This is a genomic window from Acidovorax sp. Root267 (genome assembly GCF_001429215.1).
Taxonomy (GTDB): Bacteria; Pseudomonadota; Gammaproteobacteria; order Burkholderiales; family Burkholderiaceae_C; genus Acidovorax; species Acidovorax radicis.
In genome coordinates this window covers 57,672-172,145 of sequence record NZ_LMJC01000022.1, presented here as the reverse complement: position 1 = coordinate 172,145, position 114,474 = coordinate 57,672, and the positions used below count along the sequence as shown (strand labels likewise).

At 62.3% G+C, this 114,474-nt stretch carries 100 protein-coding genes and 1 pseudogene (2 of these 101 running past the window's edge); 53 read left to right on the top strand and 48 right to left on the bottom strand.

Annotated elements, in window-relative coordinates:
* Positions 1 to 274, top strand: the 3' end of a protein-coding gene (locus ASE39_RS14775) for a 3-deoxy-D-manno-octulosonic acid transferase (RefSeq protein ID WP_057271648.1). Its footprint begins 1,082 nt before the window's first position; 274 of the gene's 1,356 nt are visible here — the last part of the coding sequence; the start codon falls outside the window, past its left edge; its stop codon occupies positions 272 to 274.
* On the opposite strand, the gene ASE39_RS14770 is transcribed toward ASE39_RS14775, so the two are convergent.
* On the bottom strand, positions 262 to 1,704 hold the full coding sequence (locus tag ASE39_RS14770) for a TolC family protein (protein WP_057271647.1): 1,443 nt from the start codon (positions 1,702 to 1,704) through the stop codon (positions 262 to 264). The two genes, ASE39_RS14775 and ASE39_RS14770, sit on opposite strands and share 13 nt — an antisense overlap.
* 84 nt (positions 1,705 to 1,788) lie before the next feature.
* Between ASE39_RS14770 and ASE39_RS14765 the strand changes: the two genes are divergently transcribed.
* The 4 genes and pseudogenes from ASE39_RS14765 to ASE39_RS27135 all read left to right on the top strand — a co-directional run.
* Positions 1,789 to 2,406: a TetR/AcrR family transcriptional regulator gene (locus tag ASE39_RS14765; RefSeq protein WP_010458298.1), complete on the top strand. Its 618-nt coding sequence runs from the start codon at positions 1,789 to 1,791 to the stop codon at positions 2,404 to 2,406.
* A gap of 84 nt (positions 2,407 to 2,490) precedes the next feature.
* Positions 2,491 to 3,603, top strand: coding sequence for an efflux RND transporter periplasmic adaptor subunit (locus ASE39_RS14760; RefSeq protein WP_057271646.1), 1,113 nt, complete (start codon positions 2,491 to 2,493; stop codon positions 3,601 to 3,603).
* A complete protein-coding gene (locus ASE39_RS14755) occupies positions 3,600 to 6,692 on the top strand; it encodes an efflux RND transporter permease subunit (RefSeq protein ID WP_057271645.1) in 3,093 nt (1,030 codons plus the stop codon). Before ASE39_RS14760 ends, ASE39_RS14755 begins: the two co-directional genes overlap by 4 nt.
* A 127-nt stretch (positions 6,693 to 6,819) precedes the next feature.
* Positions 6,820 to 6,915: pseudogene (locus ASE39_RS27135) on the top strand (short-chain dehydrogenase/reductase); the annotation flags it as partial.
* A 181-nt stretch (positions 6,916 to 7,096) separates the two neighbouring features.
* Here ASE39_RS27135 and ASE39_RS14750 read toward each other — a convergent pair.
* From ASE39_RS14750 to ASE39_RS14725, 6 genes are all read right to left on the bottom strand, one after another.
* Positions 7,097 to 8,431, bottom strand: coding sequence for a TolC family outer membrane protein (locus ASE39_RS14750; RefSeq protein ID WP_057271644.1), 1,335 nt, complete (start codon positions 8,429 to 8,431; stop codon positions 7,097 to 7,099).
* Positions 8,432 to 8,513: 82 nt separating this feature from the next.
* Positions 8,514 to 8,855 carry a rhodanese-like domain-containing protein gene (locus ASE39_RS14745; protein ID WP_057224394.1) on the bottom strand — a complete coding sequence of 114 codons (342 nt, stop codon included), beginning with the start codon at positions 8,853 to 8,855 and terminating at the stop codon, positions 8,514 to 8,516.
* Between the two features lie 27 nt (positions 8,856 to 8,882).
* Positions 8,883 to 9,596: a protein-L-isoaspartate O-methyltransferase gene (locus ASE39_RS14740; protein ID WP_010458285.1), complete on the bottom strand. Its 714-nt coding sequence runs from the start codon at positions 9,594 to 9,596 to the stop codon at positions 8,883 to 8,885.
* A gap of 34 nt (positions 9,597 to 9,630) precedes the next feature.
* On the bottom strand, positions 9,631 to 12,822 hold the full coding sequence (locus ASE39_RS14735; protein WP_057271643.1) for an efflux RND transporter permease subunit: 3,192 nt from the start codon (positions 12,820 to 12,822) through the stop codon (positions 9,631 to 9,633).
* Positions 12,823 to 12,837: 15 nt separating this feature from the next.
* The gene (locus ASE39_RS14730) at positions 12,838 to 14,013 is read right to left on the bottom strand and encodes an efflux RND transporter periplasmic adaptor subunit (protein ID WP_057271642.1); all 1,176 of its coding nucleotides are present in this window, start codon (positions 14,011 to 14,013) and stop codon (positions 12,838 to 12,840) included.
* Positions 14,014 to 14,015: 2 nt separating this feature from the next.
* Positions 14,016 to 14,735 carry a TetR/AcrR family transcriptional regulator gene (locus tag ASE39_RS14725; protein WP_010458279.1) on the bottom strand — a complete coding sequence of 240 codons (720 nt, stop codon included), beginning with the start codon at positions 14,733 to 14,735 and terminating at the stop codon, positions 14,016 to 14,018.
* A 97-nt stretch (positions 14,736 to 14,832) separates the two neighbouring features.
* Between ASE39_RS14725 and msrA the strand changes: the two genes are divergently transcribed.
* The gene (gene msrA, locus ASE39_RS14720) at positions 14,833 to 15,372 is read left to right on the top strand and encodes a peptide-methionine (S)-S-oxide reductase MsrA (protein ID WP_057224399.1); all 540 of its coding nucleotides are present in this window, start codon (positions 14,833 to 14,835) and stop codon (positions 15,370 to 15,372) included.
* 166 nt (positions 15,373 to 15,538) lie between these two features.
* Here msrA and ASE39_RS14715 read toward each other — a convergent pair whose 3' ends face one another.
* Complete coding sequence (locus tag ASE39_RS14715; protein ID WP_057271641.1) at positions 15,539 to 16,045, bottom strand: hypothetical protein; 507 nt, start codon at positions 16,043 to 16,045, stop codon at positions 15,539 to 15,541.
* Positions 16,046 to 16,363: 318 nt separating this feature from the next.
* Between ASE39_RS14715 and ASE39_RS14710 the strand changes: the two genes are divergently transcribed.
* The 18 genes from ASE39_RS14710 (at position 16,364) to ASE39_RS14625 (ending at position 37,018) form a co-directional block, all read left to right on the top strand.
* Positions 16,364 to 16,789 carry a hypothetical protein gene (locus ASE39_RS14710; protein ID WP_057224402.1) on the top strand — a complete coding sequence of 142 codons (426 nt, stop codon included), beginning with the start codon at positions 16,364 to 16,366 and terminating at the stop codon, positions 16,787 to 16,789.
* Positions 16,786 to 17,469, top strand: a complete 684-nt coding sequence (locus ASE39_RS14705; RefSeq protein WP_057271640.1) for an ATP-binding cassette domain-containing protein — start codon at positions 16,786 to 16,788, stop codon at positions 17,467 to 17,469. Before ASE39_RS14710 ends, ASE39_RS14705 begins: the two co-directional genes overlap by 4 nt.
* On the top strand, positions 17,466 to 18,704 hold the full coding sequence (locus ASE39_RS14700) for an FtsX-like permease family protein (RefSeq protein ID WP_057271639.1): 1,239 nt from the start codon (positions 17,466 to 17,468) through the stop codon (positions 18,702 to 18,704). The genes ASE39_RS14705 and ASE39_RS14700 overlap by 4 nt, the downstream gene beginning before the upstream one ends.
* Positions 18,705 to 18,763: 59 nt before the next feature.
* The gene (locus ASE39_RS14695) at positions 18,764 to 19,015 is read left to right on the top strand and encodes a hypothetical protein (protein WP_057224408.1); all 252 of its coding nucleotides are present in this window, start codon (positions 18,764 to 18,766) and stop codon (positions 19,013 to 19,015) included.
* Positions 19,016 to 19,195: 180 nt separating this feature from the next.
* Positions 19,196 to 19,783, top strand: coding sequence for a DUF3299 domain-containing protein (locus ASE39_RS14690; RefSeq protein WP_057271838.1), 588 nt, complete (start codon positions 19,196 to 19,198; stop codon positions 19,781 to 19,783).
* A gap of 36 nt (positions 19,784 to 19,819) precedes the next feature.
* Complete coding sequence (locus ASE39_RS14685; protein ID WP_242421455.1) at positions 19,820 to 20,305, top strand: hypothetical protein; 486 nt, start codon at positions 19,820 to 19,822, stop codon at positions 20,303 to 20,305.
* Between the two features lie 409 nt (positions 20,306 to 20,714).
* A complete protein-coding gene (locus ASE39_RS14680) occupies positions 20,715 to 22,763 on the top strand; it encodes a TonB-dependent receptor (protein ID WP_242421470.1) in 2,049 nt (682 codons plus the stop codon).
* A 308-nt stretch (positions 22,764 to 23,071) separates the two neighbouring features.
* Positions 23,072 to 24,694: a sensor domain-containing diguanylate cyclase gene (locus tag ASE39_RS14675; RefSeq protein WP_057271637.1), complete on the top strand. Its 1,623-nt coding sequence runs from the start codon at positions 23,072 to 23,074 to the stop codon at positions 24,692 to 24,694.
* A gap of 568 nt (positions 24,695 to 25,262) precedes the next feature.
* Complete coding sequence (locus ASE39_RS26490) at positions 25,263 to 25,997, top strand: IPTL-CTERM sorting domain-containing protein (RefSeq protein WP_140426792.1); 735 nt, start codon at positions 25,263 to 25,265, stop codon at positions 25,995 to 25,997.
* A 199-nt stretch (positions 25,998 to 26,196) separates the two neighbouring features.
* Positions 26,197 to 26,667: a group II truncated hemoglobin gene (locus ASE39_RS14665; RefSeq protein ID WP_057271635.1), complete on the top strand. Its 471-nt coding sequence runs from the start codon at positions 26,197 to 26,199 to the stop codon at positions 26,665 to 26,667.
* A 321-nt stretch (positions 26,668 to 26,988) separates the two neighbouring features.
* Positions 26,989 to 30,573: a glycosyltransferase family 39 protein gene (locus ASE39_RS14660; RefSeq protein ID WP_140426791.1), complete on the top strand. Its 3,585-nt coding sequence runs from the start codon at positions 26,989 to 26,991 to the stop codon at positions 30,571 to 30,573.
* The gene (locus ASE39_RS14655) at positions 30,570 to 31,460 is read left to right on the top strand and encodes a UbiA family prenyltransferase (RefSeq protein ID WP_082615457.1); all 891 of its coding nucleotides are present in this window, start codon (positions 30,570 to 30,572) and stop codon (positions 31,458 to 31,460) included. Before ASE39_RS14660 ends, ASE39_RS14655 begins: the two co-directional genes overlap by 4 nt.
* A gap of 75 nt (positions 31,461 to 31,535) precedes the next feature.
* Positions 31,536 to 32,246, top strand: a complete 711-nt coding sequence (locus tag ASE39_RS14650) for a glycosyltransferase family 2 protein (RefSeq protein WP_242421454.1) — start codon at positions 31,536 to 31,538, stop codon at positions 32,244 to 32,246.
* 251 nt (positions 32,247 to 32,497) lie between these two features.
* Complete coding sequence (locus ASE39_RS26485; RefSeq protein WP_158004256.1) at positions 32,498 to 32,869, top strand: hypothetical protein; 372 nt, start codon at positions 32,498 to 32,500, stop codon at positions 32,867 to 32,869.
* A gap of 104 nt (positions 32,870 to 32,973) precedes the next feature.
* On the top strand, positions 32,974 to 33,708 hold the full coding sequence (locus tag ASE39_RS14640) for a response regulator transcription factor (protein WP_057271631.1): 735 nt from the start codon (positions 32,974 to 32,976) through the stop codon (positions 33,706 to 33,708).
* Complete coding sequence (locus tag ASE39_RS14635) at positions 33,705 to 35,075, top strand: HAMP domain-containing sensor histidine kinase (RefSeq protein ID WP_057271630.1); 1,371 nt, start codon at positions 33,705 to 33,707, stop codon at positions 35,073 to 35,075. The genes ASE39_RS14640 and ASE39_RS14635 overlap by 4 nt, the downstream gene beginning before the upstream one ends.
* A 118-nt stretch (positions 35,076 to 35,193) precedes the next feature.
* The gene (locus tag ASE39_RS14630) at positions 35,194 to 36,279 is read left to right on the top strand and encodes an ABC transporter ATP-binding protein (RefSeq protein ID WP_057271629.1); all 1,086 of its coding nucleotides are present in this window, start codon (positions 35,194 to 35,196) and stop codon (positions 36,277 to 36,279) included.
* Between the two features lie 49 nt (positions 36,280 to 36,328).
* Positions 36,329 to 37,018: an HAD family hydrolase gene (locus ASE39_RS14625; RefSeq protein WP_057224420.1), complete on the top strand. Its 690-nt coding sequence runs from the start codon at positions 36,329 to 36,331 to the stop codon at positions 37,016 to 37,018.
* Between the two features lie 34 nt (positions 37,019 to 37,052).
* Here ASE39_RS14625 and ASE39_RS14620 read toward each other — a convergent pair whose 3' ends face one another.
* A complete protein-coding gene (locus tag ASE39_RS14620) occupies positions 37,053 to 37,595 on the bottom strand; it encodes a DUF1697 domain-containing protein (protein ID WP_010458237.1) in 543 nt (180 codons plus the stop codon).
* A gap of 248 nt (positions 37,596 to 37,843) precedes the next feature.
* Here ASE39_RS14620 and ASE39_RS14615 point away from each other — a divergent pair, with 248 nt between their 5' ends.
* Positions 37,844 to 38,800, top strand: coding sequence for an AEC family transporter (locus ASE39_RS14615; RefSeq protein ID WP_057271628.1), 957 nt, complete (start codon positions 37,844 to 37,846; stop codon positions 38,798 to 38,800).
* Between the two features lie 85 nt (positions 38,801 to 38,885).
* On the opposite strand, the gene ASE39_RS14610 is transcribed toward ASE39_RS14615, so the two are convergent.
* The 10 genes from ASE39_RS14610 to pdxH all read right to left on the bottom strand — a co-directional run bounded on the left by ASE39_RS14610 (position 38,886) and on the right by pdxH (position 46,904).
* Positions 38,886 to 39,251 carry a hypothetical protein gene (locus ASE39_RS14610; protein WP_057271627.1) on the bottom strand — a complete coding sequence of 122 codons (366 nt, stop codon included), beginning with the start codon at positions 39,249 to 39,251 and terminating at the stop codon, positions 38,886 to 38,888.
* Positions 39,252 to 39,296: 45 nt separating this feature from the next.
* Positions 39,297 to 40,142, bottom strand: a complete 846-nt coding sequence (locus tag ASE39_RS14605) for an alpha/beta hydrolase (RefSeq protein ID WP_057271626.1) — start codon at positions 40,140 to 40,142, stop codon at positions 39,297 to 39,299.
* 226 nt (positions 40,143 to 40,368) lie between these two features.
* The gene (locus ASE39_RS14600; RefSeq protein ID WP_057271625.1) at positions 40,369 to 41,445 is read right to left on the bottom strand and encodes an alkene reductase; all 1,077 of its coding nucleotides are present in this window, start codon (positions 41,443 to 41,445) and stop codon (positions 40,369 to 40,371) included.
* A gap of 72 nt (positions 41,446 to 41,517) precedes the next feature.
* On the bottom strand, positions 41,518 to 42,486 hold the full coding sequence (locus ASE39_RS14595) for an alpha/beta hydrolase (protein ID WP_199864280.1): 969 nt from the start codon (positions 42,484 to 42,486) through the stop codon (positions 41,518 to 41,520).
* 51 nt (positions 42,487 to 42,537) lie between these two features.
* Positions 42,538 to 43,242 (bottom strand): SDR family oxidoreductase, encoded by a 705-nt coding sequence (locus tag ASE39_RS14590; RefSeq protein WP_057225252.1) that lies wholly within the window; start codon positions 43,240 to 43,242, stop codon positions 42,538 to 42,540.
* A 113-nt stretch (positions 43,243 to 43,355) separates the two neighbouring features.
* The gene (locus ASE39_RS14585; protein ID WP_057224430.1) at positions 43,356 to 44,357 is read right to left on the bottom strand and encodes an NADP-dependent oxidoreductase; all 1,002 of its coding nucleotides are present in this window, start codon (positions 44,355 to 44,357) and stop codon (positions 43,356 to 43,358) included.
* A 121-nt stretch (positions 44,358 to 44,478) separates the two neighbouring features.
* A complete protein-coding gene (locus tag ASE39_RS25945) occupies positions 44,479 to 44,772 on the bottom strand; it encodes a hypothetical protein (protein WP_082606765.1) in 294 nt (97 codons plus the stop codon).
* Positions 44,773 to 45,066: 294 nt separating this feature from the next.
* A complete protein-coding gene (locus ASE39_RS14580) occupies positions 45,067 to 45,660 on the bottom strand; it encodes a TetR/AcrR family transcriptional regulator (RefSeq protein WP_057271624.1) in 594 nt (197 codons plus the stop codon).
* Positions 45,661 to 45,830: 170 nt separating this feature from the next.
* The gene (locus ASE39_RS14575; RefSeq protein ID WP_057271623.1) at positions 45,831 to 46,226 is read right to left on the bottom strand and encodes a VOC family protein; all 396 of its coding nucleotides are present in this window, start codon (positions 46,224 to 46,226) and stop codon (positions 45,831 to 45,833) included.
* A gap of 39 nt (positions 46,227 to 46,265) precedes the next feature.
* Positions 46,266 to 46,904 (bottom strand): pyridoxamine 5'-phosphate oxidase, encoded by a 639-nt coding sequence (pdxH, locus tag ASE39_RS14570; protein WP_199864279.1) that lies wholly within the window; start codon positions 46,902 to 46,904, stop codon positions 46,266 to 46,268.
* A 149-nt stretch (positions 46,905 to 47,053) separates the two neighbouring features.
* On the opposite strand from pdxH, the gene ASE39_RS14565 reads away from it, so the two are divergent.
* From ASE39_RS14565 to ASE39_RS14555, 3 genes are all read left to right on the top strand, one after another.
* Entirely contained in the window at positions 47,054 to 47,626 is a 573-nt protein-coding gene (locus ASE39_RS14565) for a TetR/AcrR family transcriptional regulator (RefSeq protein WP_010458216.1), read from the top strand.
* Between the two features lie 177 nt (positions 47,627 to 47,803).
* Positions 47,804 to 48,265, top strand: coding sequence for a (2Fe-2S)-binding protein (locus ASE39_RS14560; RefSeq protein WP_010458214.1), 462 nt, complete (start codon positions 47,804 to 47,806; stop codon positions 48,263 to 48,265).
* Positions 48,266 to 48,280: 15 nt separating this feature from the next.
* Positions 48,281 to 50,572, top strand: coding sequence for a xanthine dehydrogenase family protein molybdopterin-binding subunit (locus ASE39_RS14555; RefSeq protein WP_057271834.1), 2,292 nt, complete (start codon positions 48,281 to 48,283; stop codon positions 50,570 to 50,572).
* Positions 50,573 to 50,601: 29 nt separating this feature from the next.
* Here ASE39_RS14555 and ASE39_RS14550 read toward each other — a convergent pair whose 3' ends face one another.
* Positions 50,602 to 51,510: a LysR family transcriptional regulator gene (locus ASE39_RS14550; RefSeq protein ID WP_057271621.1), complete on the bottom strand. Its 909-nt coding sequence runs from the start codon at positions 51,508 to 51,510 to the stop codon at positions 50,602 to 50,604.
* A 100-nt stretch (positions 51,511 to 51,610) separates the two neighbouring features.
* Between ASE39_RS14550 and ASE39_RS14545 the strand changes: the two genes are divergently transcribed.
* Positions 51,611 to 52,378, top strand: a complete 768-nt coding sequence (locus ASE39_RS14545) for an SDR family oxidoreductase (RefSeq protein WP_057271620.1) — start codon at positions 51,611 to 51,613, stop codon at positions 52,376 to 52,378.
* 83 nt (positions 52,379 to 52,461) lie between these two features.
* Positions 52,462 to 53,025, top strand: a complete 564-nt coding sequence (locus tag ASE39_RS14540) for an NTP transferase domain-containing protein (protein ID WP_057224442.1) — start codon at positions 52,462 to 52,464, stop codon at positions 53,023 to 53,025.
* A gap of 14 nt (positions 53,026 to 53,039) precedes the next feature.
* Here the strand turns inward: ASE39_RS14540 and ASE39_RS14535 are convergent, their stop codons facing one another.
* Positions 53,040 to 53,567, bottom strand: a complete 528-nt coding sequence (locus ASE39_RS14535) for a superoxide dismutase family protein (RefSeq protein ID WP_057224444.1) — start codon at positions 53,565 to 53,567, stop codon at positions 53,040 to 53,042.
* A gap of 97 nt (positions 53,568 to 53,664) precedes the next feature.
* A complete protein-coding gene (locus ASE39_RS14530) occupies positions 53,665 to 54,258 on the bottom strand; it encodes a gamma-glutamylcyclotransferase (RefSeq protein ID WP_057224446.1) in 594 nt (197 codons plus the stop codon).
* Positions 54,259 to 54,364: 106 nt separating this feature from the next.
* On the opposite strand from ASE39_RS14530, the gene ASE39_RS14525 reads away from it, so the two are divergent.
* A complete protein-coding gene (locus tag ASE39_RS14525) occupies positions 54,365 to 54,880 on the top strand; it encodes an OmpA family protein (protein WP_057271619.1) in 516 nt (171 codons plus the stop codon).
* A gap of 130 nt (positions 54,881 to 55,010) precedes the next feature.
* Here ASE39_RS14525 and gloA read toward each other — a convergent pair whose 3' ends face one another.
* Together gloA and ASE39_RS14515 are read right to left on the bottom strand one after the other, a co-directional pair.
* The gene (gloA, locus tag ASE39_RS14520) at positions 55,011 to 55,424 is read right to left on the bottom strand and encodes a lactoylglutathione lyase (protein WP_057271618.1); all 414 of its coding nucleotides are present in this window, start codon (positions 55,422 to 55,424) and stop codon (positions 55,011 to 55,013) included.
* Positions 55,421 to 55,972, bottom strand: a complete 552-nt coding sequence (locus ASE39_RS14515) for a PaaI family thioesterase (protein ID WP_010458833.1) — start codon at positions 55,970 to 55,972, stop codon at positions 55,421 to 55,423. The genes gloA and ASE39_RS14515 overlap by 4 nt, the downstream gene beginning before the upstream one ends.
* A 73-nt stretch (positions 55,973 to 56,045) precedes the next feature.
* On the opposite strand from ASE39_RS14515, the gene ASE39_RS14510 reads away from it, so the two are divergent.
* The 4 genes from ASE39_RS14510 to ASE39_RS14495 are packed head-to-tail and all read left to right on the top strand — an operon-like array spanning position 56,046 to position 59,751.
* Positions 56,046 to 56,546, top strand: coding sequence for a MarR family winged helix-turn-helix transcriptional regulator (locus ASE39_RS14510; protein ID WP_057224451.1), 501 nt, complete (start codon positions 56,046 to 56,048; stop codon positions 56,544 to 56,546).
* Entirely contained in the window at positions 56,536 to 57,789 is a 1,254-nt protein-coding gene (locus tag ASE39_RS14505; protein ID WP_057271617.1) for an MFS transporter, read from the top strand. The genes ASE39_RS14510 and ASE39_RS14505 overlap by 11 nt, the downstream gene beginning before the upstream one ends.
* Before the next feature lie 47 nt (positions 57,790 to 57,836).
* The gene (locus ASE39_RS14500) at positions 57,837 to 58,343 is read left to right on the top strand and encodes a MaoC family dehydratase (protein WP_057271616.1); all 507 of its coding nucleotides are present in this window, start codon (positions 57,837 to 57,839) and stop codon (positions 58,341 to 58,343) included.
* A gap of 31 nt (positions 58,344 to 58,374) precedes the next feature.
* Positions 58,375 to 59,751: an MATE family efflux transporter gene (locus ASE39_RS14495; RefSeq protein ID WP_057271833.1), complete on the top strand. Its 1,377-nt coding sequence runs from the start codon at positions 58,375 to 58,377 to the stop codon at positions 59,749 to 59,751.
* Between the two features lie 75 nt (positions 59,752 to 59,826).
* Here ASE39_RS14495 and ASE39_RS14490 read toward each other — a convergent pair whose 3' ends face one another.
* The 5 genes from ASE39_RS14490 to ASE39_RS14470 form a co-directional block, all read right to left on the bottom strand.
* Positions 59,827 to 60,636 carry an SDR family oxidoreductase gene (locus ASE39_RS14490; RefSeq protein ID WP_057271615.1) on the bottom strand — a complete coding sequence of 270 codons (810 nt, stop codon included), beginning with the start codon at positions 60,634 to 60,636 and terminating at the stop codon, positions 59,827 to 59,829.
* 114 nt (positions 60,637 to 60,750) lie between these two features.
* A complete protein-coding gene (locus ASE39_RS14485; protein WP_057271614.1) occupies positions 60,751 to 61,191 on the bottom strand; it encodes a response regulator in 441 nt (146 codons plus the stop codon).
* On the bottom strand, positions 61,178 to 62,704 hold the full coding sequence (locus tag ASE39_RS14480; protein ID WP_057271613.1) for a HAMP domain-containing histidine kinase: 1,527 nt from the start codon (positions 62,702 to 62,704) through the stop codon (positions 61,178 to 61,180). The genes ASE39_RS14485 and ASE39_RS14480 overlap by 14 nt, the downstream gene beginning before the upstream one ends.
* The gene (locus ASE39_RS14475; protein ID WP_158004255.1) at positions 62,705 to 63,280 is read right to left on the bottom strand and encodes a YfiR family protein; all 576 of its coding nucleotides are present in this window, start codon (positions 63,278 to 63,280) and stop codon (positions 62,705 to 62,707) included. It lies immediately after the preceding gene.
* Positions 63,277 to 65,148, bottom strand: coding sequence for a TonB-dependent receptor (locus ASE39_RS14470; protein ID WP_158004254.1), 1,872 nt, complete (start codon positions 65,146 to 65,148; stop codon positions 63,277 to 63,279). Before ASE39_RS14470 ends, ASE39_RS14475 begins: the two co-directional genes overlap by 4 nt.
* Positions 65,149 to 65,391: 243 nt before the next feature.
* Between ASE39_RS14470 and ASE39_RS14465 the strand changes: the two genes are divergently transcribed.
* A complete protein-coding gene (locus ASE39_RS14465; RefSeq protein ID WP_140426142.1) occupies positions 65,392 to 68,421 on the top strand; it encodes an EAL domain-containing protein in 3,030 nt (1,009 codons plus the stop codon).
* A gap of 20 nt (positions 68,422 to 68,441) precedes the next feature.
* On the opposite strand, the gene ASE39_RS14460 is transcribed toward ASE39_RS14465, so the two are convergent.
* From ASE39_RS14460 to ASE39_RS14435, 6 genes are read right to left on the bottom strand one after another with little or no spacing between them, the layout of a single operon-like run.
* Positions 68,442 to 68,975, bottom strand: coding sequence for a response regulator (locus ASE39_RS14460; protein WP_010458853.1), 534 nt, complete (start codon positions 68,973 to 68,975; stop codon positions 68,442 to 68,444).
* 15 nt (positions 68,976 to 68,990) lie between these two features.
* Positions 68,991 to 70,337, bottom strand: coding sequence for an HD domain-containing phosphohydrolase (locus ASE39_RS14455; protein WP_082615454.1), 1,347 nt, complete (start codon positions 70,335 to 70,337; stop codon positions 68,991 to 68,993).
* 3 nt (positions 70,338 to 70,340) lie between these two features.
* Positions 70,341 to 71,291 carry an ATP-binding protein gene (locus ASE39_RS14450; protein ID WP_081474556.1) on the bottom strand — a complete coding sequence of 317 codons (951 nt, stop codon included), beginning with the start codon at positions 71,289 to 71,291 and terminating at the stop codon, positions 70,341 to 70,343.
* Between the two features lie 12 nt (positions 71,292 to 71,303).
* Positions 71,304 to 72,146 carry an HDOD domain-containing protein gene (locus ASE39_RS14445; protein ID WP_010458856.1) on the bottom strand — a complete coding sequence of 281 codons (843 nt, stop codon included), beginning with the start codon at positions 72,144 to 72,146 and terminating at the stop codon, positions 71,304 to 71,306.
* A complete protein-coding gene (locus tag ASE39_RS14440) occupies positions 72,143 to 72,472 on the bottom strand; it encodes a hypothetical protein (RefSeq protein ID WP_010458857.1) in 330 nt (109 codons plus the stop codon). The genes ASE39_RS14445 and ASE39_RS14440 overlap by 4 nt, the downstream gene beginning before the upstream one ends.
* 15 nt (positions 72,473 to 72,487) lie before the next feature.
* Positions 72,488 to 75,418, bottom strand: a complete 2,931-nt coding sequence (locus ASE39_RS14435) for an EAL domain-containing protein (protein ID WP_057271610.1) — start codon at positions 75,416 to 75,418, stop codon at positions 72,488 to 72,490.
* Between the two features lie 488 nt (positions 75,419 to 75,906).
* On the opposite strand from ASE39_RS14435, the gene ASE39_RS14430 reads away from it, so the two are divergent.
* The 3 genes from ASE39_RS14430 to ASE39_RS14420 are packed head-to-tail and all read left to right on the top strand — an operon-like array spanning position 75,907 to position 80,650.
* On the top strand, positions 75,907 to 76,365 hold the full coding sequence (locus ASE39_RS14430; RefSeq protein ID WP_010458859.1) for a molybdopterin-dependent oxidoreductase: 459 nt from the start codon (positions 75,907 to 75,909) through the stop codon (positions 76,363 to 76,365).
* 30 nt (positions 76,366 to 76,395) lie between these two features.
* Positions 76,396 to 79,458, top strand: a complete 3,063-nt coding sequence (locus ASE39_RS14425; protein WP_057271609.1) for a response regulator — start codon at positions 76,396 to 76,398, stop codon at positions 79,456 to 79,458.
* Positions 79,451 to 80,650: a two-component system response regulator gene (locus tag ASE39_RS14420; RefSeq protein WP_050812433.1), complete on the top strand. Its 1,200-nt coding sequence runs from the start codon at positions 79,451 to 79,453 to the stop codon at positions 80,648 to 80,650. The genes ASE39_RS14425 and ASE39_RS14420 overlap by 8 nt, the downstream gene beginning before the upstream one ends.
* On the opposite strand, the gene bioB is transcribed toward ASE39_RS14420, so the two are convergent.
* The 9 genes from bioB to scpA form a co-directional block, all read right to left on the bottom strand.
* Positions 80,647 to 81,732, bottom strand: coding sequence for a biotin synthase BioB (gene bioB, locus ASE39_RS14415; RefSeq protein ID WP_057271608.1), 1,086 nt, complete (start codon positions 81,730 to 81,732; stop codon positions 80,647 to 80,649). The two genes, ASE39_RS14420 and bioB, sit on opposite strands and share 4 nt — an antisense overlap.
* A gap of 384 nt (positions 81,733 to 82,116) precedes the next feature.
* Positions 82,117 to 82,587 (bottom strand): VOC family protein, encoded by a 471-nt coding sequence (locus tag ASE39_RS14410; protein ID WP_057224476.1) that lies wholly within the window; start codon positions 82,585 to 82,587, stop codon positions 82,117 to 82,119.
* Positions 82,588 to 82,690: 103 nt separating this feature from the next.
* Positions 82,691 to 83,452: a YdcF family protein gene (locus tag ASE39_RS14405; protein WP_082615453.1), complete on the bottom strand. Its 762-nt coding sequence runs from the start codon at positions 83,450 to 83,452 to the stop codon at positions 82,691 to 82,693.
* 76 nt (positions 83,453 to 83,528) lie between these two features.
* A complete protein-coding gene (locus tag ASE39_RS14400; RefSeq protein ID WP_057271606.1) occupies positions 83,529 to 85,577 on the bottom strand; it encodes an acetyl/propionyl/methylcrotonyl-CoA carboxylase subunit alpha in 2,049 nt (682 codons plus the stop codon).
* A 274-nt stretch (positions 85,578 to 85,851) separates the two neighbouring features.
* Positions 85,852 to 87,384, bottom strand: coding sequence for an acyl-CoA carboxylase subunit beta (locus ASE39_RS14395; protein ID WP_056062687.1), 1,533 nt, complete (start codon positions 87,382 to 87,384; stop codon positions 85,852 to 85,854).
* 33 nt (positions 87,385 to 87,417) lie between these two features.
* Entirely contained in the window at positions 87,418 to 88,437 is a 1,020-nt protein-coding gene (gene meaB / locus ASE39_RS14390) for a methylmalonyl Co-A mutase-associated GTPase MeaB (RefSeq protein ID WP_057271605.1), read from the bottom strand.
* On the bottom strand, positions 88,434 to 88,916 hold the full coding sequence (locus ASE39_RS14385) for a GNAT family N-acetyltransferase (RefSeq protein ID WP_057271604.1): 483 nt from the start codon (positions 88,914 to 88,916) through the stop codon (positions 88,434 to 88,436). Before ASE39_RS14385 ends, meaB begins: the two co-directional genes overlap by 4 nt.
* Positions 88,917 to 89,051: 135 nt before the next feature.
* Positions 89,052 to 89,222: a hypothetical protein gene (locus tag ASE39_RS26790; RefSeq protein WP_158004144.1), complete on the bottom strand. Its 171-nt coding sequence runs from the start codon at positions 89,220 to 89,222 to the stop codon at positions 89,052 to 89,054.
* A 68-nt stretch (positions 89,223 to 89,290) separates the two neighbouring features.
* The gene (scpA, locus tag ASE39_RS14380) at positions 89,291 to 91,462 is read right to left on the bottom strand and encodes a methylmalonyl-CoA mutase (protein WP_057271603.1); all 2,172 of its coding nucleotides are present in this window, start codon (positions 91,460 to 91,462) and stop codon (positions 89,291 to 89,293) included.
* A 155-nt stretch (positions 91,463 to 91,617) separates the two neighbouring features.
* Between scpA and ASE39_RS14375 the strand changes: the two genes are divergently transcribed.
* Positions 91,618 to 92,253: a GntR family transcriptional regulator gene (locus tag ASE39_RS14375; RefSeq protein ID WP_010458874.1), complete on the top strand. Its 636-nt coding sequence runs from the start codon at positions 91,618 to 91,620 to the stop codon at positions 92,251 to 92,253.
* Between the two features lie 51 nt (positions 92,254 to 92,304).
* Here the strand turns inward: ASE39_RS14375 and ASE39_RS14370 are convergent, their stop codons facing one another.
* Positions 92,305 to 93,468: a sensor domain-containing diguanylate cyclase gene (locus ASE39_RS14370; RefSeq protein ID WP_057271602.1), complete on the bottom strand. Its 1,164-nt coding sequence runs from the start codon at positions 93,466 to 93,468 to the stop codon at positions 92,305 to 92,307.
* Between the two features lie 409 nt (positions 93,469 to 93,877).
* On the opposite strand from ASE39_RS14370, the gene ASE39_RS14365 reads away from it, so the two are divergent.
* Positions 93,878 to 95,734 carry a long-chain fatty acid--CoA ligase gene (locus ASE39_RS14365; RefSeq protein WP_057271831.1) on the top strand — a complete coding sequence of 619 codons (1,857 nt, stop codon included), beginning with the start codon at positions 93,878 to 93,880 and terminating at the stop codon, positions 95,732 to 95,734.
* 16 nt (positions 95,735 to 95,750) lie between these two features.
* Here the strand turns inward: ASE39_RS14365 and ASE39_RS14360 are convergent, their stop codons facing one another.
* Positions 95,751 to 96,872, bottom strand: a complete 1,122-nt coding sequence (locus ASE39_RS14360; RefSeq protein WP_057271601.1) for a saccharopine dehydrogenase NADP-binding domain-containing protein — start codon at positions 96,870 to 96,872, stop codon at positions 95,751 to 95,753.
* Positions 96,873 to 97,042: 170 nt separating this feature from the next.
* On the opposite strand from ASE39_RS14360, the gene ASE39_RS14355 reads away from it, so the two are divergent.
* Positions 97,043 to 97,495, top strand: a complete 453-nt coding sequence (locus tag ASE39_RS14355; protein ID WP_010458880.1) for an Lrp/AsnC family transcriptional regulator — start codon at positions 97,043 to 97,045, stop codon at positions 97,493 to 97,495.
* Between the two features lie 101 nt (positions 97,496 to 97,596).
* Here the strand turns inward: ASE39_RS14355 and ASE39_RS14350 are convergent, their stop codons facing one another.
* Positions 97,597 to 98,184: a lysophospholipid acyltransferase family protein gene (locus ASE39_RS14350; protein ID WP_057271600.1), complete on the bottom strand. Its 588-nt coding sequence runs from the start codon at positions 98,182 to 98,184 to the stop codon at positions 97,597 to 97,599.
* Positions 98,185 to 98,544: 360 nt separating this feature from the next.
* Between ASE39_RS14350 and dusA the strand changes: the two genes are divergently transcribed.
* A complete protein-coding gene (gene dusA, locus ASE39_RS14345) occupies positions 98,545 to 99,576 on the top strand; it encodes a tRNA dihydrouridine(20/20a) synthase DusA (RefSeq protein ID WP_282434128.1) in 1,032 nt (343 codons plus the stop codon).
* A 71-nt stretch (positions 99,577 to 99,647) separates the two neighbouring features.
* Positions 99,648 to 100,175, top strand: a complete 528-nt coding sequence (locus ASE39_RS14340) for a GNAT family protein (protein ID WP_348981577.1) — start codon at positions 99,648 to 99,650, stop codon at positions 100,173 to 100,175.
* 38 nt (positions 100,176 to 100,213) lie between these two features.
* On the opposite strand, the gene ASE39_RS14335 is transcribed toward ASE39_RS14340, so the two are convergent.
* Positions 100,214 to 103,018 carry an EAL domain-containing protein gene (locus ASE39_RS14335; RefSeq protein ID WP_057271598.1) on the bottom strand — a complete coding sequence of 935 codons (2,805 nt, stop codon included), beginning with the start codon at positions 103,016 to 103,018 and terminating at the stop codon, positions 100,214 to 100,216.
* Positions 103,019 to 103,249: 231 nt separating this feature from the next.
* On the opposite strand from ASE39_RS14335, the gene ASE39_RS14330 reads away from it, so the two are divergent.
* From ASE39_RS14330 to ASE39_RS14295, 9 genes are all read left to right on the top strand, one after another.
* Positions 103,250 to 104,341 (top strand): RelA/SpoT domain-containing protein, encoded by a 1,092-nt coding sequence (locus ASE39_RS14330; RefSeq protein ID WP_057271597.1) that lies wholly within the window; start codon positions 103,250 to 103,252, stop codon positions 104,339 to 104,341.
* Between the two features lie 205 nt (positions 104,342 to 104,546).
* Positions 104,547 to 106,178, top strand: coding sequence for a polyhydroxyalkanoate depolymerase (gene phaZ / locus ASE39_RS14325; protein ID WP_057224498.1), 1,632 nt, complete (start codon positions 104,547 to 104,549; stop codon positions 106,176 to 106,178).
* A 38-nt stretch (positions 106,179 to 106,216) separates the two neighbouring features.
* Positions 106,217 to 106,897: an RnfABCDGE type electron transport complex subunit B gene (locus ASE39_RS14320; RefSeq protein WP_199864278.1), complete on the top strand. Its 681-nt coding sequence runs from the start codon at positions 106,217 to 106,219 to the stop codon at positions 106,895 to 106,897.
* 327 nt (positions 106,898 to 107,224) lie between these two features.
* A complete protein-coding gene (locus ASE39_RS14315) occupies positions 107,225 to 108,022 on the top strand; it encodes an ABC transporter permease (protein WP_057224502.1) in 798 nt (265 codons plus the stop codon).
* 3 nt (positions 108,023 to 108,025) lie between these two features.
* Positions 108,026 to 109,339, top strand: a complete 1,314-nt coding sequence (locus tag ASE39_RS14310) for an ABC transporter ATP-binding protein (RefSeq protein ID WP_082615451.1) — start codon at positions 108,026 to 108,028, stop codon at positions 109,337 to 109,339.
* Positions 109,340 to 109,549: 210 nt separating this feature from the next.
* Positions 109,550 to 110,440 (top strand): glycosyltransferase family 2 protein, encoded by an 891-nt coding sequence (locus ASE39_RS14305; RefSeq protein WP_242421452.1) that lies wholly within the window; start codon positions 109,550 to 109,552, stop codon positions 110,438 to 110,440.
* Positions 110,441 to 110,611: 171 nt separating this feature from the next.
* A complete protein-coding gene (locus ASE39_RS14300; protein ID WP_057271594.1) occupies positions 110,612 to 111,604 on the top strand; it encodes a GDP-L-fucose synthase in 993 nt (330 codons plus the stop codon).
* Positions 111,597 to 112,355 carry a glycosyltransferase family 2 protein gene (locus ASE39_RS25940; RefSeq protein ID WP_225584695.1) on the top strand — a complete coding sequence of 253 codons (759 nt, stop codon included), beginning with the start codon at positions 111,597 to 111,599 and terminating at the stop codon, positions 112,353 to 112,355. Before ASE39_RS14300 ends, ASE39_RS25940 begins: the two co-directional genes overlap by 8 nt.
* A 26-nt stretch (positions 112,356 to 112,381) precedes the next feature.
* Positions 112,382 to 114,474 carry the 5' portion of a phytanoyl-CoA dioxygenase family protein gene (locus ASE39_RS14295; protein ID WP_082615449.1) on the top strand. It continues 457 nt past the right edge of the window, so the window shows 2,093 of its 2,550 coding nt (coding positions 1-2,093); its start codon is at positions 112,382 to 112,384; its stop codon lies off the right edge, out of view.

Below are 114,474 nucleotides of genomic sequence, written 5' to 3'. Positions count from 1 at the left end.
CGCCGCCTGTGGCTGCCCCGTGGTGCTGGGCCCCCATACCTTCAATTTTTCCGAGGCGGCCGAGCTGGCCTGTGCGGCGGGGGCCGCCCAGCGCGTGCCCGACATGGCCGCGGGCATGGCCCTGGCGGCCAGGCTGGCGACGGATGCCACGCAGCAGGCCGCCGCCAGCGGCCGCGCCACCCGTTTTGCCACGGCGCACCGGGGGGCCGCACGGGCCACGGTGCAGGCCATTTTGGGCATCGTGCAACCCGACATGCCACTTCAGGATTGGTGAGGCTGCCAGCCCCCACCGAGGGCCCTGAACACCGCCACCGCAGCACGGGCAGACTCTGTGCGTGCCTGTGCCCGCGCATCCGACACGCGCAGCAGGCTTTCGTCGGCTTGCAGGACTTCGATCCGGCTCACCACACCTTTCTGATACGCAGCAAATGAAGCGGCTCGCGCCTGGCCCAGCGAGTCAACCCCTTGGCTCAGCGCCGCCGCCTGCTCTTCGCGTTTCACGAGAGCCGAAAACGCATCCTCCACTTCTTGTGTTGCGCGCAGGGCGGCCAAGCGGTATGCGGCCAGCAGCTCGGCTTCCCGGCCTTTGGTCAACTCGATTTGTGCGTTGATGCGCCCGAAATCAAACAATCGCCAGCGCAGGCCCAGCACGCCGGCGGACTGCGTGGCACCGCTGCTGAAAAGGTTGCCCCCGGAAAGGGAGGTCGCACTGCCGATCAAGCCACTCAACGAAAGCTTGGGGTAGTACTCGGCCATGGCGATACCGATGCGCGCGTTCGATCCCGCAAGGCGGCGCTCGGCCGCAATCAGGTCAGGCCGGCGCGTGAGCAATTCGCCCGGCGATCCGGTGCTGACAATTCGCGGAGCGGCGGGAAAGGCCCCAGCAGTCGCCAGGTCGGCCCGGTGGGTTCCGGGGTGTGAGCCCAGCATGACATCCAGGGCGTTCATGGCCGTGTCCAGCCCCGCCTCCAGCACTGGCAAGGCCGCCCGGACTTGGGCAAGCGCACCTTCGGCCTGCCTGCGCTGAAGTTCGGCCGCCAGCCCTTTGCTGTGCAAGAGCGAGACCGTCGAAAACAGCTCTTCCTGGGTCTGAATCTGCCGCCGTGCGAGGTCAAGGCGCATTTGAAGTCCTCGGACGGTGATGTAGACATCGGCTGTCTGCGCGGCCACAGCCAACCGTACCGCCACTGCGGCCGCTTCTGACGCCTGGTACTCGGCCAGTGCGGCTTCGCGCCCACGGCGCAGGCCTCCGGACAAGTCCAGCTCCCAGCTGGCGCCACCGTTCATTTCGTAAGCGCTGCCATGGCGGTTGAAATCCGGCGTGGAATCCAAGACTTGTCCAAGAGGTGTCTCCACGGATTGGTATGCCTTGGCGGCCTGGCCGCTGGCGTAGCCGGACGGTAGCAGCGCAGCGTTCGCAGCCCCCAGCCCTGCACGCGCCTGTGTGACGCGGGCGAACGCCTGCGCGACATCAAGGTTCTGATCGAGCGCCAGTGACACAAACCGGCTCAGCTGCGCATCACCGAAGCCATCCCACCAGACGGCAAGATCCACCGTGCCAGCCGCAGCCCGTTGCTCGACGGTCGTCTGGCCAGGGTACCGTTCCGGCGCGTGCCAGTGAGGGCGCGCGTAGTTCGGGCCCACCGCGCAACCGGCCAAAAGGCAGGCAGCAGTGAGTGCGGCGAGGGTGTGTTTGGTTGGCATGGCAGTTTCCAAGTGTGAATTTGTGACCATAATACCAAATGGTCACTGGTTGTTCATTGAGGAAACTACGGCTAAGCTGCATCCATGAAAAAATCAGACACCCCGGCTGTCCTGACCCGCGGCCCGGCCGACCATGAAGTGAGAGACCAAGTCGTCGCAGCAGCCACCCAGCACTTCAGCCGGTACGGCTATGAGAAGACTACCGTCTCGGACCTTGCCAGAGCCATCGGCTTCTCCAAGGCCTACATCTACAAATTCTTCGAATCGAAGCAGGCCATTGGCGAGATGATTTGCGCCAATTGCCTGCGCGAGATCGAAGGGGAGGTGAGGGCGGCGGTGGCACAAACCGATCTGCCCCCCGAAAAACTGAGGCGGATGTTCAAGACCATCATTGAGGCAAGCCTGCGCCTGTTTTTTCAGGACCGCAAACTGTTTGAGATTGCCACGTCGGCCGCCAGCGAGCGGTGGCCTTCGGTCGTGGCCTATGAGGAGCGCACGCAGAAGCTGATTCAGGACATCCTTCAGGAGGGGCGGCAGAGCGGAGACTTTGAGCGCAAGACGCCCGTGGACGAAACGGCGCTAGCGGTCTACCTCGTGATCCGGCCCTATCTCAACCCTCTGCTGTTGCAGCACAGTTTTGACTACAACCAGGAGGCGCCGGCACATTTGTCGAGCTTGGTTCTGCGAAGTTTGTCCCCTTGATCCAAAAATCCGCTTGTGACTATTGACTAAATTAGTCACAAGAAACAAAATGAAAGTCCTGATCACTTCGTCACTGGGACTTTCATGCTTTGGCGCCGCCTTTCTATCTCTGCCGTCCTCTGCGCATTGCCGTTTGCGCTGATCGCTTGCGGCCATGAGTCGCCGCCCGATCCGCGCACTCAATCACCGCAAGTACGCGTCGCCACGGTCCAAGAGGCCGGCGCCTCGTCGCGAACCTTCACCGGAACCGTAGCGGCCCGGGTTCAGAGCGACCTGGGCTTTCGCGTGCCAGGCAAGGTGCTGGAGCGGCTGGTCGACACAGGGCAGGCCGTCAAACGGGGCCAGGTGCTGATGCGCATCGACCCCGCTGATCTGAGGCTCGCCGTCCATGCGCAGCAGGAGGCGGTGGCTGCAGCCCGGGCACGTGCTCTGCAGACGGAAGGCGACGAGGCCCGCTACCGCGATCTGCGGGGCACGGGCGCGATATCGGCCACGGCCTACGATCAGGCCAAGGCGGCGGCGGACGCTGCGAAAGCCCAACTCAGTGCCGCCGAGGCGCAGGCCGACCTGGCTCTCAACGCGCGCCGCTATGCAGAGCTGGTGGCAGACAGCGATGGCGTGGTCGTGGAAACGCTGGCCGAACCCGGCCAGGTCGTGAACGCCGCTCAAGTGGTGGTGCGAATGGCGCGGGGAGGTCCGCGCGAAGCCGTCGTACAACTCCCGGAAACCGTGCGCCCCGCAGTCGGTTCCGCCGGGCAGGCCACATTGTTTGGCAAAGAGGGCATGGTGGTGCCCACCACGCTGCGGCAGCTTTCGGATGCCGCCGACCGTTTGACCCGCACCTTTGAGGCGCGCTATGTGCTCAGAGGCGAGCTCGCCAACGCCCCCTTGGGCGCCACGGTCAGTGTCCGGATTCTGGATGCGGCGTCTGCTGCGCCTGGCGATCTACTGGTGCCCATTGGCGCGCTGATCGACATGGGCAAGGGCCCGGGAGTCTGGGTCATCCGCGGCGCGCCCGCCAAAGTCTACTGGCAGCCCGTTGTGGTCGGCCACCTGACGGACAGTGGCGCGCGCATCACCGGAAAACTCCAGCAAGGGGAGCAAATCGTTGCGCTGGGTGCGCATTTGTTGCACGAAGGTGATCAAGTGACGGTGGCCGACCGGGCCGATGCCGCTGCAGCAGGAGTCCGCCCGTGAGCGCAAGCCGCTTCAACCTGTCGGCGCTCGCGGTACGCGAGCGCTCCATCACCCTGTTCCTGATCGCCCTCATCACGCTGGCGGGACTGGTGGCATTTCTCCAACTGGGCCGAGCGGAAGACCCAGCCTTCACCGTGAAGGTGATGACCATCGTGACCGCGTGGCCCGGCGCCTCCGCGCAGGAAATGCAGGACCAGGTCGCCGAAAAGATCGAAAAGCGGCTGCAAGAGTTGCGTTGGTACGACCGCTCCGAAACTTACACCCGGCCTGGCCTGGCGTTCACGACGCTGACGTTGCTCGACAGCACGCCACCTTCACAGGTGCAGGAGCAGTTCTACCAAGCCCGCAAGAAGGTGGGGGATGAAGTGGGCAACCTACCGTTGGGTGTGATCGGGCCCATGGTCAACGACGAATACGCGGATGTGACGTTTGCGCTGTACGCGCTCAAGGCGAAGGGCGAGGCACAGCGCCTGCTGGTGCGGGACGCCGAGACGCTGCGCCAGCGGCTTTTGCATGTGCCTGGCGTGAAGAAGGTCAACATTACTGGCGAACAATCCGAGCGCATCTATGTCGAGTTTTCGCACGAACGCCTGGGCACTCTGGGCATCAGCCCGCAGGACGTGTTCGCGGCACTCCACAGCCAGAACGCCCTGACACCTGCAGGGTCCGTTGACACCCAGGGCCCGCAAGTGTTCGTCCGCCTGGATGGCCCGTTCGACGAACTCCAGAAGATCCGCGACACGCCGGTGTCAGCGCAAGGCCGTACCCTCAAGCTGTCGGACATAGCCACGGTCCAGCGCGGCTATGAAGACCCGGCGACCTTCATGATCCGCAATGGTGGCGAGCCTGCGTTGCTGCTCGGCGTTGTCATGCGCGAGGGCTGGAATGGGCTGGACCTGGGCAAGGCGCTGGATGGTGAGGTGAGCGCCATCAACGCTGACCTGCCGTTGGGCATGGGCCTGACCAAGGTCACGGACCAGGCCGTCAATATCAGCGCCTCGGTCGATGAGTTCATGGTCAAGTTCTTTGCCGCACTGCTCGTGGTCATGCTGGTGAGCTTTGTCAGCATGGGCTGGCGCGCAGGCCTGGTGGTCGCGGCTGCCGTGCCACTGACCTTGGCGATCGTCTTCGTGGTGATGGCTGCGACGGGCAAGAACTTCGACCGGATCACGCTGGGTTCGTTGATTCTGGCACTCGGACTCTTGGTGGACGACGCCATCATCGCGATCGAAATGATGGTCGTGAAGATGGAAGAGGGCTACAGCCGTGTGGCCGCGTCCGCTTACGCCTGGAGCCACACCGCTGCCCCCATGCTCTCCGGCACACTGGTCACGGCGGTTGGTTTCATGCCCAATGGCTTCGCAGCATCGACTGCGGGCGAATACACCAGCAACATGTTCTGGATCGTCGGCATTGCGCTCATCGCGTCTTGGGTCGTTGCGGTGGTTTTCACGCCCTACCTGGGTGTCAAGCTGCTACCCGACTTCAAAAAGGTCGAGGGAGGCCATGCCGCGATCTATGACACGCAGCGCTACAACCGCTTGCGCCAGGTGTTGGGGCGCGTGATCGCCCGCAAATGGCTCGTCGCCAGCGCCGTGGTGGGTCTTTTCGTGGTGGCCATCCTCGGCATGGGTATCGTCAAAAAACAGTTCTTCCCGATCTCGGACCGGCCAGAAGTTCTGGTCGAGGTACAGATGCCCTACGGCACATCGATCACGCAGACCAGCGACGCAACCGCAAAGGTGGAGGCATGGCTGGCGAAGCAGGCAGAAGCCAGCATCGTCACAGCCTATGTCGGACAGGGCGCGCCGCGTTTTTACTTGGCGATGAGCCCAGAGCTTCCTGACCCTTCGTTTGCCAAGATCGTGGTCAGCACGGGCAGCCAGGAAGAGCGTGATGCGTTGAAGCACCGGCTGCGCCAGGCAGTTGCCGACGGGCTGGCCCCTGAGGCGCGGGTGCGTGTTACTCAGCTCGTGTTCGGCCCGTATTCACCTTTTCCGGTCGCCTACCGGGTCATAGGCCCCGACACCGACAAGCTTCGCGAAATAGCGGCCGAAGTGCAACAGGTCATGACCACCAGTCCGATGATGCGCACAATCAATACCGACTGGGGTACGCGCACGCCCACTCTGCACTTCACTTTGAACCAGGACCGGCTGCAAGCGCTAGGCCTGACCTCCAGCGCGGTGGCGCAGCAACTGCAGTTCTTCCTGAACGGTGTGCCTGTCACCGCCGTGCGCGAGGACATTCGCACGGTGCAGGTGGTAGCCCGCTCGGTGGGTGCCGTCCGGCTCGACCCTGCGAGGATTGCGGATTTCACGCTGTCTGGCGCCAATGGCCAACGCATACCGCTGTCTCAGGTTGGGAAAGTCGATGTGCGCATGGAGGAGCCCGTCCTGCGCCGGCGCGACCGGATGCCGACGATCACCGTGCATGGCGATATCGCCGATGGCGTGCAGCCTCCAGATGTTTCCACCGCCATCACCGCGCAGCTGCGGCCCGTCATGGACAAGTTGCCAGGCGGCTACCGCATCGAAGAAGCCGGCTCCATCGAGGAGTCGGGCAAGGCGACCCAAGCCATGTTGCCACTCTTTCCCATCATGCTGGCGGCCACGTTGCTCATCATCATCTTCCAGGTGCGCTCGATCTCCGCGATGGTCATGGTCTTTTTGACGAGCCCGCTAGGTCTGATTGGCGTAGTACCCACCCTGCTGGTCTTCGGCCAGCCGTTCGGCATCAATGCGCTGGTGGGCCTGATTGCGCTGTCAGGCATCCTGATGCGCAATACGCTCATCCTGATAGGGCAAATCGATCACAACCAGCAAGAGGGACTGGAACCGTTCCAAGCGGTGGTTGAGGCGACCGTGCAGCGTGCCCGCCCGGTGATCCTGACGGCACTCGCGGCGATCCTGGCCTTCATCCCTCTGACCCATTCGGTGTTCTGGGGGGCTCTTGCGTACACGCTGATTGGGGGCACATTGGCGGGGACGGTTCTGACGCTTGTATTCCTGCCCGCCATGTATTCCATCTGGTTCCGGATTCGGCCCGACAACAACAAACCCCTTGTGGCCAGGGAGACACCGGTGTGAACGGGCGAAAGCGCCCGTCCGCAGACCCGGAAACTGTGCCCAACGGCCCTCGTGTGCCGCTGAGCAGTCTGCATAACCACCTCACCCCCCAAGGAGCCAGCGCTGTGTCGAACTCCCAGTTGTCGTTGTGACCGGTGTCTCATCGGGCATTGGCCGCGCCGTGGCCACCAAATTCTCAGAGCAAGGCTGCTGGGGTTTTGGCACCGCCCGCAATCTTGCAAAGACCGCATGCCCGCAGGCCCCGTCGATGCAAACCTGCGAAAACGCTTGGGCTTGGCTGAATCAGCGCCCGGGGTTCGGGGGCAAGCGGACTTTGTGGCGAGGTTCCTCGCTACAGGCAGCGGATAGCCGGGGGCCGGCAACCGGCCTTCTCTCGCCCTGCGCCGTGCTGCCCTATAGCCCCTTTATTTGACCAGCAGCGCGTTGATCGCCTCGACGTCCTGCTGCGTCAGCGTGCCTGCTGCCTGGCGCAGCTTGAGCGTGCCCAGCAGCACGTTGTAGCGGGCCTGGGCCAGGTCGCGCTTGGTCTGGAAGAGCTGGCTTTGTGCGTTGAGCACGTCGATGTTGATGCGCACCCCCACCTGGTAACCGAGCTTGTTGGCGTCCAGCGCGCTCTGGCTGGAGGCCTCGGCCGCTTCCAGGGCCTGTACCTGGCCCTGGCCGGACTGCACGCCAAAGAAGGCGGCGCGCGTGGCCTGGGCCACGTTGCGGCGGGTGGTTTCGAGGTCGGCTGCGGCTTTTTCTTCCAGCGCCAGCGTTTCCTTGACACGGTTTTGCACCGAGAACCCAGCGAACAGCGGCAGGTTGAAGGCCACGCCCACACTGGCGCTGTTGGTGCGGTTGTTCACACCGGGCGACGTGATCGTTCCGTTGGGGTTGCGCGTGATGTTGTAGCCCACTTGCAGGTCCAGGGTGGGCAGGTGGCCGGTTTCGGCCTTTTTGGTTTCCAGCCGGGCAATGTCCAGCGCGATCGCGGCCTGGCGCACACCGGGCTGCTGGTCGCGTGCTGTATCGACCCAGGTCGCCACGTTGTCGGGCTGAGCCGCGGGCAATTGCACGGGCAGTGCCAGTGGCTGGGGCTTGGTGCCGGTGATGCCCACCAACTGGTCCAGCGCCAGGCGCTTCACGCGCAGGTCGTTTTCAGCGGCGATTTCCTGTGCAACCACCAGATCGTAGCGGGCCTGGGCCTCGCGCGAGTCGGTGACGGTGGTGGTGCCCACCTCGAAGTTGCGCTTGGCGGAGGCGAGCTGTTCCGACACGGCAGCTTTTTGTGCCTGCACGAAGGCCAGGGTGTCTTGCGCCGCCAGCACGTCAAAGTAAGCCTGGCTCACACGCACCAGCAGGTCCTGCGTGGCGGCGTCGAGCTGCGCCTGCGCCACGTCGATGCCGCGCTGGCCTTGCTCCAGCGTGATGCGGTTGGCGGGACGGTACAGCGGCTGCGATGCCTGCACGCCCAGTGTCTGTGTGGTGCCGGTGTTTTCGATGGGCGGGCGGCTCAGCTCCACATTGGCGCGGCTGAGTCCGGCCGTGAGCCCGGCGCTGGGCAGCAGGCCTGCGCGGGCCTGGTCGGCGCGGCGGGACGCCGCATCGAGCTGGGCGCGGGCCGACTGCCAGGTCGTGTCATAAGTGCGGGCCGATTCCACGAGGTCCACCAGGCTCTGGGCGTGCACCGGGGCGCTCAGCGCCGCGCCGAGCGCCAGGGACATAAGGGACAGGGAGCGGGGCCGTAGCGGTGTCATGGGGGTCCTTCGGGAGAGTCTGCGGTTCGAAATGGGAGCGAAACAGGTCAGAGGGTGGCGAGGCGGCACGTGCGACCCTCCATCAGTAGCGGGGTACGGCGGGGTCGTTTTCATGCGACCACGCATCGATGCCGCCCGTGATATTGGCCAGCTGCTCAAAACCGTTGTGCTGCAGGAACGCGGCCACGCGCAGGCTGCGTGCGCCGTGGTGGCACAGGCAGGCAATGGGGCGGGCAGGGTCCAGCTCGGCCAGGCGCGCTGCCAGCTCGCCCATGGGGATGGCCACCAGCTCAAAGCCATCCGCGCGCACGCTGGCGGTCTGCAGCTCCCAGGGTTCGCGCACGTCCAGCACCAGGGGCTGGCTGCCTTCGGGTGCGGCGGCAAACCAGGCAGACAGCTGGGCGGGGCGGACGTGATCGATCATGCAGAACTCCGAAGGATGAAATCAGACTCAGAACGTGAAGCCGGACGGCTCGGGGAAGTTCACCAGGCGTGGTGCGATGGTGTCCCAGGGCGACGTGGTCTCGAAACGGTCACCGGTGCGGCGGGTCAGCGTGAAGCGCATCACGGGTTCGCCACCCACAATGCCGCCCAGGCGGCCACCGTCGCGCAGCAGTGAGAGCAGGGCGGTGGGCACCTGGGCCACCGATCCGCTGAGCACGATCACGTCAAAAGGGCCGTCGGGAATGGCGTCACGGGCGCCGTCGTTCAGGCGCACATCGGCGTTCTGGATGCCCGCATCGCGCAGGTTCTCGCGGGCCATTTCGGCCAGTTCGGGGTTGATTTCGAGGGATACCACACGCTCGGCGCGGTGCGCCAGCAGGGCGGCCATGTAACCCGAGCCGGAGCCAATCTCCAGCACTCGGTCGGTCGGTTTGATCTGCAGGTCCTGCAGGATGCGGGCTTCCACGCGCGGCTGCAGCATGCTGTGGCCCAGGCGCACGGCCTCTTCGGCGTCATTGCCCAGCAGGGGCACTTCAATGTCCATGAACGCCAGGCTGCGGTAGGCCGGGGGCACAAAGTCTTCGCGGCGCACCACGGCCAGCAGGTCGAGCACATCGGCGTCGAGCACGTTCCAGGGGCGGATCTGCTGCTCGATCATGTTGTAGCGGGCCTGCGCAATAGGATCGCTGATGTTGGCGGACGTGTTCAGGGGCATGTTCATGGAATTTCTCCGTGGGAGGCAGGTGTCGGGACGATCAGGACAAACCCTTGATTTTAGGCGCTGCCGGGGCCCGGCCGAACTTGCGCAGCGCCCACTGTGCCAAGTCGTCCATGTAGCAATACACCACCGGCACCACCACCAGCGTCAGCAAAGATGAGGTGATCACCCCGCCAATCACGGCCTGGCCCATGGGGGCGCGCTGCTCCGAGCCTTCCGATAGCGCAAAAGCAAGCGGCACCATGCCGAAGATCATGGCCAGCGTGGTCATGAGGATGGGGCGCAACCGCACGCGGGCGGCCAGCAACAGGGCGTCCGCACGGGGCAGGCCCGGCACGGTCTGGCCCTCGTCGTTCACATGCTCCTCGCGGGCTCGGATGGCAAAGTCCACCAGCAGGATGGCGTTCTTGGTGACCAGCCCCATGAGCATGACCACGCCGATGATCGAGAACATCGACAGCGTGGAGCGGAACATCAGCAGCGCGAGCACCACGCCAATCAGCGTGAGCGGCAGCGAGGTCATAAGCGCCAGCGGCTGCAGGAAGCTCTTGAACTGGCTCGCCAGGATCATGTAGATGAAGATGATCGCCATGGCCAGCGCCGAGATGGCGTAGCCAAACGATTCCGCCATGTTCTTGGTGGAGCCGCTGAACTGGTAGCGGTAGCCGGGCGGGAAGCTCACGCTCTCCAGCGCCTTCTTGATGTCATTGGACACCTCGCCCGCCGAGCGTTGCGCCACGTTGGCGTTCACGGCCACTTCGCGGGTCAGGTCGCGCCGGTTGATCTGGTTGGCACCGGTGGATTCGGTCACGCGGGCCACCTGGTTCAGGCGCACGATGCGCGTGGTGCCATCGGCGGCCGTCAGGGCAAAGGGCAGGCGCTCCAGGTCGGCCGGGGCGGTGCGGGCCTCGGGGGCCAGGCGTACATTCACGTCATAGGTCTGGTCGTCAGGAGCACGCCAGTTGCCCACCGTGGTGCCTGCCACCAAGGTGCGCAGCGATGCGGCCATGGGTGCCACGGAAAGGCCCAGGTCGGACGCCACTTCGCGCCGCACGTCGAGGGCGATCACGGGCTTGTCGGGCTTTGCGCTGGTGTCCAGGTCCACCAGGCCGGGGATGTCGCGGATCTTTTCGGTGACCACCTTCGTCAGGCGCTCCAGCTCCTGCAGGTCAGACCCCTGCAGCGAAAACTCCACCTGCTTCTGGCCACCCACCGCATCGAGCAGGCCCACGTGGGTGATGGTGATGCCCGGCACGGTCTTGAGGCGCTCGCGCAGCACGTCAGACATCTGGTCCACGCTGCGGCTGCGGTCCTTGCGGTCCACCAGGCGCACATAGATATTGGCGTAGATCTTGCCCTGGGCATTGCCCGTGTTGATGGTGGCCAGCGTGTAGCGCACCTCGGGCATCTCGCGCAAGATACCTTCCACCTGCCGCGCCTTGGCCTCGGTGGTTTCGAGCGACGAGCCCACGGGGGTATAGAAATTGAGTGATGTTTCAGAGAAATCGGCCTTGGGCACGAACTCGGTGCCCAGCAGCGGCACCATGAAGACGCTCAGCACAAAAATGGCCAACGCAATGCCCATCGTGGCCAGCTTGTGCACCAGCGACCAGCGCAGGATGCGCTGGTAGCCCTCTGCCAGCGCGTCGGTGGCACGGTCGAACCAGCCGGTGACGCGGCCGATGGTCTTGTCGTAGAAGGTGACAGGCTCTGTCTTCTGGCCGTGGGCGTGGATGCTCGGGTCATGCCAGATGCTCGACAGCATGGGGTCGAGCGTGAAACTCACAAACATCGAGATCATCACCGCCGCGACGATGGTGATGCCGAACTCGTGGAAAAACTTGCCGATGATGCCGCCCATGAAGCCGATGGGCATGAACACCGCCACGATGGACAGCGTGGTGGCCAGCACCGCCAGGCCAATCTCCTGCGTTCCGTCCATGGCTGCCGCGTAGGCGCCTTTGCCCATCTGCACATGGCGCACGATGTTCTCGCGCACCACGATGGCATCGTCGATCAACAGGCCCACGCACAGCGAGAGCGCCATCAGCGTGATCATGTTGATGGTGAAACCGAACATGTTCATGAACAAAAACGTGCCGATCAGCGCAATCGGCAGGGTCAGCCCGGTGATCACGGTGGAGCGCCAGGAGTTCAGGAACAGGAAGACGATCAACACCGTGAGGATGGCGCCCTCGATCAGCGTCTGGCGCACGTTGTTCACCGCCACGCGGATGGGGCGGGCGCTGTCGCCGATGGTCTCCAGCCGCACGCCAGGGGGCAGCTGGTTTTTCAGCTCCACCACGGCGGCGCTCAGGCCATCCACCACTTCAATGGTGTTTTCGCCCTGCGACTTCTGCACCGACAGCAGCAGCGTGCGCTGGCCGTTGTACAGGGCCAGGCTCTCGACCTCCTGCGCGCCATCGTTCACACGGGCGACCTGGTCCAGCCGCACAGGGGCCCCGTTTTTGCGGGCCACAATGATCTTGCCGAAATCTTCAGGGCGCTCCATGCGCGCATCGATCTGCACCACGCGCTCCTGCGCGAGAGACCGGATGGAGCCTACGGGCAGGTCCTGGTTCTCGTTGCGCACGGCGGTGGCCACCTGGTCGGGTGTCACGCCAAAGGCTTCGAGCGCCTGCGGGTTCAGGTAGATGTTGATCTCGCGCTTGGTGGCGCCCACCAGGTTCACGGCGCCCACGCCGCGCACGTTCTCCAGGCGCTTCTTCAAGATCTGCTCGGCCCAGGTGGTCAATTCGACGGCGCTGCGCGGCTTGACACCCGCCGTGTCGTCTGGCAACACGGCCAACGACCACACGGCCCTGCTGGCTGGGTCAAAGCGCAGCACGCGCGGCTCCTTGACCTCGGTGCGCAGCAAGGGGCGCACGGTGGCGACCTTCTCGCGCACGTCTTCAGCGGCCTTGCGGCCATCGATGTGGAGCTGGAACTCGATGATGACAACGGCCGTGCCCTCATAGCTGCGCGAGGTGAGAGCGTTGATGCCCGCAATCGAGTTGACGCCTTCCTCGATCTTCTTGGTGACTTCGCTCTCGACGATTTCAGGCGACGCACCGGGGTAGTCCACGGTGACCACCACCACCGGGAAGTCGATGTTCGGAAACTGATCGACCTTGAGGCGCTGGTAGGAGAACAGGCCCAGCACGACGATGGCGAGCATCACCATCGTGGCGAACACGGGGTTTTTCAGGCTGACTTTGGTGAACCACATGGTGCGTCAGTGCTATCAGGGGGCTGCGCGGGATGCTGCTGGCAACGCCGTGGGGACCGCTGCGGCAGCCACCGCCACGGCCGTGCCCTCGCGCAATTGGCCGATCCGGCCCGCAATGACCACCGCGCCTTCGGGCACACCTTCCACCGCCACCAGGGTCTGGCCGCCCACCACGGCACGCGTGCCGGTCTTGACCTCTGCATAGGCCACGCGGCCATCCTTCAGTGTTTGCAGATAGGGCGCGGGCTTGTCGGTGCGCACGGCATCCAGCGGCACGGCCAGCACGTCGGCCCGCCCGGTATCCAGCGTGCCCTGCACGAACAGGCCTTGTCGCAGTGGCGTGGCGCCGGGGGCCTGCTCCACCCGCAGGTAGACGGGCACCGTGCGGCTGCCGGCCTGGGCGCTGGGGTTGATGCGCACCACGGTGGCAGGCACCGGGGCCGCGATGCCCTCGATGGTGAGTTGCGCCTTTTGGCCCACCCGCACCGCGACCGAATCCGCCGGATTGAGCAGTGCCTCGAGCTCCAGCCGCGACAGGTCCACCACCTCGATGATGCGGGCGTCCACCGCCACGCGCTCGCCCGGCTGGGCCAGGCGCTGCGCCACCAGCCCGCTGATGGGGCTCTTGAGCACCGTTTCCTCCAGCGCCTTGCGTGCCACGTCGGCCGCTGCCACGGTGGCCTGGTAGCTGGATTGGGCCGCCTCGAGGCTGGCCTGCGAGGTGACCAGTGCTGTGGCCGAGATAAATCCCTGGTCCACCAGTGCCCGGTTGTTGGTGTACTGGCGCTGGTTGATCTCCACCTGGGATTTGGCGGCGTCGGCCTGCTGCTGCGCCTGGCGCAACCGTGCGCGGGCTTCGGTGGGGTCGATGCGGGCCACTTCCTGCCCGGCCTTCACGCTGTCGCCCTCACGCACCGTGAGACCTTGCAATTCACCGCCCACGCGGGCCTTGACCATGGCCGAATCCACCGCCCGCAAGGCCCCGGACACCGGCACCCCGAGCGAGAGGTTCTGCCGCCGCACTGGCAACACCTCGTCGGCGGCCACTTGCAGCGGCGCCTGGGCGCGCTGCGCCGTGGCTTCGGTCAGCGCCTTTTGCTGCGCCTGCCGCGCCGCCATGGCACGCCACACGCCGCCACCGAGCAAGACAACAACGACGGCTGCCGCCATCCAGAGAATCCAGCGTTTCATGGTCAGGTACCGCGTGAGGGCGGCAAAGAAGGAGAGGAAGGGGAGGGGATGGGAGGCGACGCCGGGGGCCGCACCAGCAGCCCATGCAGCACGTTGTCGATCTGCGCCTCGATATACAACTCAGGCCGCAGGCCCAGCGAGTCTGGAATGCAGGCCCCCACCGAGTGCTTCCACATCATGAGGAAGATCATGGGCGCCAGCACCACGTGCACGATGTAGTCCAGTGGCACGGGGCGGAACTCGCCGCGCTCGATGCCGCGCTCGACGATGCGGCGGATCAGCGCCTGCCCCGGCAAAATCACTTCCTGCTGGTAGAACTCGGTAATCTCCGGGAAATTCTGGGCCTCGCTGAACATCAGCTTGGTGATGCCCGAGGCCTTGGTGGCGCCGATGCGTTCCCACCACACCTGGTAGCAATACTGCAGCAGTTCGCTTGTGTTGCCCTCAAAGGACTCCAGCTCCCCACGCCACTCTTCAAAGCGGCCCGCGATGTTGTGGCGCACCACGGCTTTGAACAGCTCTTCCTTGCTGGGGAAATACAGAAACAGCGTGCCTTTGGACACCCCGGCCCGCGCCGCCACTTCATCCACCCGCGTCGCAGCAAACCCCTTTTCCACAAAAAGATCCAGCGCGGCCTCCAGCAGCTCACCCGGGCGGGCTTCCTTGCGGCGCTCGCGTTTGGTGCCAGCAGGGGCATTGGGTGGGGTGGATGTGGGGGACAAGGGGTGAATTTCGTTAATGACTGACCGGTTAGTAATGTAGCAAGCATGAACTGGAGCGTCAATTCATAATCTTCAGGTTTTGTACCCAAGGACCACCATGACTTTGCAAACCATCACCCTGGGCGGCGGCTGCTTCTGGTGCACCGAAGCCGTGTTCGACCGCGTGCGCGGCGTCACCGACGTGGAAAGCGGCTACACCAATGGCCACACCCTCAATCCCAGCTACGAACAGATCTGCCAGGGCGACACCGGCCACGCCGAGGTGGTGCGGCTGACGTTCGATGCCGATGAGATCAGCCTGGAGGAGATCCTGGAGATCTTCTTCCATACCCACGACCCGACCACCCTCAACCGCCAGGGCAACGACGTGGGCACGCAGTACCGCAGCGGTATCTATTACGAAACCCCCGAGCACGGCGACATCGCCAACGACATGGTCCGCCAGATGTCACAAGACAAGTTGTTTGGCGCGCCCATCACCACTGAGGTGAAGCCGCTGGCCAACTACAGCACGGCCGAGGCCTACCACCAGGATTACTTTGCCAACAACCCCAACGCGGGATATTGCGCGTTTGTGGTAGGGCCGAAGGTGGAGAAGTTCAGGAAGACGTTTGTGCGGTATTTGAAGGACCAATGACTGCACTGGTGGCAGCCGGCTGCCCCGCCACGCCACGCCACGCCAGCAGGGTGGCGACAACCATCCCTGGTTCCCAAGTGCGAACTGCATGTCCAGCAGCCAACTGCCAGCGGCATCGGCCAGCCATCTTGTCATCTGGCGTGCCATGGCTTGCTAACAATCCGACTCAGGCACTGGCTGCCCGGCGCTCCCGCAGCAGGCCCACGGTCAACACCACGAAGACCGCGACTGCCATGGCGAAGTAGAGCGAGACCGCTACCGGGCTGCCCGTGAGTTGGGCTCGGCGGGTGTCGTAGTCAATGACCCGCCGGCCGCCGGTTTCCAGCTGGTAAATGGTGTTGAGGTAGTCCGGCTCAAACCAGACCCTGACGCTTTGGCCGTTCAACTGCTGAAGCGATTCCCCAGCGGCATCCCCTTTGTTCACAAAGTATTGAGCCTGGGTAACCGTCCGGTCTTCGCCGCGAAGGGTGAGCCGCACCGCGTAGCTCGACTTCACGTTGTTCTCGATCCCTAGTTGCTCGACCTTTGCGTCCAGCACGGTGAGCCGGGCCAAGGGAGGAGGGCCGCTGAAAAAATGCAGCACTACGACAAGTACGGCCACCAGTCCGGAAAAGGCGGCGATGCGCCCCTTTTTGGATGCGCTATAGAGCAGAAACCAGGATTTCAAAACCATCTCGATCCGCCTCAAAGGATTGCCGCCTATACACCAAGGGCTGGGCAGTATATTGCTCCGAGAGGCCGGCGGACAAAGCCAGAGGACGCGATTCTTCGTGTCGACAGTCGCTCACCAGACCGCAGAGACCATTCGAGAACGTCAACTTGGCGCGTAGCGCGCGTTTGTTCAATTGATTGGCTCCGCGGAGACCGGCTGGGTCCGGGCATAATGCAACCCAATTGCGTTACAGGCCTTGCCTGCTCGCTGCATCCCGCCATGCCCTTCGCCCCAACCTCTTCATCCCCACACCGCCAGCCCTGGTCGCTCCCGCCCGGTATGCGCGCCACCCGCGCCACGCGGGCGCTGGCGGCGCTGTACGAAGCGCGTCCTGACGCAGCGCTCTCCGAACCCGAGGTAGAGACCGCCCTCGCCATGGCTGGCGCCCCCATCAACAAGGTCACCGTGTACCGCATGCTCGACCGTTTTGCCGCTGCGGGCCTGCTTCACAAGCAGGTCGATGCCGCCCGCGTCACCCGATACGCACGGGCCCCCCAAGGTGAAGAGGGCGCCGCCCCACGTTTTGAATGCGACGACTGCCACCGCCAGTTCCGCCTGTCGCAGGGCTCCGCCAAGGTGCAGACCGCTCTCAAGCAGGTGCTGCAGGCGCTGGCCACGGCCGGGCATGAGAGCCTGGCCGTGGACATTGCGGTCCACGGGCGCTGTGCAGACTGCGCGCACCCTTCCGAGAGCGCCGCCGCATGATCCGCACCCGGGGCCTTGCTTATACCTACGCCACGGGCGGCGCTGCGCCGCTGCGCTTCCCCGACGTGGACTTGCGCCAAGGCGGCACCTTGCTGCTGCGCGGGCGTTCTGGCTCGGGCAAATCGACCTGGCTTTCGCTGATGGCCGGGCTGCGCGGTGCCAGCGGCGGCGACCTGTTTGTGGCGGGCACCCAGCTGGGCACGCAGCGCGGGGCCGAGATCGATGCCTGGCGCGCGCGCAACATTGGTTTTTTGCCGCAAAAGCTGTACCTCAGCAGCGCACTCACCGTGGCCGACAACCTGGCGCTGGCCTACTTTGCGGCCGGGTTGCCGCGCGACGATGCAGCCATCCGCCGCGCGCTGGCGCAGGTGGGCGTGGCCGAGCTGGCCGCACGCAAGCCGCACCAGCTCTCGGGCGGGCAGGCGCAGCGTGTGGCGCTGGCGCGGGCCGTGCTGCTGGCGCCGCAACTGCTGCTGGCCGACGAGCCCACCGCCAGCCTCGATGACGAGGCAGCGGCCGACGCGCTCACGCTGCTGCAGCAAAGCGCCGCGGCCTGCGATGCCAGCCTGGTGATTGCCACGCACGACCAGCGCGTGGTGCAAGCCCTGGCCTGTGTGCAGACGCTGGATTTGAATGAAATCGGCGCCCAGCGCTTGATAGATAAGCGCGAGCAGCTATGAATTCAGGAGTCTTCAAACTGGCGCGCCTGTCATGGCGCTACTTGTGGTCCCGCCCGCTGGCGGCGGTGCTGAACCTGCTGGTGCTCACGCTGGGCCTGGCTGCCATCACCCTGGTGCTGCTGGTGGCCACGCAGCTCGACAAGGCGTTTGAGCGCGATCTCTCGGGCATCGACCTGGTGGTGGGCGCCAAAGGCAGCCCGCTGCAGCTCATCCTGGCGGGCGTGTTCCACATCGACGTGCCCACGGGCAACATCCCGCTGCAGGAGGTGCAGGCGCTGCAGAAGAACCCGCTGGTGGCGCAGGTCATCCCCTTAAGCCTGGGCGACAGTTACCAGGGTTTTCGCATCGTGGGCACCACGCCCGACTATCTGTTGCACTACGAAGTCCAATTTGCCAAGGGCGCGTTGTGGCAGCAGCCCATGGATGCGGTGCTGGGCGCCACGGTGGCCCGCAGCATCGTCAAGGCCGACCATAGCGGTACGCCGCTGGTGGGGGCCCCGTTCGTCGGCAGCCATGGGCTGGGGGGAGGAGGGCATGCACACGGCGACCACCCCTACCGCGTGAGTGGCGTGCTGGCGCCCTGCGGCTGCGTGCTCGACCGGCTGATCCTCACCAGCACCGAATCCGTCTGGATGGTGCACGAGACGGCCACAGCCAACGACGCCGAGGACCTGGAGATCCTGAAAGAAGAGCGCGAAGTGACTGTGGCCCTGGTGCGCTACCGCACGCCCATGGCCGCCATCACACTGCCGCGCCAGATCAATGCCGACACCGCCATGCAGGCAGCGGCGCCCGCCATCGAGGTCACGCGCCTGCTGCGCTTGCTGGGCGTGGGCGCCGATGTGCTGCGCGCCTTCGGCGGCGTGCTGCTGGCCGTGGCCGCGCTCAGCGTGTTCATTGCCTTGTGGAACGCCGTGCGCGAGCGCCGCACCGACCTGGCCATGCTGCGCATGCTGGGCGCGCCCCCGGGCCGCGTGGCGGGGCTGGTGCTGTGGGAGGCCCTGTGGTTGGCCGCAATGGCGTCTGTTTTGGGCCTGCTGCTGGGTCACGGCCTGGCCCATGGCCTGGGTTGGGCGCTGCAGGCGCAAGGGCTGCTGCCCGTCACTGGCTGGGTCTGGCTGCCTGCCGAGGCGGGTGTGCCCCTGCTGGCGGCGGGTGTGGCGGCGCTGGCAGCATTGTTGCCGGCCATGCAGGCGTACCGCACCGATGTTGCCGACCTGCTAGGCCAGCCCTGACACAACCATTGACTTCCGACCTCTAAAAACCATCCACCGACTCAACCTGAAAGCCTTCCATGAAAAAGCTCCTCACCGCACTCGCCCTGGCCCCCATGCTCCTCGTCGGCGCCCTGGCGCATGCTCAGGCCCACAACGACAAAGAGACCAAAGAGGACATCGCCCGCCACCGCGCCATGGCCGCCGCGCACGAGGCTGCTGCCAAGTGCCTGGAATCCGGCAAGGGCGAGGACATCTGCCAGAAGGAACTCCAGACTGCCTGCAAGGGTCTTGGGATTGGCAAATACTGCGGCATGAAGCACGCGCACTGAGCACGACTTACAGGTCACGGCACAGGTCACTGAGGCGATGGGCCTCCCGGCCCGCTACCATTTCTGAGAACGCAACAGGTCAGGTTTACCGCCATGGCAATCCCCCGCATCCACCATCACCCCGCCGCATCGCCCGATTCCGAAGCCAGCCGGCCCCGCGCTGCCCAGCGCGCTTGGGCGATGGTGGTGCTGGCATGGGCCGGTGCGGCACTGGCCCAGCAGCAGCCCACCAAGCCGGAGCCCGGCGCTTTCGAGCGTGCCACGGGCAAAAACCCCGCTGCGGCCCCGGCCGCCACCACCGCACCCGCGCTCTCTTCACCCTTGCCTGCGGGCGCGGGCACCGCCATGCCATCGGGCTCCGGCGCGGGCTACCACAGCCCCAACAGCCCGATTGCCCCGCTGCCCCAGCGCAATGACGTGGTGCCTTGGTCCGTGCTGACCGACCTGACCAAAAAGACCACAAAGGATGGCATCCTGCCCGTGTTCAACGACGCACAAAAGGGCATGGACAAGACCACGCAGCGCATCCAGGGTTTCATGGTGCCGCTGGATGCCAAGGGCACGCAGACGCACTTTTTGCTCACCTCCGTGCCGCTGACCTGCTCGTTCTGCCTGCCCGGCGGGCCCGAGAGCATGGTCGAGGTCAAGGCCAAGACCCCCGTGCGCTACTCGCTGGAACCTGTGGTGGTGGAGGGCAAGTTCTCCGTGCTCACGAACGACCAATACGGCCTGTACTACCGCGTGGTGGAAGCCGTGCCGGTGAAGTAGCTCTCCTAGAGCCTGCTCAAAGTCTTTTTTCCACCCGTGAACCCGTTGCTCCCCCCCCGGCTGACCGCGCTGTGGCGCCGCTTGCGCCAGCAGCTGCCCGCGCAGGCGGCCCTGGCCTGGCTGCTGCTGGCCCTGGTGGTGGTGCCCACGCTGGGGCGCCTGCACCAGGTGGAGCATGCGGGGGCGCTGGAGCAGATGCGCGCAGGCCACGCGCTGCAGGGTGCGCAACAAGCCACCGTGCGCCACGGGCTCTCTGCCGTTTCCCTCGCAGAAGCGGCAACGCCCGCCGCTGCATCCCCAGAAACAGGCCACGCCCACGGGCTGCTCTCACTGCTCTTGGCGCCCCACGCCCCGGTGGATTGCCTTTTGCTCGACCAGCTTGCGCTGGGCGATGCCCTGCACAGCGCACCCCAGGCGCTGCCCGCACCGGTGCCCGCGCAGGCACCACCGGTACAACATGCCGGGCGCTCTACAGCCCCGCACGTTGCGCTGTTCCAGGCGCGTGGCCCGCCCACGGCCTGACAAAGCCGCATCCGTGCCCAGCGTCAGCGGGGCTCCACCTTGTCGCAGCCTTGCAGGGCTGCGTAAGGAGCCCGTGGCGCCTGCGGCGCATTGCGCACCCGCCCCCGAATTGCTCATGAATTAATAGCTATCAGCGCTTTATGGGAAAGCGCTGGAAGCCATTTTTATTCCTATTTTTGCGCCCCGTGCGTGGAAACCATGTGCCTGCCTGCCTGGCCCCGCCAGCACCGGCCCATGCGCCACGCCCCACCCGACCCCATCGACGTACACGCACCCGTTGCGACACCGCACCATGACACACACCGCTCCCGATACCGCGCGCAATGCCACCCGCACCATCCGCACTTCCCGCCGCTTGGCTGCAGTTCTTCGCGGCCGTCCCGCCCTCCACCCCGTGGCCCTGGCTGCCATGCTGGCGCTGTCTGGCACCGGCGTGGCGCACGCGCAGGCCGCGCCGGGTGCCGCGCCTGCCGACAATAGTGCCGCCGCGCCCAGCCTGCCTCCCGTCACCGTCTCTGCCAGCGGCCTGCAACTGGGTGCCAACGACATGACTACCCCCGTGACCGTGCTGGAAGGCGACGAACTCGTACGCCGCCGTGAGGCCACGCTGGGTGAGACGCTCAACAGCGAGCCCGGCATCACCAGCAGCCATTTCGGCGCGGGCGCCAGCCGCCCCATCATCCGCGGCATGGACGGCCCGCGCGTGAAGGTGCTGAGTGACGGTGCCGAGCTGCACGACGCCTCCACCATCAGCCCCGACCACGCCGTGGTGTCCGAGCCGCTGCTGGCCACGCAGATCGAAGTGCTGCGCGGCCCCTCGGCCCTGGTCTATGGCAACGGCGCCGTGGGTGGCGTGGTCAATGTGCTCGACGGCAAGATCCCCACCGCCATCCCCCAGAAGGGCTACGAGGGCAGTGCCGAGCTGCGCGCCAACTCCGGCGCGGGTGAAAAAGCGGGCGCCTTCTCACTGACCGGCGGCACCGGCAACCTGGCCGTGCACGTGGAAGGCGTGGCGCGCGACGCCGGTGACTACCGCGTCGGCAAAGGCTGGGCGCCCGAGGGCGAACCCACCCGCAAGGTGCTGGGCAGCTTCAACCGCACCGACACCGGCAGCGTGGGCCTGTCGTGGGTGGGCGACCAAGGCTACCTGGGCGCCGCCTACACCCGCCAGACCGCCAAATACGGCCTGCCGGGCCACAACCACAGCTTTGAGGGCTGCCACACGCACGGCGACCATCTGCACTGCGGCGCCCATGCGGGTGACGAGGAAGACGGCCACGACCACGGCGCCGAGGCGGGCGACGTGCCCGTGGTCGACCTGCGCAGCGAACGCTTTGACATCCGCGGCGAGCTGCGCAACCCGTTTGCAGGCTTTTCGGCCCTGCGCCTGCGCGCCGGCGTCACCGACTACGTGCACGACGAGGTCGAGGACGGCGCCATCAGCACCACCTTCAAGAACAAGGCCTACGACACCCGCATCGAGCTGCAGCACGAGCCCATTGGTGGCTTCAAGGGCCTGATCGGCCTGCAGACCTCGCAGCGCAAGTTCAGCGCCGAGGGCGAAGAGGCCTATGTGGAGCCCACCATCACCCGCAAGCTGGGCTTCTTTGCGCTGGAGGAATACCGCCTGGGCGACTGGCGCTTTGAAGCCGCCCTGCGCCACGACCGCCAGACGGCAGAAGCCCAAACCAGCAGCATCGAACGCAGCCACAACGGAACGTCCGCGTCGCTGGGCGCGGTGTGGAAGTTCACGCCCGGCTACCAGGTCGGCACCTCGTTCACCCGCGCCAGCCGCGCGCCGTCGGCCGAAGAGCTGTACGCCAACGGCCTGCACATGGCCACCAGCACGTACGAACGCGGCAACGCGGACCTGAAGTCCGAGATCTCGCAAAACATCGACTTGAGCCTGAAGAAAACGAGCGGCGACACCACCTTCGGCGTCAGCGTCTTCCGCAACCGCATCAACAACTACATCTACGGCCGCACGCTCGATGAAGTGGAGGGCCTGCAACTGCTGCAGTACAGCCAGGCGGACGCCACCTTCACCGGCATCGAAGGCCAGGTGCGCCAGCGCCTGAACCGCAACCTGGGAATCACCCTGTTCGGCGACACCGTGCGCGCCCGTCTGGTTGGCGGCGGCCTACTGCCCCGCATCCCCGCCACCCGCGCCGGTCTCCGCCTGGACGGCAACTGGAACGCCTGGGAAGGTCAGGTCGAATGGGTGCAAGTGGCCCGCCAGAACCGCGTGGCAGAGTTTGAAACTGCCACACCCGGCTACGGCATGCTGAACCTGGGCGTCAGCTACAACGGCCAGTTCAGCAGCGGCACGCCGTGGCAGGTGTACCTGAAGGCCAACAACCTGACGGACCGCCTGGCGTATGCGCACACCTCCTTCATTAAGAACGCCGCGCCGTTGATGGGGCGGAATTTGACGGTGGGGGTGAAGGTGGCGTTTTGACGGGGATTCCGTCGTGATGTGAGCGAGCCAGCGGCGGAGGAGGGTGTTACTGGCTCGCACGCCTCCCGGCCCCAAACCACCCAAGCCACCGAGTCCAAAGGTGACTTGGATGCATGCCATACTCGCTTTGACGTGGTTGATTTTTCGATCCGCCAAGGCGACGCTGCCTCAGTCCCGGTGATGACGCGCACCCGATTCGGAAATGGGATTGGCACCGCAGCAGGCCGCCCAACGCCGGGTTGCGCGACGCGCGAAGGACTTGTTCGGCGCGGCCCTGCATGAATCTGACCCATTTGCAATAGCCCTGCATGCCCACCACTCCCACGCCGTCCGCAAAACTGCTGCAATTGTTACCCGAGGCGGTGGTGCAAACCGATGCGCTGTGGGAGATCACTTATCTGAATCCGGCGTGGCACAAGCTCACCGGCCATTCGGTGGCGTCGGCGCTTGGCAGGTCATTGCTTGAATTCGTGCATCCCGACGACATCGGCACCATGCGCTCGGGCATGCCGGTGTTCCGCTTGCGCTTTGCCGACGCGGCCTATCGCTGGGTGCGTCTGCAGCTCCACCCGGAGACGGATGCTGCGGATCGGGTGATCAGCCGCCAGGGTGTCCTGATCGAGATTACCGAGGTCACCGAGCAGGTGCTGGTGGAAATTCGCCAGCGCTTTCTGCGCTTGCTGGAAACCATTGATGGCGTGGTGTGGGAAGCTGAAATCGGCGTGGGCAATACCTTCCTGAGCCCGCAGGTCGAACGCTTGTTCGGTTACTCCGTGGAGGAGTGGCGTTCTGACCCGGGCTTCTGGCGCGCGCATGTGCATCCCGATGATCTGGAGCAGGCCCTGCTGATCGACGATGCCGCATACAACGCCACGCACAGCCATGCCTACGAGATGAGTTATCGGCTGATTGCCAAGTCCGGCAAGGTCGTGTGGGTGCGTGATCTGTGCCGCGCAGTGGTCGAGCCGGGGCGGCCGAACCGCATGATCGGCCTGATGATCGACGTCACCCAGCAGAAGAACACCGAACTCGAGTTGTTGCGCTCCGAAAACCGCTATTCGCTGGCGACGCGCGGATCCAATGACGGTATCTGGGATTGGGACTTGCGAACGGACGCCCTGCACGTGTCCGGGCGTTTTCTCCAGATCGTCGGGCTGGGTAGCCGCGATCATGTGCATGACGGAGGCTGGCGCTTTCTCGAGCAGCTCATCGATCCCGAGGATCGCGTGCGCGTGCAGGAGGCCTACCGGAGGCACCTATCGGGGAGCAGCCCGAACTTTTCGGTGGATTTCCGCGCGTTCCACGGGGCGGGGCGGCTGGTGTGGGTCAATTGGCGCGGGCTCGCCGAGTTCGAAGACGGCGTTGCGGTGCGCATGGCAGGGTCGTTGAGCGATCTGGCCGAACGTGGCAGTTCCTACGATGCGCTGACCAACTTGCCCGGCCGGCCGTTGTTCCGCGATCGCCTCGCGCATCTCATCGCGCTGCACCAGAACGAGGTGGTGAACGGTGATGGCGTGCCGGCACGCGATGGAGCCACGATGTTCGCCGTGCTGCTGCTGGATCTCAACAGTTTCAAGGCCGTCAATGACAGCTACGGGCACCATGTGGGCGACCAGCTGTTGCAACAGGTGGCACGGCGGCTCGAATCCTGCGTGCGGGCGGTGGATCTGGTCGCCCGCATGGGTGGCGACGAGTTCAATGTGCTGTTGGAGTCCATTGATCCCGCTGAAGCCAGCCAACGCGCTGGGCAGATTGCCGCCGCCCTGGAAGTGCCTTACGTGATTGGCAGGCACACCGTGATCAGTGGTGCGAGTATCGGATTGGCCAGCAGCGCATCCAGGCTGGCGACGGTCGACGACTACCTGCGCGCTGCAGACACCGCCATGTACCGGGCCAAAAGTCAGTCATTGGGCGTGTGCGTGTTTCAATAAAGCGTGTCAGGGACAATTGCCTGCGAGGCTGTCGCATGGCTTGCCTTCCTCATCCCCTTCTGGTTTTCGGTGGTTTCGCTGGGGTGCTTCCAGTGCGCTTGTGCCTGGGACCAGGGGGTTATTGCTGGTCGATGGCTGCTGCCTCCATTGGAGGCCGGTAATCGAACATGTTTTTGGACTTCCGCGCTTGTTCATCAAGCGCCATTAGCTATCATAAAAATAGCAGGCAATAGTACCCCGGCTTTGCGTTGACCGTGGCAGGCCTTGACGGATGGGGCACGCTCGGCGCCAGCCAACCCAAGGGGCCTTGCCTTGATCAGAACAAAACGGGCTTTCCAGAGTTTGGCGCGCTGGCACCTGAACACCAGCACGTCTGCGACGAATTCAAAGATGCTGGTTGGAAGACCGGTCACGATGCCCAGAGCAGAGGCGGGTCAAGCGGGATACGCCGAGCCCGAATCCGGGGGCACGCGCGCAGCCCGCACGGGTAACATATTGAGGCGCCGAGGCTGGCAGGGGCGGCGATCGGAGCAGTCAACGGGGACCAAGTGCCTCGGGGCGGCGCAACATGCTCACCAACCGTGGAAACCAAAAAATGTTCAAAAAAAGTGTCTGGAAGTGGCTGGGATCACTTGCTTGTTTGCTGGGCGCAGTGGGGGCGGCCCAAGCGCAGTCCACCACTTACGTGGCCACCGCTGCAGGCAACTACACGGGTTTCACAAACTTCACGGTGTGCGGCACGCCACCGTGCCAGAACTTCACCGCGGCGATGAGCACGTCTGGCTCGTTCACAACCACCGCGCCGCTGGCAGCCAACCTGGCGTCTGCGCAGTTGGGCGCCTTGGTGTCGGCCTTCAGTTTTTCAGATGGCCTGACCACATACACCCATACAGACCCGAATACCCGGGTCTGGAACTTCCGGGTCACGACCGATGCGAGCGGGGCAATTACGGGTGTGAACATTCTTATCCAGCGCTGGATTTCGGGCGCAGCGCCCCACAACATCGGCGACCGGTTTTCCTTCTTCGAGACCAGCACCACAGCTGCAAGGCACAACATGTTCTGCAGTGGGATCGCCGTTTCCACCGCCGGCGTGGCAGATTCATGCGGCTTCGCCGGCAGCGATACCAGCACCTCTTCTGCAATCCCTGTTTCGCTGGTGTGGTCTGCTGCGGTGGCAGCTTCCTCCATACCGACCCTTTCCGAGTGGGCGTTGATGGCCATGGCGGGGTGGATGGCGATGGTTGCATTTCAGCGGCTGCAGCGCCGTGACGGCAAGCGCTTGGCGCATGGGCAGCGCTGACAACAACAACACGGTGCTGGTCGCACACCCATTCAGCGCACCTCTTTTGGCGGAGCTGGTGGCTCGACAGGTGCAAATCATCGAAGCTCGGCGGAGCGATCCCGCCGTACCTCGCCCAAAAACGCCATGTTTCGGAGAGGCTGTCCCGGCCTGTTAAGCGATCTCCCCCGTTCGTCCTCACCACCACCCATTTCCGCACATGACCGATCCACAGATCCCCACCCTCTATGAATGGCTTGGCGGCATGGAGGCACTCACCCGCTTGACCACCCGTTTCTACGAGCGTGTTCACGACGATGCGGTGCTGGCGCGGGTCTTCGCACACATGGGGGCCGAGCATCCGGCCCATGTAGCGGCGTTTCTGGCGGAGGTGCTGGGTGGCCCGGCGGCCTATTCGGCGCACCACGGCGGGCACCCCCACATGATCCAGCAGCACCTGAATCGGCACCTCACGCAGGCGCAGCGGCGGCAATGGGTGGGCCTTCTGCTGGACACGGCAGACGAGTTGGGCATGCCGGAAGACCCGGAGTTCCGGTCCGCGCTGGTGGGCTACCTGGAATGGGGTTCGCGCTTGGCCGTGATCAATTCGCAGCCGGGCGCATCCGTCGACGAGAACGCCCCGATGCCCCGGTGGGGATGGGGCGAAGTCAAAGGGCCCTACACCGGCTGAGCGGCGCGGCCTTGCAGACCGGGTGCGACGCAAGGAAGTGCTTTCCCGGGGACGGTTGGCGCAGATCATCGGCCGCTTCGTTCATGTGCCAGTGCCAAATTGCGGGACCGATGGAGTGGGTTTCCCCCACGGGCATGGCCTTTCGCACCCGCTCACTGCATGTTTTCGGAGTATTTGCGCCGATCTTTCGGATAACCACGAGATGATCTGCAGTGAGGCGGCATGTTATATTCACACTGGTAACTATCTGTTTTATAAAATCAACAATGCTGATTGATAATTTTATATTAATGCGAATTGATATAAATATCGCATGAATATATGATTTTCTTCATTTCCTTGCTGTTGATTATATGGCCTTCGCAGCGTTGGGCCTCACGCTTTGCCAGGTCGCCGGCCGACGGTTTCTGGATTTTTATTGCAAGCGTGATGCTTCAGGTTGGCGCGCTTGCAAGCCTGACTTCCCTGGTTCACAAATTGAATCCAGCGGCGTGGATGCTGCTTCAAGTGCTTGTTTGTATTGCCACCTTGCAATTCACCAAGAGTATGGGCCGGCCCACGCTTCGTGGTTTTCTGGAGGCGTGGGGAGGGCAGCGCGCAAGGCTGGCAGCATTTTGGATGGGATTGTCACAGTGGGGGGTGATAACACTGGTTGCCATTTGCGCGATCCTCTTCGTGTCGCTGGTGATGCAGGCCGCAGCCCCTATTCAAAATTACGACGACAGGATGTACCACGCCTCACGGGTCATCTACTGGATTCAGCACCAGACGGTATTCCCGTTTGACACGCACAACATCCGGCAGACGATGATTCCCTTTGGCAGTGAGTTGTTTTTTCTGTGGCCGGTGCTGCTGACGAAAGCCGAGGCCGTGGGCCGCCTTGTGTTTTGGCTGGCATTCCCGCTGGCCGCAATGGGGCAATATTACCTATTGCGTGCGCTGAAATTAAGCCAGACGGTTGCTCTGGTGGGTGTGCTGATTTTGATATCCACGCCGCTTGTAGCATTCAGTGCAACGGGGCTCAAGCCAGAAATCTGGTCCATCGTCACCTTGCTGGGTGTTGCCTATTGGGTGGTTTCCATTTGCACCCAGCCTGACGGATCGAAGCTCAAGTATTTTTTCCTGGGGATTTTTACGGTATTGAGCATCAATGTCCGGTCTTTTCCTGTATCGATCATCCCCAGCTTGCTGCTGATCTTGTGGTGGGCACCGGGTCCATTTTCATTCACGGCGCGATTCAAGGCCCTCGCCGCAGGATGGGTGTGTGCGGGTGTTTTGAGTTCGCTGCTCATTCCATTGGCATTCAACACGGCGCTCTACCAGCATCCCCTGGGGCCCCAGGAAGTCCGGCGGGTTGTGCAGGCGGATATCACACCGCAGGTGATTTATACACACGCCGTTCGTTTTGTATTCTTGCTCCTGGAGTTGCCGGACGTTCCGGCTTCGTCCGAAACACGGTCCCGCATCAGCAGCGCAGCCAACCAATTCATTTATTCCGTGGGCGCAGGTGCCCCCCTGGCGGGTGAAAACAAGGGCTCGTGGCCAGGTAGTTTCGTGTATTCGTTGCCAGAGCACTCCACACGGTTTTCGTTGTGGGGGCTGCTATGGATTCCTGTGTTGCTGATCGCCGCGCCGCTTCTGATTCGCAACGTGGTGACAACCTGGCCACACGTGAGGCTGACTGCGGTTTCAGCACAAACGCTGCTGGCCGTTCCGTTGCTGGGAGCCGTTCTTTTTGGCGCGCGGTGGATGGCCCAGTCTGAAGTGCCGGGGCGATTTCTCATCGGCCCTTATGCATTGCTGCTACCCATCGGCATTGCCTTGATCGCACCGCACCTTTCGACAAAGAAATTTGCCCAGGCCCTTGTTGCGATGGTGGTCGCCTATTCTGCATACCAACCCATGAGGGCTCTGGCTTACGACGCCGTACAGGCGATTGCAGCACCCGCGTCGGAAAAACTGCTCAGCGAGCCTTTCGAGGAAGTTACCGGGTCGATGATGCCGACGGGCTCCCGCATTCTTTTCGTAGGAAACCAGGATGCCCGCGACTATTCACTCTTTTCACCAGAAACAGGTTTTTCCAATGCGGTGATCCCTTGGGGCACGGGGCCTTTTGATCCGGAACGAATGGGCCGGTTGATTGCAGCGGAAAAAGTGACCCACGTCTTGATACAGAACGACAACCAAGTGTTCTTCGAGTGGTTCCCGACCGTCGATACCCGCGAAATGGTGAAGTGGCTGACCGTACAAGCCGGACTGAAGGCCATCCCCCTCAAGACACCCCGCATGCGGTTGTTTGAAGTCAGCGGCACCGCTTTGGTGAACGAGCGGCCCTTCCAGACGGCGGAAGCGCCCCCCGCTGCGCCATTGATCAGGATCGACGACGCCCTCAAAACCAAGGTGGGGATCGACCCAGCCTCACTGGAGACACCGTGGCCCATTGAGAATCTTGGGCGCAGAGAGCATGGGTTCCTGTGGATGGGGCAGGGGCATGCCGAGGGCATCGAGTTCGCGCTGTGGTCCCGGGAAGACCGCGATGTGGACATCCGGTTCGATGTATCCCCGGGCCACGGCCTGACGGCGCCCGACCGCCGGGTCATGGTGCTGCATGGCGGCATCCCTGTGGGTGGTGAACACACCTTCCGGGGGAAGGCTTCCGTCGTGGCACGCACCCGTCTCCATGCGGGGCGGAACACCCTCAGTTTCTTTGCAACGGATACCGCCACGATCAAGCCGCTGCCCAATGGAGATACCCGGAACCTGGTGATTGGCCTTCACGAGATTCGCATCGGACAGGCGCAAGTTGCGGCCGCGGGCGCGACGCGGTCAACTTCGCCCGACAAAGGGGGGCAAGACCCCAGTCCCACGCGCCATGGCGAGTTGGCACACAGCGCGCTCAAGGCGGTGGGCCTGATCAGCCGCCGCCAGCAGGTTGAAGGCTACTGGCTGACCTCCTACACCAGCGAAGAGCGCTTTGAAAAGCCGAAGCTGGAGATGAACACCTACGTCACATCGATGGTGGTCGATGTTCTCGGCCCAAAGCCTGGCCCCGCCGGGCTGGGAGGAAGCCTGGAACGGGCACGCACCCATCTGCGCAACCAGATCGAGGCCAACGGACTCGTTCGATACCACGGCCGGCCTGACGGCGCTGCCATGACCGCACACGGGCTGTGCCCCATCACGCCCGATTCCGACGATACCGCCCTGGTTTGGAGGCTGGCGCCCGGCGCCGATGCACTGCGATCACCCGCCCTGGCGGCGCTGATGCAGTACCGCACCGCCGAAGGCCTGTACAAAACCTGGCTGGGGCAACGCAATGAATACCGGTGCATCGACCCGGGCGCCGACCCGAATCCCACCGACGTGGCCATCCAGATGCATGTGCTGATGTGGCTGGCGCAGGCCGACCCACCGGCGGCCCAGTCGCTGTGCAGCGCACTTCGCCACGCCATCGACCAGGACCGCCTCTGGGTTTATTACCGAAGGGCTCCGCTGGTACCCGCCATGCGCCAGGCCGACATGAAAGCCGTTGGCTGTGATGTGCAACTGCCCCCATCGCGTTTGCAAACGGCCGTGCCAGGGCAAGAAATCTGGCTGAACGCGGGCCACATGCTGCAGCGGCTGGAGGAGCGCACCGGCAAGGCACCCACGTCAGCGGAGGTTCTTGGGTTGTTGCAGGAGCTGTCGAAAAATGACTTCTCGCTGGTCAAGCTGAATCCGCCTTTGCTGTACCACAACGATCTCACCGCCTCGGTACGCAGGTTCTATTGGTCGGAAGACGTGGGGTATGCGATCTGGCTGAAGCTGTATCTGGAAAGCGTGCGCCTGGGCCTTCTGGCCGCCAATGACAGCAACAACAACAGCAACGCAGCCGATGGCGAGCGCACGGTTCAGAAAACGCCATGATGGACAGTCCCAAAAGAGCCCGGTGGTTTTTGCGCTTGTTGTCGTGCATTCGATTCGACGAGGTGCTGGTGCTCCAGGGTGCGCCGTTGCTGGGCGCCGTGTTTGCCATGGGCCACTTCACGCACCAGAGCGCGGCGCTGCTGTTGCTGCTGGCTGCTGGAAACGCCTTCCTCGTGGCCCACGTCTTCATGCTCAACGATTGGTCTGGCGTTCACCAGGATCTTCGGGACCCGACCCGATCGGCAGGGGTTTTTCTGAATCGTGGTATCCGGCGCAATGAGATCGGAGCGTTGCTGCTCATCCTGCTCTTGCTGAGCCTGATGGCTTTCAGCCAGTTGGGCCGTACAACGCTGGTGATTGGGCTGATGATCGCGGTCGCGAGCGCACTGTATTCCGTCCCCCATGTCTACATGAAGGGCATCCCGCTTGCGAACTCACTGCTCCATGTGGTCAGTGGGTTGCTGCACTTTTTGCTGGGCTACTCGGTATTTAAAAACCCTGACATGAATGGCCTGCAGATCGGATTATTTTTTGCCACCATATTCAGTGCAGGACACCTGACGCAAGAAGTACGCGACTGCGATGCAGATTTCCGCAACGGCATTCAAACCAATGCCGTGAAATTTGGCAAGAAACAGAGTTTCATTGCCAGCTTCGTGCTTTTCACGCTGGCCGATGCCCTGTTGATCGCGCTGGCCATGAAGGGGACGGTCCCGCAGTTGCTGGCCCTTCTTGTTGCAGCGATCTACCCCGTGCATTTGTATTGGATGCTGCAGGCGCTGCGCGAAGGCCTCACGTTCGAGGCTGTGCGTCGCCTACAGGCGCGCTATCGCGTGCTTTACGCGGGCATCGGCATCGCCATGGTCGTTTTTGTGATTTTGGCGTAAAAAAATCGCTGCCATTTTTGGTAATGGTCTATTGTTGCCAATGAAAATAACGTGCAAACAAAAATAATCTCAAAAATGCAACGCATGCCTTCCTCGACGAAGCTGACGATTGTCATTCCGTGCTTTAACGAGAAAAACACAATTCGGGCCATTGTGGATGCGGTGCGCGCGGCACCTTTTCCGTTGAAAGAAATCATTGTTGTCGATGATTTTTCAACGGACGGAACCAGAGAGATACTTGCGAATGAGTTGGCTGGCAAGATTGACAGGCTTGTCTTTCATGAAACCAATCTAGGCAAGGGGGCGGCACTCAGGTCTGGCATCCAACATGCCACCGGGGATATCGTCATCATTCAGGATGCCGATCTTGAATACAACCCAGATGAATATCAGATTTTGATAGAACCTATTTTATCCAACAGGGCTGATGTAGTGTTCAGCTCGCGCTTCATCGGTGGAAATTGCCACCGCGTTTTGTACTTCTGGCATCGCGTGGGCAATGGGTTCCTGACATTGGCCTCCAACGTATTCACCAACTTGAATTTGACGGACATGGAGTCCTGCTACAAGGCTTTCCGGCGCGAAATAATCCAATCCATCCGCATTGAAGAAAACAGATTCGGATTCGAACCGGAGATCGTGGCCAAAGTCTCGAAATTGCGCTGCCGCATCTACGAGGTGGGAATTTCCTATTTCGGAAGAACCTACGATGAAGGCAAGAAAATCGGATGGAAGGATGGTGTAAGAGCCCTCTACTGCATCGTAAAATACAATATCTTTCGGTGATTGTGTTGATCAACATCGATGATTAATATTTCACTCCGAATATCTTTGGCGACCTTTCCCCAAACCAGCGTGGCCAAGAATAATTGGTTCGCCCTGCGGTGCAGGATGTCGCGCTGATGGAGGGGTCTGTGGTGATCGGTGCGCAGAGTGCCAGGATTTCCCCCCACGGGGCTACGCGCCTTGTGCTTTTTGGAGGGCTCCCAGGTTCAGGCAAGTCTCATGCAGCCAGGCGCCTGGAGGCTCTGGGCTGGATGCTCTACGACGACTTTCAGGATCAGGCGGCGGGGGATTCTCCCCATTTCAGGGATTCCAGGCACTACACAGGCCTGGTCTCCAAGCTCCGCGCAGGCCATCGGTGCGTGGTCATCGACCTTCGCATGATCCACAAGGCCTATCGCAAAGGGGCCGCCACCGCGCTGCTTCGAGATGCCGGGCACATCGTCTCTGAACTCCATCTTTTCGAAAACAACCCCGTGCAATGCGCCCAGAACGTCCGCCATGCGGGTGATGCATTGCGTGAAAGCCTGCGCCTGCGAGAGATCAGCCACTGGACAAAGCGCTTCTCCGCACCGTCCCATGCGGTGGTGCACCCGGTTTGGCGGCTACCAGATTCGGTGGCGTGACCCGAGAGTCAGGCCTCGGCGCACTGCGGCTTTCGACTTGCTTTCATCCCCCCTCGGTAAAAGCACAGTGGCCGGAGCCCGCCCGCAGGCGGCATGATCGCAGCATGAAACTGCTGTTGGTCGAAGACGATTTTGATCTGGCCGGTGCCTTGAGCCGCAGCTTGGTGGCGCGCGGTTTTGAAGTGCTGTGCTGTGCCGACGGCAAAGAGGCCCTGGCGGCGGCGCGGCGCACGGCTTTTGATGTGATCACGCTCGACCTGTCCTTGCCGGGCCTGGATGGTCTGGAGGTGCTGCGGCGCCTGCGCGATGGCGGCAGCACCACGCCCGTGCTGGCGCTGACGGCCCGCGCCGCGGTGACCGACCGGGTGGCGGGGCTGGAGGCCGGGGCCGACGACTATCTGGCCAAACCTTTTGATCTGGACGAGCTGGTGGCGCGCCTGCGGGCGCTCACGCGCCGGGTGGGGCGCGACGGGCAGTTGCGCTGCGGCACGCTGTACCGCGACCCGGCCAGTGGCGTGTTCTACAACGATGCGCTGCCGCTGGAGCTGTCGCAGCGCGAGGCTGAACTGCTGCGGCTCCTGATGTCGCGCATCGACCGGGTGGTCAGCAAGGAAGAGCTGCGCACCCAGGTGTTTGCCAACACGGATGAGCAGGTGCAGGCCGATGCGGTCGAGGTGGTGGTGCACCGGCTGCGCAAGAAACTCGTGGGCACCAATGCCGAAATCGTCACGCTGCGCGGCGTGGGCTACCTGCTGTGCGATGCCGACAGCATGGCCGCGCAAAAAGGGGAGAAAAGCGACAAGGGCGACAAAGCCGAAAAAGGAGGGGCCCCCCGGTGAGCGTGCATTGGAGGCACTGGCACCCGCGCGGCGGCTCGCTGCAACGGCTGCTGCTGGTGTGGCTGCTGGGGCCGCTGTGGGCGCTGGTGGCCCTGATCACCGCCGCGCACGTGGTGCAGCAGGTGCGGCACGGCGCCGCAGCGCAGGACGAAGCCCTGCGCACCGCATTGGCGCACTGGCCAGCGGTCTTGCCTGGTGCATCCGATGAATCCCCCCTGGGGCCAGCCCCTGCGGCGTGGTTTCGCGAAAGCCGCGTGGATGGCGAGCGCCTGGCTGGCAGCGCCGCCTTGCCGCGTGTGCCGCCCACCGAGGCGGTGCAAGGGCAGGGCAGTGTGCATTTCTACCTGGCGCAAGTGGGGGACCAACTGGTGCGGGTGGCGGTCACGCTGCACCAGCCGCCTGCGGCAACGGGGGACGGGCAGGGCGCCGGCGAGCCCGTGGTGCGCCAGGTCGCCCGCCCATTGAGCGAACGGGTGCCCAGCGTGTCCCGCCTGCTGGGCGGCGGCGCCGGTTTGCGCACGGTGTACCTGCTGGCGCTGGCCATGACCGCCGTGGTGGTGGTGCTGGCACGCACGGCCTCGGAATGGCTGCGGCACGCGGATGTGTCACTGACCCAGCCGGGTGCAGGCAGCCCGGGCCATGGGTATGAAGGCCCGTCCGAACTTGCGCCGGCCGTGCAGCATTTTGGCGAGCTGCAGCAAAGCCAGAACCGCTGGATCGAGGAGCAGCGGCGCTTTCTGGCCGATGCCACGCACCAGCTGCGTACCCCCATGGCGGTGCTGCGCACGCAGCTGCAGTCGGCCATTTCTGGCGACATGCTGGTGGCCGATGCCCTGCACCAGATGCTGCACACGGTGGACCGGGCCTCGGGCCTGGCCAACCAGCTGCTGAGCCTGAGCAAGGTGGAGCAGCTCAAGCGCATGGGCGAGCTGCCCAGCGTGGACCTGAACGCCATTGCGCGCGAGGCCGTGATGGAGCTGGCGCCGCTGATCGCCGCCAAGCGGCTCGACTTTGCGCTGGAAGGCCCCGAACTGTCGGCCCCCGGCGACGCGGCCTTGCTGGGGGAGCTGATGCGCAACCTGCTGGCCAACGCCATCCACCACACGCCCGCGCACGGGCGGCTGGGGGTGCTGCTGCGCAATTGCACCGGCCGGCGGGAGGTGCTGGTGTGGGACGAAGGCCCTGGCATAGACGATGCCGTGCGGCAGCGGTTGTTCCAGCCGTTTTCTGCGGGCAAGGGCGGCGTGGGCCTGGGGCTGTCGATCTGTCGGCAGATCGCGGAGTCGATGGGTGCCGAGGTCACGCTGTTCAACCGTCTTGATGGAGGCCAGGTCATTGGCGTGGACGCCGTGGTGGCGTGGAACTAAGCCCCATTCGCTCACAGAACCCATCCGCAACCCGCAGCATGCCAGCCCGCATTTCAAGTCCGTTTTTCATCCACCGCTTTTTTACCCTTCCGTGTTTGACGCATTCACCGCGTGCCCCATGACGACCCCCGCTGCTTCCTACGGCATTGAATTCCAGGGCGTGTGCAAACGCTACGGCGCTTCTGAAAGCGACCCGCTGGTGGTGGACCACATCAGCTTCACGGTGCCGCGTGGCACGCTCACCACCATCCTGGGGCCGTCGGGCTGCGGCAAGACCACCACGTTGCGCATGATTGCCGGGCTCGAATCACCCACGGCGGGCCGCATCTTCATCGACGGCCAGGAGGTCACCACCCTCGGTCCGGCGCAACGCAATGTGAGCCTGGTGTTCCAGAGCTATGCACTGTTTCCGCACATGAATGTGATCGACAACGTGTGTTACGGGCTGCAAACGGCCCACTCCGACAAAGAGCAGGTGCGCGACAAGGCCCGCGCCATGCTCGACACCGTGGGCCTGCATGGCCTGGACCTGCGCAGGCCCCACGAACTGTCCGGCGGGCAGCAACAGCGCGTGGCGCTGGCGCGGGCACTGGCGCTGGAACCCGCCGTGCTGCTGTTTGACGAACCGCTGTCCAACCTGGACGCCCGGCTGCGGCGCTCCATGCGCGAGGAAATCCGCGCACTGCAGCAGCGCCTGCGGTTGACCGTGGCCTATGTCACCCACGACCAGAGCGAGGCGCTGGCGGTCAGCGACCAGATTGTGGTGATGAACAAGGGCGCCATCGCCCAGCGCGGCGCGCCCAGTGAGCTGTATGAGCAGCCTGCGTCCGAGTTTGTGGCGGGCTTCATGGGCGAGGCCATGCTGTTCGAGGGCCACAACCACGCGGCAGATACGGTAAACCCGGCAGGCGGCAGCTATGCCCAGCTCGGCCCCTTGCGCGTGCCGTCGTCCGCCGCGCTGGCGCCTGGCCCCGTCAAGATCGCGGTGCGGCCTGAGGCCTGGGTCATCGGGCCTGCCACGTCTACCGGGGTGGCGGCGCGGCTGACCAAACGCACCTACCTGGGCAGCATCATGGAATACACATTTGCCAGCGCGCTGGGCGAGATCTTCGTGGTCTCGCCCCAGGTGCAATTGGAGCTGGATGTGGGGGCCCCCGTGAGCCTGACGCTGGCCGACCACGGTGTCTCCGTGGTCGGCAGGTGAGGCGCAGTGCCATTCGTCCATTCCATTTTTCTATTGGAGCGCTATCCGCATGCACTACGCCGTTGCGATCTTTGACCTGGACAACTGCCTGCTCGACGCGCGGGCCGTGGGGCCGTTGTTCGAGCCTGCTTTTGAAGCCATCCGGCAGGCCAATCGGCACACGCTGACCCCCGCCGTGCTGGAGCAGGCCCTGCACCAATGCTGGTTCACGGCGTTTGACCTGGTGGCGGAGCGCTACCGCTTCACGCCGGCCATGCGCGCGGCGGGCTGGCAGCAGTTCAGCCAGATGCAGGTGCGCGCGCCGCTGCAGGGCTACCCCGACGTCGGTCTGCTGCCGCGGATTCCCTTGCGGCGCTACCTGGTCACCAGTGGATTTCGGCGCCTGCAGGACAGCAAGATCGATGCGCTCGGCATCCGGCCGTGGTTTGAACAGGTGCTCATCGACGCCATTGATGACCCCCTGGACAAAGTCGGTGCCCTGCACGGCAAACGGCCCCTCTTCGAGCAGATCCTGGCGCGCGAAGGCTGCACACCGCAGCAGGCCCTGGTGATTGGAGACAACCCTCTGTCCGAACTGGCAGCCGGACGCGCTCTGGGGGCCACCACCGTGCAGACCGTGCGGCCCGGTGTGCAGCCCTGGGAGCTGGCCGACCACCAGGTGGAAGGGCTGGAAGGCGTGTTGAAGCTGTTGTCGCCGGCCAGCCAACGGCAGGCGGACGCCTTGCCCGCGCGGGCCTGAACGCAGCGGCCATCGCGCAAACGCAGGCCCTGCCTCAGCCAAATTTGCGGACCAGCCGGGCCACCGTGCCCCAGGTGCGCGTGGTGGCGGGCAGGCCCAGCAGCTGTTCGGCAAACACGTTCGGGTTTCCCGGAGTCTTGCCGGTCAGGTGGCTCAGCGACAGCAGCTCGGCGTCGGTGTAGAGCAGCACCTGGACGTCTCTGCGGGCATTGCAGGTAGGCAGCGCGGGCAATACCTTCGCGTCGTCGTGCAGAAAGGTCACGTAGAAGTCGTAGATGGGCGGCGCCTTGTCCATGCCCACAAACGGATCGCGAGCCATCAGCGTGTGCAGGTAGGCCATGGTCCGCACAAATACGGGTTCGTCAAATCCATGCCCGGTGGCCAACGCCTGCTGCACCGTCCGTGCAATCTTGCGCGCGGGCCGCACGCCGCGCGCGCTGAAGGCGACCGTGCCATTGGTCTGGAACGAGGCGGCTTCATCGGCCCCGGCTTGCACAAATGCGCTTTCCAGCGCGGCACGCGACGGCGCATTGCCATGGCCCAGGTTCAGATTGCGGAAGAAGGCGGCGAACTTCATGGGCGGAAGGAACAGGGCGGTGTTTCAGAATACCTCACAGCGCCACATCGGCTGCCATCGGTACAAGCGCGAGCGGGTTCTGCTTCCAGTTCGTAGAGGATTGGATTGAATTGAATTGGAAGAAAATAGCCGCCCAGCGCTTTATGGTATTGCGCCAATAGCTATTAAAATAATAGCAAATGGAGGCGGTGCTTCGCCAGTCAAGCCACAATAGGGGCCCGCCCATTGTTCGCCTGCCGGTTTGTACCTTGAACTCCGCTGTCTTCACCTCGCTGATCCCCGTCATCCTGTTCATCGCCATCGGCTTTTACGTGGGACGGCGCGGCTGGATTCGGGCGGCGGCGGTGAAGGACCTGGCCAACCTGGTGTTCATGGTGCTCACACCCGCGCTGCTGTTTCGCACCATGAGCACGGTGCACATCCAGGACCTCGACTTCGGCCCGGTGGGCATCTACTTTGTGGCATTTGGCATGGTGTACGCGGCCACGCTGGCACTGCAGGGCTTTAACACGCTGGCAGCGGCGCGGGCGCTGGCCAACACCTTCAGCAACACGCTGATGATCGGCGTACCGCTGGTGGGCCTGGTGTTTGGCGACGCGGGGCTGGTCACTCTGTTCACGCTGATCTCGGTGCACTCGCTCATCCTGCTGACCGCTGCCACCGTGGTGTTTGAACTGGCCGCCGCACGCGAACATGCAGGCCGCGAGGGCGGGGCGCAGCAGCCCCTGTGGCGGACCGTGCTGCAGGCCATGCGCAACGGCATCGTGCACCCGGTGCCACTTCCCATCATTGCGGGCCTGCTGTTTGCACAGACCGGTCTGGTCGTGCCACAGGTGGTGGACAAACCCTTGCTGCTGCTGGGCCAGGCGCTGGGGCCGATTGCGCTGCTGCTGGTGGGGGTGACGCTGGCGTTTACCAAGGTCGGCCACCACTTCAAGGCGGCCCTGCGCATTGCACTCGTCAAATGCGTCCTGCACCCCATCGTGCTGACCGCACTGGGCTGGGCACTGGGCCTGTCAGGCATGCCGCTGGCGGTCATGATCGTGGCGGCCTCGCTGCCGGTGGGGGCCAACGTGTTCCTGTTTGCGCAGCGTTATGCGGTAGCCGAGGACGAGGTGACGGCGAGTGTGGCGGTGTCTACCGCGCTGGGGTTGGTGACGATGCCGGTCGTGATCCTGGGGGTAACGCGCTGGGTGGCGAACTGAATTTGAAAGGATGGGCTGCACGGCGTTTTTCCGCTGTCCGTTGCCCGCCGGGGAAACCCAGCCGTGCAGGCGGTTCACGCTGCCCTCACTTTTGCGGCTGCAGGAAGTCCGTCAGGCGCTGAAACCACAGCACTTCGACAAAGTCACCACGGATGACAAGGTCCTCTGTGCGCAGCGCGGTGAGAAACGCGTCTTTGCTTTCCTTCGCAGACAAAACTGCGAATCCCTTGGCAGCATCCTTAAATACGAGGGTGAACTTTGGACAATCCGTCAGCCCGGCCGCAGAGCGTACCTTTCCGTCGTCAATACGAAAGTGGCGGCCAGCACCGTCCAAGGTCTGGATCTGAAACACCAGCGTCTTGTCTTTCACATGGCGGGCGCACTCCGCATTTTTCTTGACGGCCCGCTGCAGCAGCTTTGCCAGCAGCCACAACAACAATTTGAACTTCATGGTGCTTCGCTCTCTTTGGTGGGTATTTCTGTGTGCGGCCAGCAGTTACTCGTCCAGAAACTGCCGGGCATGTCTGACGAAGCGCTCTGGATACTGAAACTGTGCTGCGTGGCCCGCATCGGGGTAGATGAACAGCTGGGCATTGGGAATGTGCTGGCTCATGTGCCAGGAGTTGATGCTCGGAATCATCACGTCGTCCGTCCCGTTGAGGATGAAAGTCGGCTGTGTGATCTCTCGCAGATGCGCAAACGGGTCGTTGGGATCGAGCTTCGGCAGGTAGTACATGTTGGCTTCGATTTGCGCCTGGACCACTTCTGGCGAACTGGGCGGGTCTTGCTCCGCTCTCTCGTGGCGGCGTTTCCAGAAATTCCGCCCCGCCTGGCGCGCGGCTTCTGATCGGCCAAAGAAGAGGAACAGGAAGTCGTCGATGGTGGGTACCGGTCTGGGCGCGCGCTCCGCAACGCCCGGGTCCGATTCGGGGTTGCCGCCTCGCGGCCCTGTGCCGAGCAGCATCAGCTTGCGCACCAGGTCAGGATGGCGCCGCGTCAAGTCCTGAGCCTGGAAGCCGCCGAGCGAGAACCCCAGCACATCGACCTTTTGAAGACCCAGAGCGCGTATCACGGCGGCCGCATCGTCAGCCATGTGTTCGATCCGCGTGCGGGGCTTGCCCAAAGAGGATGCAACCCCCCGACCGTTGTACAGGATGACTTCGCGCCCCGCGGCAAGCCCGTCGGTCATGACGGGATCCCAATGGTCCATGCCGCCTCGAAAGTGCTGAATCATGAAGAGGGGTGGCTGGTCTGTCGCTGTGTTGCCCCAGCGGCGATAGGCGAAACGGTCGCCGTCTACCTCCACAAAGCGGGTGGGTACCGTGAGGTGGGTATCACTCATGTCAAAAGCCTTCCGTGGATGGGTGTGTTGTTCGATTTCAGTTCGGCGCTGTGTTGGCAGCGCCAACTGCGGCCTGCCAAGCACTGGTGTTGCCACCCGAGACGCGAATCGACGCGTCAAGAAGCACACTCCAAAGCACGACCGCTTGTTGAGCAGCCCGGGCACCACCGTGCGCTAGGCGCTCAGCATCGCGCGGTCTGCAAGCACAGTCGGGCGCGCCGGGTGCTCAACCAGCGAGCGTCGGATAGTCCGTGTAGCCCTTGGCACCGGGCGTGTAGAACGAGGTGGGGTCGGGCGCGTTCAAAGGCGCGTCTTGGCGCATGCGCTCGACCAGGTCAGGGTTGGCGAGGAAAGCCCTGCCCATGGCGACCAGGTCCGCGCGGCCTTCGCTCAGCGCCTGTTGTGCACTGGCCTTGTCCTGTCCGCCTGCGAGGATGAAGGGGCCGTGGAACGCAGCCCTCAAGTCGGCCTTCAGCTTTGCCGGGACGGGCGGGGTGCCCATCGACGAATGGTCCAGAACGTGAACGTACATGAGACCGAGTGCGGAGAGTTCCTTCACCAGCGCCAGATACTGTTCGTCCACGCCTTCGAATGCGCTGGCGGCATTGACCACGCCGTAGGGCGACAGGCGGATGCCGACGCGCTCAGCACCGATCTCCTTGGCGGCAGCACGGGCAACCTCAAGCACCAGGCGATTGCGCCCTTCGGCCGTGCCGCCGTAGCCGTCGGTGCGGCGGTTGATGTTGGCGTTCAGGAATTGCTCGAGCAAGTAACCGTTGGCGGCGTGCAATTCGATGCCATCAAAACCAGCTTGAATCGCAAGGCGCGCGGCCGTTGCGTATTCGCCGATGGCGGTCTGGATATCGGCCTCGGTCATGGCGCGCGGCGGCGTGTGCGGCTGCATGCCTTGCGTATCGGTCCACATTTCGCCAGGGCAGGTCTCGGGCGACGGCCCCAGCACCTCGGCACCCGCAGGCATGTTGACCTGGTGGCTCACACGGCCTGTGTACATCAGCTGCACGACGATCTTGCCGCGCTGGGCATGGACTGCATCCGTCACCAGCCTCCAGCCTTGCACCTGGGCTTCGTTAAACAGGCCGGGAATGCGGGCATAACCCAAACCGTTGGGTGACGGCGAGGTTCCTTCCGTGATGATGAGGCCGGCGCTTGCGCGCTGGGCGTAGTAGGTGGTCATCAAACTGTTGGGCGTGTTGTTCTCGCTCGCGCGGCTGCGCGTGAGCGGCGACATCACCGTGCGATTGCTGAGCTGCGTGGCGCGCAGGGAGAAGGGTTCGAAGAGCATGGGTGTCCTTGGATAGTGGAAAGGGGGAGGGGGGAGGGGCGTGGATAGGAAGTCAGCAGCCCCCGGTCTGTTCTATCGGGCGAGGAACTCGAGCGAGCTGGCGACGAAGTCAGCATGGAACTGGAATGCCCCACCATGACCCGCATCGGGATAGATGATCAGTTGGCTATTTGGTAGCCGCCGCGCCAGGTCGTGCGTGTTGATCGTCGGGACCATCCTGTCGTTGTCGCCATTGACGACGAGCACCGGCTGCCTGATCCGGGAAAGATCGGCGGGCGCCTTCTTGCCCCAGGCGCTCAGGGCCTGCAACTGGGCCACGTAGGCGCTCGTGGTGATGTCCTTGTCACGGTTGTCGGTGCGCTCAGACAGCCGCTTCAAGAATGCCTTGCCGGCTTCGATACCGTTGGGGGTGCGGGTGAAGAACAGGAACTGTTTGGGATCTTGGCCCGTGAGAAGGCCTCGCAAAAGATCCAGATTGGCGACCCCCGCAACGGAGCTGATGCCTTCACCACCCGCTGGGCCCGTGCCGGCGAGGATCATCTTGCGAACCAGATCTGGCTCCTTCAAGGCAATCTCCTGGGCAATCATTCCGCCCATCGAGAAACCGAACAGATCGACCTGCTGGTAGCCCTTGGCCTTGATGAAGGTGATCGCATCGTCGGCCATCTGCTCCACGGTGGTCGATGGCGCGCCGCTGGATGCGCCCACCCCCCGGTTGTCGAATGCGATCACATGGCGCTGCGCTGCCAGCCCGTCCACGACCCGTGGGTCCCAGTTGTCCAAGACCGCAGCCAGATGGACCAGCAGAATCAGAGGTGTCCCGCCGTGGTGCTTGCCCAGTTCACGGTAGGCAAAGTCAACCCCGCCCGCCGAGATGGTCTGCGTGGGAACCTTGACCCAGGTCGGCCGCTCTTGGCTTGCGACTGGCACGGCACGGCTTGTGCCATCGGGCGCAGCCTGTTGGGCATGCGATGGGGTGGAGGCAAAAGGGGCGGCCAGCGCAAGCAGCGTGGCGGCCGCTTTTTTCAGCAGTGGAGTCATGGGAGGGCTTTCGCTAGGCCAAAGACACAAGGGCGGGGTATCGGGGCATGCTCAGCCCAGTGGGTGGAGGTAGCTCGGCCTGGCTGCCGTCATGCCGTTTTTGACCAGCATGGTGAGTTCGTCCGCAAGGACTTCATCGAGACCCGCCTCGAGTCCATCCAGCGCACGCTGAACGATTTTTTCAGGGCTTGACTTGGGCACATCGAATCCCCGGGTGAGGTCGGTGTCCACGTACGCCATGTGCAGGCCGAGCACCTGGGTTTTCTGGGCCAGCAACTCGTTGCGCAGGGCATTGGTGAGCGACCAGGCGGCAGATTTGCTGGCGGAGTAGGCGGCCAGCTCTCCGCCGTTCACCCAGGAGGCAACGGACAGCACATTCAGCAGGGCGCCGCCGCCATTGCTCTTCAGGATGGGCGCAAAGGCCTTGCTCATGCGCAGCACGGAGAAGAAATTGGTCTCGAAGATGCGGCGTGCGACCTCTTCGCTGTCGTCAGCGAGAAATCCCCCTGGCTGGGCGATGCCCGCGTTGTTGATGAGCAAGGTCACGTCCCCGGCCTGGGCGACAGCGTTTGCGACTTCGTCGGGCTTGGTCACGTCGAGCTTCAGCGCATGCACACCGGGCAGGGTGACAGAGGCGGGGTCCCGGGCGGCGGCATAGACTTTGCGCGCACCACGGTTCAACAGTTCACGAGCAAAGGCCAGGCCGATGCCACGGTTGGCGCCCGTCACGAGGGCTACAGCGTTTTCAATCTTCATAAAAAACTCCAGTCCAAAAATCAAGAATTCGTTGCGCAGGGCAAAGCCAAACCAGGCGAGCCATGTCTGCCTTTGGCCCTGCTTGGCTTTGCTCTGATTGGTTTTTTGGGTGACTACCGCACCTTGATCACGACCTTGCCTTTGGCGCGGCCCCCCTCGACGTACGCAAGTGCGTCATTGGTGGACTCAAACGAGAAGACCCGGTCCACCACAGGCCGTATCACCCCGGCCTCCACCAGGCGCGTGATCTCGCGCAGCTGACTTCCGTTGGCCCTCATGAAGAGAAACGAATAGCCGACCCGGCGTGCCAATGCCCTGCGTCTGACGCCTGCACTCAGCAGCCGCACGACCAGCTTCACGAACCAGGGGGCCTTGATCGCGCTTGCGAAATCGGGATCCGGCGGGCCGGAAATGGAAATGAGTTTTCCACCCCCCTTGAGCACTCGCAGGGATTTTTCGAGGGTCTTGCCGTCCTGGCTGTTCAATACGACGTCGTAGTCGCGCAATACGTCCTCAAAATCCTGCGTCTTGTAGTCCACGGCGACGTCGGCCCCAAGGGCCTTCACCAGTGCGGCATTGGCCGTGCTGGTGGTCGTGGCCACCGTGGCACCAAGATGCTTGGCCAGCTGGATGGCAAAGGTCCCCACGCCGCCAGAGCCCGCCTGGATAAAGACCTTCTGGCCCTTTTTGATTTGGGCCTTCTCGACCAGCGCCTGCCAGGCCGTCAGCGCCACCAAGGGAAGGGACGCTGCTTCTTCCATGGTGATGTTCTTCGGCTTGAGCGCCAGCGAGGCCTCTTTCACCGGCACAAATTCAGCAAACGTACCGATGCGAAAGTCGTCCGGCCGTGCGTAGACCTCATCACCCACTTTGAACTGCCGCACGCGGGGGCCCACCTGGGTGACCACGCCAGCCACGTCGTGGCCCAAGACGAGGGGCAGTTTGTAAGGCAGGATGAGCTTGAACTCTCCACTGCGAATCTTCGAGTCCAGAAGATTCACACCCGCAGCGTGGACCTGGACCAGGACTTCGTCGTCGCGCAGCTCCGGGGTTGGCAGCTCGGCCAATCGAAGATCCCCTTTTTTGCTGTAGCGATCAATGACAAATGCTTTCATGGTTTTCCTTACTCCTGGCGTATCCAGGTTGGTGAACGGCCCACTGGCGACGATCAAATTATGCTTATATGATTTTTGTCATATTTCAAATCGAGACAAGGACCGCATCACCTTCGTCAAGTTAGCGCGCGCCAGTCTCGCCAGAGGAGATCTGGCCAGTACGGACTGCATCTGCCGCCTGTGACCGGATGGCTGCGCGGTCAGCCACGGACTTGTAAGACTCGGCTTTGGAGCCCGAAGGGATCTGGCTTCGGGTCATGGGTACTTGTGCAGCTTCTGCGGCGACTTCAGCCCGCGTGCGGTTGCCCTCAAACTGGGTGGCAAATTGCGCTGGATCCAACTCAGCAGCTTGTGCGCCGACTGAGGTGAGCGTTGCGACTACTGCGAGGGAGAGAAAGCGAGAGAAGGTGTTCATGGTGGATATCTCCTAGGAAATGAGGCTCAGGCGCCTCGGAAGATGCTGGATGCCAGGTTTGCGGCGAGTCACTCAGCGGGGTTTGCGATGGAAGGGTTGGTGGTCACGGCAATCAATGGGGCCTTTCAAAGTTCGACTGCAGATAGATTACATGACGAGCATCATATTTTTGTACAAACAAGAACGTCGGAACAAGTGGGAGATCGAGCCCATAATAGGCCGATTTGAGAATTTTCCACTTCATCCCAGTTTTTAATATGATGATCATCATAATTTAATTCCAAAAAATGGAAGCTATTTTTGCGACGCTTCACCACTGGAGCGGGCGTACTTGAAAGCAGCTTTGCTTAGCCTTCCAGCCAGCGAAGGATCGTCTACGGCGCGCGCCAGGGAAACGGCTCCCACCATGGTGGCAACCAGAAAAAGTGCTCGCTCGTGGGCTTCTGGTGTTCCCCAGCTGGGCAACTGTCGTGCGATCACATCCACCATTTCTTTCATTCGCCGGGTGGCTGCACGCCGCACCTCGGGGGCTTGGCGGGCCAGCTCCGAACTGAGGGCCGCCATAGGGCAACCAACCTCCGGATTGTTGATGTGCTGTTCCGACAAATAGGCCTCTAGCATGGCCTCCAGCGCTTGATCGGCTGGAACCGACGCAGCTGCAGACTCGGCGAGCCCAACGGTTTCTGCGCCCGCTCTGTCTGTGGCTTCCGCAAGCATCGCTTCCCGAGAAGGGAAGTGGGAATAGAAGCCGCCATGCGTGAGGCCTGCGTCCTTCATGATGTCCGCCACTCCCGCTCCGCTGAATCCATTGCGCCGGATGGCGCGTGCAGCAGCCGCCACGATGCGCTCGTGGCTCAGTTCTTTGCGAGAGGGGACAGCGTTTTTCACACCGCAACTATAACAGAAATTATTACGATCATCATATTTTCTGAGCCTTGTTCGTCCACGGATCATTCTTGGGAACGACTGCGGCATCCAGCGCCCAACGCTCCGGACTGCTAGGTCGAGAGATTTCGTGGCGACGAGATAGTCAAAAAAACGCCGGGGGCGCCTTCGGCTCAGGCGTCTACGGCCCCATGGAAGGCCACGCAGAGTTTGTTCCCGTCGGGATCTCGGAAGTACGCGCCGTAGTAGTTGGCGTGGTACTCCGGCCGCAGGCCGGGTGGCCCGTCGCAATGGCCACCGTGCGCCAAGGCCGCAGCGTGCACGGCATCCACCTGCGCACGGCTGCTGGCGGCAAAGGCCGTCATTGGGCCATTGCCCGGCGCATGCTCACCTTCAAAAGGGCGGCCGATAAGGAAGAGGGGGCGCGGGTCGGGGCTGCTTTGCCAGCCGGCCCAGGGACGGGATGGGTCCACAAAACGCTGCGCGATACCCAGGGCTGCCATGACTGGCCGGTAGAACGCCATGGCGCGATCAAAATCCGTCACGCCCACAAAGATGTGCGAAAACATGCTGCTCCTCGTCCGTGCTTGTGCCACCAGAAGCGGCGCTCAGGGCGCCAGCCGCTCCCGCACCCACTCGCCGCCGTCCATCCGGTACCGCAGCCGGTCATGCAACCGGCTCTTGCGCCCTTGCCAGAATTCCCACTGATCAGGCATCAGGCGATACCCGCCCCAGTGCGGTGGGCGGGGTGGCTTGAGCAAAAACTGCGCGCCGTACTTGGCCGCATTGGCCACGAGCACGCCCCGCCCGGAGATCACCTGGCTTTGCGGGCTGGCCCAGGCGCCGATGCGGGAGTCCAGCGGGCGGCTGGCAAAGTACTCGTCACTCTCTTCATCGCTGACCTTTTCCACAACGCCTTCGATGCGTACCACACGTTCCAGCTCCACCCAGTGGAACTGCAGGGCTGCGTAGGGGTTGCCCGCGATCTGGCGGCCCTTGCGGCTGTCGTAGTTGGTGAACCAGACGATGCCGCGCTCGTCATAACCCTTGATCAGCACGATGCGGGTACTGGGGCGCAGGTCGCTGCCCACGGTGGCCAGGGTCATGGCGTTGGGCTCGGGCACTTCGGCGCTGATGGCTTCTTTGAGCCACTGGTCAAACTGCTGCTGGGGGGCGGCGCGCGAGGCGTCTTCGTTGAGTTCGGCGCGCTCGTAGCTCTTGCGAAGGTCGGCGATGGAGGTGGTCATGGGCCGATTGTGCATGCGGGGGCAGGGCGCTTGCCAGCAAGGGTGGGCACGCTGCAAAGAGCGTGACGGCCAGGCGGGATCTGGGTAACGTGGGGTCTTCGAGGACCCTGGTTGTCGCCGAATAACTATTCGCTTATATTGCTGCATCGATGAAACCCAAAGACGACGAAAAACAGCGTGCCATCGCCCAGGCCACCTTCGAGCTGGTGGCTCAGACGGGCCTGAGCGGCCTGACCCTGGCCGACATCGCCCGCGCAGCGGGCATTGCCACCAGCACGCTGTATGTGTATTACCCGTCCAAGGATGAACTCATCAGCCAGCTCTACCAAGATGCCAAAACGGTCACGGCCGCCCGCATCATGGAAGGCATCGCGCCTGGTATGCCCTACCGCGCCCGCGTGCGGCGTGCTTGGGGCAACCTGTTGCGGCACCGGCTGGACCAGTATGCCGAAGTGGTGTTCCAGGAGCAGTACTACAACTCGCCCTGGTTCACCGATGGGAACCGCGAATTCTCGACCCGCCTGATGGCCGGTTTTTTTGCGTTGATGGAAGAAGGCCAGCAGCAAGAAATATTGAAGGCCGTGCCGATCCCGCTGCTCACGGCCAGCCTGGTGGGGTCGGTGCGCGAGACGGGCAACCTGATCCGCACCAAGGTGCTGCCCGACGAAGAAGCCGTACACCAGATGGCTTTTGGGCTGTGCTGGGACGCATTGAAGGCCTGAGTGGGAGACAGCGAAGCTTTTTTTGCCCGAGGTTGATCTTTTAATCGAATTTATATTCTCTTAAAAATGCCACGCACCACGCTCCAACCCTTTCATGGCCGATGGCGTCGCTGACGCCATCCCTGTCTACCCAACCGCCCCCAACACAACAACACCTTTCCCACGGAGAACCCCACGATGCCCACCCTCAACATCAATGGCAAAGACACGGCTGTGGATGCCGATGAATCCACCCCCATCCTCTGGGCCCTGCGCGACACACTGGGCATGACCGGCACCAAGTTTGGCTGTGGCCAGGCTTTGTGCGGGGCTTGCACGGTGCACCTGAACGGCGCGCCAGTGCGCTCGTGCATCACGCCGATTTCGGCGGCAGCGGGCCAGAAGATCACCACCATCGAGGCTGTGACGGCCAGCGACAAGGTGGGCAAGGCCGTGCATGCGGCCTGGGTGAAACACGATGTGGCGCAATGCGGCTACTGCCAGAGCGGCCAGATCATGAGCGCCACCGCCTTGCTCAAGGGCAAGAAGAAGCCCAGTGACGCCGACATCGACGCGGCCATGGCAGGCAACGTGTGCCGCTGCGGCACCTATGTGCGCATCCGCGCGGCCATCCATGACGCTGCCAAAACCCTGGCTTGATTGAAGGAGAACACCATGCACTTTGATGCTCATGCCCTGCAGGGCCAAGCCCATATTTTTATGCCAAAACACCTGCTAGCGCTTATGGATAAAGCGCAAGCAGCTACTAATTCAGGAGTAAACGACGCAATAGAGGGTATTGAAGGCCTGGCTCGCCGCACCTTCCTCAAGGTGTCGGCGGCGTCGGGCTTTGCCCTGGGCGCGTTTCCGCTGGTGGCTGCCGCGCAGGGTGCCGCAGCAGCAGCCCCCGCAGGCCTCAAGCCGTTCGAGCAGCCTTCAGCCTTTGTACGCATCGACGCCGATGGCACGGTCACCGTCACCATCAACCGCCTGGACTTTGGCCAGGGCGTGCAGACCGGCCTGCCCATGATCCTGGCCGAGGAGCTGGATGCCGACTGGAGCAAGGTGCGCAGCGTGCACGGCGATGCCAACCAGGCCTATGCCGATCCGATGATGGGCATGCACCTCACGGGCGGCTCCAACTCCATCAAGAACTCGTACACCCAGTACCGCGAACTGGGTGCCCGCACCCGGGCCATGCTGGTCTCGGCCGCTGCCGCGCAGTGGGGCGTGGATGCGTCGGCACTGCGCACCAGCAACGGCTTCGTCGTCGGCCCCGGGGGCAAGAAGCTGGGCTACGGTGCGCTGGCCGAAGCGGCCATGAAACAGCCGGTGCCCGAAAAGGTCACCTTGAAGGACCCGAAGCAGTTCCGTCTTATCGGCAAGCCCACTGGGCGGCTGGACGCCAAGGCCAAGTCGAGCGGCCAGCAAGACTATGGCATTGACGTGCGCTTGCCTGGCATGCTGACGGCCGTGGTGGCGCGCCCGCCGGTGTTTGGCGCCAAGCTGAAGTCGCTGGACGACAGCGCCGCCAAAGCCATCAAGGGCGTGAAAGCCGTTCTGCGTGTGCCCACCGACCGGGGCGGCGAAGGTGTGGCCATCGTGGCCGATGGTTACTGGCCCGCCAAGCAGGGCCGCGATGCGCTGAAGGTGGAATGGGACACCAGCGCGGTCGGCAAGCCTGACACCACGGCACTGCTGGCGCAGTACCGCGAACTGGCCGCCAAGCCCGGCAACGTGGCCATGCAGGCCGACATGGCGCCGCTGGCGAGCGCTGCCCACAAGATCAGTGCCGAATTCGTGTTCCCGTACCTCGCGCACGCGCCCATGGAGCCACTCAACTGCACCGTGAAGCTGGATGGTGACAAGGCCGAGCTATGGATGGGCACGCAGATGCCCGGCCTGGACGCGATGGCCGCCGCCAAGACGCTGGGCCTGCAGCCGCAGAACGTCAAGGTCCACACCCAGATGGCCGGTGGTGGCTTTGGCCGCCGCGCCATTCCCACCAGCGACTACGTAGTGGAGGCCTGCGGCGTGGCCAAGGCCGCGCGCACGGCGGGCATCACCGCCCCGGTGCGCACCCTGTGGAGCCGCGAGGACGACATCAAGGGCGGCTACTACCGCCCCATGCACGTGCACCGCGCCGAGATCGGATTCGACGCACAGGGCAAGATCCTGGCGTGGGACCACACCATCGTGGGCCAGTCCATCACCAAGGGCTCGCCGTTCGAGGCCTTCATGGTCAAGAACGGCATCGACGCCACGACCACCGAAGGCATGGGCGAGCCGTACAACGTACCCATGAAGCTGTCGGTGCACCACCCCGACGTGAACGTGCCGGTGCTGTGGTGGCGCAGTGTGGGCTCTACCCACACGGCCTACGCCATGGAAACCCTCATCGACGAAGTGGCGCGCACCACCAAGCAAGACCCCGTGGCCTACCGCATGGCCCTGATGGGCGACAAACACCCGCGCCACAAGGCCGCATTGCAACTGGCGGTGGCCCAGTCGGGCTATGGCAAGAAGAAGCTGGCTGCTGGCCGCGCCTGGGGCGTGGCGGTGCACGAGTCATTTGAATCGGTGGTGGCCTATGTGGTCGAGGCGTCCGTGAAAGACGGCACGCCCAAGCTGCACAGCATCACGGCCGGCGTGCATTGCAACCTGGTGGTCAACCCCAAAAGCGTGGAAGCCCAGGTGCAGGGCGCGGCGCTGATGGGCCTGTCGATGTGCCTGCCCGGCGGCGCCATCACGCTCAAGGACGGCGTGGTGGAGCAAAGCAACTTCGGCGATTTCGCCGTGCCGCGCATCACCGACATGCCGCAGGTGACGGTGCACATCGTGCCCAGTGCCGACCCACCCAAGGGCATGGGTGAGCCCGGCCTGCCACCGCTGGCACCGGCTTTTGCCAATGCCATTGCCCAGCTCACGGGCAAAACACCGCGCGAGCTGCCGTTCAAGCTGGCTTGAGTGCGGCGCGCACCCGGGGGGAGGGCGCGTCACCCCCCGGGCGCTGCTGATGCGGTGGCCGTCTTGACCAGCGCCAGAAACGCCCGCAGCGTGGCCGTGGGCTGTCTGCGGCTGGGGTAGTACAGGTAGAAGCCCGGGATGGGCGGGCACCAATCGTCCAGCACGCTCACCAGTGCGCCGCGGGCCAGGGCTTCGCGCGCGTAGGGTTCGTACAGGTACGCAAAACCCACGCCCGCCAAGGCCGCCTGCAGGATGAGGGGCATGTCGCCCACGGTCAGGCGCCCTTGCACATCGACGGCCATCTTCTCGCCGGCTTTTTCAAACTCCCACGCATAACGCGCCCCGCTCGGAAAGCGGATGCGCACGCAGGGCATCTGCAGCAGATCGTGCGGGGTGTGCGGCATGCCCACGCGCTCCAGCAGGGCGGGTGCGGCCACCACCATCAGCCGCTGCGGTGGCCCCAACGGCAGGGCCACCATGTCCTGCTGCAGGCGTTCGCCATAGCGCACGCCGGCATCAAAGCCGCTCTCTACGATATCGACCAGCCCGTCGTCCAGCACCAGCTCGACTTCGGCCTGCGGGTGCTGCGCCAGAAACTGCGCAATCAGCGGCCCCAGCACCAGGTCGCCCGCGGAGCGCGGCGCGTTGATGCGCAGCTGGCCCTGCGGGGTATCCCGAAACGCGTTGATGTCGTCGATGGCCGCAGCAATGTCCTGCAGGGCAGGCCCCACGCGGTCCAGCAACTGGCGCCCCGCAGGGGTCAGCGCCACGCTGCGCGTGGTGCGGCTGAACATGCGCACGCCCACCCGCTCTTCCAGCGAACGCACAGCATGGCTGATGGCCGAAGCCGACAGGCCCAGGTCCTGCGCGGCGGCCCGAAAGCTCAGGTGGCGCGCGATGGTGCTCAGGAGTTTGAGATCTGCAAGGTCCAGGCTCATTATTGAAATCAGTTCATTGATGTGTGCATTTTCAGGCCATTTATATATTCTATTTTCAACAATAAGCTTCCCGCTGATTTGCAACACCACAGGAGAAAACATGCAAAACAGCGAGTGGAATCTGGCCAGAAAAACTTATCTGGTGAGCGGAGCGTCTTCGGGCATTGGCGCCGAAACCGCCGTGGCGCTTGGGCGCCACAAAGCCAATGTGGTGCTGGCCGCGCGCCGCACGGCCGAATGCGAAGAGGTGGCCGAGCGGGTGCGTGCCGCCGGTGGACAGGCCTGGGTGATGGCCCTGGATGTGACCGATGAGGCCAGCGTACAGCGCAGTGTCGAGGCCACAGTACAGCACTTTGGCCGCCTGGACGGCGCCTTCAACAACGCAGGCGCCCTGGGGGTCGCAGGCCCTTTGCACACACTGAATGCAGCGGATGTGCAGGCGGTGCTGCAGGCCAACACAATGGGCATCTTCTATGCCATGAAGCACCAGATTGCGGCCATGCTGAAGACCGGCGGCGGCGCCATCGTGAACAACCTGTCCATCTCGTCCCAGGTGGGGTTCAACGGCATCAGTGCCTATACCGCCAGCAAACACGCGGCCCTCGGCCTCACGCGCAACGCGGCGATGGAATATTTTCAGCAAGGCATCCGCGTGAACGCCGTGAGCCCAGGGCCCACGGTCACGCCCATGGCACTGGCTGCCTTTGGCAATGAGGATGCGATGCGCAGCACCTTGCAGGCATCGGTGGCGGGCCGTCCAGCAGCACCGGCCGAGATGGTCGGGCCGGTGCTGTTTTTGCTGTCGGACGCGGCCAGTTTTGTGAGCGGGCACAACCTGGTGGTGGATGGTGGGTACACGCTGGCCTGAGTCAAGTCGCAGTGCGGCGAACGGCCTAGAATCGCGCCCGCTGTGCACCGCACGGCCCATTGCCCAACGCAGGTTCTATCTCCATGTCTCTCAATCCCTCGCCTCCCGTGGTGCTGGTGCTGGCCTCTGGCCGGGGCGAACGTTTTGCAGCATCGGGCGGCACGGTGCACAAGCTGCGCACCCCCTTGGGTGACAAAACGGTGCTGGAGCACACCCTGGCCGCCGTGCGTGCCAGCGGGCTGCCCTGGCATCTGGAGGATGCCGGGCACCCGGGCATGGGGGATTCGATTGCGGCAGCCGTGCGCGCCACAGCGGATGCGCCGGGCTGGCTGGTGTTGCCGGGGGATCTGCCGCTGGTATTACCCGAAACCTTGCGCACCATTGCTGCCGCCCTTGCGGAGGCGGACTGTGCCGTGGCCATGCCGGTGTACCAGGGCGAGCGCGGTCACCCCGTGGGTTTTGCCGCCGAATGCCAACCGGGGCTGCTGGCATTGACAGGCGAGCACGGCGCTGCCAGCGTGGTGCGCCAGCAAGCGCAGCAGGGCAGGGTACGGTGGATGGATGTGGACGATGTGGGCACGGTGACCGATGTGGACACTGTGCAGGACCTGGAGCGCGCTGCGCAGTTGCTGGCAGCGCGCGGGTAGCGGCGAAGACCGCGTTACTTGGCTGCAATCACGGCACAGGCCAGGCGCGGGCCCGCATTGCCGGTGGGCTGGGTCTTGTAGTCGTCGGGGTCGCGGTGGACGATCAGGCCCTTGCCGACGATGTCGTTGGCGGTGCTGCCCACGCGGATCGTGCTGGATTCAAAGTTGAACGTGGCCACGCCGTTGGCATCGGCCTTGAGGCTGGGCAGGTCGCCCGTATGGTGGTCGCCCATGCCATGGTGGCCGTGGGACTTGCCGCCGGGGTTGAAGTGGCCGCCCGTGCTCATGCCATCGCCACTGGAGCAGTCGCCTTTTTCATGCACATGAAAGCCGTGTTCGGCATTGGGCTTGAGGCCGGTGATGGAGCCCGACACCTTCACCACGTCGCCTGACTGCACAAAGGTGACCGCGCCAGCGGCGGTGTTGCCCCGTGTGGGTTCCAGCTTGGCCGTGGCGGTGGGGCCGGTGGAATACGCGGCGCACCCGGCCAGTGTGGCTACAGCGACCATCGAGAGGACACCAGCAAGACGAACATTCTTCATGACTCAGACTCCTTTGCACGTTAAAAGACGCGGCATTGTGCGGGCCTGCGCGCAGTGACCTGCGCAGGCACCCCTGCCGGGCTGCGGAAAGTGTGCACTATGCCTCTTTTTGGGCCAGTGCAATCAAACGGGCGAGGGCCCGGTCATGGATGCCGTGCCTGCGCAGCTCATCGTAGGTGGCCTGGGCGTAGTCCCGCGTGGTGCCAAACCTCCCGCAGGCCTGCTCAAAAATACGGCAGTACTCGTGGTCGGGCAGCTCCCCCGTGTGGTTGGGGCTTTTGCGCGACAGGGTGAAGGCCAGCGCACGCACCGGGCCGTGCGGGGTGTGGCAGGTGAGCCAGCGCGGGTCGTACACGGCGGTGACCATCTCGCGCTGCCACAGATTGATCATGACCTGCCGGGCGTGTGCCTTGTCCACCCGGAACACCATGCCCCGGCAACTGCCGCCCGACAGCATGCCGAACACCAGGCCCGGGCATTCGGGCGTGCCTCGGTTGATGCGGCTCCACATCTTGAGCGCCCGGTGCCAGCCGTGCACCTTGGCGGGGCGGCGCTCTGCGTAGTCGAAATCCGGGCGCCAGATGAGCGAGCCGTAGCCAAAGATCCACAGGTCCGCATGGCCACCCCATTCATTCAGGGCGCGCTCCAGCATGGGGGCCGGATCGCGCAGCGGAGCGGGAAGATTCGTCATGGGTTCACTCTACAATCGAAAGCTTTGCTTCAGCGCCCTGGGGACTTGTGCTTGCAGGTCCCGCAGCTGTCCCACCATTCTTTCTTAATCACTGCAGGAATCTCCAATGTCTAGTTCTGACGACGATAGCCAACAACGTTTTGCCCTGGGTTTCCTGTTTGCGCTGATTGCGCTGGTGATCTCGGTGGTGGTCGGCACCGTGGTGGTCAAGCGCGTGGGCGCTTCGGGCGCCGCCAAGCCTGCTGCAACCGCTGTTGCAAGCAACGCGCCAGCGGCAGCAGTCGCTGACGACTCCGCCAGCGTGCGTGTAGAAAACGGTGTGGTGAAGTTCTACTTTGCCACCGCAAAGGCCGAGCTGGCCACTGGCGCCAACGAAGCCCTGGCCGACGTGGTCAAGGGTGTGGCCGAAGGCAAGAAGGCTGTGATCTCCGGCTTTCATGACGCCACGGGCGACGCTGCCCTGAACGCCGAGCTGGCCAAGCAGCGCGCTTTTGCGGTGCGTGACGCCCTCAAGGGCCTGGGCGTGGCGGAAGACAAGATCGAGCTGAAGAAGCCCGAAGAAACCACCGCCACCGGCAGCAACGCCGAAGCGCGCCGCGTGGAAGTGGCCCTGGGCGCCTAATGCCTGTGCAGTGACCTCCAGCAGGTCGCCCCATAAAAAAACCCGGCGATGCCGGGTTTTTTTATGGGGGAAAAATGGCTCTAGTGCTTATCCATCATGCGCAAAAAGCTATTTATTTAATAGCAAATGGTTAACACAGACCTGCGCCACCAGTCCCCTCGGCGCGCTGGATCAATTCAATCTTGTAGCCATCGGGGTCCGTCACAAACGCGATGACCGTGGTGCCGCCTTTGACTGGGCCCGCTTCGCGTGTCACGTTGCCGCCCGAGGTCTTGATCTTCTCGCATGCGGCGTAGGCGTCGGGCACGCCCAGGGCGATGTGGCCATAGGCCGTGCCCATCTCGTAGCTTTCGGTGCCCCAGTTGTAGGTCAGCTCGATCTCGGCCTGGCCAGGGTTGCCGCCGTCAAATCCCAGAAAAGCCAGCGAGTATTTGTACTCGGGGTTCTCGGACTGGCGCAGCAGTTGCATGCCCAGCACCTGGGTATAGAAATCAATCGAGCGTTGAAGGTTGCCAACGCGCAGCATCGTGTGGAGGAATTTCATCCCTTCGATTGTGCAGGGATGTCAAAAACCAGGCAGGTGGTGGTGGCGTGGGCATACAGCGTGCCGTCGGGCCCCACCAGGCGCGCCTCGGCCGTGGCCAGCTGGCGCCCGCTGTGGATCACGCGGCCTTCGGCGCGCACGCGCGGCACCTTGGGCGTGATGGCCTTGACCAGGTTGATGCCCAGCTCGGCCGTGGTGTAGCCGCGCCCGGGCTCCATGCGCGTATGGATGGAGCAGCCCAGGGCAGAGTCGAGCAGGGTGGCAAACCAGCCGCCGTGCACCGTGCCCATGGGGTTCAGGTGCTCGGCGCGGGGTGTGCCCTGGAAGACGGCCGTGCCTTCACCGACTTCGATGATCAAGAAGTCCAGCGTTTTGGCGATGGCGGCGTAGGGCAGTTCGCCACGCAGCATGGCCTGCATCTGCTCCAGGCCGTTCAGATGGGCGATCTGTTCACGCCGCGCCACGCCCGGGCCGGGGCCTGCATCCAGCCGCGCCAGGATGTCGCGCTCTTGGGCCAGCCAGTGTTCAAGGTGGTTGTGTTGGGTCATGATTTTTCCGGGTCAGTGGTGGGGTCGAAACGCATGAGTTGCATATGCAATTATTGCAGATACAATTAAATTCATGCAAGCCGACACATCCACCATGGACTTTGCCGCACCACCCGTTGCCCGGACGGTGCCACAGGGGTGCACCAACTTCAAGCTGCGCCAGCTGATGCGCCGCGTGGCCAACCACTACGACGCCGAAATGGCGAAATGCGGGCTCAAGACCACGCAGTATTCGCTGCTGTCGCATGTGCTCACGCTAGGGCCCATCCGGCCGGGCGACCTCGCTGTGGCCATGAAGATGGATGCCTCCACGTTGACGCGCAACTTGCGTCCCCTGGTCGATGCGGGCTGGGTGACGCTGGAGGCAGGCGCAGATGCCCGCAGCCGCCTGGCCCACATCACCGACACCGGCCGCGTAAAACGCGCCGAGGCACAACGCCACTGGAAAGCCGCGCAGCTTGCTCTGAATGAAACGCTGGGCGTGGAACGCGTGATGGCGCTGCATGCGCTGGTGGACGACTCACTGGATTTGCTGGCAGCGCTGCCAGTGCAGGAGGCTGGGCATGACGAATAGCAACACCCCTCCAGCCACCACCCAGTCCGCCGCACCGCTGGCCCTGTGGCTGGTCCTGCTGGCTGCTGCAGGTGCTTTTGCGCTCACCATGGGCACGCGCCAGACCATGGGCCTGTTCCTGTCGGCGCTCAACACGTCCACCGCGCTGGGCATTGGCAGCATCAGCCTGGCCTTTGCGTTCGGCCAGCTGTGGTGGGGCCTGACCCAGCCGTTTGCCGGGGCGGTGGCCGACCGCATCGGCACTGGCCGCGTGATCCTTCTGGGCGTGGCGCTGGTGGCGCTGGGCACCTTCATCACGCCGTACATGACCACCACGGCCGGGCTGATTTTTGCGATTGGCGTGTTGGCCGCAGGCGGTGCGGGCATGGCCGGGCCGTCGGTGCTGATGGCGGCGACCGCGCGGCTGGTACCCGCCAACAAGCGCGGGCTGGCCAGCGGCATCGTCAACGCGGGCGGGTCGTTTGGGCAGTTTGTGATGGCGCCTGTTGCCATTGGCCTGACCGCCGCGGTGGGCTGGGCCAGTGCCATGCAGTGGCTGGGTGTGCTGGTGCTGCTGGCGCTGCCTGCGGTGTGGGTGCTCAGGGGCAATTCGAACGCCTTGGCCGCGCAGGCCGCCGCCGCATCGGGCCAGAAGGCGCTGACGGCGCGCCAGGCCATTGCCCAGGCGCTGGCCACGCCGAGCTACCGGTATCTGGCGGCGGGCTTTCTGGTGTGCGGCTTTCACGTGGCATTCCTGGCCACGCACCTGCCGGGCGTCATCGCCGCATGTGGTCTGCCGCCTGAGATCGGCGGGTGGTCGCTGGCCATGATCGGCTTGTTCAACATTGTCGGCAGCCTGGCCATGGGCTGGGCCGTGGGGCGCTGGCGCATGAAGTCGTTGTTGTCACTGCTGTACGCCACGCGTGGCCTCGCAGTGCTGATCTTCTTGTTTGCGCCCAAGACGCCCACGGTGGTACTGGTCTTTGCCGCTGTGATGGGTGTGACGTTTCTCTCCACCGTGCCGCCCACGGTCGGGCTGGTGGCCAAGATGTTCGGCACGGCCAACATGGCCATGTTGTTTGGCATCGTGATGCTGGCGCACCAGATTGGTGGCTTCTTTGGTGCCTACCTGGGCGGCAGCGTGTTCCAGACCACGGGCAGCTATGACTGGGTCTGGTACATCGACATCGTGCTGGCCGTGGGTGCGGCCCTGGTCAACCTTCCGATCCGCGAAGCCCGGCTGGTGCGCCCTGCAGCCGCCTGACCCTGCCAACACCCGCCCACCATCCCCTCATCTCCTATTTTTTTGCCATGACCGCTCACCTTGTTTCCACCGCATCCGCCCCCACCGACAGGCAGCCCGTGTACCTGGACGACCTCGCTGTGGGTGACCTGTTCAAAAGCGGCGAACACGCCATGGACGAAGCGCAGATCACCGCCTTTGCTGCGCAATTCGACCCCCAACCGTTCCACCTGGATGACACTGCTGCCCGCGCCACGCTGTTTGGGGGGCTGGCGGCCAGCGGCTGGCACACGGCGTCCGTGACCATGCGCCTGCAGGTCACCACGGGCCTGCCGATTGCGGGCGGCATCATCGGGGCAGGGGTCGAGTTGAGCTGGCCCCGGCCCACGCGCGCCACCGACGTGCTGCACGTGGTGAGCGAGGTGCTGGAGATCCAGCCCTCCAAATCCAAGCCCGACCGTGGCATGGTCACCGTGCGCAGCGAAACCCGCAACCAGCACGGCGATGTGCTGCAACTGTCCACCGTCCGCATCGTGGTGCCACGCAGGCCTGTGGCCAACGGGGCAGGGGCCTGACGTGACCGAGCCCCTGAACCCACGCACCCGCATGCTGCTGGAGGCGCCGATTGCGCCCACGCTGCTGCGGCTGGCGGCGCCCAATGTGCTGGTGATGCTGGCGCAGGCGGGCGTAGGACTCATCGAGACCTACTTTGTCGGCAAGCTGGGCACCGATGCGCTGGCGGGCATGGCGCTCGTCTTCCCAGTCGTCATGCTGATGCAGATGACCTCTGCGGGGGCCATGGGCGGCGGTATTGCGTCGGCCATCGCCCGCGCTCTGGGCGCCCGGCGGCGCGACGATGCCGACGCGCTGGTGCTGCACGCGCTCGCCATTGCGGCGGTGTTTTCGCTGGTCTTCACCGTGGGTGTGGTGGGAGGAGGGCGCTGGCTTTACACCCGCATGGGCGGCACAGGCGGCGCGCTGGACGCGGCGCTGGTCTATTCCAATTGGGTCTTTGCGGGCGCGTTTCTGGTGTGGCTGTTCAACACGCTGTCGGCAGTGATCCGGGGCACGGGCAACATGGCCGTGCCGGCCTATGTCACGGTGCTGGGTGCCTTCGTGCTGGTGCCGTTGTCGCCACTGTTCATCTTTGGCTGGGGTCCCATGCCCGGCCTGGGCATTGCCGGCGGGGCCATCGCGCTGATGGCGTACTACCTGATCGGCAGCGTGGTGCTAGCGGTCTATCTGTGGTCGCCGCGCAGCCTGCTGCAGCCATCGTTCGCGCACATCCGGTTTCGCTGGGTGCTGTTCAAGGACATCCTGCGGGTCGGGTTGGTGGGCACCGTGTCGACCGTGGCCACCAATGTGGCGATTGGGGTGACCACCGCGTTGGTCGGCGGTTTTGGCACGGCGGCCATTGCCGGGTATGGAACCGCATCGCGGCTTGAGTACCTGCTGGTGCCCCTGGTATTTGGCCTGGGCGCGCCGTTGGTGGCCATGGTCGGCACCTGCATTGGCGCGGGCCAGCGCGAGCGCGCCTTGCGCGCCACCTGGATCGGCGCCGGCATGGCGTTTGTGATGGCAGAAGCGATCGGCCTGTGGGCAGCGGCGTTTCCCAACGCGTGGCTGTCGCTGTTCAACAGCGATCCGGCCATGCTGGAGGCGGGCGCGCTGTATCTGCGCACCGTCGGGCCGGTGTACGGCTTTTTCGGTCTGGGCCTGGTGCTGTACTTTGCCTCGCAAGGGGCAGGGCGCCTGCTCTGGCCGGTGATCGGCAACATCGTGCGCCTCGCCATTGCGGTCACCGGTGGTTGGCTGGCGCTGCGCTGGGGCGGTGGTTTGGCTGTGGTGTTCGCCGCACAGGGCGTGGCGCTGGTGCTGTATGGCGTGGTCAACGCCTGGGCGATTGCGGGTGGCGCCTGGTTTGGCCCGGTGGGATGGCCGCGCAGCATGGCGGGCTTGCTGCGGCGCATGCCGCAGGCATAGAAATAGAACAAAAATGGCTGCTAGCGCTTATTTATCAAACGCTAACAGCTATCAATTTGGTAGTACCTCGTTGAATCAAACCGGAACGGTGTAGTTCAGCGTCATGCGGCCACCATCCACGGTCACGATCTCGCCGGTCACATAACTGGCGGCGTCGCTGGCCAGCCAAGCCACCACATCGGCAATCTCCGACGGCTCGCCCAACCGCTTCATGGGGGTGCGGCTCATGATCTTCTGCTTGGCCTCATCGCTGGTCAGCACGGCCTTGGCGGCCAGCTCGGTGGCGATGGTGCCGGGCGCCACGGCGTTCACTCGGATGTTCTTGTCAGCCAGCGCCAGGGCCATCACGCGCGTGAGCTGGTTCACGCCGCCTTTGCTCACGTTGTAGCTCGCGATGTTGGGAATGGCCAGCACCCCGTTGACCGAGCTCATGTTGACGATGGCGCCGCCGCCACAACCGCCATTTTGTGCCACCATGGCCCGCGCCACGGCCTGGCCCACGAGGAACGAGCCCTTGAGGTTGACCCGCAGCACGGCGTCAAAGTCGGCCTCGGTCACGTCCAGAAAGTCTGCAGCCCGAAAGATGCCCGCGTTGTTCACCAGCACGTCGATGCGCCCGTGGGCCGCCACGGTCTGGGCCACGAGCGCATCCACCTGCGCCTTGTCGCCCACATCGCAGCGCACATACAGCGCGCCCAGTTCCTCTGCCAGCGCCTGGCCCCGCGCATCGTCCACATCGACGATCACCGGTTTGGCGCCTTCAACCGCAAAGCGGCGAACGCAGGCTTCGCCAATGCCTTGGGCACCGCCAGTGACGATGCAGACACGGCCTTGGTGGCCAAAGTGGATGGAAGACGCTGAAAGAGCTTGGGAAGAAAGGGTCATGGGCATGGATGGTAGCGGCCGAGGGAGATCTTGGCCCTGTGCGGTCCCACATTGTTTAAATAGATACGATGTATATTATGTTAAATGACAAATCTGCCAACATAGATCAGCAGTTCACCAAGGCGTCTTGTTGACACAAAGCCAGTACGCGCCAGCCTGGCAGACCATGTCCGCCATCACATCGAAATCCATGGGTTTGACCACGTAGCTGTTGGCACCCAGGTCGTACGACTGCACCACGTCCCGCTCTTCCTGGGAAGACGTCAGTATCACCACAGGAATCCGCCGTGTGCGCTGGTCTGCCTTGATGGTGCGCAGTACCTGCATGCCATCCACCCGTGGCATCTTCAGATCCAGAAGCACCAGCTTCGGGCTGGCTTCATCGTGTTGCGAATATTCTCCAAGCCGAAACAGATAGTTGATGGCCTGTTCGCCATCTTTGACCCACAGCATCCTGCTGGCGAACCCTCGCTTCTTCAGCGCGCGGATCGCGAGTTCTGCGTCGTTGGGACTATCCTCGACCAGGAGAATATCGACTTCTTCAAACAGCTCCATCGCAGCCCTCCCGTGGGACGGTGAAATAAAACGTGGCGCCTTCACCCACGTTGCCCTCGGCCCAAACGCGCCCGCCATGGCGGTGCACTATCCGTTGGACCAGCGCGAGGCCCACGCCGGTTCCCGGGAATTCCTGGGCATCATGCAGGCGCTGAAAGACCCCGAATAACTTGTCTTTGTACTTCGGGTCAAATCCGGCGCCATTGTCACGCACGAAAAAAGTGTGTTCCTGGTCGTCTGAGATAGCTCCGATCTCAATGCGAGGATCGTTCTGCTTCGAGCTGAACTTGAGGGCGTTCGACAGCAGGTTCGTCCACACTTGCCCCAAAAGCACCCGGTCTCCTATCACGGCGGGCATGGCCCCGATATGCAGGTTCACGCGGCTGAAGTCCTCGCGTTCCTTAAGCGCATTCCAGGTAGTGAGCACCAGGTCCCCCATCGCCAACTCCCCTACTTTGAGCGCCCGGCGTCCCAATCGCGACAACGCGAGCAAATCATCGATCAGCACACCCATCCGCCGCCCCTCGCTCTGGATGATCTGAATCTTTCGTCGGGCTTCGTCATCCAGACTCTCACCATGGTCTTCGACCAGGGCCTCCGAGAAACCGACTATCCATCGAAGTGGCGCACGCAGATCATGAGAGACGGAGTAACTGAAGCTCTCAAGCTCTTGATTCGCCGTCTGCAGCTGCATTGTGCGCTGAGAGACGCGTTGTTCCAACTCGGCATTGAGGTTGCGTACTTCCTGGTCGGCACGCTCACGCTCTTGGGCTTCGCGTTCCAAGGCCTTGTTGGCCGTCTGCAGGGCTTCGGCGCGTCGCCCGATCTCAGACAACATGTCATTGAAAGCATCCGCCAGGTAGCCCAACTCGTCCTTCGTGGTCTTTTCCACCCGCAAAGAGAAGTCTTTCTGCTCAGTCACCTGCCGTGCCAATTTTGTGACGGCGAGGATGGGTTTCGTCAAGGCCGACTGCAGCCATACCGAGATGCCGCTGGCCACGAGCAAGCTCAGGCCCATCACGCTGGCGAGGATGCCCAGGTAGCTCCAGAACCGCTGGACGAGTTCGTAGTCCGCGCTCATATAGACGGTGCCCACGATCTCGTTGTTTTCGAGAATTCTCTTGAAAACCGCCAGTTCGTTGTCTTCCAAACGCACCCCATCTGACTGGGGCAGCTCGGGGATTTTGTGCCCCGTGAAACTCCCCTCGCCTCGGTATTGCGCCACCATCTTTCCGCGCGCGTTGTAGATTGCGGCCGCCCGAATCTGGCGCCGGGTCTTCAGCAGGGAGAGGTTTTCCTCTGCGGATTTGTGATCATCAAAAGCCAAGGCGGGACCGGTCGCTCGGCCCAGGATTTCTGCCTGCGTCTGTAGATCGCTGACCACATTTTGTTTGTACGTCTGAAGTTCATACCAGGCGAGCGCGGCGCCTGCCACTGTCAGTGAAACGAACGTGGCCGCGAGCATGGCCAACGCGAACTTGTAGCGGAGTGAGCGAGCGATGGCGTTCCACATTTAGCGCCCCTCGCCATGCACCTTCTGGGCCACCGCGAGCAATCGGGAGCTCAGGCGCAGTCCACCTTTTTTGACGGAATCGAGCGAGACCTCGAAGCGGACATTTCTATCCACGGGCAGAAAATTGATCATGCCTCCCAGCGCCAGCCCTGCTGGCTCTTCTGTGACGACAAGTACCGGCCGGGCTTGCAAGGCACCCCTCAAGGGTTTCAGCTGTGTGGCATCACCCTTGCCAACGAACAGGATGGCGACATCGTCCAGGGAGTCTCCAGCTTTGAGGCGGCGAACCGCAAGGCCCCGAGATTGAATCTTGCGGCCCTGAACGATTTGCATCAGTTCCTCGGCAATGGGATCGGCTCCCAGGACGCCAATCGTGAGAGGTGCATCCACGGGGCCCGGAGATCCTTCAGGCCACTCAACGTAGCCTGCAAATTTATAGAGAAAAGCTGCTTTGATTTGGAACTCATCGTTCGGCCAGTCTGGCTGAGCTGCACACGGGTTGATGAGCACACCGAGCAGCAGCAATGCAAGGACCAAGCCCCGCTTCAACAGCAGCGAAGACAGCCAGGTTTTCACAAAGTCCACCTGATTCGCAAGGCAACGTTGCGGGGGATTTCTTTGCGGTTCATCGGCGCATTGAACTCCGGGTGAGCGCCATCAAACAGATTCTGACCCACGATCGAAAATTCGACCCCGGGCCGCACTGTCCAGCCAAAACGCACATCCACGGCCGTGTATGCAGGCACCGCGGGGTCGGGCAACGCCCCTACCCTTCGCACAATGACGTCGAGTTCCTGGCGATGGGGCAGATTGAATCCGGCACGCAGCATCCACTGGTGGCCAGGATCGTTGCCCAGCGCGCGGGGCCCTTCTGGATCGGTACTCCCGGGCATGACGCGCAGGTTCTTGCGCAATACCGACAATCCGCCCGCCAACCGCAGATTGCGTGCCGCGTGCCACTCGCCCCAGGCTTCCAATCCCCAGGTCTTTCCTTCGATCATGTTCTGCACCTGCGCACCAGGCGCTCGCTGCCCGCTGCGCAATTTGTCCCAATGGTGCTGAAATGCAGTGACCGAATAGGACAATGTTGACGATGGCTGGGATCGGTATCCAAGCTCCAGGACCTTGGCGACTTCAGACTCGAAGTCAGGTCCTCCAGCGATGATGAATGGGGGGTTGGGCGGCAGCCGTATGTCGCGGTCCAGGCGCGCTGGCGCCCGCACTGCCCGTGACACAGCGCCCCACCAAAGCTGGTGTGGAGAAGGTTTCCACTCAAAGCGCGCGCTTGGAAGGGACTCCATTCCTGTGAAATCATTTCTTTCCAGTTTGGTGCCAACCGTCAGGTTGAGATGCTCGGTCACCTTGAATTCGTCTTGCACAAACAGATTCGCCCAGTGCAGCGACGCTTGTGCCGGAGCAAACCCGAAAATCACGCCCGGACGAATGACATCACTGGCCTGCCTGTAACCGCCGCCCCAGAGCAGCCGGTGCGACTCCAGTGGCACACCGTGCTGAAACTCCACATCAAGAACACGCTGCCGTGGTTGGTACAGAAACGCGTCTTTCCGGTCCGTGTAGTCGTAGTAGGCCTGCAGGCGAACGTCCTGCCCTGCTTCCAGCTTTCGCGTCAGGCGGCCGAGGATGTTGGCACCGGATGCTTCCACCCGTCCTATATCAAAACGCCCAAAGAACCCGCGGTTGTCTGTGGCGCCCTCGTACACGTCGCCTTGCAAGGTCAGCTCGGTGTTTTTATCCGCCCAATCAGCCCTCCACCCCAGTTGCCCACGCGAACGGCCATCCGTGGCTGCTGCGTTCCCTATCGACACGACCGGGCGCGTCACATCCCCTTTTGCATAGACGCGAAAAGTAGCGCCCTCGCCCAGCACGCCACCGTATCTGAAAGACGCTTCCCGCCCCTGATTGCCCGCGCCAACCACCAAAAGTCCCCCTTGGGTGTGGGCAGAGGATTTGGTGATCACGTTGATCACACCGTTGACTGCGTTGGCGCCCCACAGGGTGGCGCCAGGCCCGCTGATGACTTCTATTCGATCGACGTCTTCCAGCATGACGTCCTGCTGGTCCCAAAAAACCCCTGAGAAAAAAGGTGTGTAGACCGTGCGCCCATCGATCAAGACCAGGAGTTTGTTCCCAATGGCATTGTTAAAGCCACGTGCACTGATTGCATATTGGCTTGCGTCAAGGCGGGCGACCTGAAGATTGGGCGCCAAGCGCAAAGCTTCCGGAAGGGTGGCAGCGCCCGAACGGCGGATACTGTCGGAAGTGATCACAAAAATCGCGGCGGAAGCGTCCCCCAGAAACTCGGGATGCCTCGCAGCGGAAGTGATCTGAATGTTGGCCAGCTCTTCGATGGAAAGCTCGGCAAGCAAGGAGGCCTTGTTATCCTGTGCCTGCACAGAAGACAAAGGCAGCAAAGACAGGGTCAACCACGCTGTCAGGTATGTTCGGATCTGTATCACGGCCAGCCTCCCCCATGTTTGCGTGGCAAGCTTTCGTAGCCAGCCATTCAAAGCATGGTAGGTTGAAAACCTTTTGGTGCAAACCTTTCAACGGGGGTTGCGCATCCAAACGACGGAAATTAAGAATTTCTTGATGCCCAGGGTGCTGCACCCTAGACTACTTTCAGCACGGCAGTGTTCCGCAGGCATCGTCTGCGGAAGGAGGAATACTTGCAAGCCGCCCCCCTGAACATCCTGATGGTCGAGGATGAGCCCAACGATGCAGAACTCGTCGCACATACCTTGCGGCGTGCATCGTTGCACTTTACAAGCCGCCGGGTAGACAACGAAGAACGGCTGCGCCACGAGCTGCGTGCGAGCGTGCCGGACATCGTCCTTTCAGATTTCAGCATGCCCCGCTTCAATGGCATCGACGCGCTGTCAGTGGTCAGGGAGATGTGCCCAGACGTTCCTTTCATCTTCGTATCTGGAACGATTGGAGAAGAGAACGCCATCAGCGCCCTTAAAAGCGGTGCAACGGACTACATCCTGAAGCATGACCTGGGGCGTCTTGCCCCGGCAATCCATCGCGCTCTCAACGATGCCGAGTTGGCGCGGGAGCAAAAACGCACCCAGGAAGCTTTGCGGCATAGCGAATTGCGGTTTCGTCTGGCGGCCTCCACGGGCGATGTCTGGGACTGGAATATCGACACGGGTATTGCACAGATTTCAGCGCAGTGGAAGTTTCGCCTGGGTTATGCGGACGAGGAAATCGAAAATACGGCAACGGCATGGCTCGGTCTATTGGAGCCCAACGATCGACAGATGGTCCTGAGCGCTTTTGCCGCCCACATCAAAAACCGTGCTCCGTACGATGTGGAATACCGGGCATTGGCCAAAGACGGCTCCTACCGCTGGTCACATGCCAAGGGCCAGGCGGTATGGGATGCCAATGGCTTGGCGACCTATATGGCCGGCTCTGTCGTTGACATCACCGAGCGAAAGAATGCAGAACTCAAAGTCAAGCGCCTCAACCGGATTTATGCGGTATTGAGTAGCATCAATTCTTTGATTGTAAGGACACAAGATCGCAAGGATTTATTTCAGGAGGCCTGTCAAATTGCTGTGAATGCCGGGGGCTTTTGCCTGGCATGGATTGGAATTATCGACATTGAGGTGCAAAAAATTACCGCTGTCGCATGGGCAGGTGCGGGAGAGGATTATATTGATCACATACCGATGGGAATCGATTCCGATCGGCAGGACTATGGGCTTATTGGCGAATGCATTGAAAATGCAAAAACCATTTTAGTTCAAGACATCAAGAGTGACACCAGGATTTTATTGCGACAGCAGGCAATCGCCCGAGGTTTTCAGAGTTTTGGCCTTTTTCCACTTTCTGTCAAAAAAAAACCTATCGGGCTCATGGCCCTATACGCCTCAGATCAGGATTTTTTTGATGAAGCCGAAATTCAGTTGCTCCAGGAACTCGCATCTGACATCGCCTTCTCCGTAGATCATCTCGAAAAATCAGAACGGCTCAACTATCTGGCTTACTATGATGCACTGACAGGACTTCCCAATCGAAGCCTGCTGCAGGATCGCTTTCACCAGCTGATTAAAAATACCATTCGAGAAGAAGATGACGGCTACATTGCATTGATATGGATGAATATCGAGAGATTCAAAAATATCAATGATACTTTGGGACGGCATGCCGGAGATGCGATGATTCAATCGGTCGCCAGGCGATTGATTGAAGCACTGGGCTCCAGCGACAAAATTGCACGAATGGGATCAGATCAGTTTGGAATCATCGCAACGTATCGGAGCGTTCCTGCAGAAATAGCCCACCTTCTGGCTGAAAAAATATTTCCCTTGATGGAGCGTCCTTTCATCTTTGAAGGGAAAGAGCTGTATTTGTCTTTCCGGACTGGGATATCCCTTTTTCCCGACGATGGAAAAGATGCAGACACATTGTTCGCACACGCTGAAGCGGCTTCGCGTGAGGCCGGTGCGGCCAGTGGCCGTTACCAGTTCTACACGCCGTCCATGAATTCCCAAGTGCACAATCAACTCAACATGGAGAGCAAGCTTCACAAGGCGCTCGAAAATGAAGAGTTCGTATTGCACTACCAACCTAAAGTTTCGCTTTGGGACGGAAAAATTACCGGAATGGAAGCGCTTATTCGATGGAACGATCCCGATGCCGGGCTTGTGTCGCCTGCGGTTTTCATCCCCATTCTGGAAAAAACCGGTTTGATCATCGACGTTGGGCAATGGGTTCTACAAAAAGCTATTCAGGACTATGAGAAATGGCGCAGCCAGGGTCTGGCCCCATCACGGATCGCTGTCAACGTTTCGGCAGTCCAGATACGCCGATCAGAATTCGCCAGTGTTTTGAAATCCTGCCTGAAAGGTTATCAAGGGTCGGAGGTGCCTCTTGATATTGAAATCACCGAAAGCCTTTTCATGGAGGATGTGGACATCAACATCCAGCGGCTCCACGACATCCGTGCAATGGGTGTCCGCTTGTCCATTGACGATTTTGGAACCGGTTATTCTTCACTCGCATATTTAAAACGATTTCCTATAGATTTTCTGAAAATCGACCAAAGTTTTGTGAGGGAAATAATCTACGATCCCGATGCGGCTGCAATTTGTAGCGCAATCATTGATCTTGCCCATAATCTCAAATTAAAAGTGATCGCAGAAGGTGTGGAAACTGAAGCGCAAATGAATTACTTGCACCGCAAGAATTGCGATGAAATTCAGGGGTATTTCTTTAGCAAGCCGATATCGGCTACGAATCTTGGTCAACTGCTTGCAGATGGGACTGCGCTGAAAATTGCAGTGCAGCCCTCTGCAGGTGCCAAGAGAATTTTGATCGTAGATGATGAACCAAGCATTCTTTCATCCATGCGACGACTATTGAGGCGCGATGGATATGAAATATTGACGGCCAACAGTGCAAAAGAAGGGTTCGAGATCCTAGCGCAGCATGAAGTTCAGGTCATCCTCTCGGACCAACGAATGCCTGAGATGTCAGGAACAGAGTTCCTCTCCAGGGCGCGCGAGCTTTATCCCGACACCATCCGAATAGTGCTTTCGGGATACACCGACCTGGAATCTATCTCAGATGCCATTAACAGGGGTGCAATCTATAAATTTCTGACAAAACCCTGGGATGATGAGTTGCTGCGGGACAATATTCGCGAAGCGTTTAGGCACCATGATGCAGCACAGCGCAAAAAGGCGTAATTTTCTAGCTGTGCGATTTCTTAGCCATCGGGTCCCAAGACTTCGCCATTGGGTCCCCACGTTACCTGGGTCAGCCCCGGTTCCAGCGCTTCCAGACGGCGGCGCTCTAGTTCCGTCGCATTCAGCTTCCCGAATTCATGGCGCCCGACGTCAGCCAGTTCGCTTTCATGGCGCAGTTGGTCCGCCCTTTCGAGGGCAGAGCGGACATGGCCAAGCAGGTCTTTTTCGTCCCAGGGTTTCAACAGATAACGGAAAACTTCGGCGTCATTGACTGCGCGCATCAGGTTCTCCGAATCGGAGGATGCACTTAAAACCATCCTGACGGCCTTGGGTTGGATGGCCCGGACCAAGCCCAGAAACTCCACGCCGGTCATGAGCGGCATTCGAAAGTCCGAGATCACCACATCAAAAGCAACCTCCCTCAGTCTGGCCAAAGCGACTTCTGGATCGACGGTCTCTTCAATGCGAAGGTCGGAGCCAAGTCCTGCACGGAGGCTCCGCTTGATCGCTGCCAGGACATGGTGTTCATCATCCAGTAAAAGAATTCTCTGCATGGACGGCTCCCTCCGTTACGGTTTTATCGGCAAGATCATTTCCACGTCGTCCCGTCCTTCGCGCATTCTCAGCCGCTTGATCAGTTCGGCAGTGAGCACGTGGTCGGCGGCCAACAACACCGCACCCTCACTGGACAGCAGGTCTCGCGCCAAGACCATGCCGGGTCGAAGTTGCTCGGTGCGCAGCAGGCGCGGCGGAATTTCCGCTCCGGGCGCGGCCTTCAGAAGCATCTGCAGGAACACGTCCACCACCTCGGGATGAAACTGGGTTCCCCGGCCCCGGGCAATCATCGACCGGGCATCCGCAGCACTCAAAGGTGTGGAGCTGAGGTGGCCGATTTGCAGATCGTCGTAGGTGTCTGCCACCGCGAGGATGCAGGCCCCCATGGGAATCATCTCGCCGACCAAGCCATCTGGATAACCCAGTCCATCGTGCCGCTCGTGGTGGCTTCGGATAATGTTGGAGACCGTCTGCATGTCGTCGAGGGCCATCAGTGCCTGCTCCCCCAACACCGCATGCCGTCGGTACTGTGCCGTTTCTTCTTCGGAAAGTTTGGGCACGGGCTTGGCCAACAAGGTATCGGGCAAGGCAATCTGCCCAATGTCATGCATGAGCCCTGCGATAAATGCGTCTTGCTGATCCGCTTCCGCCATGTTCATGGCCCGTGCGGTGCGGCGGGCCAGGTCCGCCACACGGCGTGAATGACCGGAGAGTTGCCCGCCTCGCCACTCCATGAGGTTTGAAAACACCTTGATGGAAGTGAGATAGTTCTTCTTGATTTTTTGACTGAGCTGGAGCAATTCGCTGGTGCGCGCCGCGACCTTTTCCTCCAGGGTTTCATTCAATTCCATCAAGGCCTGGTTTTTGGACCTGAGCAGTTCCTCCAACCGGGCTTTTTCGTCTTCCAGGGCATGGCGCTCAAAAATCTGGTGCGCCGTGGCAAGCACCTCACCGTCATCCCACGGCTTGGTGATGTATCGATAGACTTCTCCGCTGTTGATGGCCGCGATGGTTGAACCAATGTCCGCGTAGCCCGTGAGCAGTACGCGCGTCGTTTTGGGCCACCGCTCCCGTATCTGCTCCAGCAACTGGGCCCCGCTCATGCCGGGCATTCTCATGTCGGAGAAGACGAGGTCCACAGGCTCTTGCTCCAGGTGCGCAATGGCTTCTGCACCACTCGTGGCCGTTGCCACCTGGTATCCGCTGCCACGGAACAGCCGCCTGAGCGAAGCCACAATATTGGGTTCGTCGTCCACGCAGAGAATGCGCCAGACGCGCTGGCCATCGTCCTGCTTTAGGCTGGCGCCCTCCTCTTGCAAAGCCGCCCCTGACAAGGCGGTGACGTCGATAGGGGAATTCACACCTCAAGCCTCCTGCGGGTGACGAATCGGCAGCGTGACACGAAAACGTGTCCCAACCCCCTGCTCACTGAACACGTCAATGCTTCCTAGATGCTTCTTGACGATGCCATAGGAAAGAGACAGTCCAAGACCTGTGCCTTTGCCCACCGCTTTGGTGGTGAAGAACGGATCAAAGATTCTTCCCAGATTTTCCTTGGCGATGCCCTCCCCTGTGTCCTGTATTTCCACCCACACCTGGTTGTCATCAGCGCCGGTGCGAATGGTGATAGTGCCGCGGTCTGCCTGGATGGCATGTGCGGCGTTGACCAGAAGGTTCATGAACACCTGGTTGAGTTCAGAGGGCAAGCACTCGATATCCGGGATTTCTCCATACGCCTTCACGACCTCTGCCTTGTATTTGATTTCGTTGTTGACGATGTTCAGCGTGGAATCGATGCCGTGGTGCAAATCGGCCAGAACCCACTTTTGCGAGGTGTCCACACGGGAGAAGTCCTTCAGGTTCTGGACAATATTGCGCACCCGGGTAATGCCGTCTTTGGACTCTGTCATCAACGAGGGAATGTCCTCTTTCAGGAAGTCGAGTTCAATCTTCTCGCGCAAGGCCTTCAAGCGTGCGGCGACGGGAGTGCCCGCCAAGGCGGACTCGGCCTCTTCGTAAGCGGCAAGCATCTGAAACAGATCGCCCAAATAGCGCTCAAGGGTTCCGAAATTTGAAAATATGAATCCAATCGGGTTGTTGATTTCATGGGCAACCCCTGCGGCCAATTGCCCGATGGAGGCCATTTTTTCAGACTGCATCAACTTGTCCTGCGCATCCGAAAGCTTGGCGTTGAGCTGCATCAGCTCTTCATTGGAGCGCAACAGCTCCTTGACCCTGTCCGCCGTGACATCGATGGCAGAGAGCGAGGATGTGGTGTTCATGGCATCAGCCAATAGTGGATCGTGAGAACTCATATCAACCCCTCCTCAGGCCAGCAATGCGTGGCAGACCACTTCGTGTTGTTCAGCCACCGCATCAAAAACTTCTGCATAGTCCTTGTCGCCCAGTGCCAGCCGGCCCCATGCATCCAGGGACAGCAGCGGCACCATATCGTCTTCCTTGTGCGAAAGATCGAGGCCGTGTGCAATGTTGTCGGCAACATGGACGAGGTCTGCGAGCCCCCTGTTGCGCGTGGAAGGCGGCCGGTGATGGCATGCGATGGCGGTGACGATCTCTGGGGCAAAGTGCCAATGCTCTGCAATAACACCACCGACCTCCGCGTGGTCCACACCAAAATGGTGCCGCTCCGCGGCATGCATAAGACAGTCATGTTCTGCCCGGTAGGCAATGGCGTGGGCATATTCCTCCTCATAGGAACTGACCAGGACCAGGCGCCCGATGTCGTGTACCAGACCCAGCGTAAATGCAGCGTCCTCGTCCAGTCGGGTGCGCTGCGCCAGGGCTCGGCAGGTAAGCGCGGTACCGATCGAGTGGCGCCAGAACGCATCAAAGTCGAAACCTTGGCAGCGTGACTTGGAAAACCCGCCGACCAGGCCAGCGGCCGTTGCCACGCTGCGCAACGTGCGCAGTCCCAGGATCGCAGTCGCCTCGGCGATGGAGGTGACCTGACGCGGCAGGCCATAGAAAGACGAATTCGCGAGCCGAAGGGTTTTGGCGGCAATGGCCTGGTCGTGCGATATCTTCACGGCCAGTTGCTCGGCAGAAATATGGCTGTCGCCAAAAGACTGGATCAACTCCAATACCACCGCTGGCAGCGCCGGCAGTTCGTGGACGCTGCGCAGGATGGCATCCGTAGTGAGTTGCTTCATGGCCTCTCTCCGGACCGATACCTCAAGATGAGGTGCAGCAAAGGGTTGAGTTGCCCGACCTGCATGGCGGGCCTGAACAGATGCAGCAAACGCTTTTCAGTCTGTGCCTGCTGAGCGGCAGGGTCCAGCGTCTCGCCCCGGTGTTCTACCTCTTCGGGGGCATTCACAAAGATGGTGTCGATTCCCCGGTGCTGCAAGCTGTTCAGAATCCCGCGCGTGACAGGCGTACCCGCTGGCAACAGAAGCTGTGCATGCGCATCCAGCACTGGCTGCGCCAGAAGCAGCCCCTCGGGGAGCAGTTCAGTCGTTGTGGCAAGAGCTTGCATGGGCGCCCATATGGTTCAGGCCACACTGCTGGGGACCAGGACCAGCAGACGACCTCGTGAATGATTCTCCCCTCCTACCGAGCGGCAAACAACGCGAAAAGTCCCTCCAGCCAGTTGCACGTCGTGATAGCTCTGGTCCGCGGCCCGCCACACATGGCGCAAATCGGCCGGTAATACCTCGTCAGCATCCTGTCCCAACAACGCCGTGTTTCTGCCAAACAGGACTTCAGCGTCTGCATTCACAAAGGCCACCATGCCTTCCAGGTCTACCCCGATGACCGCTGCAGGAATATGGTCCAAGACCTCCCGCGCAACACTCAGGCTACTCTCTTCGCGGTGAATTTGCTCCCGTTGATTCGTGAGCAACTGTTGCAAGCGGTCGTTCACGGCACTGAGTTCCTCGTTGGCACTGAGAACAGCATTCGCAAGGCGCCGATTGTCATCAGCCATCCCTTTTTGAGTGAATGCTTCGGCGACGTGGCCGCGAAGCCGTTCGTCATCCCACGGTTTCGTGAGGAACTTGTAGATGGCACCCTCATTGATCGCGTCGGTGATGGACTGCAATTCCGTGTAGCCAGACAGAACCATCCGCACGGTGTCCGGATACAGCTCCTTGGCCCGGCGCAGAAACTCCACCCCGGTCATACCGGGCATTCGCTGATCCGAAACAATCACATCCACCGAGTTTTCGGCCAGCCTTTGCAAACCTTGCGCTCCGCTGTTGGCCGTCACGATGTGATAACCATCCCTGCGCAGCAATCTGCGCAGCGCAGAAACAATGCTGTCTTCGTCATCAACCAACAACAAGGTGCGTTGGTGGGTGCGGCGCAGCAGCAAGTGCTCTGGCAGCGCCTTGCTCTCACGCAATAGCCCCCCCATGGCATCGGTTGTGAGCAAGCCGCTGAAATAGTAGCCCTGCATCTGGTCGCAGCCGTTGGCGATGAGCAATGCCAGTTGCCCCTCAGTCTCCACGCCTTCCGCCAACACCTTCATCTGAAGGCTGTGCGCCATGTTGATGATCGCGCGCGTGATGGACACATCCTGCGATGCCGCCGTGACGTCATGAACAAACGAGCGGTCCACTTTCACCACGTCAATGGGCAGGGTGCGAAGGTAGCTCAGGCTGGAATAGCCGGTACCAAAATCATCGAGCGAAATTTCGATGCCCAGCGCCTTGAGGTCGCCCAGAATGCGCGCTATGCGGGCACTTTCTCCCATCAGTGCACCCTCGGTAATCTCCAGCCCCAGCAGCCTGGGGTCCAGGCCGGTTTCAATAAGAATTTTCTGTATTTTCTGGGTCAGATCAGGCTGTTGAAGCTGGCGAGCCGACAGGTTGACGGCAACCCGGCACATGACATGGCCCGCGTGCTGCCACTCCAGGGCCTGGAGGCAGGCCGCACGCAAAACCCATTCGCCAATGGGTACGATCAGGCCCGTTTCTTCTGCAACCCGGATGTAGCTGGACCGGGGTATCAAGGTGCCATCGGGGGAATTCCATTCCAGGAACGCCTCGGCACCAATAACGGTGCCGCTGACCAATTCGAGCTTGGGCTGAAAATGCAGTTCGAACTCGTTGCGCTCCAGCGCCCGGCGCAACCCAGATTCCATGGCGAGCCTGGAGATCGCCTTCGAATGCATGCCCGAGCTGAAAACGCAGATCTGGTTCTTGCCCAGTTCGTGGGCGCGATACATGGCCGCCTGAGCCTGCTGGAGCAGCTTTTCCGGGTCTTCCCCGTGCACGGGATAGATCGATATTCCGATATCGCACGTCACCTTGATCTCGTTGTCACCGATGGCGACCGGCAGAGACAGTGCGTCCACCAATGAGGCCGCGATGCCCCGAGCCAGGGTCTCGTCCACGGTCTCTTCCCGCGCCAGCACCAGCAAAAACTCGCCGCTGCCAAAATGCGCCAGCAAATCGTCCTGCGACACCTGAGGCTGCAGCCGTCTTCCTACCTCCATGAGCAACTGGTCCCCGGCTGCGTAGCCCAGTGATTCACTGACGAGCTTGAGTCGGTCGATCTCGACACTCAGGACCGCAATTTGCCGCCCTTGCCGCGCCGCCTCGCGCATTTTTGTATCCAGATACTCCGTCAGTGCGTTGCGGTTGGGCAGTCCGGTGATTTCGTCGGTGTTGGCGAGCTTGTCAAGTTTCTGTTCCGCCGCGCGCTGCAGCGTGATGTCCTGCAAAAGCGTAACCGTTCTGACCACTTTTCCATCTTCATCGGCTTCGGCCAGGACCCGGTGCAGTACCGTGCGCAAGCTGCCGTCGGCATGAACAATGCGGTGCTGAAACTCGCAGACGTCATCGGGAGAAACGCCCTCGCTGATAGCCTGGACATACGGCCGCTCCACGGGGGGAACTTTGGCCAGCAGCCAGTCTTTGTCGGGGGGATCCTCGGTTTGCGGGATGCCGAAGATGGCGTGCATGCCGGACGACAAGGTGACGGAGCCAGAAACCAGGTCCACCTCGGCAGAACCTATGCGAGCGAGCTCCTCGGCGTTGCGAAACAACTGGACGCGCTGCTGGGCGTAGCGTGTCGCCGCCTGGATGGCACTGACGTCATGCAGCGTGACCAGATCTGCAGCTTGCGCCGAGAGAAAAATTCGCGCACCCCAGACCTGGGCGCCGAACCGTTCGCCATTCTTGCGCTGGCATTCGATCTCATAGGCTTTGCCAGGAACGCCCGCCACCCGGGCGCTGGCCTGCTCCCGCACCATGTCCCGATGCTCGGGCACGCACAGCAGCATGGGGTCCATGCCTCCCAGCATTTCTTCCTGCGTGTACCCAAAAAGTTCCAGAAGCTTTGGATTCACAAAAAGGAATCGACCCTTTTGAATCACAAAGACGGCCGCTTGCACCTGCTCCACCAGCAGCCGATAGTCGGCTTCAGACAGCGCGATCTCCTGTTCAAACGAACGGTCTTCAGTATCGTGACTATCCATTGTGATAAGCCTTGGCTAACACGGAAATGATGCAACGAAGCCCATCGACGGCGGGGCTTCAGGCTTGCATTGGGCCGCCTCTGCCTTCACCCCTGTGGCGCTGCGTTGCGAAGAATGGTGTCGATGGTTGCAGGGCTTTCCGTCAGCCAGTGGCCTCCTCCCGATTCATTTGCGCAGTTTGCCCGCCTGCCCTGGAGCGTCGAGTCTGCGGCCCACTGTACCTATCCAGTTGCCGGTTGTCACGACATTGCCGCGAGTGCGCATGGGGTCCCCTCCTGCAATGCCGGGATACCCGTGGTTCTCCCTCAATATGGGGCGCGCCGCTCCGTCGTAGCCGCACCACAAGACCAGTCCTGCTATAAACCTATTTACATTTTGAGCAACTGTCTGTGAGACTGTTGCAAAAAGAGAGGGTCGATATGCACACGAGTATTTCAGTGGCACGCCTCGTCGCCCGAGGGCTGGCAATGGCGGTTATTGCTGTTGCGATGACCCTGCCCCAGGCCCAAGCCCTGGACAAACCCACGGGCACCGTGGTGCTCACCATCGATGGTGCGATCAGCCAGACGAACAACGGCTCACAAGCCCAGTTCGACATGGCGATGCTGGAGAAACTGCCCCAACACAGCTTTTCCACGCAGACCCCTTGGTACCCCAGCGCAGTCACTTTCACAGGCCCGCTGCTGCGTGATGTGCTGGCGGCCGTCGGTGCCAAGGGCAAGAACATCACGGCGGTGGCGCTCAATGATTACAAGACAGAAATTCCCATTGACGATGCCACACGCCACGACGTCATCGTTGCCCGGCTCATGAACAACCGCCCCATGCGTGTGCGCGAAAAAGGGCCGCTTTTCATCGTCTACCCGTTTGATACCAAGGCCGAGCTGCGCAGCGAGCTGTATTACAACCGCGCAGCCTGGCAACTGCACATCCTGCGGATCCGCTAGCCCACACGCACTCCTTACAGGCACTCCACCATGATCCGGGGCAAAAACGTTCTGCGACTGATCATTGCGGGCCTGGTGGTGGCGTATGTGGCCATTGCAGGAGTGCAATACCACCAGTACCGCAGCGTGGAAGCGGTCATGCGCCGGGGCGACGTCAATGCCTTGTGGTCTTTCCTGCAGCTCAACGTGGAGTACGAGAAGCTGGACCACGCGCTTCACCAGTTCGAGATGGACCCGGCCAGCCTGCCCATGGACCGGCTGGAGCTGCGTTACGACCTGTTCCTGAGCCGCTTCAGTGCGCTCGAAAGTGGCACCGCCCGCACGCTGATGCAGGAGGAGCCAATCTACAGCACCGCCCTTGACGCATTGCAGAAATTTGTTGCCGCAGGCGATGAGCATTTCGGGCAAAGCGTGGATACGGTGTCCAGCCGCACGAACATGCGGCTCCTGCGGGCCGAGCTGAACAAGCTGCGCGACATCGTTCAGGAACTGTCGCTCCAGGCGTCGCGCATCTCCGCCCTGCTGGGCGACCGGCGCAACGAAGAGGTCAAGCACCAGACCCTGCTGACCACCGGGCTGACCGCCTTCCAGGCCATTCTGACCTTCCTGCTGGCCTTTGCGATGGCGCGCCAGTTTCTTCAGCGTGAAAAGGCCACCTCCCAGGCCATGGAGGCACAGGCCGAACTGGTGGATGCCCTCAAGCGCAGCGAAGAGGCCCTGGAGGCTCGGGTGGCCCAGCGCACTACAGAACTGCAGCAGGTCAACGCCGCACTGCGGGAACACGAGGACGAACTGGTGGTGGCCCAGGCCAAGGCCGAAGATGCCTCGCGCATGAAGTCGGACTTTCTGGCCAACATGAGCCACGAGATCCGCACGCCCATGAACGCCGTGATTGGCATGAGCCACCTGGCGCTGGCCACGGAGTTGACCGTGCGCCAGCGCGACTACATCCAAAAGATCCAGCGGTCCGGTCAGCACCTGCTGGGCCTGATCAACGACATCCTGGACTTCAGCAAGATCGAAGCGGGGAAGCTGGAAGTCGAGGTGGTCGATTTCGACCTGCACGGTGTGCTCGATAACGTGGCCAACCTGCTCGGCGAAAAATGTGCCAGCAAAGGGCTGGAGCTGATGTTCGACGTGGACTCCCACCTGCCCGCCGACTTGCGCGGAGACCCCCTGCGGTTGGGGCAGATTTTGGTCAATTACGCCAACAACGCGGTCAAGTTCACGGACGAGGGCGAGATCATCGTGCGGGTCCGCGAAGCCGCGCGGGATGCGCAGGGCGTCCTGCTGCGTTTCGAGGTGCAGGACACCGGCATTGGCCTCACCGACGAGCAGCAGTCGCGGCTGTTTCGCTCGTTCGAGCAAGCTGACACCTCCACCACACGCAAGTACGGAGGCACCGGCCTGGGATTGGCCATTTCCAAAAAACTGGCCAGCCTGATGGGCGGGGACGTGGGTGTGCAAAGCGCGCCGGGCCGGGGCAGCACGTTCTGGTTCACGGCCCGGCTGGGCCTGGGCGCTTCCACACAGCGGCCGCTGTTGCCGGAGCCGGACCGGCGCGGCCGCCGCGTGCTGGTGGTAGACGACAGCGAACAGGCGCGGCAGATCCTGGCGGAGCTACTGTCCAGCATGAGCTTTTCGGTGACGCTGGCCAGCTCAGGAGCACAGGCCGTGGACCTGGCGCGAGCCGCCGATCAGGCCGGCCGGCCCTGCGAAATTGCCTTTCTGGACTGGAAGATGCCCGGCATGGACGGTTTTGAAACCGCCCGCCAGCTGGCCCAACTGCCCCACCCACCCCGCCCCGTCATCGTCACCGCGCATGGCCGCGACGACGTTCTGAATGAACTCACACGCTCAGGCATCGGGCTGATGCTGACCAAGCCTGTCAACCCATCGCAGCTTTTTGATGCTGCGATGCGTGCGTTGGGCGGGGCGCAGCGGGTGGACGATGGGCGGCGCCTGCCGGCCCCACCACGGGGTGCAGAGCTGGCGTCGATCCGGGGTGCGCGGGTGCTGCTGGTGGACGACAACGATCTGAACCAGCAAGTGGGCCGCGAACTGCTGGCCAGCGCCGGGCTGGTGGTGGACGTGGCCGACAATGGCCAGGCCGCGCTTGACATGCTGGCCCGTGGTACCTACGACATAGTGCTCATGGACATGCAGATGCCGGTGATGGATGGCCTCACCGCCACCCGCCACCTGCGCCAAAACCCCACCTGGGCGCGCCTGCCGGTGCTGGCGATGACGGCCAACGCGATGAGCAGCGACCGCGAGCAGTGCCTGGACGCGGGCATGAACGGGCACATCGCCAAACCCATTGACCCCGAGGCCCTGTTTGCCGCACTGCTGCAGTGGATTGCGCTGCCGCACACCGGCACAGACTCCGGCGGCATGACTGCTGCAGCGCTGCCTGCGGTGGCTGACGTCCCTTCAGTGGCGACGCGGGGTACAGCAGACCCGCTTGCACACATCGAAGGCCTGAATGCGGCCATCGGGCTGCGGCGCGTGCTGGGCAAACGCGCCGCCTACGAAGGCCTGCTGCGCACGTTCGTCACCGGCCAGGCCAAAGCAGTGCAGGAAGCGCAGGCGCATCTGGCCTCAGGCCGGCCGCAGGCAGCGCAGCGGGCCATGCATACCTTGAAAGGCGCGGCAGGCACCATTGGCGCGCTGCGTCTGGCCGAACTGGCCAATGCTGCGGAGCAGGCCATTGCGCACAAGGCGGCGAACGAGGCCCTGGATGCCCTGCTGCAGCCTGTGGACGATGCCTGCCGGGCCCTCGTGGTTGCCCTGCAAGGGGCCTTGCCTCCCGAGCCTGACACACAGCACGCGGCGGGAGCTGCGGGAGCCCTGGTGGACGAGGCGTGCACCCGAGAGCTGGTAGCGCGCCTGGACGCCTTGCTGGCAGACAGTGATTCCGAAGCCGTAGAGCTGTTCAAGGACTCCGGCCCCAGCCTGAAGGCCCTGCTCGGCCCCGCCTACGTCGACATGAAACAGCGGCTGGACAACTACCTCTTTGCCGATGCGCTGGACGTGCTGCGCAAGGCGGGGAACAACAACACACAACACAAGGAGGACCCAGTTCATGAATAGTCCATTGGAATTGAGCGGCAAATGTACGGTGCTGGTGGTGGATGACACACCCGGCAATTTGTCGCTGATGAGCGACCTCCTGCGCCCCGACTACAAGGTCAAGCTGGCCCCCACCGGCGAGCGTGCGCTGCAAATCGTGGCGGCCGAAAAACCCGACCTGATCCTGCTCGACATCATGATGCCGGACATGGACGGCTACGAGGTGCTGCGGCGCCTGCAGTTCAACCCCGACACCGAGGACATCCCGGTGATCTTCCTGACGGCCATGAGTGCCACCGACGACGAAACCGTGGGGCTGGAGCTGGGCGCCGTGGACTACATCACCAAACCCGTCAACCCCGCCATCACAATGGCGCGGGTGCGCAACCACCTGCAGCTCAAGCGTGCCCGGGATCTGCTGGCCCACCACAACCACTTTCTGGAGCAGGAAGTGGCCAACCGCACGCGCGCCCTGGCCGAGCTGCAGGACGCCACCATCCGCGCCATGGCATCGCTGGCCGAAACGCGCGACAACGAGACGGGCAACCACATCCGTCGGACCCAGCACTATGTGGAAGCGCTGGCCCGCAAGCTGCAAGACCATCCGCGCTTTCGCGACGAACTCACGGAAGACGCCATCCAGGTGATCTTCAAGTCCGCCCCGCTGCACGATATTGGCAAGGTGGGCATCCCCGACCGCATCCTGCTCAAGCCGGGCAAGCTCACGGTTGAGGAGTTCGAGATCATGAAGACGCACACCACGCTGGGCCGGGACGCCATCGTGGCGGCAGAAACCGAAACCACGCAAAACAACCCGTTCTTTCGCTACGCCAAGGAGATCGCCTACAGCCACCAGGAAAAGTGGGACGGCTCAGGCTATCCCGAAGGGCTGGTGGGCAACACGATCCCTCTGTCAGCACGGCTCATGGCCGTGGCCGATGTGTACGACGCGCTGATCTCCGAGCGCGTGTACAAGCCCGCCTTCACCCACGAACACGCGGTCGAGATCATCCGCGACGGCCGGGGTAGCCACTTCGATCCCGACATGGTCGACGCCTTCCTGGCACTGTCCGAAGAGTTCCGGCGCATCGCGCAGCGTTTTGCCGACGGGGAACATGCCCTGCAGGCGCAGCTCGACCGCATTGCCCAAGACCTCTCCACCGACAGCGCGGTCATCGGCGACAGCAGCGGCAACCATGGCAGCGGCGGTTAGCCGCAGGCGCCTGCGGCGCTTTCTACCGCCCCACCCTCCGAGGTGGTGGTGGTGCGGTGTCCGTTGAGGCCCAGCTTGGCCAGCAGTTGCACGTCGGCTTCCACATCAGGGTTACCGGTCACCAGCAGCTTGTCACCATAAAAGATCGAATTGGCACCAGCCAGGAAACACAGCGCCTGCACCGCTTCACCCATTTGCTGGCGCCCGGCAGACAGGCGTACCCGGGCCTTGGGCATGGTGATGCGGGCCACGGCAATCATGCGCACAAAGTCCAGCGGGTCGATGGGTTCGCTGTCAGCCAGCGGCGTGCCGGGCACCCGCACCAGGCTGTTGATGGGCACCGACTCGGGGTACGGCTGCAGGTTGGCCAGCTGGGCGATCAGGCCAGCGCGGTGCACTGGCGCCTCGCCCATGCCCACAATGCCGCCGCAGCACACGCTGATGCCCGCGCTGCGCACATGCTGCAGCGTGTCCAGCCGGTCCTGGTAGGCGCGGGTGCTGACCACATCGGTGTAGTACTCGGGGGCGGTGTCCAGGTTGTGGTTGTAGTAGTCCAGGCCCGCGTCCTTGAGCGCCTGCGCCTGGTGCGATTCGAGCATGCCCAGGGTGGCGCAGGTCTGCAGGCCCAGGCCCTTCACGGCGCCGATCAGGGCGCTGACTTTTTCGATGTCGCGGTCCTTGGGCGCACGCCAGGCGGCCCCCATGCAAAACCGTGTGGCACCGGCGTCTTTGGCCGCCTGGGCGGCGCGCACCACTTCGTCCACCTCCATCAGCTTGTCGGCCTTCACGCCGGTGTCGAACTCGGCGGCTTGCGGGCAGTAGCCGCAGTTCTCTGGGCAGCCGCCGGTCTTCACGGACAGCAGCGTGGCCAGCTCGATGTCTCCTGCGGGCCAATGCTGGCGGTGCATCGTCTGCGCCTCAAAAAGCAGGTCCATCAGCGGCTTGTCCAGCAACGCCTGGATAGCGTTCACCGTCCAGGGGCCTTGCGGCGCGGGGACGGGTGTGGCGCGCCGGTGCAGGTGCAGGGGTTGCACAGGTTGCGCGGCGGGAGCGGCAAGGGTCGTGGAGGACATGGCGGTCAATTCCCTTCAAGGCGTCTGCCCCACAGTGGCACGGGGCCGCCGGGGAGCAAGAGGTTGGTTACACAGCGCGCACCGCACGAAACGGGGTGGTCCCACACGGTACGCAGCGAGGTGGGCGGATTCTGGACGAGAAAAAGGCACAAACACACGCCACAGGGTCACAAAAGGTGCCAAGAAAAACGTGGTGCCAATAGCCGTCAAATTCAGAATTTTTTGAGCACAGAAGACGGTGATTTGGAGATATTTACCAGGTTTTCGTGCGTTGAATTTTTTGCCTGCATCAAAATTCCGGCAGCGGTCGTTATCTGTACCTAACAGGCGCGCGATCTGCCGGACATACGCCTGAAGATGGCCGACGTTCAGGCGTTTGCCTGCAGCCCTCCGTCAGCCCAGCGCAGCAATCACGTCGGCCGGGGCCTGGACCAGCTCGATCAGCACGCCCTCACCCGCAATCGGAAACTCGTCATTGCTCTTGGGGTGCAAAAACGTGATGTCGTAACCCGCCGCGCCCTTGCGGATGCCGCCGGGCGCAAAACGCACGCCCTGCGCAGTCAGCCATTCCACAGCCCGGGGCAGATCGTCGATCCACAGGCCGATGTGGTTGAGCGGCGTGGCGTGCACGGCGGGTTTTTTTTCGATGTCGAGCGGCTGCATGATGTCCACCTCGACCTTGTGGACGCCCTGCCCCATGGCCAGGATGTCTTCGTCCACGTTCTCGCGCTCGCTCTGGAACGTGCCGGTCTGCGTCAGGCCCAGCATGTCCACCCACAGGGTTTTCATGCGCTGCTTGTCGGTGCCGCCAATGGCGACCTGCTGGATACCCAGGACTCGGAAGGGCCTGTGGGATGCGGTCATGCTGATTGCTCCTTGATTGATAGCTAAAAATAGAGTCCCATTAAGCGCCAGCGGCCAATTTCATTCAAAAAATGGCCGACTTGAGTGGCTTGCGACCTGGTGCCTACCCCTCGCGCAACACCCAACTGCTCAGCGTGGCGAAGTATTCGCGCAGCCAGGCGTTGTAGCGTGTGGCCAGGGGCGTGGGTGCTGCCACCGGCACCATGTGGGTAAAGCCGTGGCGCTGGGCAATGCGCAGGGCGCGCGGCAGGTGGAAGTCGCTGGTCACCAGCGCCAAGGGGGCCGTGGCGGCCACACCGCGCGCCTGCAGCAAGGGGCGACTCCATGCCAGGTTCAGTTCGGTGCTGGTGCTTGCCTTTTCCAGCACCAGGCGTTCAGGTGAAATCCCGTGGCGTTCTTGCAGGTAGCGCGCCATCACCTCGGCTTCCGTGTCCGTTGCGCCCCAGACCTGGCCACCGCACACCGCGATCAGGGCGGCGGGCTGCAATCGCGCCAGCGCGGCCGCCGTGTCCAGCCGCGCTGCCAGCGCCGGGCGCGGTTGCCCGTTCTGGATGCCAGCCCCCAGCACCACAATGGCCTGCACCGGCGGCGCCTCGGCCGGAGACACGCCAGCATCCAGCAAAAAGGCCCAGAAAACCGCCACGCTAAGCATCCATGCCGCCAGACCACACCAGCCGGCATACCACCACTGCTGGCGCCGCCGGTCATGGTGCCGCCAGCGCGCCAGCGGAGCCCACCACACCGCCAAAGCCAGAAAAAGGGCTCCCAGCGCAACGGGCAGCATGGTGCCCAGGTTGAAGTGCCCCAGAACCATCAGCACCGCACCATCCAGCACCAGCGCGCCGCCAGCCAGCGCGAGCAGCATGCGCAAGGCCCTCGTCATTGCGGGAATGGACCCAGGTGACGGATTGTTCGGGCCGTAGCCGCAGTGCGTTGCCGCATCACTGAAACTCAATGATCACGTCGTCCACCGCCAGCGACTCGCCCTTGCCCGCCACCACCTTGCCCACCACGCCATCTTGCGCGGCAAAGAGGATGTTCTCCATCTTCATGGCTTCGATTACGGCCAGCTTCTCGCCAGCCTGCACCTTCTGGCCGGGCTGCACCGCCACATCCACCAGCAGGCCAGGCATGGGCGACAGCAGAAACTTGGACAGATCTGGCGGTGCCTTGAAAGGCATCAATTGGTGCAGGCGTGCGCCCAGCGGCGACAGCACGATGGTGTCGATCTGCGTGCCGTTGTGCGCAACGCGCAGGGCCAGCGGGTTCTTGCCAGCGCCCCGCTCCACCTGGGCGGTGAAACCCGCGCCATTGCACTGCCCCTGCACACGAATCTGGCCCAGTGTGGCGGCGCTGCTGATCTGGTAGCTCTTGTTGCCCACGGCCACCACACTGGAGCCCGACTTGTCCTGGAAGTCGGTGACCGACACCGCATGGTGCTCATTCCGGCCCTCGGCCCCCAGCGTGACCACCACAAATTGCTCGCCCACCTTCACCTCGTGCCCCGCCAGTTGCCCGCTGATGCCCGAGGCGCGAGCGCGGTAGCGGCGGTTCATGAAGGCCGCCAGCGCCACCAGGAACAAAGGGTCCTCGTGGGGCACGTCTTCAGAGTGGAAGCCCTTGCCGTAGTGTTCGGCGATGAAGCCGGTGTTGAACTCGCCGGTCACGAATTTCGGGTGGGCCAGCAGGGCCGCCTGGAACGGAATGTTGCTGCTGATGCCGCGGATCACGAAGCCATTGAGCGCCGCACGCATCTTGGCGATCGCATGGTTGCGGTCCGTGCCGTGCACGATGAGCTTGGCGATCATCGAGTCGTAGTACATCGGGATCTCGCCGCCTTCGTACACGCCAGTGTCAACACGCACACCGAGCTTCTTGTCGGTGTCGCCCTGGAACATGCTCTCCTCGGGTGGCTGAAAGCGCACCAGGCGGCCGGTGGAAGGCAAAAAGTTGCGGAACGGATCTTCGGCGTTGATGCGGCACTCGATGGCCCAGCCCTCGCGCTTCACATCGGCTTGCGTGAGGGGCAGCTTCTCGCCCGCCGCCACGCGAATCATCAGCTCCACCAGGTCCAGGCCGGTGATGCATTCCGTCACCGGGTGCTCCACCTGCAGGCGGGTATTCATTTCAAGGAAGTAGAAGTCCTGGTCCTTGCCGACCACGAACTCCACCGTGCCCGCGCTCTGGTACTTCACGGCCTTGGCCAATTGCACGGCCTGCTCACCCATGGCCTTGCGGGTGGCATCGCTGATGAAGGGCGATGGCGCCTCTTCAATCACCTTCTGGTGGCGGCGCTGAATGGAGCATTCGCGCTCGTTCAGGTAGATCACGTTGCCGTGGCTGTCGCCCAGCACCTGGATCTCGATGTGGCGCGGCTCCTGCACAAACTTCTCGATGAAGATGCGGTCATCGCCAAAGCTGTTGCGCGCCTCGTTCTGGCAGCTGGTGAAGCCTTCAAACGCTTCCTTGTCGTTGAACGCCACGCGCAAACCCTTGCCGCCGCCGCCGGCCGAGGCCTTGATCATCACGGGGTAGCCAATGCCTTTGGCAATCTCTACGGCCTGCTCGGGGCCGGCAATCGCGTCGTTGTAGCCCGGGATGGTGTTGACCTTGGCTTCGTTGGCCAGCTTCTTGGACGCTATCTTGTCGCCCATGGCCGCAATGGAAAACGCCTTGGGGCCGATGAAGGCAATGCCCTCGTCTTCGCAGCGCTTGGCAAAGGCTTCGTTCTCGGAGAGGAAGCCGTAGCCGGGGTGCACGGCCTGTGCGCCGGTTTGCTTGCAGGCGGCAATGATCTTGTCAGCCAGCAGGTACGACTCGCGCGAAGGCGCGGCGCCAATGTGTACGGCCTCGTCGGCCAGCTTGACGTGGCGGGCTTCCTTGTCGGCGTCGGAGTAGACGGCGACGGTGGCGATGCCCATTTTCTTGGCGGTGGCGATGACTCGGCACGCGATTTCGCCACGGTTGGCGATCAGAATTTTGGTGAACATGTTGTTTACATCTTTCAAACAGTGACACGCAACATTTCGAGCTGCTCAGAATGCGGCTACTAGAGCCCATCCGAATAAAAGTACAAGCGCTAGAACAACGGGCATCCACAACCAGGTCGGCATGCGCCAGAAATTCCGTCGGTTCGTTGAAAAGAAACGCTGTTTCCGCAGCCGTCGCTCATCCTTTGATTCGCTTCGTTCGTACGTCGGATTCCGCTCAGGCCTCTCATACATAGTTGCTCACTCTCATGGTTAGAGTTGGCTGGCGAGAGGCTTACAGCGGAATATTCCCGTGTTTGCGCCATGGGTTTTCCAGCTTCTTGTCGCGCAGCATCACCAACGACCGGCAGATGCGCTTGCGTGTCTCGTGCGGCAGGATCACGTCGTCGATAAAGCCACGTGCACCGGCCACAAACGGATTGGCAAAACGCTGCTTGTATTCCGCCTCACGCGCGGCCAACTTCACAGGGTCGTTCTTGTCTTCGCGGAAGATGATTTCCACCGCGCCCTTGGCGCCCATCACGGCGATTTCTGCGTTGGGCCAGGCCAGGTTCACGTCGCCGCGCAGGTGCTTGGAGCTCATCACGTCGTACGCGCCGCCGTAGGCCTTGCGGGTGATGACGGTGATCTTGGGCACGGTGCACTCGGCATACGCGTACAGCAGCTTGGCGCCGTGCTTGATGATGCCGCCGTACTCCTGGCTGGTGCCGGGCATGAAGCCGGGAACGTCCACAAACGTGACGACCGGGATGTTGAACGCATCGCAGAAGCGCACAAAACGCGCGGCCTTGATGCTCGACTTGATGTCCAGGCAGCCCGCCAGCACCAGCGGCTGGTTGGCCACAATGCCCACGGTCTGGCCTTCCATGCGGGCAAAGCCGATCAGGATGTTCTTGGCGTACTCGGGCTGCAGCTCGAAGAAATCCCCGTCATCCACGGTCTTGAGGATCAGCTCCTTCATGTCGTAGGGCTTGTTGGGGTTCTCGGGCACCAGGGTGTCCAGGCTCAGGTCCATGCGGTCGGCCGGGTCGTTGCTGGGGCGAACAGGAGCCTTCTCACGGTTGTTGAGCGGCAGGTAGTTGTACAGGCGGCGCAGCATCATCAGCGCCTCCACGTCGTTCTCGAACGCCATGTCGGCCACACCGCTCTTGGTGGTGTGCGTCACGGCGCCGCCCAGTTCCTCGGCCGTGACTTCTTCGTGCGTCACGGTCTTCACCACTTCGGGGCCGGTGACGAACATGTACGAGCTGTCTTTCACCATGAAGATGAAGTCGGTCATGGCGGGCGAGTACACGGCGCCGCCGGCGCTCGGGCCCATGATCATGCTGATCTGCGGAATCACGCCGCTGGCCAGCACGTTCTTCTGGAACACATCAGCATAGCCGCCGAGCGACGCCACGCCTTCCTGGATGCGCGCGCCGCCCGAGTCGTTGAGGCCGATGACCGGTGCGCCGACCTTCATGGCCTGGTCCATCACCTTGCAGATCTTTTCGGCGTGCGTTTCGCTCAAAGCACCGCCGAACACCGTGAAGTCCTGGCTGAACACAAACACCAGGCGGCCGTTGATCATGCCGTAGCCCGTCACCACACCGTCGCCGGGGATCTTGTTGTCCTCCATGCCAAAGTCGGTGCAGCGGTGCTCGACGAACATGTCCCATTCCTCGAACGTGCCATCGTCCAGCAGCAGCTCAATGCGCTCGCGCGCCGTGAGTTTGCCCTTGGCGTGCTGCGCATCGATGCGCTTTTGCCCGCCGCCCAGGCGTGCCAGCGCACGCTTTTTCTCCAGTTGATCCAGGATGTCTTGCATGGTCGTCCTTTGGTGAATGGGTTTGTTTACTATTTATTTGATAGCTGCTTGCGCTTGATGGGATTGCGCCAGCAGCAGATTTCTTGCTGCAGTCGATGCCGCGATGCGCCCGGCTACCACATCGGCCTGCATCTGGGGCAGCAGCTCCTTGACCTGCGGATGCTGGCGAAACGCGAGCTTGAGGCCCGCGTCGATGCGCTCCCACATCCAGGACAGCGCCTGCTTCTCGCGCCGCGTGGCCAGGCGGCCATTGGCGGTTTGCAGCTGGCGAAACTGCGCGACGGCGGCCCAGAAGCTGTCCACGCCCTGGCCCAGCAGCGCGCTCATCTGCACGACCTTGGGGTGCCACAAAGTTTCATTGTGGTGCGCGTTCTCGGGGTTGCCGTGCTGGCTGAGCAGGCGCAGGCTCGATGTGATCTGCGCCTCGGCCCGTGTGGCGGCGTTCTTGTCGATGTCGGCCTTGTTGATGACCACCAGGTCCGCTATCTCCATCACGCCCTTCTTGATGGCCTGCAGGTCGTCGCCCGCGTTGGGCAGCTGCATGAGCACAAACATGTCCGTCATGCCCGCCACCGCGATCTCGCTCTGGCCCACGCCCACGGTTTCGACGATGACCACGTCGTAACCCGCCGCCTCGCAGACCAGCATGGCTTCGCGGGTCTTCTCTGCGACTCCGCCCAGGGTGCCGCTGGAGGGGCTGGGGCGGATGTAGGCCTTTTCGTGCACCGACAGGTGTTCCATGCGCGTCTTGTCGCCCAGGATGGAGCCGCCCGAGACGGTGCTGGAGGGGTCGATGGTGAGCACGGCCACACGGTGGCCCTGGGCGATGAGGTACAGGCCCAAGGCTTCGATGAAGGTGGATTTGCCCACGCCGGGAACGCCGCTGATGCCCAGGCGGAAGGCCTTGCCGGTGTGGGGGAGGAGCTGGGTCAGCAGCTCGTCGGCCTGCGCGCGATGGTCTGCCCGCGTGGATTCGAGCAGGGTGATGGCCTTGGACACGGCGCGACGCTGCGTGGGGCCGGGTTGACCGAGCACACCTGGGTAGAGGTTCATGCCAACACCTTCACTGCGGCCTTCTCGAACGCCGGGTTCCACAGGTATTCCAGGTCGAACTCTTGCTCCTCCACCAGCTGAAAGCCATGGCGCAGGTAAAAGCGGTTGGCATCGCTACCGCGCAAGGCGCTCAGGGTGATGTCACGTGCCTCTGCCCTGGCCTGTTCTTTCGCCCAATTCAGGGCCCACGCACCCGCACCGCAGCCCTGCTGACCCGGGCGGATGTAGAGGTGATGCAGCCGCGCCTGCGGCAGCGTCGCATTCGGTATGAGGGTGAGATAGCCAATGCGCTCGCCGCTGCGCACGATATGCCGCATGCAGGTAGGCACAAATGCGCTGCGCAAACGCTCTCGCACGCGCACCGGGTCAAACCGGCCGAGGCGCTCCAGGCTCTCTTGCAACGCCTGTGCGCGCAACTCAGCCATTGCCTCGAAGTCCGTGTCCTGGACGTCTTCAAAACTGAACATCAGGTTAGGCATTTTTCTGCGGCACGTGAGCAGAGAGCGGTGGCCCACTGCCATCCTGAACCAGGATCGCGTGGCGCGTTGTCTCTGTGACTCCAACCAGCGTGCTGTTGCGCGGGAGGATGGTCGTGGTTGCATATTCCATTCGTGCTATTCGGCAGCCGCCAACATGATCCACACCGCTATGGCAACCCCGGCCAGGATGATGCAAACGCCGAGAAATCGCCAGCCGTTCCAAATCAACGTGGCGCCTATCCCGCCGATGCTGAGGCACTCCATGGCCGCCGACATTGCACGCCCCCCCGGGTTCGACTTCTTCATGCCACTCCTTCTGTGCGACGCAACAGCACTCGTACTGAACCTGCTTGATAGACGAAATTTGCACGAACTCAAGCAGCCACAGCCTTGCGAATCTGCTCCAGCACATCCTTCGCACTGGCCGGGATGGGCGTGCCGGGGCCGTATATGCCCTTCACACCCGCTTCGTACAGGTGCTCATAGTCCTGCGCCGGGATCACACCGCCCACGAAGACGATGATGTCGTCCGCCCCCTGGTCCTTGAGCGACTGGATGATGGCCGGCACCAGGGTCTTGTGGCCGGCGGCCAGCGTGCTCACGCCCACGGCGTGCACGTCGTTCTCGATGGCCTGGCGCGCGCATTCTTCGGGCGTCTGGAACAGCGGGCCCATGTCCACGTCAAAGCCCAGGTCGGCAAACGCCGTGGCCACCACCTTAGCGCCGCGGTCGTGGCCGTCCTGGCCCAGCTTGGCGATCATGACGCGCGGGCGGCGGCCCTCGGTTTCGGCAAATGCGTTGATCTCGGTCTTGAGTTTGTCCCAGCCTTCGGCCGAGTCATAAGCGGCTGCGTACACACCGGTCACCTTTTGCGTATCGGCGCGGTGGCGCCCAAACACCTTTTCGAGCGCGTCAGACACTTCGCCCACGGTGGCACGCAGGCGCACCGCCTTGATGGCCAAGTCCAGCAGGTTGCCACTGCCGTCTTCTGCTGCAGAAGTGAGAGCATCCAGCGCTTGCTGCACAAGCGCGGAGTCGCGCTTTTCCCTGATATTTTTCAGGCGTTCGATCTGCCCGTCGCGCACCTTCACATTGTCGATCTGCAGGATGTCGACCGGGTCTTCCTTGGCCAGCTTGTATTTGTTGACGCCGACGATCACGTCCTTGCCGCTGTCGATGCGCGCCTGCTTCTCTGCCGCAGCAGCCTCGATCTTGAGCTTGGCCCAGCCGCTGTCCACGGCCTGGGTCATGCCACCCATGGCCTCGACCTCTTCGATGATCTTCCAGGCGGCATCCATCATGTCCTGGGTGAGCTTTTCCATCATGTAGCTGCCGGCCCAGGGGTCGACCACGTTGGTGATGTGCGTCTCTTCCTGGATGATGAGCTGCGTGTTGCGCGCGATGCGCGAGCTGAACTCGGTGGGCAGCGCGATGGCTTCGTCGAGCGCATTGGTGTGCAGGCTCTGCGTGCCACCAAACACCGCGGCCATGGCCTCGATAGTGGTGCGCACGATGTTGTTGTACGGGTCTTGCTCGGTGAGCGACCAACCCGAAGTCTGGCAGTGCGTGCGCAGCATCAGGCTCTTGGGGTTCTTGGCGCCGGTCTCTTTCATGATGCGGCACCACAGCAGGCGCGCGGCGCGCATCTTGGCGACTTCAAGGTAGAAGTTCATGCCGATGGCCCAGAAGAAGCTCAGGCGCCCGGCGAACTCGTCCACGTCCAGGCCCGAGGCGATGGCGGTCTTCACGTACTCCTTGCCGTCGGCCAAGGTAAAGGCCAGCTCCAGCGCCTGGTTGGCGCCCGCCTCCTGCATGTGGTAGCCCGAGATCGAGATCGAGTTGAACTTCGGCATGTTGCGTGCCGTGTAGCCAATGATGTCGCCGATGATGCGCATGCTCGGCTTGGGCGGGTAGATGTAGGTGTTGCGCACCATGAACTCTTTCAGAATGTCGTTCTGAATGGTTCCCGAGAGCTGGTCTTGCGAAACGCCCTGCTCTTCTGCCGCCACCACGTAGCCCGCCAGCACCGGCAGCACGGCGCCGTTCATGGTCATCGACACGCTGACCTTGTCCAGCGGGATCTGGTCGAACAGGATCTTCATGTCCTCGACCGAATCGATCGCCACGCCGGCCTTGCCTACGTCGCCGGTCACGCGGGGGTGGTCGCTGTCGTAGCCCCGGTGGGTGGCCAGGTCGAACGCCACGCTCACGCCCTGACCGCCTGCGGCCAGCGCCTTGCGGTAGAAGGCGTTGGATTCCTCGGCGGTGGAGAAGCCCGCGTATTGGCGAATCGTCCAGGGCCGCACGGCATACATCGTGGCCTGGGGGCCACGCAGGTAGGGCTCGAAACCCGGCAAGGTGTTGGCGTACGGCAGGTTTGCCGTGTCTTCGGCCGTGTACAGCGGCTTGACGGTGATGCCGTCGGGTGTCACCCAGTTCAAGGCGTTCACATCGCCACCGGGCGCGGACTTGGCTGCGGCCTTGGCCCATGCTTCCAGCGAAGCGGCAGCGAACTCGGGAGCATTGTTGGGGGGCGTGTCACTCATGGCGAAGACTTCTCCGAAGATGGCGTTGGTGCGTCAAGTTAGTGCGTCAAACACGACGCGCGGGCGGCTGCCGCCCACTTGCATTGATGTGGCGGCGAGTTTACATCATTCATAATTATTGATTCAAAATATTCCACACAGCTTACAATCCGCCCATGTCTGCCCTCACCCTCACGCCCCGTGCACTCTACGAAGAAGTGGCGGAGCAATTGCGCCAGCGCATCTTCCGCCGCGAACTGGAGCCCGGCAGCTGGATCGACGAATTGAAGATTGCCGAAGAATTCGGCATCAGCCGCACCCCCCTGCGCGAGGCGCTCAAGGTGCTGGCGGCCGAAGGCCTGGTCACGATGAAGGTGCGCCGTGGCGCCTATGTGACCGAAATGAGCGAAAAAGACCTGCGCGACGTGTACCACCTGCTCAGCCTGCTGGAGAGTGATGCAGCAGGCGTGGTGGCCACCACCGCCACACCGGCCCAGCTGCAAACGCTGCAAGACCTGCATGCTGAACTGGAGGCCGCCGCTGGCGAACGCGAGCGTTTTTTTGCGGTGAACGAGCGTTTTCACATGCTGCTGCTGGAGCTGGCCGACAACCGCTGGCGCAGCCAGATGGTGGCCGACCTGCGCAAGGTGATGAAGCTCAACCGCCACAACTCGCTGCTCAAGCAGGGGCGGATTGAAGACTCGCTGAACGAACACCGCACCATCCTGGCTGCGATGGTGGCACGCGATGCCAAGGGCACGGTGAAGGCCATGCAGGCGCATTTTGCGCAGGGGCTGGAAGCGGCGACCTGATTGAAAGCCACCAGCACAAGCCGGCTTGTCGCGGGCTTGTGCTGTATCGGCTCAGTTTTTGGCCGGCTCCACGCGGTTGCGCCCACCGGCCTTGGCGGCATAGAGCGCCTCGTCGGCGCGGCGCAGCAGGTCGTGAAAGCTGCGATCCCCTTCGCCCGCCGCGGCCACCCCCAAGGAAATGGTCATGGGGATGAACACCCCGCCCGCATACAGAGGCTCCCCGGCCACCAGCGCGCGCAGGCGCTCGCCAGCCGTCAGGGCGGCAGCAGTGTCCAGCCCCTCCCACAGCACCACAAACTCCTCGCCACCGTGGCGTGCCGCCAGATCGCTGCCCCGGCATGCTGTGCGCAGGTGTACGGCCACATGCCGCAGCGCCACGTCCCCCACTTCATGTCCGTGGCAGTCGTTGATGGCCTTGAAGTGATCGATATCGATCACAGCCAGGGCCAGACCGCCTGCCTGTTGCGGCCTCTCTGCAAATCGCCGCTCCCCCACCGTGACCAGCGTGCGGCGGTTGGGAAGGCCCGTGAGATAGTCGGTGGAGGCTGCCAGCTCCCACTGGCGGCCAATGCGTTCGGAGCACATGAGCAAAAAGGCCGTCGTCCCCACCACGGGCAGCAATGCGGTGATCATGGGGCTGGCCATGTTGATCCAGGCCCCATCGCCCGTGATGTCAAAGGACGGACTGATGCCACGCCCCAAAAAATAAGCCGCCCGAAACACTGTGAACCCCGCCACAAAGGCAAACAGGCTCGCCATCACGCGGCGGCTGTGCGCACCATCGGGTGATTTCTGCGACACCAGCAACACAAAGCTTGCCAGCAGCAAGAACACGCAGCAGGTCGAAAGAATGAACACACGCATGCGCGTGTCCGGCCGGAGCACCGCGAACCAGAGTATTCCCAGGATGCCCACCGCAGCCGGGGCCAACATCCAGCGCAGATCCGGCAGGCCATAAAACTGCCGCAGCGCACGCCAGTAGCCCGTGCACCCCAGCAGCACCAGCCCGTTGGCCAGCGGCGACGCCAGCCCCAGAGGCATATGGTCGCGCGACGCGTACATCACGGCACTGCCCGCCAGCAGCAGCGTAGCGATGCGCCAGGTTTCGGTGCAGGTGCGCAAGGCCACAGGGAAGCTCTTGCGCATCAGGCCCAGCACCCACCCGTTGGCCAGCATCATCAGCGTGGCAACAATGAAGATGGTGACGGGATCCATGGCGGCGGGAGCGAAATGGCAGTTTGCGGCGGGGTGGCGAACGACGAGGTGGCTTCCCCTTTTGATATCGGCGGAAAGTGGGACATTGTGGCCGACCCGGCTTGCAATCAGCCCGCGCATCGTGCGAATGCCCTTCGGCAGCCCGGCTCCGGGGGTCGACCGAACCCCTTGGCGTCACCCAACGCACTGCGGAGAAAGCGCAGCGACCCGCCCCACAGCGCGCCAATGCACGGGCTGGCAGAGGGCTGCGCCAAAGCACAGGCGCGGAGCATTCCGAAAATCGGAACGCACCATTTGCAACACAAGAGGTCTCGGCGCGGGCGTTTCCAGCAGGTTCGATCGGTATGATTCTGCGGGTTTTCACTGAGGCTGTGCGCCTTTGGCGCGCACAGCCTTCACCGCAGGTTCCATGTCTCCCATCCCCTCCGATATCGCCAGCGTCCACACGCTGCCCCAGCTCCTTGCCTACCGCGCTGCCTGCACCCCCAACGCCGAGGCGTACCGCGCCTTCGACCCCACCACCCAATCCTGGATGAGCCTGACCTGGGCGCAAGCTGCACAGCACGTTGGCACCTGGGCACAGGCCTTGGCGGCCATGCAGCTTCCGGCTGCGGCGCGCGTGGCCATCCTGCTGCCCAATGGGCTGAACGCCATGTGCGCCGACCAGTCTGCGCTGGCCACGGGCTGCGCGCCGGTGCCCCTGCATGCCATCGACAACCCCGGCAGCATCGCTTACATCCTGGCCGACTGCGAAGCATCGATGCTGATCGTGAGTCACGCCGAGCAGTGGGAAAAGATCCGCGCCGTGGGCAAGCGGTTTCCGGCCTTGCGCGCGGTGGTGATCACCGATGACGACACGCCATCTTTCAAGGCCGCAGCCGGCTCTGGTGAAGACCCTGCGGTGGGCTCGCTCGCCCAGTGGCTGGCGGGCGCGGCACATGCAGACAGCGCTCCAGCACCCAAGGCCCCGGATGCTGACGACCTGGCTGCCATCGTCTACACGTCCGGCACCACCGGCAAACCCAAGGGCGTGATGCTGACGCATCACAATGTGGTCAGCGACGTGAAGGCCGTGCTCGACCGCATTGCACCCACGGTGGACGACGTGTTCCTGTCGTTCCTGCCGCTGTCGCACACCTTTGAACGCACGGGCGGCTATTACCTGCCGATTGCCGCCGGCAGCTGCGTGGCCTATGCCCGTTCAGTGCCCCAGTTGGCCGAAGACCTGAAGACCGTGCGCCCCACGGTGCTGGTGTCAGTACCACGCATTTACGAACGCATCCACGCCAAGCTGCTGGAAAAGCTATCGCCCATGCCCTGGAAGATGCAGTTGTATGAAGCCGCACAGCACAGGGGCTGGGCGCGTTTTTGCACCATGCAAGGGCTGCCCGCTCCTGCGGCCGAGGACGGCCGCGCCGCGGGCTGGATGGCCGCCCTGCCCTGGCCGGTGCTGCAGGCTTTGGTGGCAAAGCCGCTGCTGGCCCAGTTTGGCGGCCGCGTGCGCGTGGCGGTCAGCGGTGGCGCGCCGCTGTCACCCACCATTGCCAAGTGCTTCCTGGGCCTGGGCCTGCCGCTCATCCAGGGCTACGGCATGACCGAAACCGCGCCCGTGGTATCGGTGAACTCTCTCGATGACAACGACCCGGCCTGCGTGGGCAAGGCCCTGCCGGGCGTGGACGTGCGCATCGGCGAGAACCGCGAGCTGCAGGTGCGTGGCCCCATCGTGATGAAGGGCTACTGGAAGCGCCCCGAAGACACGGCCAAGATCCTGAGCCCCGACGGCTGGCTGGGCACAGGCGACCAGGCTGAGCTCGTGAACGGCCGCATCTACATCAAGGGCCGCATCAAGGAAATCATCGTCACATCCACCGGCGAAAAGATCCCTCCGGGCGACCTGGAACTGGCACTGCTGGCCGACCCGCTGCTGGAGCAGGCCTTTGTGGTGGGCGAAAACCGCCCCTTCATAGCCTGCGTGGCCGTGCTCAATGCGGGTGAATGGCAGCGTCTGGCGGCGGACCTGGGCCTGTCTGCGCAAGATACCGACAGCCTGAACCACCCCAGCGTGCACCGCGCCGTGCTGGCCCGCATCGAGAAGAACACCGCCAGCTTTGCCCGCTACGCCGTGCCGCGCGCCGTGCACCTGACGCTGGACCCTTGGACGATTGAGAACACCTTCATGACGCCGACGCTCAAGCTCAAGCGCAACAACCTGATGGCGAACTTTGCGCAAGCGATTGACGGGATGTACCAGAAGCCGGGGCGCTGAACCCCGGGGTGTCAAGTCAAAGCACCAGCTCGCCCTCTCCCGCGTACGCCACCCCAAACCGGTTCGCCAGGAAGTCCGAGCGCGCCACAGCCTCTTGCCCCACAAACCCTTGCTGCGGCAGGSGGCCCCGCGCCACCAGATCCAGCGCCGTGCAGATGCCCGCGGCCGTGGTGAGCTGGATGGCGCTCAGCGTGTGCCCCGCCACCTGGGTGCCCACGATATGGGCCGAATACGAGTCCTGCACCAGCCGCCCGCCCTTGAGGCCCGATGCGGTGGCAAACACCACGATCACGTCCTGGTCCGTGGTGGGGATGGCGGTTTCGAGAATGTCCTTGAGCAGATCGCGCCGGTCGCGCAGGCGCAGGTCGTTGAGCAGCAGCTTGAGGATGGCGTTGTGGCCCGGGTAGCGAATGGACTGGTAGTCCACCTGCCGCGCCTTGCCTGCCAACGTTTCTGTCAGCGTGCCCAGCCCGCCCGAGGTATTGAAGGCCTCGTATTCCACGCCGTCCAGGGCAAAGGTCTCCAGCCCCTCCAGCGCGGGCACCGTGGTGCGCACGCCGTCCACAATCGCCTCGCAGGGGTTGCAGTATTCATTGATGAGGCCTTCGGTGCTCCAGGTCAGGTTGTAGCGCAAGGCACCTTGTGGGTAGCGTGGGAGCGCCCCCACGCGCATGCGCAAAGTGTGCAGCGTGTCAAAACGGCGGGCCAGGTCATTGCCCACGATGCCGATGAAGCCCGGGGCGAGGCCACATTGCGGCATGAGCACGCTGCGGGCGTTGGCGGCCAGGGCGCGGATGGCCTGGGTGCTGGCCACGTCTTCGGTCAGGTCAAAGTAATGCACTCCCGCTGCGGCGCAAAGCGTCGCAACCGGCACAGCGCGGTGAAACGGCAGTGCATTGAGCACGGCAAAACGGCCGTCGATAGCGGCCTGCAGGCTCGCATCGTCGGTGGCCAACTGGGTAGATACGCCCAGAGCCGCCACTTCGGCCAGGCGTGCAGGGTCGCGGTCCACCACCAGGGTGTCGTAGTCGCCGGCCTGCTGCAGCAGCAATGCCATGGCAAAGCCGATGTGGCCTGCGCCCAGGATGGTGATGGCGCGGCGGACAGTCTTGTGGGATTGGGTGGAAAAGGTGGTCATGGCGGCGCTCCCGGTAGTGCTCACTGCGTGCAGCGGTGATAGGTGTTGTAGATGCCTTGATGCTAGGCAATGATGCTGTCAATGTGTAGCACCTATAACGTCGAAAACCGCTCTTTGTCTCGCCACAACGGCGAATATGATGGCCGTTATGACTTTTTGAGGAATTGCCCATGACCCAGGCCCTGGACGACACCGACCGCCAACTGCTGAGCCTGCTGCAGGCCAACGCCCGCGAGGGCACGGCACAGCTGGCGCGCAAGCTGGGACTGGCCCGCACCACCGTGGTGGCGCGCATCGCACGGCTGGAGCGCTCGGGCGTGGTCGCTGGATATGGGGTGCGGCTGGGCGCCCGGCTCGACGCCACCACCGTGCGCGCGTGGTGTTCCATCAGCGTGTTGCCCAAAACTGCGCCCGCCGTGTTGCGCGCGCTAGAGGCCATGGCCGAGGTCGAAGAGGTGTCTGCCGTGAGCGGGCCGTTTGACTACCTGGTGTTCTTGCGCTGCACGAGCCATGAGCAGCTTGATGCGCTGCTCGACAAGGTGGGGCAACTCGACGGCGTGCACCAGACCCAGACCAGCATCGTGCTCAGCCGCAAGATTGACCGGCGCAGTGTGGGCGCGTGAAAGCGTCTGCCGCCAGCGCATTCACTTCATTTTTCATAGCTGCTAGCGCTTTATAGATAAGCGCCAGAGCCCAATTTTATTGAAAACTTTGACTGACAAACTCAGGCGTCGAACTGCGTCGGGTTCTTGCCCTGGATCGGCGCATAAAACGCCTTGATGCGCGCCATGTCGCTGTCCAGGTCGCCCGTGGGCTCGAACACCGGACCCAGGCCGCCCACTTTGCGGCCATAGTCCACAAACGCGAGCACGATGGGTACGCCCGCCTGCTGGGCGATGAAATAGAAGCCGGTCTTCCAGTGCCGCGTCTTGCCGCGTGTGCCTTCGGGCGGCACGATGAGCTGCATGGGACCATCGGCCTCCCGCATGGCCCGGGCAGAGCTGGCCACCAGGTTGTTCGCCTGATCCCGGTTGACGGGAATGCCGCCCAGCCAGCGCATCACGCCGCCAAACGGCGCCTTGAACAGGCTCTGCTTGCCCATCCAGTACACCCGCAGGCGCAGCGAAAACGCCAGCATCAGCGTGTACGGCAGGTCCCAGTTGCTGGTGTGCGGGGCGGCGATCAGCACGCTTTTGGGGGCGTGGGCGGGCAAGGCGCCTTCCACCGTCCAGCCCGTCAGGCGCAAGGTGGCGCGCGACAAGGCGCGCAGCAAGGTGTTGACAACCGGCGTGTCAAAAATCGTGTGGTGCATGGGGTATACAGCGGCAGGCAGGGCCCGCAGGACGCGACAGCACGACCGGCCACATCGGCATCGGGTCGCACATCAGAAAAGCGCCGCGAGTATCGCCGATGCCGCCTTGGCCCTGCCTTGCGGCAGGACAAGGGCTGGCGCCATTCCAAGAACGAGCACACTGCTTTACTATTATTTTTATAGCTATCAGCGCTTATCCATCAAGCGGAATGGCTTATTTTCCCCTATATCCACAAGCTGGCGCAGCTTGCGGGTCGATGGGATAATCGGGCCCTCCTCCCCCTGTAGCCTGGTGGCGGGCCCGACCAGGGCCCGCCGCTGCAGCCCGTACTTGTCTTTCGTTTGCCCCCTTTGCCTGCTGTGGAATCCCCCGTTTTGAGCCCCTGGCGCATGTCCGTCGCCCCGATGATGGACTGGACCGACCGCCACTGCCGCTATTTTCACCGGCTGCTGACCCGCCAGACCCTGCTGTACACCGAGATGGTGAACGCGGGTGCCATCATTCATGGCGGCACCGAACGGCACCTGCGTTTCAACGCCGAAGAGCATCCCGTGGCCCTGCAACTTGGCGGCAACGAGCCCGACAGGCTGGCCGAGGCCGCGCGCCTGGGTGCGCAGTGGGGCTACGGCGAGATCAATCTCAACTGCGGCTGCCCGAGCGACCGCGTGCAGCGTGGCGCGTTTGGTGCCAGCCTGATGAAGTCGCCCCAGTTGGTGGCCGACTGCGTGAAGGCCATGAAGGACGTGGTCGACGTGCCCGTCACAGTCAAGCACCGCATCGGCATCGACAAGGTGGAGGACTACGGCTTTGTGCGCGACTTCATCGGCACCGTGGCCGACGCTGGCTGCACCGTGTTCATCGTGCATGCGCGCAATGCCTGGCTGCAAGGTCTGAGCCCCAAGGAAAACCGCGACATCCCGCCGCTGCGGTATGAAGTGGTGCACCAGCTCAAGGCCGAGTTTCCGCAATTCACCATCGCCATCAATGGCGGTATCGCGACCGATGCCGTGGTGCAGGAGCAGCTGGAGCATCTCGACGGCGTGATGATCGGCCGCGAGGCGTACCACAACCCCTGGTGGCTGGCCCGCTGGGACCAGCTCTACTACGGCGGCGCCCCCTGCCCTCTGACCCGCGAGGAGGTGGAGCTGGCAATGGTCGAATACATGGAACGTGAGGCCGCCCAATACGGCACGCCCTGGCCCCACATTGCCCGCCATATGCTGGGCCTGCGCCACAGCCTGCCCGGCGCCCGCATCTGGCGCCAGGTCTGGAGCAACCATCTGCTCAAGGACCGCCCTGCGCGCGAGGTGCATGCGCTGGCGGTGCAGTCGTATGCCAGCGCTGCACCTGAGTCTGCGTCCGAGCAAGCAGCCCAGGCCTTGCCGGTCTGACGCCGCCCTGCGGTAGCCACCGAGGTACAGAGCAAATGCACAAGCGCGAGAAGATGCGCGTAAAACCCCCCGTGCCTATCTCCCTGCGCGCCCCCGTGGCGGCCGATGAAGAGCGTTTTATCGCGCTGGCCCAGCGCAGCCGCGTGCTGCATGCGACCTGGACCTCGGCGCCATCAACCCCCGAGGCGTTTGCCGCCTACCTGGCGCAAATGGACGCGCCTGCGAACCAGGGGTTTTTGGTGTGCCTGCCGGACAAGGATGGCGGTGGGGATCAGATCGCGGGAGCCTTCCATCTCTCACAGATCGTGATGGGCAACTTTCGCAGCGCCTACCTGGGCTACTACGTCTTTGCAGGCTACGAGCGCCAAGGTGTGATGCGTGCAGGCTTGCAACAGCTGCTGCGCCACGCCTTTGGACCATTGAAGCTGCACCGGCTGGAGGCGAACATCCAGCCCGGCAACGAAGCGTCCATCGCGCTGGTTCGAGCCTGTGGGTTTCTACAAGAAGGCTTTTCGCGCCGTTATCTCAAGATCAACGGCCGCTGGCGCGACCATGAGCGCTGGGCCATCGTGGCCGATGGGGCCACTTCGCACATCTGATCGCACGGTGTAGCCCCTCATTCAGCGCGCTCTGCGGCTCAGGGTGGTGGGGTCAATCGCCCCAGCCATACCGCCAGCGGCTCCGGCCGACCGAACAGGTAGCCCTGCAGGCATTCGCACTGGCTCTCCACCAGAAAATCCGCCTGGGCGCGTGTCTCCACGCCCTCTGCCACCACACGCAGGTGCAGATGGCGGGCCACCGAGATGATGGACTGCACGATGGCGGTGTCGCTCGGGTCGTCGGGGGTGTCATCCACAAAGCTCTTGTCGATCTTGAGCTCGTACAGTGGCAGCCGCTTGAGGTAGGCCAGGCTCGAATAGCCGGTGCCAAAGTCATCGATGGAAAACCGCACGCCCAGGCCCACGATCTCGGTCATGCGGGCAATGGTGTCGTCCAGGTTTTCGATCAGCAGGCTTTCGGTCACTTCCAGGATCAGGTTGGCAGGATGGGCGCCGGTGTGGGCCAGCACATGGCGCACGCGCTCGACAAAATCGTCCTGGCGGAACTGCCGTTCGCTGACGTTGACCGACAGCGACAGCTCGCGCCCCGCAGCCTGCAAGCGCGCCAGGGTTTCGCAGGCCTGTTGGATCATCCAGTCGCCCATGCGCAGGATCAGGCCCGAGGCCTCGGCGATGGGGATGAAGCGGCTGGGCGGCACGTTGCCGCGCACGGGGTGGTCCCAGCGCATCAACAGCTCGCCGCCCACCACGGTGCCCGCAGCGTCCACCTGGTTTTGCACAAAGGCGGCCAACTGGCCCAGGGCGTGGGCTTTCTTCAGGTCCTGCTCCAGCGCCAGGCGCTCCTGCACGTCGGCCTGCATGGCCGCTTCATAAAAGCGGATGCGGTTGCGGCCCAGGTCCTTGGCGCGGTACATGGCGGTGTCGGCCTCGCGCAGCAGGTCTTCCACACCCTCGCCGCGCTTGGGGAACAGCGTGATGCCAATGCTGCCCGTGGTGCTGTAGAGGTGGGTGTCGATGGTGTACGGGGCCTCCAGCGCGGTACGGATCTCCTCGGCCACCAGCAAGGCCTGGCGCCCAGCGGCCTCCATGTCGGACGCCACGTTGTGCGCCAGCACCACAAACTCGTCCCCGCCCAGGCGGGCCACGGTGTCGCCGGGGCGCAATTGCTGCGTGAGGCGGTGCGCCACCTGCATGAGCAGCGTGTCGCCCAGCGTATGCCCACGCGCGTCGTTGATCTGCTTGAAGTTGTCGAGGTCGATGTACAGCACGGCGCCGACCTGCGCCGTTTGCTGGGCGCTGAACAAAGCGTGCTCCATGCGGTCGAGCAGCATGCGCCGGTTGGGCAGGCCAGTGAGCGCGTCGAAATAGGCCAGCTGGTGCGTGCGCGCCTCGGCCCGCTTGCGCTCGGTGATGTCGCGCGAGAGCGCGATGAACCGGGGTTCGTCGCCGGGCGCAGCGCTTTCCTTGCGGGCAATGGACAGCTCGAACCAGTGTGTGGCGCCATGGAGTTCCAGCCGGTACTGGTGGCCTGCCGAATAGCCCGTGCGGTGCGCGGCCTCCAGCGCTGCATGGCAACCGGCGGCGGCTTCGGGGGGAACAACGTCTCGCAGCAGCCGCCCGAGGAGCATGTCGGGGGGCACGGCCAGCTCTTCAGAGCGTGCCGATCGGTAGTGGTGAATGCGTCCGTCCAGGCCCAGCTCAAAGAGCAGGTCGGGGATGGCGTTGAGCGTGCTTTCCAGATCATCGCGCGTGGCGCGCAGCTCCGCCGTCATGTCGCGCGCCAGCGCCACAGCCCGCTCGCGCCCGGTGGCAAGCAGCCAGGTGAACCAGGCCAGCAGCAGGCTCAGCACCGAGCCCATCAGGGCCACGGGGTGGTGGCCTTCGTCCTGGAAGCGTTCGGCAAACGCTGGCTGGGGCGACATGTGCAGTACCCAGCGCCGGCCGCCCAGCTCCAGCACACGCCGGGCCTGCAAAGCCGGGGTGGCGGTTTCTGTGCCCTCCGCCGGCCGCGCAACGTTGGTGAAAAGCAGGGTCTCGGCGGCGCCAGCTTGGGTGCCGTCAGAGATCCGGAAACCGATGTCGGCATCGAACTCGCGCGACATGCCGCGGACCACGTCTTCCAGCCGAAACGGCGCCGACACCCAACCGGCCAGCCCGGTGCGCCGGCCCTCCACCGTGCGCTCATCGGCGCCCGCGCCATACAGCGGCATGTACATCACCAGGCCTGGGCTGTTGTCCTGCAGAAGTGTCAGCTGGCCGGACAACGCCAGCATCCCGGTGTCGCGGGCGCGGTCCAGCGCTTCCTTGGCGGGGGGAAGGGTCAGCACATCAAACCCCAGCGCCTTCAGGTTGTTGCCCTCCAGGGGCTCGATGTGGGTGATGGGGGCCAGCACCTCGCGTGCGCCTTCGGGGCGCACGGTGTATTGGGCGTACCCACGTTGGCGCATGTCATCCAGGTGCGCAGCCAGCGCGGACGCAGGCAACTGCAGGATGAGTGAAACGCCCTGCAGGCCCGGGCGCGTTTCCCGCAATTGCAGGGCGCCCACATAGGCCTGGAACTCGGCCCGGTCGATGCGCTCGGACCCTTCAAAGTACCCCTTGACCCCACGAAGCACCACCTCGTAAGTGGCCATTCGGTCCTTGAGGTTGTAGGCGATCTGGTCGGCCGCGGCCTGAAAATTCTGCTCCCGCTTGGCGCGGGCGCCGCCTTCTTCGCTTTGCCAATAAAGAAAGGTCAATCCTAGGGTGAGCAGCCCCACCAGGGGCGGCAGCAACACGGGCAGCCACCGATGGTTGGTGGCCCCACTCCATCCATCCGGGGACGGTACGGCTGGCGCCGACTCAGCGGCTACCTCGGTCCCTTGGTGAGAATGTTGCGTCATGGCGTTCTGGGGGGTGATTCCGCTGCGGTCAGCGAAAGCCGCCACCGTGGGCGAACTCCACCATTATGAGCACCTGTCCCGCACAAAAAAGCAGTATTTGCGCACACACTTTTCACCCAGGCGCAGCGCATGGTCGGCATTGTTGGATATGCTTCCTTCGCACGTCGTCAACACTTTCCAGGAGCCTGAGCACGGCTCCCCCCAACCACCCTCGCACACCAAAGACCTGGCATGCCATCGCTTGATTTCGACCTGGAGGAATCCCATTTCCGTGCGTTCTACGCGCAGCATTCTGTGGCGCTGGACGCGGCCTGCGCAGCCCTCACCGACATGGTGGCCGCCGTGGTCACGCGTGCGGGCGGCGTGGAAGTCGCCAAGGTGGAGGGCCGCGTCAAGGATGCGGACGAGTGCATCCGCAAGTTTGTGCGCAAGTACCGCCCGGCGCTGGAGGAAAACAACACGCCCTATGAGATCCAGAGCTACATCACCGACCTGGTCGGCGTGCGGGTGGTGTGCCTGTACGAGGACGAGCTGGAGAAGATCGCGGCCATCGTGCGCGGGCACTTTGCCGTGATCGATGTCACCGACAAGGTGACGGCGGTGGAGAGCACCGAGGCCTCGTTTGGCTACAAGGGCCTGCACCTGGACCTCAAGCTCAGCACCACGGAGCGCAACCAGGCCGAGTACGCAGCCTATGCCCACCTGCCCTTCGAGCTGCAGGTGCGCACCATCATCCAGGACTCCTGGAGCGTGCTGGACCACCGGATCAAATACAAGAAGTCGATTCCCAGCGAACTCAAGCGGCGCATCAACGTGCTGTCTGCCCTGTTCGAGCTGGCCGACCGCGAGTTTCGCCAGATCCGCGACGCCACGGCCGCTGAATTGCTGCAGGCACCCGACGAAACCGCAGAGCCGCTGCCCGACCCCGCTGCCGTCGACAACCCCCAGGCCCCCAGCAAGGCGCAGGCTCCCAGCAGCGAGCTCAATGCGTTCACCTTCCTCAAGATTGCGACGCACTTCTTCAAGGATTTTGAGTTCGAGCCTTCCAAGGTGGACGGTTTTGTGGACGACATCCAGGCGTGGTCGCGTGGCATGACGCGGGCACGCTTCAATGCGCTGATGCGCGAGACCGTGGGCGTGGTCAAGCGCTACAAGCAGCACTTTGAAGAACACAACCCCCAGGCCAGCTTCAATCCGTACACCGTGATCCGCCACTGCTTGTACCTGAGTAACAAGGCTGCGTTCCGCCCCGCGTTGCGCAACTCGGCCCGGGAGTCTTTCGAGGCATGGCTGCAGGAGCAGACCGAACCAAAGCTTCAGTAATTTGCTTTTAGAAGGGCTTTCCGCTTATCTGGATTGAATTTAATGCTATTTATTTTATAGCAATTCAATTTCCCCCTTTTGTGGAGCAAGGCACCTGCCGACTACACCAATTTGTCGCATAGGTGACTAGGGACTGGTGGTTTTCCTCCATGCGCTTGTTACCAAGTGCTGCTATATTGCACTGCAACATAACGGAGTTTCGCCCATGCTGTATCACATTTACGAAACCCAGCGCTCCCTGATGGAGCCATTTACCGATTTCGCACAGGCTGCTGCCAAGCTGTTCAGCAACCCGATGTCGCCCTTCAGCGAAAGCCCCCTGGCGCAGCGCATGTCTGCGGGCTACGAACTGCTGTACCGCCTGGGCAAGGACTACGAAAAGCCAGCCTTCGAGATCCATTCGGTGGATGTGGACGGTGTCGGTGTGGCAGTGCACGAACGCATCGAGGTCGACAAGCCGTTTTGCGAACTGCGCCGCTTCAAGCGGTTCTCGGACGACACCGCCACCCTGACCAAGCTCAAGGAACAGCCCGTGGTACTGATCGTGGCCCCCTTGTCGGGCCACTACGCCACCTTGCTGCGCGACACCGTGCGCACCATGCTCAAGGACCACAAGGTCTACATCACCGACTGGAAGAACGCACGGCTGGTGCCCCTGGCCGATGGCGAGTTCCACCTGGACGACTACGTGAACTATGTGCAGGAGTTCATCCGCCACCTGCAAGGCATCTACGGCAACTGCCACGTCATCAGCGTGTGCCAGCCCACGGTGCCCGTATTGGCAGCCGTGTCCCTGATGGCGAGCCGGGGCGAAACCACACCGCTGACCATGACCATGATGGGCGGCCCCATCGACGCCCGCAAATCACCCACGTCGGTGAACAACCTGGCCACGAATCGCAGCTTCGAGTGGTTCGAGAACAATGTGATCTACCGCGTGCCCGAGAACTTTCCGGGCGCGGGGCGGCGCGTGTACCCCGGTTTCCTGCAGTACACCGGCTTTGTGGCCATGAACCCTGACCGCCACGCCAGCAGCCACTACGACTACTTCAAGGACCTGATCAAAGGCGACGATGCCAGCGTCGAGGCCCACCGCAAGTTCTACGACGAATACAACGCCGTGCTCGACATGGACGCGGACTACTACCTGGAAACCATCGAGACCGTGTTCCAGGAGTACAAGCTGGTCCACGGCACCTGGGATGTGCGCTCCCCCGACGGCAAGATCGAGCGCGTACGCCCACAGGACATCACCACCACCGCACTGTTCACGGTGGAAGGCGAACTCGACGACATCTCCGGCTCGGGCCAGACTGAAGCCGCGCATGACCTGTGCAGCGGCATCGTGCGCAAGGAGCAGCGCCACCTGGAGGCCAAGGGCGCGGGCCACTACGGCATCTTCAGCGGTCGGCGCTGGCGCGAAGTGGTCTACCCCCAGGTACGCTCCTTCATCCTGCAGCACGAAAAGCCGCAGACGAAGGCGGCAGCACCTGTGATGGACACCCCGGACGACAACCCGCCTCTGCGCGCAGTCCCAAAAGCCGCAGCCCCCGCCCCCAAGGCTGTGGCCAAGCCCGTCGCAAAACCCGTGGCCAAAGCAGCAGCCGTCAAACCGGAAGCTAAAACGGTCGCCAAAGTGGCCGCCAAGCCCCCAACCAAGGCGACGGCGGCTGTGGCCACCCGCTGGGTGACTCCAACACCAGCCACCACCGGCAAAAAGCCCACCACCGGGGCTGCCGCGCCCGCCGAGGTGGTAGCGGCCACGCCTGCGAAGGCCACCACGGTGACCGCAGCAGCCACATCCCGCACCCGCCGCAGTGCGGCGCGCAAGGCTTGACCGAGCTCCAGCCGCCGGTTTCCACGCCATCCGCCGCCGTGTCCACGCTTGCGGCGCGGATTGACGCAGCCTTGCCCCAAACGCAGTGCACGCGCTGCGGCTACCCGGACTGCTCCGCGTACGCCCGGGCCATTGCCAAGGACGGTGTGCCCATTAACCAGTGCCCTCCAGGAGGCGCCGAGGGCATTGCCCGCCTTGCCGCCATCACGGGGCAGGCGCCGCTGCCGCTGAGCGCTGAACACGGCCTGGAAGCACCGCGCGCCGTGGCCTACATCGACGAAGCATGGTGTATTGGCTGCACGCTGTGCATCAAGGCCTGCCCGACCGATGCCATCGTGGGTTCCCACAAGAAGATGCACACCGTCATCGAGCCGTATTGCACCGGCTGTGAACTGTGCATCCCGGTGTGCCCCGTGGATTGCATTGAGCTTGAGAACGTCAGCGGCAACGCCACCGGCTGGGCCGCATGGTCTGCCCCATTGGCGCTGCAGTCCCAATTGCGCTACCACGCGCACCGTGGGCGCCTGCCGCTGGAGTCCGCCGCGGACGGAGATGATGAAACCTCTCAAACAGCAGCCATCGATGCGCCAGCCTCCACTGGTGACGGCTCCGTACCCATGGGCCCCGCCGATCCCACAGCCGCTCAGGCCACCCGCCAGGCCACCATTGCAGCGGCCCTGGAGCGGGCCCGTCAGCGCCGATCCCAAGCACCGCACTAGGCGTGGCTTCTTGGAGGTTTGACTCCCGGCCCACGCCCCTCAGAGACCAGGAGACCCTGAGGCCAAGCCCTCAGGCGCAAGTTCAGAGAAGACAAACACCTCAAAATCGAGCACATTGGTGCAAATTTTCACATTCAGCCCATGTGCGCTACATGCGGGCCTCCGGGCAAGGCAATCTGCAATGCTTCAATAAGTGCCTTCCCAGAAGACAATCCTGCATGGATCTTCTCAACAATGCGCATCGCGCAATAGCCCAGTGTGGACGACCGCCCGTGCCGAAGAAAAAAATACTGCCGCACCGAGAGTTTCACAAGGGATGTGCAATCAATGCAATCTAGCCTTCCCTTCACATTGTGGCGCCACCGCAGTTTGGTCTTTGAATTGGTCAAACGCGAATTTTCCAGCAAATATCGGGGTTCTTTGGGTGGAGTCTTCTGGTCACTGGCCCACCCCCTCTTTCTGCTAGGCATCTATACCATCGCATTTGGGGTAATTCTCCAGTCCCGCTGGAACAACTCGGGCAGTGCGGTGGACTATGCGTTGATGCTGTTCGCTGGCCTGATCGTGTTCAACGCATTTTCTGAGGTCCTGAGCAAATCGCCGCTCTTGATCACCGGCAACCCCAATTTTGTGAAAAAAGTGGTTTTTCCACTGGAGCTTTTGCCCATCGTCACGGTGGCCGCTGCCTACCTGCAGGCGTTATTGGGCACGGGGATTTTGCTGGCGGGGTATGTGATCTTCGTGGGAATGCCCCGGCCCACAGTATTTCTTTTCCCGCTCGTCCTGCTGTGCTTTGCGCCCGTACTGCTCGGACTCGCATGGCTTCTCTCGGCCATTGGTGTCGCGGTGAAAGACATCGGTCAACTCACAGGCATGCTCAGCCACAGCCTTCTCTTCTTGACCCCCATTTTCTACAGCATGGATTCCGCCCCTGACATGATCAAGAATTTGCTGATGCTGAATCCCCTGACTTTCATTGTGGAGCAGTTTCGCCTCGTACTTCTGGCGGGAGGCATGCCCTCCTTCTTGGGACTTGCCGTCTATATCGGTCTCGCCAGTGTTTTCTCATGGGCATCGCTGACACTCTTCAGGCGCCTGCGCACCACATTTGCGGATATGGTTTGAGCAATGTCGGATATTGTCATTTCCGTCAAAAACGTCAGTAAATGCTATCGGATATTCGACGATCAGCGCTCACGATTCTTGCACGCACTGTCCCCCAGACACACCCGAGGAATGCAGGAAGTATGGGCCCTGAAGGACATTAACATTGAAGTCGCTCGAGGAGAATCGCTGGGCGTGATCGGTCGCAACGGCAGCGGTAAAAGCACATTACTGGAAATAGTGACCCAGACCCTCACGCCGACGACCGGCGAAGTGCAGGTGAATGGCCGCGTGGCGGCATTGCTGGAACTGGGTAGCGGCTTCAACCCAGAGTACACAGGACGGGAGAACGTCCTCCTGAATGGCCTGCTGATGGGTTTGACGCGGGAAGAGGTAGAGCACCGATTCGACGATATTGCTGCGTTTGCAGACATTGGCGATGTGCTGGATCGGCAAGTCAAAACCTACTCCAGTGGCATGCTCGTACGCTTGGCATTTGCGGTGCAGGTGGCACTGACACCCGACATATTGATCGTCGACGAGGCATTGAGTGTGGGAGACTATTTTTTCCAGCAAAAGTGCTTTGGACACCTTCGCAAGATGCGGGAGGACGGCTTGACCCTGCTTTTTGTGTCGCACGACATGGGCACGGTGCGCGATCTCTGCAAGAGAGCCATTTATTTACGCCACGGCTCTGCTGAATTCACTGGGGACAGTGGGTCTGCAATACGGCATTATTTCAACGAGGATGCACCATCCCAGCCCGCCAATACAGCAGAAATACCCGCACCCCTCCCTCACATCCCGGAGTCTTCTGATGTTCGATTCGCTGCAATTTTCAGCGATGCGCTGTGGTCTAGACCTCAAAACCATCCGAGCCGCCTGATTGCAGTGAGCATCCAGGATCAGAATAGTAATAAAATTGAACGCACTCAAATGGGTTCTGATATATATATCAAAGTATATTATCAAAGCCTTGTAGGCGATGTGGGAACGACGGTCGCGCTGGCGATTAAAAATCGGTTTGATCAAGTCATCTTTGTAACCAATGCGCGCCGTCTTGGCATAGAAAGCTGCGACACAGAAGACGGGCGCAACGCGGTCTTTGTGTTCAAGGTAGCATTGAATATCGAGGCGGGACTTTATTCCTTGAAAATCGGAATTCATCAACCCACCGAGATCAACAAAGGTCGAGAACTTGATACCACCGGCTGGTTTGGGCCATTTCGAATTGACTGGAGCTATGAGACGGAATCAGCCCCATTTTTGGGCATGTTTGGACTTCCGGCAAGCGGCGAATTCATAGCAAACTGCGGTGAGCAGGAATTTTATCCATAGCGACATTCACCAATAGATAGAAGCCCTCATCGCGCTTGATGGAAATTCAAATAATTTTAGCAAACCGTCAATTTCCCAAGCATAAAACTGAAATCTGCAAAAATAATGATAACAATTAAAATCTACCATCGTGTGCTTGGGGTTTGTCGCGCAATTCTGCATATCGCCTCGTCAGCATTTGGGCCTTCAAACCCCATTGTTCGATATATCATGACCCCCTTCATGCCGAGACTGGGTAATCTCAACCAGTATCCACCGCGACCAATGATGCATTTGAAATTGTGCCAAAATGCAAAGCAAATTCCAACTGCGCCAAAAATTTCATTGATTACACCTTCATTCAAGCAAGGCACTTTTATTGAAAAAACAATAACCAGTGTTCTTGATCAAAGATATTCAAATTTGGAATACTTCATTCAAGATGGCGGATCTCCAGATGAAACCGTTTCCATCCTGGAAAAATTCGAAGGAAAAATATCTGGATGGGTATCAGAAAAAGACACAGGGCAGTCGCAAGCGATCAACAGAGGGTTTGCCCGGACTGAGGGTGAGATCATGGCCTGGCTTAATTCTGACGACCTGCTTTTGCCGGGCGCATTGAATACGGTCGCGGATTACTTCGTGCGCCATCCAGAGGTAGATGTGGTTTATGGTGACCGACTGCTCATCGACCGGAATGGGATGGAGATTGGCCGTTGGATCATGCCTGGGCATGACAGTGTCGTGTTGTCATGGGCAGACTATATTCCGCAGGAGACACTCTTCTGGCGGCGACATATCTGGGACAAGGCTGGAGGCCAAGTCGACGAATCATTCAGGTTCGCGATGGATTGGGACTTGCTGGTACGCTTTCGAGACGCTGGAGCGAAGTTTGCTCACATACCCCTTTTTCTGGGGGCCTTTCGGGTTCATGAGCACCAAAAAACCTCTGCCAATATCAACGATATCGGCCAGCAGGAAATGAATCGGATACGCGAGAAAATTCTCGGCAGAGTTCCTGACTATAAGGAGATACGAAGTGCGGTGCTTCCTTATCTGTCAAGGCACATGCTGCGAGATTTGGCGTTCCGCATACGCCAACCTCTCAAGCGGGTGCGCTGATCTGGGTGCCCATCGAAATGGCAGTGTTTTTTCCAGTCGTTGCAGGACATCAACGCAGTGATAGGCGAATTGGACGGAGTCCAAGACCAAGGAATTGGAAATGAGAAGTGAAGCAAATTGGAAGATGACTGGACTGCTCCAATCGGGAGAAGAAGCACCGGGGTCCGGCCTATGAACGCGATCAAGTTAAGCCCAACGACCCGGTCCGAGAGGGTATATGTGGCCGGCCACTCCGGCATGGTCGGCTCAGCCATCGTGCGGGCGCTGGAGCAACGGGGCAATGTCGAGATCATCACACGCACCCATGCCGAACTCGATCTGACCTGTCAGGCCGATGTGCGTTCCTTTTTCCAGGCTGAAGCACCCGCCCATGTCTATCTTGCGGCGGCCAAGGTGGGGGGTATACATGCCAACAATACCTATCCCGCAGAATTCATTTACCAAAACTTAATGATTGAGGCCAACGTCGTGCATGAGGCATGGCGTGCGGGCATTCAACGCCTGATGTTCCTGGGATCCAGTTGCATCTATCCCAGGCTTGCGTCCCAGCCTATGGCTGAAGAGGCGCTGCTGACCGGTACTTTGGAGCCGACCAACGAACCCTACGCCGTCGCCAAGATTGCAGGCATCAAGCTGTGTGAGTCCTACAACCGGCAATATGGCACCGATTATCGCAGCGTGATGCCCACCAATCTCTATGGCCCGGGCGACAACTACCATCCAGAAAACAGCCATGTCATACCGGCACTTATCCGTCGTTTTCACGAGGCAAAATTAGCCCGGTCCTCCAGTGTTGTGATCTGGGGAACTGGTGCGCCGCGACGCGAATTTCTTTATGTCGACGACATGGCAGCAGCCTGCATCCATGTCATGAATCTGGATCAATCGGTTTATAACGCCTGCACACAACCCCGGTTGTCCCACATCAATTTAGGGACTGGCGAAGACCTGCCCATTCGAGAGCTTGCCCAGTTGATCGGCGAAGTGGTGGGATACACAGGGAAGATCGAATTTGACTCCGCCAAGCCGGATGGCGCGCCGCGAAAGCTCCTGAATGTGAGCCGCTTGCAAGGATTGGGCTGGCGTGCCCAGGTTGGGCTACAGCACGGGTTGACCATGGTCTATCAGGACTACGTTTCAACGCTGCAACGTGCCAATGGATGATCCTGTGGATAAGCCTTTGGTGACGGTAGCCGTGCCCTCCTATAACCAGGGGCGCTACCTGAATGCGGCGCTGGAGTCCATATTTGCGCAAAACGTCCCGGTCGAGGTCTATGTCGCAGATGGCGGTTCCACCGACGAATCGATCGAGGTCATCCGCCGTTGGGAAACACAACTTGCGGGTTGGCGAAGTTGCAAGGATATGGGGCAATCATCGGCCATCAATGAGGCAATTGCAAAAGGAAGCGCGCCTTTTGTGTGCTGGCTCAATAGCGATGATTGGTTATTGCCAGGTGCTCTGAAAAATCTGGTCGAAGCGTTGCAATTGAACCCTGCCGCTCCAATGGTCTATGGGCGGGTGTGGAACTATGCGGAAAGTACCGGAAAAACCCGCCCTGTGCTGGTCCGACCTTTTAGCGAGTGGTGGATGGCTCAATTTTGTATTGTTTCGCAACCCGGGGCATTGATTCGCCGAACGGCATGGAATGCCGTTGGAGGCGTGGACGAGTCATTGCATATGACCATGGACTACGACCTTTGGTGGCGCCTCTACAAAATATTGGGGCCATTGAAATTTGTGGATTCCTTTGTCGCAACCAACCGTGAGCACGATGCCACAAAGACCAGCACTCGGCGCAAGGAGCATTATCGGGAGGCCATGGGCGTAGTGCGTCGACATTATGGTCGATTGCCCCTAAAGTGGTGGATCGCCCAACCATACTCGGTTTGGTATCGATCCATGATGAAACACTGATTTCAAATTAGTTTCGGCACCATAAAATGGCATCTCATCGAATTCTGGTCGATTCTGGAAACTATTTTTCCAACAATGACAATTTGGGAGACAGGGCAATCTACCAAGTCATTTTTCAGCGCTTGCGGTATCTCTGGCCTGATTGTCAAATTCATTGGATAACTCGCAATGCTGCCTTGCTCAAGAAGGACTGTCCCGAGGTCATGGCATTGGAGCTGACCGAGGAACGCGCCCCCCTGTCACTGATCAGCCTCGATGCGAATTCACAGAACCCGGAAACCCAAGCATCCTCTGACACCGCGCGCATTGTGTCCGCCTTGATGGACTGCGACATGGTGATAGCGACGGGGGGCGGATATTTCAGTGATGATTTTTCTAACCAGGCAGAAGCCATTTTGCATACGCTGGAAGCGGGTATCCAGCTTGGCAAGCCGGCAATTATTTTGAGCTGTGGATTTGAACCTCTCAGCGTTCGCAGCCTTTCTCAGAAGATGGTGGGCGTATTTCCTCTTCTGAGTCTGGTCGTGTGCCGAGAATCCCAGCAAAGTCCGATGGTGGCGAGATCCCACGGTGTTCCAGAACAACGCTTGATCGTGGCCGCAGACGAGGCGATTGAGCTGGCGTTTGACTTGCGCCCTTCCATGTTGGGCGAATCTCTGGGTATCAATGTCCGCCAAGCGGACTACGCTGGTGTTGATGCCAGTACCCTTTTGCGTCTGCGCGAAGGGTTGGGCCTTGCCATTGCACGCCTGGGTGTGCCCATTACCGGTGTGCCCATTTCGCTTTCCGGGCCTTCAGACCCTGACGCCATTGCCTCTCTCCTCCAGGGCATTGCTGGTATCCAATACGTCCCCAGCCTCGTCTCGACGCCGCAGGACGTGGTGCGGGAGATCGGTGCATGCCGAATGGTCATTACCGGCAGTTACCACGCAGCGGTGTTCGCGCTATCGCAAGGCGTTTCGGTGATCGCGCTGGTGGCGTCTCCGCACTACCGGTCGAAAATGCAAGGGCTTCAAGCCCAGTTTGGCGCCGCCTGCCGCATCGTATTTCTGGATCGGGAGGACACTGCTGCGCACCTGGCCACCGCCATACAGGATGTGTGGGGTGCAGCCGTGTCCGAACGGCCGCGATTGCTGGAAGCGGCGCGGCAGCAGGTCAGTGTGGGGCGGGCCGCCTACGCTCGATTGGCCGAGCTGATGGAGCGCGTTCCTGCCAACCAGCACGACAGCGCGACGCCGCAATTGACTGACATTTCTACGCAAGCACCCATGAACAAAGACACCGCTGAAGTCTCTTTCTCTTTGTCTCCCGAAGAAATTGAGCAATTCCGGACACAGGGCTATGTGGGGCCGTTCACGGCATTCACGCCCCACGAAATGGAACAATTCCGCAAAACGGTGTCTGAGCGGGTGTTGCCGACACCTACGCCCTATTGCCCGTTTGGCCTGCGCGTGCGGCATCTCGACAGCAAGGCGGTCTATGCAATGTGCTCGGCTCCGGCCATTGTGGAGCGCATGGCTTCTCTCTATGGGCCGGATCTCGTTCTGTGGAATTCCAACCTGTTCAACAAGCCTCCTGCCCGGCCAGAACAGCAAGAGGAATACCCATGGCACCAGGATCACTACAACTGGAACATGGAACCCATCCTGAACATTTCAGCCTGGCTGGCGATTACGCCGGCAACGCTGGAAAATGGGTGTGTGGAAATCATCCCGGGTTCGCACCGGCAGATCATCCCTCCGGCCGTCGATACCGATCCTGCCAAAAGCCTTCGGTTCGGAGGCATCGCTTCAGACCCTGACTACGTGGACGAGACCAGCAAGTTGGCCATGGTGCTGGAACCCGGTCAGTTTTTTCTCTTCAACGAACGGCTGCTGCATCACTCCAACCCCAACCGGACTACGGAACACAGGCTTGGATTGGCTGTCAGAGTCACGGTCCCCATCGCAAAGGTCAGCGAACCTTTTCCCTGCGTCATGTTGCGGGGCGAAGACCGCATGGGCTTCAACCGGTACCTTCAAGCGCCCTTGGACGAACCCGATTCCCATTGGCTCGATTCATTGCCACCAGGGCAAGACTACCTCTTTGACCGCCCCATCCCTGGAAGGGGCTGGCATGT

What these genes read in the sequence shown, in the direction of transcription:
- ASE39_RS14770 (WP_057271647.1), bottom strand. Translation starts at nt 1,704, where the DNA reads ATGCCAACCAAACACACCCTCGCCGCACTCACTGCTGCCTGCCTTTTG.
- ASE39_RS14765 (WP_010458298.1), top strand. Translation starts at nt 1,789, where the DNA reads ATGAAAAAATCAGACACCCCGGCTGTCCTGACCCGCGGCCCGGCCGAC.
- ASE39_RS14760 (WP_057271646.1), top strand. Translation starts at nt 2,491, where the DNA reads ATGCTTTGGCGCCGCCTTTCTATCTCTGCCGTCCTCTGCGCATTGCCG.
- ASE39_RS14750 (WP_057271644.1), bottom strand. Translation starts at nt 8,431, where the DNA reads ATGACACCGCTACGGCCCCGCTCCCTGTCCCTTATGTCCCTGGCGCTC.
- ASE39_RS14745 (WP_057224394.1), bottom strand. Translation starts at nt 8,855, where the DNA reads ATGATCGATCACGTCCGCCCCGCCCAGCTGTCTGCCTGGTTTGCCGCC.
- ASE39_RS14740 (WP_010458285.1), bottom strand. Translation starts at nt 9,596, where the DNA reads ATGAACATGCCCCTGAACACGTCCGCCAACATCAGCGATCCTATTGCG.
- ASE39_RS14735 (WP_057271643.1), bottom strand. Translation starts at nt 12,822, where the DNA reads ATGTGGTTCACCAAAGTCAGCCTGAAAAACCCCGTGTTCGCCACGATG.
- ASE39_RS14730 (WP_057271642.1), bottom strand. Translation starts at nt 14,013, where the DNA reads ATGAAACGCTGGATTCTCTGGATGGCGGCAGCCGTCGTTGTTGTCTTG.
- msrA (WP_057224399.1), top strand. Translation starts at nt 14,833, where the DNA reads ATGACTTTGCAAACCATCACCCTGGGCGGCGGCTGCTTCTGGTGCACC.
- ASE39_RS14715 (WP_057271641.1), bottom strand. Translation starts at nt 16,045, where the DNA reads ATGGTTTTGAAATCCTGGTTTCTGCTCTATAGCGCATCCAAAAAGGGG.
- ASE39_RS14710 (WP_057224402.1), top strand. Translation starts at nt 16,364, where the DNA reads ATGCGCGCCACCCGCGCCACGCGGGCGCTGGCGGCGCTGTACGAAGCG.
- ASE39_RS14705 (WP_057271640.1), top strand. Translation starts at nt 16,786, where the DNA reads ATGATCCGCACCCGGGGCCTTGCTTATACCTACGCCACGGGCGGCGCT.
- ASE39_RS14700 (WP_057271639.1), top strand. Translation starts at nt 17,466, where the DNA reads ATGAATTCAGGAGTCTTCAAACTGGCGCGCCTGTCATGGCGCTACTTG.
- ASE39_RS14695 (WP_057224408.1), top strand. Translation starts at nt 18,764, where the DNA reads ATGAAAAAGCTCCTCACCGCACTCGCCCTGGCCCCCATGCTCCTCGTC.
- ASE39_RS14690 (WP_057271838.1), top strand. Translation starts at nt 19,196, where the DNA reads ATGGTGGTGCTGGCATGGGCCGGTGCGGCACTGGCCCAGCAGCAGCCC.
- ASE39_RS14680 (WP_242421470.1), top strand. Translation starts at nt 20,715, where the DNA reads ATGCTGGCGCTGTCTGGCACCGGCGTGGCGCACGCGCAGGCCGCGCCG.
- ASE39_RS14675 (WP_057271637.1), top strand. Translation starts at nt 23,072, where the DNA reads ATGCCCACCACTCCCACGCCGTCCGCAAAACTGCTGCAATTGTTACCC.
- ASE39_RS26490 (WP_140426792.1), top strand. Translation starts at nt 25,263, where the DNA reads ATGCTCACCAACCGTGGAAACCAAAAAATGTTCAAAAAAAGTGTCTGG.
- ASE39_RS14665 (WP_057271635.1), top strand. Translation starts at nt 26,197, where the DNA reads ATGACCGATCCACAGATCCCCACCCTCTATGAATGGCTTGGCGGCATG.
- ASE39_RS14660 (WP_140426791.1), top strand. Translation starts at nt 26,989, where the DNA reads ATGATTTTCTTCATTTCCTTGCTGTTGATTATATGGCCTTCGCAGCGT.
- ASE39_RS14655 (WP_082615457.1), top strand. Translation starts at nt 30,570, where the DNA reads ATGATGGACAGTCCCAAAAGAGCCCGGTGGTTTTTGCGCTTGTTGTCG.
- ASE39_RS14650 (WP_242421454.1), top strand. Translation starts at nt 31,536, where the DNA reads ATGCAACGCATGCCTTCCTCGACGAAGCTGACGATTGTCATTCCGTGC.
- ASE39_RS26485 (WP_158004256.1), top strand. Translation starts at nt 32,498, where the DNA reads ATGCTCTACGACGACTTTCAGGATCAGGCGGCGGGGGATTCTCCCCAT.
- ASE39_RS14640 (WP_057271631.1), top strand. Translation starts at nt 32,974, where the DNA reads ATGAAACTGCTGTTGGTCGAAGACGATTTTGATCTGGCCGGTGCCTTG.
- ASE39_RS14630 (WP_057271629.1), top strand. Translation starts at nt 35,194, where the DNA reads ATGACGACCCCCGCTGCTTCCTACGGCATTGAATTCCAGGGCGTGTGC.
- ASE39_RS14625 (WP_057224420.1), top strand. Translation starts at nt 36,329, where the DNA reads ATGCACTACGCCGTTGCGATCTTTGACCTGGACAACTGCCTGCTCGAC.
- ASE39_RS14620 (WP_010458237.1), bottom strand. Translation starts at nt 37,595, where the DNA reads ATGAAGTTCGCCGCCTTCTTCCGCAATCTGAACCTGGGCCATGGCAAT.
- ASE39_RS14610 (WP_057271627.1), bottom strand. Translation starts at nt 39,251, where the DNA reads ATGAAGTTCAAATTGTTGTTGTGGCTGCTGGCAAAGCTGCTGCAGCGG.
- ASE39_RS14605 (WP_057271626.1), bottom strand. Translation starts at nt 40,142, where the DNA reads ATGAGTGATACCCACCTCACGGTACCCACCCGCTTTGTGGAGGTAGAC.
- ASE39_RS14600 (WP_057271625.1), bottom strand. Translation starts at nt 41,445, where the DNA reads ATGCTCTTCGAACCCTTCTCCCTGCGCGCCACGCAGCTCAGCAATCGC.
- ASE39_RS14595 (WP_199864280.1), bottom strand. Translation starts at nt 42,486, where the DNA reads ATGACTCCACTGCTGAAAAAAGCGGCCGCCACGCTGCTTGCGCTGGCC.
- ASE39_RS14590 (WP_057225252.1), bottom strand. Translation starts at nt 43,242, where the DNA reads ATGAAGATTGAAAACGCTGTAGCCCTCGTGACGGGCGCCAACCGTGGC.
- ASE39_RS14585 (WP_057224430.1), bottom strand. Translation starts at nt 44,357, where the DNA reads ATGAAAGCATTTGTCATTGATCGCTACAGCAAAAAAGGGGATCTTCGA.
- ASE39_RS25945 (WP_082606765.1), bottom strand. Translation starts at nt 44,772, where the DNA reads ATGAACACCTTCTCTCGCTTTCTCTCCCTCGCAGTAGTCGCAACGCTC.
- ASE39_RS14575 (WP_057271623.1), bottom strand. Translation starts at nt 46,226, where the DNA reads ATGTTTTCGCACATCTTTGTGGGCGTGACGGATTTTGATCGCGCCATG.
- pdxH (WP_199864279.1), bottom strand. Translation starts at nt 46,904, where the DNA reads ATGACCACCTCCATCGCCGACCTTCGCAAGAGCTACGAGCGCGCCGAA.
- ASE39_RS14565 (WP_010458216.1), top strand. Translation starts at nt 47,054, where the DNA reads ATGAAACCCAAAGACGACGAAAAACAGCGTGCCATCGCCCAGGCCACC.
- ASE39_RS14560 (WP_010458214.1), top strand. Translation starts at nt 47,804, where the DNA reads ATGCCCACCCTCAACATCAATGGCAAAGACACGGCTGTGGATGCCGAT.
- ASE39_RS14555 (WP_057271834.1), top strand. Translation starts at nt 48,281, where the DNA reads ATGCACTTTGATGCTCATGCCCTGCAGGGCCAAGCCCATATTTTTATG.
- ASE39_RS14550 (WP_057271621.1), bottom strand. Translation starts at nt 51,510, where the DNA reads ATGAGCCTGGACCTTGCAGATCTCAAACTCCTGAGCACCATCGCGCGC.
- ASE39_RS14545 (WP_057271620.1), top strand. Translation starts at nt 51,611, where the DNA reads ATGCAAAACAGCGAGTGGAATCTGGCCAGAAAAACTTATCTGGTGAGC.
- ASE39_RS14540 (WP_057224442.1), top strand. Translation starts at nt 52,462, where the DNA reads ATGTCTCTCAATCCCTCGCCTCCCGTGGTGCTGGTGCTGGCCTCTGGC.
- ASE39_RS14535 (WP_057224444.1), bottom strand. Translation starts at nt 53,567, where the DNA reads ATGAAGAATGTTCGTCTTGCTGGTGTCCTCTCGATGGTCGCTGTAGCC.
- ASE39_RS14530 (WP_057224446.1), bottom strand. Translation starts at nt 54,258, where the DNA reads ATGACGAATCTTCCCGCTCCGCTGCGCGATCCGGCCCCCATGCTGGAG.
- ASE39_RS14525 (WP_057271619.1), top strand. Translation starts at nt 54,365, where the DNA reads ATGTCTAGTTCTGACGACGATAGCCAACAACGTTTTGCCCTGGGTTTC.
- gloA (WP_057271618.1), bottom strand. Translation starts at nt 55,424, where the DNA reads ATGAAATTCCTCCACACGATGCTGCGCGTTGGCAACCTTCAACGCTCG.
- ASE39_RS14515 (WP_010458833.1), bottom strand. Translation starts at nt 55,972, where the DNA reads ATGACCCAACACAACCACCTTGAACACTGGCTGGCCCAAGAGCGCGAC.
- ASE39_RS14510 (WP_057224451.1), top strand. Translation starts at nt 56,046, where the DNA reads ATGCAAGCCGACACATCCACCATGGACTTTGCCGCACCACCCGTTGCC.
- ASE39_RS14505 (WP_057271617.1), top strand. Translation starts at nt 56,536, where the DNA reads ATGACGAATAGCAACACCCCTCCAGCCACCACCCAGTCCGCCGCACCG.
- ASE39_RS14500 (WP_057271616.1), top strand. Translation starts at nt 57,837, where the DNA reads ATGACCGCTCACCTTGTTTCCACCGCATCCGCCCCCACCGACAGGCAG.
- ASE39_RS14495 (WP_057271833.1), top strand. Translation starts at nt 58,375, where the DNA reads ATGCTGCTGGAGGCGCCGATTGCGCCCACGCTGCTGCGGCTGGCGGCG.
- ASE39_RS14490 (WP_057271615.1), bottom strand. Translation starts at nt 60,636, where the DNA reads ATGACCCTTTCTTCCCAAGCTCTTTCAGCGTCTTCCATCCACTTTGGC.
- ASE39_RS14485 (WP_057271614.1), bottom strand. Translation starts at nt 61,191, where the DNA reads ATGGAGCTGTTTGAAGAAGTCGATATTCTCCTGGTCGAGGATAGTCCC.
- ASE39_RS14480 (WP_057271613.1), bottom strand. Translation starts at nt 62,704, where the DNA reads ATGTGGAACGCCATCGCTCGCTCACTCCGCTACAAGTTCGCGTTGGCC.
- ASE39_RS14460 (WP_010458853.1), bottom strand. Translation starts at nt 68,975, where the DNA reads ATGCAGAGAATTCTTTTACTGGATGATGAACACCATGTCCTGGCAGCG.
- ASE39_RS14450 (WP_081474556.1), bottom strand. Translation starts at nt 71,291, where the DNA reads ATGAGTTCTCACGATCCACTATTGGCTGATGCCATGAACACCACATCC.
- ASE39_RS14445 (WP_010458856.1), bottom strand. Translation starts at nt 72,146, where the DNA reads ATGAAGCAACTCACTACGGATGCCATCCTGCGCAGCGTCCACGAACTG.
- ASE39_RS14440 (WP_010458857.1), bottom strand. Translation starts at nt 72,472, where the DNA reads ATGCAAGCTCTTGCCACAACGACTGAACTGCTCCCCGAGGGGCTGCTT.
- ASE39_RS14435 (WP_057271610.1), bottom strand. Translation starts at nt 75,418, where the DNA reads ATGGATAGTCACGATACTGAAGACCGTTCGTTTGAACAGGAGATCGCG.
- ASE39_RS14430 (WP_010458859.1), top strand. Translation starts at nt 75,907, where the DNA reads ATGACCCTGCCCCAGGCCCAAGCCCTGGACAAACCCACGGGCACCGTG.
- ASE39_RS14425 (WP_057271609.1), top strand. Translation starts at nt 76,396, where the DNA reads ATGATCCGGGGCAAAAACGTTCTGCGACTGATCATTGCGGGCCTGGTG.
- ASE39_RS14420 (WP_050812433.1), top strand. Translation starts at nt 79,451, where the DNA reads ATGAATAGTCCATTGGAATTGAGCGGCAAATGTACGGTGCTGGTGGTG.
- ASE39_RS14410 (WP_057224476.1), bottom strand. Translation starts at nt 82,587, where the DNA reads ATGACCGCATCCCACAGGCCCTTCCGAGTCCTGGGTATCCAGCAGGTC.
- ASE39_RS14405 (WP_082615453.1), bottom strand. Translation starts at nt 83,452, where the DNA reads ATGCTGCTCGCGCTGGCTGGCGGCGCGCTGGTGCTGGATGGTGCGGTG.
- ASE39_RS14400 (WP_057271606.1), bottom strand. Translation starts at nt 85,577, where the DNA reads ATGTTCACCAAAATTCTGATCGCCAACCGTGGCGAAATCGCGTGCCGA.
- ASE39_RS14395 (WP_056062687.1), bottom strand. Translation starts at nt 87,384, where the DNA reads ATGCAAGACATCCTGGATCAACTGGAGAAAAAGCGTGCGCTGGCACGC.
- meaB (WP_057271605.1), bottom strand. Translation starts at nt 88,437, where the DNA reads ATGAACCTCTACCCAGGTGTGCTCGGTCAACCCGGCCCCACGCAGCGT.
- ASE39_RS14385 (WP_057271604.1), bottom strand. Translation starts at nt 88,916, where the DNA reads ATGCCTAACCTGATGTTCAGTTTTGAAGACGTCCAGGACACGGACTTC.
- ASE39_RS26790 (WP_158004144.1), bottom strand. Translation starts at nt 89,222, where the DNA reads ATGAAGAAGTCGAACCCGGGGGGGCGTGCAATGTCGGCGGCCATGGAG.
- scpA (WP_057271603.1), bottom strand. Translation starts at nt 91,462, where the DNA reads ATGAGTGACACGCCCCCCAACAATGCTCCCGAGTTCGCTGCCGCTTCG.
- ASE39_RS14375 (WP_010458874.1), top strand. Translation starts at nt 91,618, where the DNA reads ATGTCTGCCCTCACCCTCACGCCCCGTGCACTCTACGAAGAAGTGGCG.
- ASE39_RS14370 (WP_057271602.1), bottom strand. Translation starts at nt 93,468, where the DNA reads ATGGATCCCGTCACCATCTTCATTGTTGCCACGCTGATGATGCTGGCC.
- ASE39_RS14365 (WP_057271831.1), top strand. Translation starts at nt 93,878, where the DNA reads ATGTCTCCCATCCCCTCCGATATCGCCAGCGTCCACACGCTGCCCCAG.
- ASE39_RS14355 (WP_010458880.1), top strand. Translation starts at nt 97,043, where the DNA reads ATGACCCAGGCCCTGGACGACACCGACCGCCAACTGCTGAGCCTGCTG.
- ASE39_RS14350 (WP_057271600.1), bottom strand. Translation starts at nt 98,184, where the DNA reads ATGCACCACACGATTTTTGACACGCCGGTTGTCAACACCTTGCTGCGC.
- ASE39_RS14335 (WP_057271598.1), bottom strand. Translation starts at nt 103,018, where the DNA reads ATGACGCAACATTCTCACCAAGGGACCGAGGTAGCCGCTGAGTCGGCG.
- ASE39_RS14330 (WP_057271597.1), top strand. Translation starts at nt 103,250, where the DNA reads ATGCCATCGCTTGATTTCGACCTGGAGGAATCCCATTTCCGTGCGTTC.
- phaZ (WP_057224498.1), top strand. Translation starts at nt 104,547, where the DNA reads ATGCTGTATCACATTTACGAAACCCAGCGCTCCCTGATGGAGCCATTT.
- ASE39_RS14315 (WP_057224502.1), top strand. Translation starts at nt 107,225, where the DNA reads ATGCAATCTAGCCTTCCCTTCACATTGTGGCGCCACCGCAGTTTGGTC.
- ASE39_RS14310 (WP_082615451.1), top strand. Translation starts at nt 108,026, where the DNA reads ATGTCGGATATTGTCATTTCCGTCAAAAACGTCAGTAAATGCTATCGG.
- ASE39_RS14305 (WP_242421452.1), top strand. Translation starts at nt 109,550, where the DNA reads ATGACCCCCTTCATGCCGAGACTGGGTAATCTCAACCAGTATCCACCG.
- ASE39_RS14300 (WP_057271594.1), top strand. Translation starts at nt 110,612, where the DNA reads ATGAACGCGATCAAGTTAAGCCCAACGACCCGGTCCGAGAGGGTATAT.
- ASE39_RS25940 (WP_225584695.1), top strand. Translation starts at nt 111,597, where the DNA reads ATGGATGATCCTGTGGATAAGCCTTTGGTGACGGTAGCCGTGCCCTCC.